This window comes from Kitasatospora sp. NE20-6, from assembly GCF_045862635.1.
The window spans coordinates 1-111,638 of record NZ_BPRL01000010.1 but is presented as its reverse complement, the minus strand read 5'-3'; the positions used below and the strand labels follow the sequence as shown (position 1 = coordinate 111,638).

112 protein-coding genes and 1 tRNA gene (1 of these 113 running past the window's edge) are annotated in these 111,638 nt (G+C 72.0%); 17 read left to right on the top strand and 96 right to left on the bottom strand.

The genetic code is table 11. The features are described from left to right. The 9 genes from SNE206_RS11330 to SNE206_RS11290 form a co-directional block, all read right to left on the bottom strand. Window positions 1-1,468 carry the 5' portion of a GMC oxidoreductase gene (locus tag SNE206_RS11330; RefSeq protein WP_407913159.1) on the bottom strand. It extends 317 nt beyond the left edge of the window, so only the first 1,468 of its 1,785 coding nucleotides appear in the window; it begins with the start codon at window positions 1,466-1,468; its stop codon lies beyond the left edge, outside the window. 62 nt (window positions 1,469-1,530) lie between these two features. After that, complete coding sequence (locus tag SNE206_RS11325) at window positions 1,531-3,165, bottom strand: succinic semialdehyde dehydrogenase (RefSeq protein WP_407913158.1); 1,635 nt, start codon at window positions 3,163-3,165, stop codon at window positions 1,531-1,533. A gap of 98 nt (window positions 3,166-3,263) precedes the next feature. Then, window positions 3,264-4,994, bottom strand: a complete 1,731-nt coding sequence (locus SNE206_RS11320) for a serine/threonine-protein kinase (RefSeq protein WP_407913157.1) — start codon at window positions 4,992-4,994, stop codon at window positions 3,264-3,266. Window positions 4,995-5,141: 147 nt separating this feature from the next. After that, window positions 5,142-6,224, bottom strand: a complete 1,083-nt coding sequence (locus tag SNE206_RS11315) for a hypothetical protein (RefSeq protein WP_407913156.1) — start codon at window positions 6,222-6,224, stop codon at window positions 5,142-5,144. Window positions 6,225-6,375: 151 nt separating this feature from the next. After that, on the bottom strand, window positions 6,376-8,217 hold the full coding sequence (locus tag SNE206_RS11310; RefSeq protein WP_407913155.1) for a serine/threonine-protein kinase: 1,842 nt from the start codon (window positions 8,215-8,217) through the stop codon (window positions 6,376-6,378). A 278-nt stretch (window positions 8,218-8,495) separates the two neighbouring features. After that, complete coding sequence (locus SNE206_RS11305; RefSeq protein WP_407913154.1) at window positions 8,496-9,623, bottom strand: GuaB3 family IMP dehydrogenase-related protein; 1,128 nt, start codon at window positions 9,621-9,623, stop codon at window positions 8,496-8,498. A gap of 166 nt (window positions 9,624-9,789) precedes the next feature. Next, complete coding sequence (guaB, locus tag SNE206_RS11300) at window positions 9,790-11,295, bottom strand: IMP dehydrogenase (protein WP_407913153.1); 1,506 nt, start codon at window positions 11,293-11,295, stop codon at window positions 9,790-9,792. A gap of 274 nt (window positions 11,296-11,569) precedes the next feature. Then, a complete protein-coding gene (gene shbA, locus SNE206_RS11295; RefSeq protein WP_407913152.1) occupies window positions 11,570-12,262 on the bottom strand; it encodes an RNA polymerase sigma factor ShbA in 693 nt (230 codons plus the stop codon). A gap of 248 nt (window positions 12,263-12,510) precedes the next feature. Then, window positions 12,511-13,122 (bottom strand): response regulator transcription factor, encoded by a 612-nt coding sequence (locus SNE206_RS11290; protein ID WP_014136228.1) that lies wholly within the window; start codon window positions 13,120-13,122, stop codon window positions 12,511-12,513. 577 nt (window positions 13,123-13,699) lie between these two features. Between SNE206_RS11290 and SNE206_RS11285 the strand changes: the two genes are divergently transcribed. After that, window positions 13,700-14,029: a WhiB family transcriptional regulator gene (locus SNE206_RS11285; RefSeq protein ID WP_407913151.1), complete on the top strand. Its 330-nt coding sequence runs from the start codon at window positions 13,700-13,702 to the stop codon at window positions 14,027-14,029. 90 nt (window positions 14,030-14,119) lie between these two features. Here the strand turns inward: SNE206_RS11285 and SNE206_RS11280 are convergent, their stop codons facing one another. The 3 genes from SNE206_RS11280 to groES all read right to left on the bottom strand — a co-directional run bounded on the left by SNE206_RS11280 (window position 14,120) and on the right by groES (window position 17,278). Then, window positions 14,120-15,121, bottom strand: a complete 1,002-nt coding sequence (locus tag SNE206_RS11280; RefSeq protein ID WP_407913150.1) for a LysR family transcriptional regulator — start codon at window positions 15,119-15,121, stop codon at window positions 14,120-14,122. Window positions 15,122-15,236: 115 nt separating this feature from the next. Then, window positions 15,237-16,865, bottom strand: a complete 1,629-nt coding sequence (groL, locus tag SNE206_RS11275; RefSeq protein ID WP_407913149.1) for a chaperonin GroEL — start codon at window positions 16,863-16,865, stop codon at window positions 15,237-15,239. Window positions 16,866-16,972: 107 nt separating this feature from the next. Beyond that, window positions 16,973-17,278 (bottom strand): co-chaperone GroES, encoded by a 306-nt coding sequence (gene groES / locus SNE206_RS11270; RefSeq protein ID WP_014136232.1) that lies wholly within the window; start codon window positions 17,276-17,278, stop codon window positions 16,973-16,975. Window positions 17,279-17,640: 362 nt separating this feature from the next. On the opposite strand from groES, the gene SNE206_RS11265 reads away from it, so the two are divergent. Further along, a complete protein-coding gene (locus SNE206_RS11265; RefSeq protein ID WP_407913148.1) occupies window positions 17,641-18,810 on the top strand; it encodes a THUMP-like domain-containing protein in 1,170 nt (389 codons plus the stop codon). Here SNE206_RS11265 and SNE206_RS11260 read toward each other — a convergent pair. The 5 genes from SNE206_RS11260 to tsaB are packed head-to-tail and all read right to left on the bottom strand — an operon-like array spanning window position 18,792 to window position 22,181. Next, window positions 18,792-19,652 (bottom strand): polysaccharide deacetylase family protein, encoded by an 861-nt coding sequence (locus tag SNE206_RS11260; RefSeq protein WP_407913147.1) that lies wholly within the window; start codon window positions 19,650-19,652, stop codon window positions 18,792-18,794. The genes SNE206_RS11265 and SNE206_RS11260 overlap by 19 nt on opposite strands. Window positions 19,653-19,710: 58 nt before the next feature. Next, window positions 19,711-19,968, bottom strand: a complete 258-nt coding sequence (locus SNE206_RS11255) for a hypothetical protein (protein ID WP_407913146.1) — start codon at window positions 19,966-19,968, stop codon at window positions 19,711-19,713. Further along, complete coding sequence (gene tsaD, locus SNE206_RS11250) at window positions 19,965-21,044, bottom strand: tRNA (adenosine(37)-N6)-threonylcarbamoyltransferase complex transferase subunit TsaD (protein ID WP_407913145.1); 1,080 nt, start codon at window positions 21,042-21,044, stop codon at window positions 19,965-19,967. Before tsaD ends, SNE206_RS11255 begins: the two co-directional genes overlap by 4 nt. After that, complete coding sequence (gene rimI / locus SNE206_RS11245; protein WP_407913144.1) at window positions 21,037-21,531, bottom strand: ribosomal protein S18-alanine N-acetyltransferase; 495 nt, start codon at window positions 21,529-21,531, stop codon at window positions 21,037-21,039. Before rimI ends, tsaD begins: the two co-directional genes overlap by 8 nt. Beyond that, window positions 21,528-22,181, bottom strand: coding sequence for a tRNA (adenosine(37)-N6)-threonylcarbamoyltransferase complex dimerization subunit type 1 TsaB (gene tsaB, locus SNE206_RS11240; protein ID WP_407913143.1), 654 nt, complete (start codon window positions 22,179-22,181; stop codon window positions 21,528-21,530). The genes rimI and tsaB overlap by 4 nt, the downstream gene beginning before the upstream one ends. Before the next feature lie 178 nt (window positions 22,182-22,359). Here tsaB and SNE206_RS11235 point away from each other — a divergent pair, with 178 nt between their 5' ends. Further along, window positions 22,360-22,911, top strand: a complete 552-nt coding sequence (locus tag SNE206_RS11235) for a hypothetical protein (RefSeq protein ID WP_407913263.1) — start codon at window positions 22,360-22,362, stop codon at window positions 22,909-22,911. Window positions 22,912-22,992: 81 nt separating this feature from the next. Here the strand turns inward: SNE206_RS11235 and SNE206_RS11230 are convergent, their stop codons facing one another. The 6 genes from SNE206_RS11230 to SNE206_RS11205 all read right to left on the bottom strand — a co-directional run bounded on the left by SNE206_RS11230 (window position 22,993) and on the right by SNE206_RS11205 (window position 28,507). After that, window positions 22,993-23,190, bottom strand: a complete 198-nt coding sequence (locus SNE206_RS11230; protein ID WP_407913035.1) for a hypothetical protein — start codon at window positions 23,188-23,190, stop codon at window positions 22,993-22,995. Window positions 23,191-23,408: 218 nt separating this feature from the next. Next, the gene (gene tsaE / locus SNE206_RS11225) at window positions 23,409-23,912 is read right to left on the bottom strand and encodes a tRNA (adenosine(37)-N6)-threonylcarbamoyltransferase complex ATPase subunit type 1 TsaE (RefSeq protein WP_407913034.1); all 504 of its coding nucleotides are present in this window, start codon (window positions 23,910-23,912) and stop codon (window positions 23,409-23,411) included. A 42-nt stretch (window positions 23,913-23,954) separates the two neighbouring features. Continuing rightward, complete coding sequence (locus tag SNE206_RS11220; protein ID WP_407913033.1) at window positions 23,955-25,304, bottom strand: alpha/beta fold hydrolase; 1,350 nt, start codon at window positions 25,302-25,304, stop codon at window positions 23,955-23,957. After that, the gene (gene alr, locus SNE206_RS11215; protein ID WP_407913032.1) at window positions 25,301-26,491 is read right to left on the bottom strand and encodes an alanine racemase; all 1,191 of its coding nucleotides are present in this window, start codon (window positions 26,489-26,491) and stop codon (window positions 25,301-25,303) included. The genes SNE206_RS11220 and alr overlap by 4 nt, the downstream gene beginning before the upstream one ends. A gap of 150 nt (window positions 26,492-26,641) precedes the next feature. Then, on the bottom strand, window positions 26,642-28,105 hold the full coding sequence (locus SNE206_RS11210) for an NAD(P)H-hydrate dehydratase (RefSeq protein ID WP_407913031.1): 1,464 nt from the start codon (window positions 28,103-28,105) through the stop codon (window positions 26,642-26,644). Between the two features lie 33 nt (window positions 28,106-28,138). Continuing rightward, entirely contained in the window at window positions 28,139-28,507 is a 369-nt protein-coding gene (locus tag SNE206_RS11205; protein WP_407913030.1) for a holo-ACP synthase, read from the bottom strand. A 151-nt stretch (window positions 28,508-28,658) separates the two neighbouring features. Between SNE206_RS11205 and SNE206_RS11200 the strand changes: the two genes are divergently transcribed. Continuing rightward, the gene (locus SNE206_RS11200) at window positions 28,659-29,216 is read left to right on the top strand and encodes a Uma2 family endonuclease (RefSeq protein WP_407913029.1); all 558 of its coding nucleotides are present in this window, start codon (window positions 28,659-28,661) and stop codon (window positions 29,214-29,216) included. A 37-nt stretch (window positions 29,217-29,253) separates the two neighbouring features. On the opposite strand, the gene glmS is transcribed toward SNE206_RS11200, so the two are convergent. Beyond that, window positions 29,254-31,110 (bottom strand): glutamine--fructose-6-phosphate transaminase (isomerizing), encoded by a 1,857-nt coding sequence (gene glmS / locus SNE206_RS11195; protein WP_407913028.1) that lies wholly within the window; start codon window positions 31,108-31,110, stop codon window positions 29,254-29,256. A 122-nt stretch (window positions 31,111-31,232) separates the two neighbouring features. Between glmS and coaA the strand changes: the two genes are divergently transcribed. Then, window positions 31,233-32,228 carry a type I pantothenate kinase gene (gene coaA, locus SNE206_RS11190; RefSeq protein ID WP_407913027.1) on the top strand — a complete coding sequence of 332 codons (996 nt, stop codon included), beginning with the start codon at window positions 31,233-31,235 and terminating at the stop codon, window positions 32,226-32,228. A 30-nt stretch (window positions 32,229-32,258) separates the two neighbouring features. On the opposite strand, the gene SNE206_RS11185 is transcribed toward coaA, so the two are convergent. Together SNE206_RS11185 and SNE206_RS11180 are read right to left on the bottom strand one after the other, a co-directional pair. Beyond that, entirely contained in the window at window positions 32,259-33,296 is a 1,038-nt protein-coding gene (locus tag SNE206_RS11185) for a glycoside hydrolase family 26 protein (protein ID WP_407913026.1), read from the bottom strand. 3 nt (window positions 33,297-33,299) lie between these two features. Beyond that, window positions 33,300-34,031 carry a hypothetical protein gene (locus tag SNE206_RS11180; protein ID WP_407913025.1) on the bottom strand — a complete coding sequence of 244 codons (732 nt, stop codon included), beginning with the start codon at window positions 34,029-34,031 and terminating at the stop codon, window positions 33,300-33,302. 531 nt (window positions 34,032-34,562) lie between these two features. On the opposite strand from SNE206_RS11180, the gene SNE206_RS11175 reads away from it, so the two are divergent. Genes SNE206_RS11175 through SNE206_RS11165 form a run of 3 tightly spaced genes read left to right on the top strand, consistent with a single transcriptional unit; the run spans window position 34,563 to window position 38,739 of the window. Further along, window positions 34,563-36,017, top strand: a complete 1,455-nt coding sequence (locus SNE206_RS11175; protein ID WP_407913136.1) for a glycosyltransferase family 2 protein — start codon at window positions 34,563-34,565, stop codon at window positions 36,015-36,017. After that, window positions 36,014-37,033, top strand: coding sequence for a glycoside hydrolase family 26 protein (locus SNE206_RS11170; protein WP_407913024.1), 1,020 nt, complete (start codon window positions 36,014-36,016; stop codon window positions 37,031-37,033). Before SNE206_RS11175 ends, SNE206_RS11170 begins: the two co-directional genes overlap by 4 nt. Further along, a complete protein-coding gene (locus SNE206_RS11165; protein ID WP_407913023.1) occupies window positions 37,033-38,739 on the top strand; it encodes an ArnT family glycosyltransferase in 1,707 nt (568 codons plus the stop codon). Before SNE206_RS11170 ends, SNE206_RS11165 begins: the two co-directional genes overlap by 1 nt. 45 nt (window positions 38,740-38,784) lie before the next feature. Here the strand turns inward: SNE206_RS11165 and glmM are convergent, their stop codons facing one another. From glmM to rfbB, 43 genes are all read right to left on the bottom strand, one after another. Further along, window positions 38,785-40,152, bottom strand: coding sequence for a phosphoglucosamine mutase (glmM, locus tag SNE206_RS11160; protein ID WP_407913022.1), 1,368 nt, complete (start codon window positions 40,150-40,152; stop codon window positions 38,785-38,787). 158 nt (window positions 40,153-40,310) lie between these two features. Further along, window positions 40,311-40,820: a 30S ribosomal protein S9 gene (gene rpsI / locus SNE206_RS11155; RefSeq protein ID WP_407913021.1), complete on the bottom strand. Its 510-nt coding sequence runs from the start codon at window positions 40,818-40,820 to the stop codon at window positions 40,311-40,313. Between the two features lie 51 nt (window positions 40,821-40,871). Beyond that, window positions 40,872-41,315: a 50S ribosomal protein L13 gene (gene rplM, locus SNE206_RS11150; RefSeq protein WP_405012907.1), complete on the bottom strand. Its 444-nt coding sequence runs from the start codon at window positions 41,313-41,315 to the stop codon at window positions 40,872-40,874. A 212-nt stretch (window positions 41,316-41,527) separates the two neighbouring features. After that, a complete protein-coding gene (locus tag SNE206_RS11145; RefSeq protein WP_407913020.1) occupies window positions 41,528-43,186 on the bottom strand; it encodes an ABC-F family ATP-binding cassette domain-containing protein in 1,659 nt (552 codons plus the stop codon). Between the two features lie 68 nt (window positions 43,187-43,254). Continuing rightward, window positions 43,255-44,154, bottom strand: a complete 900-nt coding sequence (gene truA / locus SNE206_RS11140; protein WP_407913018.1) for a tRNA pseudouridine(38-40) synthase TruA — start codon at window positions 44,152-44,154, stop codon at window positions 43,255-43,257. A 130-nt stretch (window positions 44,155-44,284) separates the two neighbouring features. Then, on the bottom strand, window positions 44,285-44,782 hold the full coding sequence (gene rplQ, locus SNE206_RS11135) for a 50S ribosomal protein L17 (protein WP_407913017.1): 498 nt from the start codon (window positions 44,780-44,782) through the stop codon (window positions 44,285-44,287). A gap of 126 nt (window positions 44,783-44,908) precedes the next feature. Beyond that, on the bottom strand, window positions 44,909-45,931 hold the full coding sequence (locus tag SNE206_RS11130; protein ID WP_100889786.1) for a DNA-directed RNA polymerase subunit alpha: 1,023 nt from the start codon (window positions 45,929-45,931) through the stop codon (window positions 44,909-44,911). A gap of 127 nt (window positions 45,932-46,058) precedes the next feature. Beyond that, complete coding sequence (gene rpsK / locus SNE206_RS11125; protein ID WP_253797211.1) at window positions 46,059-46,466, bottom strand: 30S ribosomal protein S11; 408 nt, start codon at window positions 46,464-46,466, stop codon at window positions 46,059-46,061. Between the two features lie 72 nt (window positions 46,467-46,538). After that, a complete protein-coding gene (gene rpsM / locus SNE206_RS11120) occupies window positions 46,539-46,919 on the bottom strand; it encodes a 30S ribosomal protein S13 (protein WP_407913016.1) in 381 nt (126 codons plus the stop codon). Window positions 46,920-47,095: 176 nt separating this feature from the next. Continuing rightward, on the bottom strand, window positions 47,096-47,209 hold the full coding sequence (gene rpmJ / locus SNE206_RS11115; protein ID WP_003956441.1) for a 50S ribosomal protein L36: 114 nt from the start codon (window positions 47,207-47,209) through the stop codon (window positions 47,096-47,098). Between the two features lie 35 nt (window positions 47,210-47,244). Then, complete coding sequence (gene infA / locus SNE206_RS11110) at window positions 47,245-47,466, bottom strand: translation initiation factor IF-1 (RefSeq protein WP_003956442.1); 222 nt, start codon at window positions 47,464-47,466, stop codon at window positions 47,245-47,247. A gap of 195 nt (window positions 47,467-47,661) precedes the next feature. Continuing rightward, entirely contained in the window at window positions 47,662-48,096 is a 435-nt protein-coding gene (gene mscL / locus SNE206_RS11105; protein WP_407913015.1) for a large conductance mechanosensitive channel protein MscL, read from the bottom strand. Window positions 48,097-48,223: 127 nt separating this feature from the next. Further along, window positions 48,224-49,060, bottom strand: a complete 837-nt coding sequence (gene map / locus SNE206_RS11100; RefSeq protein ID WP_407913014.1) for a type I methionyl aminopeptidase — start codon at window positions 49,058-49,060, stop codon at window positions 48,224-48,226. A 129-nt stretch (window positions 49,061-49,189) separates the two neighbouring features. Then, window positions 49,190-49,849 (bottom strand): adenylate kinase, encoded by a 660-nt coding sequence (locus SNE206_RS11095; RefSeq protein ID WP_407913013.1) that lies wholly within the window; start codon window positions 49,847-49,849, stop codon window positions 49,190-49,192. Beyond that, entirely contained in the window at window positions 49,849-51,159 is a 1,311-nt protein-coding gene (gene secY, locus SNE206_RS11090; protein WP_407913012.1) for a preprotein translocase subunit SecY, read from the bottom strand. Before secY ends, SNE206_RS11095 begins: the two co-directional genes overlap by 1 nt. A 303-nt stretch (window positions 51,160-51,462) precedes the next feature. After that, window positions 51,463-51,915: a 50S ribosomal protein L15 gene (rplO, locus tag SNE206_RS11085; protein ID WP_407913011.1), complete on the bottom strand. Its 453-nt coding sequence runs from the start codon at window positions 51,913-51,915 to the stop codon at window positions 51,463-51,465. A gap of 1 nt (window position 51,916) precedes the next feature. After that, the gene (gene rpmD, locus SNE206_RS11080; RefSeq protein ID WP_057231310.1) at window positions 51,917-52,099 is read right to left on the bottom strand and encodes a 50S ribosomal protein L30; all 183 of its coding nucleotides are present in this window, start codon (window positions 52,097-52,099) and stop codon (window positions 51,917-51,919) included. Next, window positions 52,099-52,719: a 30S ribosomal protein S5 gene (gene rpsE, locus SNE206_RS11075; protein ID WP_405012897.1), complete on the bottom strand. Its 621-nt coding sequence runs from the start codon at window positions 52,717-52,719 to the stop codon at window positions 52,099-52,101. Before rpsE ends, rpmD begins: the two co-directional genes overlap by 1 nt. Before the next feature lie 48 nt (window positions 52,720-52,767). After that, a complete protein-coding gene (rplR, locus tag SNE206_RS11070) occupies window positions 52,768-53,151 on the bottom strand; it encodes a 50S ribosomal protein L18 (protein ID WP_407913010.1) in 384 nt (127 codons plus the stop codon). Window positions 53,152-53,154: 3 nt separating this feature from the next. Continuing rightward, on the bottom strand, window positions 53,155-53,694 hold the full coding sequence (rplF, locus tag SNE206_RS11065) for a 50S ribosomal protein L6 (protein ID WP_407913009.1): 540 nt from the start codon (window positions 53,692-53,694) through the stop codon (window positions 53,155-53,157). Window positions 53,695-53,716: 22 nt separating this feature from the next. Continuing rightward, a complete protein-coding gene (rpsH, locus tag SNE206_RS11060) occupies window positions 53,717-54,124 on the bottom strand; it encodes a 30S ribosomal protein S8 (RefSeq protein WP_407913008.1) in 408 nt (135 codons plus the stop codon). A gap of 262 nt (window positions 54,125-54,386) precedes the next feature. Further along, window positions 54,387-54,572 carry a type Z 30S ribosomal protein S14 gene (locus tag SNE206_RS11055; protein WP_037575347.1) on the bottom strand — a complete coding sequence of 62 codons (186 nt, stop codon included), beginning with the start codon at window positions 54,570-54,572 and terminating at the stop codon, window positions 54,387-54,389. A gap of 3 nt (window positions 54,573-54,575) precedes the next feature. Then, entirely contained in the window at window positions 54,576-55,145 is a 570-nt protein-coding gene (gene rplE / locus SNE206_RS11050) for a 50S ribosomal protein L5 (protein WP_405012893.1), read from the bottom strand. Further along, entirely contained in the window at window positions 55,145-55,456 is a 312-nt protein-coding gene (gene rplX, locus SNE206_RS11045; protein ID WP_345286354.1) for a 50S ribosomal protein L24, read from the bottom strand. Before rplX ends, rplE begins: the two co-directional genes overlap by 1 nt. 15 nt (window positions 55,457-55,471) lie before the next feature. Then, entirely contained in the window at window positions 55,472-55,843 is a 372-nt protein-coding gene (rplN, locus tag SNE206_RS11040) for a 50S ribosomal protein L14 (protein ID WP_030263487.1), read from the bottom strand. A gap of 99 nt (window positions 55,844-55,942) precedes the next feature. Beyond that, complete coding sequence (rpsQ, locus tag SNE206_RS11035) at window positions 55,943-56,215, bottom strand: 30S ribosomal protein S17 (RefSeq protein WP_014136278.1); 273 nt, start codon at window positions 56,213-56,215, stop codon at window positions 55,943-55,945. After that, window positions 56,215-56,439, bottom strand: coding sequence for a 50S ribosomal protein L29 (rpmC, locus tag SNE206_RS11030; RefSeq protein ID WP_405012891.1), 225 nt, complete (start codon window positions 56,437-56,439; stop codon window positions 56,215-56,217). The genes rpsQ and rpmC overlap by 1 nt, the downstream gene beginning before the upstream one ends. Beyond that, entirely contained in the window at window positions 56,439-56,858 is a 420-nt protein-coding gene (gene rplP, locus SNE206_RS11025) for a 50S ribosomal protein L16 (RefSeq protein WP_030232476.1), read from the bottom strand. Before rplP ends, rpmC begins: the two co-directional genes overlap by 1 nt. 5 nt (window positions 56,859-56,863) lie before the next feature. After that, window positions 56,864-57,700: a 30S ribosomal protein S3 gene (gene rpsC, locus SNE206_RS11020; protein WP_407913007.1), complete on the bottom strand. Its 837-nt coding sequence runs from the start codon at window positions 57,698-57,700 to the stop codon at window positions 56,864-56,866. Further along, window positions 57,700-58,047, bottom strand: coding sequence for a 50S ribosomal protein L22 (gene rplV / locus SNE206_RS11015; RefSeq protein WP_030232471.1), 348 nt, complete (start codon window positions 58,045-58,047; stop codon window positions 57,700-57,702). The genes rpsC and rplV overlap by 1 nt, the downstream gene beginning before the upstream one ends. Window positions 58,048-58,114: 67 nt before the next feature. Further along, the gene (gene rpsS, locus SNE206_RS11010; RefSeq protein ID WP_363635500.1) at window positions 58,115-58,396 is read right to left on the bottom strand and encodes a 30S ribosomal protein S19; all 282 of its coding nucleotides are present in this window, start codon (window positions 58,394-58,396) and stop codon (window positions 58,115-58,117) included. Between the two features lie 11 nt (window positions 58,397-58,407). Then, window positions 58,408-59,244, bottom strand: coding sequence for a 50S ribosomal protein L2 (gene rplB / locus SNE206_RS11005; protein WP_405012889.1), 837 nt, complete (start codon window positions 59,242-59,244; stop codon window positions 58,408-58,410). Window positions 59,245-59,280: 36 nt separating this feature from the next. Beyond that, entirely contained in the window at window positions 59,281-59,604 is a 324-nt protein-coding gene (gene rplW / locus SNE206_RS11000; protein ID WP_405012888.1) for a 50S ribosomal protein L23, read from the bottom strand. Next, window positions 59,604-60,281, bottom strand: a complete 678-nt coding sequence (gene rplD, locus SNE206_RS10995) for a 50S ribosomal protein L4 (RefSeq protein WP_407913006.1) — start codon at window positions 60,279-60,281, stop codon at window positions 59,604-59,606. Before rplD ends, rplW begins: the two co-directional genes overlap by 1 nt. Before the next feature lie 5 nt (window positions 60,282-60,286). Then, entirely contained in the window at window positions 60,287-60,934 is a 648-nt protein-coding gene (gene rplC / locus SNE206_RS10990; RefSeq protein ID WP_407913005.1) for a 50S ribosomal protein L3, read from the bottom strand. Window positions 60,935-60,948: 14 nt separating this feature from the next. After that, window positions 60,949-61,257, bottom strand: a complete 309-nt coding sequence (gene rpsJ, locus SNE206_RS10985; protein WP_012785157.1) for a 30S ribosomal protein S10 — start codon at window positions 61,255-61,257, stop codon at window positions 60,949-60,951. A gap of 475 nt (window positions 61,258-61,732) precedes the next feature. Next, on the bottom strand, window positions 61,733-62,284 hold the full coding sequence (locus SNE206_RS10980) for a hypothetical protein (RefSeq protein ID WP_407913004.1): 552 nt from the start codon (window positions 62,282-62,284) through the stop codon (window positions 61,733-61,735). A 397-nt stretch (window positions 62,285-62,681) separates the two neighbouring features. Next, complete coding sequence (locus tag SNE206_RS10975) at window positions 62,682-63,989, bottom strand: lipopolysaccharide biosynthesis protein (RefSeq protein WP_407913003.1); 1,308 nt, start codon at window positions 63,987-63,989, stop codon at window positions 62,682-62,684. A gap of 3 nt (window positions 63,990-63,992) precedes the next feature. Next, on the bottom strand, window positions 63,993-64,877 hold the full coding sequence (locus SNE206_RS10970; RefSeq protein WP_407913002.1) for a glycosyltransferase family 2 protein: 885 nt from the start codon (window positions 64,875-64,877) through the stop codon (window positions 63,993-63,995). Between the two features lie 7 nt (window positions 64,878-64,884). After that, the gene (locus SNE206_RS10965) at window positions 64,885-65,685 is read right to left on the bottom strand and encodes a glycosyltransferase family 2 protein (RefSeq protein ID WP_407913001.1); all 801 of its coding nucleotides are present in this window, start codon (window positions 65,683-65,685) and stop codon (window positions 64,885-64,887) included. Continuing rightward, window positions 65,682-66,077: a DUF2304 family protein gene (locus tag SNE206_RS10960; RefSeq protein WP_405012879.1), complete on the bottom strand. Its 396-nt coding sequence runs from the start codon at window positions 66,075-66,077 to the stop codon at window positions 65,682-65,684. Before SNE206_RS10960 ends, SNE206_RS10965 begins: the two co-directional genes overlap by 4 nt. A gap of 86 nt (window positions 66,078-66,163) precedes the next feature. Next, window positions 66,164-67,042 carry a dTDP-4-dehydrorhamnose reductase gene (gene rfbD / locus SNE206_RS10955; RefSeq protein ID WP_407913000.1) on the bottom strand — a complete coding sequence of 293 codons (879 nt, stop codon included), beginning with the start codon at window positions 67,040-67,042 and terminating at the stop codon, window positions 66,164-66,166. Continuing rightward, a complete protein-coding gene (gene rfbB, locus SNE206_RS10950; protein WP_407912999.1) occupies window positions 67,039-68,013 on the bottom strand; it encodes a dTDP-glucose 4,6-dehydratase in 975 nt (324 codons plus the stop codon). Before rfbB ends, rfbD begins: the two co-directional genes overlap by 4 nt. A gap of 84 nt (window positions 68,014-68,097) precedes the next feature. Here rfbB and rfbA point away from each other — a divergent pair, with 84 nt between their 5' ends. Next, the gene (gene rfbA, locus SNE206_RS10945) at window positions 68,098-68,973 is read left to right on the top strand and encodes a glucose-1-phosphate thymidylyltransferase RfbA (RefSeq protein ID WP_407912998.1); all 876 of its coding nucleotides are present in this window, start codon (window positions 68,098-68,100) and stop codon (window positions 68,971-68,973) included. 11 nt (window positions 68,974-68,984) lie between these two features. Beyond that, complete coding sequence (gene rfbC / locus SNE206_RS10940) at window positions 68,985-69,560, top strand: dTDP-4-dehydrorhamnose 3,5-epimerase (RefSeq protein ID WP_407912997.1); 576 nt, start codon at window positions 68,985-68,987, stop codon at window positions 69,558-69,560. A gap of 175 nt (window positions 69,561-69,735) precedes the next feature. On the opposite strand, the gene tuf is transcribed toward rfbC, so the two are convergent. From tuf to SNE206_RS10915, 5 genes are all read right to left on the bottom strand, one after another. Beyond that, window positions 69,736-70,929, bottom strand: coding sequence for an elongation factor Tu (gene tuf, locus SNE206_RS10935; protein ID WP_407912996.1), 1,194 nt, complete (start codon window positions 70,927-70,929; stop codon window positions 69,736-69,738). Between the two features lie 218 nt (window positions 70,930-71,147). Beyond that, window positions 71,148-73,253, bottom strand: a complete 2,106-nt coding sequence (gene fusA, locus SNE206_RS10930) for an elongation factor G (RefSeq protein ID WP_407912995.1) — start codon at window positions 73,251-73,253, stop codon at window positions 71,148-71,150. A 39-nt stretch (window positions 73,254-73,292) separates the two neighbouring features. Further along, entirely contained in the window at window positions 73,293-73,763 is a 471-nt protein-coding gene (gene rpsG / locus SNE206_RS10925; RefSeq protein WP_405012872.1) for a 30S ribosomal protein S7, read from the bottom strand. Between the two features lie 2 nt (window positions 73,764-73,765). Beyond that, window positions 73,766-74,137, bottom strand: coding sequence for a 30S ribosomal protein S12 (rpsL, locus tag SNE206_RS10920; protein WP_014144289.1), 372 nt, complete (start codon window positions 74,135-74,137; stop codon window positions 73,766-73,768). A 383-nt stretch (window positions 74,138-74,520) separates the two neighbouring features. Then, a complete protein-coding gene (locus SNE206_RS10915; RefSeq protein ID WP_407912994.1) occupies window positions 74,521-75,084 on the bottom strand; it encodes a DUF1707 and DUF4190 domain-containing protein in 564 nt (187 codons plus the stop codon). Between the two features lie 243 nt (window positions 75,085-75,327). On the opposite strand from SNE206_RS10915, the gene SNE206_RS10910 reads away from it, so the two are divergent. Together SNE206_RS10910 and SNE206_RS10905 are read left to right on the top strand one after the other, a co-directional pair. Then, window positions 75,328-76,635 (top strand): DUF2786 domain-containing protein, encoded by a 1,308-nt coding sequence (locus tag SNE206_RS10910; protein WP_407912993.1) that lies wholly within the window; start codon window positions 75,328-75,330, stop codon window positions 76,633-76,635. A 51-nt stretch (window positions 76,636-76,686) separates the two neighbouring features. Beyond that, entirely contained in the window at window positions 76,687-77,727 is a 1,041-nt protein-coding gene (locus SNE206_RS10905; protein WP_407912992.1) for an ADP-ribosylglycohydrolase family protein, read from the top strand. Window positions 77,728-77,800: 73 nt separating this feature from the next. On the opposite strand, the gene SNE206_RS10900 is transcribed toward SNE206_RS10905, so the two are convergent. Genes SNE206_RS10900 through SNE206_RS10890 form a run of 3 tightly spaced genes read right to left on the bottom strand, consistent with a single transcriptional unit; the run spans window position 77,801 to window position 80,818 of the window. Further along, window positions 77,801-78,799 carry an ADP-ribosylglycohydrolase family protein gene (locus tag SNE206_RS10900; RefSeq protein ID WP_407912991.1) on the bottom strand — a complete coding sequence of 333 codons (999 nt, stop codon included), beginning with the start codon at window positions 78,797-78,799 and terminating at the stop codon, window positions 77,801-77,803. 20 nt (window positions 78,800-78,819) lie between these two features. Beyond that, on the bottom strand, window positions 78,820-80,031 hold the full coding sequence (locus SNE206_RS10895; RefSeq protein WP_407912990.1) for a cytochrome P450: 1,212 nt from the start codon (window positions 80,029-80,031) through the stop codon (window positions 78,820-78,822). Between the two features lie 31 nt (window positions 80,032-80,062). Beyond that, window positions 80,063-80,818 carry an SIR2 family NAD-dependent protein deacylase gene (locus SNE206_RS10890; protein ID WP_407912989.1) on the bottom strand — a complete coding sequence of 252 codons (756 nt, stop codon included), beginning with the start codon at window positions 80,816-80,818 and terminating at the stop codon, window positions 80,063-80,065. 123 nt (window positions 80,819-80,941) lie between these two features. Here SNE206_RS10890 and SNE206_RS10885 point away from each other — a divergent pair, with 123 nt between their 5' ends. Continuing rightward, window positions 80,942-82,006 (top strand): ATP-binding protein, encoded by a 1,065-nt coding sequence (locus SNE206_RS10885; RefSeq protein WP_407912988.1) that lies wholly within the window; start codon window positions 80,942-80,944, stop codon window positions 82,004-82,006. Between the two features lie 14 nt (window positions 82,007-82,020). After that, entirely contained in the window at window positions 82,021-83,784 is a 1,764-nt protein-coding gene (locus tag SNE206_RS10880) for a DUF2201 family putative metallopeptidase (protein WP_407912987.1), read from the top strand. A gap of 113 nt (window positions 83,785-83,897) precedes the next feature. Here SNE206_RS10880 and SNE206_RS10875 read toward each other — a convergent pair whose 3' ends face one another. The 10 genes from SNE206_RS10875 to SNE206_RS10830 form a co-directional block, all read right to left on the bottom strand. Continuing rightward, a complete protein-coding gene (locus SNE206_RS10875) occupies window positions 83,898-87,791 on the bottom strand; it encodes a DNA-directed RNA polymerase subunit beta' (protein WP_407912986.1) in 3,894 nt (1,297 codons plus the stop codon). Between the two features lie 104 nt (window positions 87,792-87,895). Continuing rightward, window positions 87,896-91,372 carry a DNA-directed RNA polymerase subunit beta gene (rpoB, locus tag SNE206_RS10870; RefSeq protein ID WP_407912985.1) on the bottom strand — a complete coding sequence of 1,159 codons (3,477 nt, stop codon included), beginning with the start codon at window positions 91,370-91,372 and terminating at the stop codon, window positions 87,896-87,898. Between the two features lie 810 nt (window positions 91,373-92,182). After that, entirely contained in the window at window positions 92,183-92,563 is a 381-nt protein-coding gene (rplL, locus tag SNE206_RS10865) for a 50S ribosomal protein L7/L12 (RefSeq protein ID WP_407912984.1), read from the bottom strand. Between the two features lie 89 nt (window positions 92,564-92,652). Next, on the bottom strand, window positions 92,653-93,216 hold the full coding sequence (rplJ, locus tag SNE206_RS10860) for a 50S ribosomal protein L10 (protein WP_407912983.1): 564 nt from the start codon (window positions 93,214-93,216) through the stop codon (window positions 92,653-92,655). Between the two features lie 345 nt (window positions 93,217-93,561). Further along, window positions 93,562-94,389, bottom strand: coding sequence for a hypothetical protein (locus tag SNE206_RS10855; protein ID WP_407912982.1), 828 nt, complete (start codon window positions 94,387-94,389; stop codon window positions 93,562-93,564). Window positions 94,390-94,616: 227 nt separating this feature from the next. Beyond that, window positions 94,617-95,339, bottom strand: coding sequence for a 50S ribosomal protein L1 (gene rplA, locus SNE206_RS10850; protein WP_405012858.1), 723 nt, complete (start codon window positions 95,337-95,339; stop codon window positions 94,617-94,619). Window positions 95,340-95,415: 76 nt separating this feature from the next. Further along, the gene (rplK, locus tag SNE206_RS10845; RefSeq protein ID WP_407912981.1) at window positions 95,416-95,850 is read right to left on the bottom strand and encodes a 50S ribosomal protein L11; all 435 of its coding nucleotides are present in this window, start codon (window positions 95,848-95,850) and stop codon (window positions 95,416-95,418) included. Window positions 95,851-96,014: 164 nt separating this feature from the next. Further along, complete coding sequence (nusG, locus tag SNE206_RS10840) at window positions 96,015-96,884, bottom strand: transcription termination/antitermination protein NusG (RefSeq protein WP_407912980.1); 870 nt, start codon at window positions 96,882-96,884, stop codon at window positions 96,015-96,017. A 225-nt stretch (window positions 96,885-97,109) separates the two neighbouring features. After that, window positions 97,110-97,469, bottom strand: a complete 360-nt coding sequence (secE, locus tag SNE206_RS10835) for a preprotein translocase subunit SecE (protein WP_405012855.1) — start codon at window positions 97,467-97,469, stop codon at window positions 97,110-97,112. 142 nt (window positions 97,470-97,611) lie between these two features. After that, window positions 97,612-97,684: transfer RNA gene (locus SNE206_RS10830), tRNA-Trp, on the bottom strand. 245 nt (window positions 97,685-97,929) lie between these two features. On the opposite strand from SNE206_RS10830, the gene SNE206_RS10825 reads away from it, so the two are divergent. Both SNE206_RS10825 and SNE206_RS10820 read left to right on the top strand, forming a co-directional pair. Then, window positions 97,930-99,168 (top strand): pyridoxal phosphate-dependent aminotransferase, encoded by a 1,239-nt coding sequence (locus SNE206_RS10825; RefSeq protein ID WP_407912979.1) that lies wholly within the window; start codon window positions 97,930-97,932, stop codon window positions 99,166-99,168. 112 nt (window positions 99,169-99,280) lie between these two features. Next, window positions 99,281-100,420, top strand: coding sequence for an adenosine deaminase (locus SNE206_RS10820; RefSeq protein ID WP_407912978.1), 1,140 nt, complete (start codon window positions 99,281-99,283; stop codon window positions 100,418-100,420). On the opposite strand, the gene SNE206_RS10815 is transcribed toward SNE206_RS10820, so the two are convergent. Continuing rightward, the gene (locus SNE206_RS10815) at window positions 100,334-101,374 is read right to left on the bottom strand and encodes a UDP-N-acetylmuramate dehydrogenase (protein WP_407912977.1); all 1,041 of its coding nucleotides are present in this window, start codon (window positions 101,372-101,374) and stop codon (window positions 100,334-100,336) included. The genes SNE206_RS10820 and SNE206_RS10815 overlap by 87 nt on opposite strands. A 142-nt stretch (window positions 101,375-101,516) precedes the next feature. Here SNE206_RS10815 and SNE206_RS10810 point away from each other — a divergent pair, with 142 nt between their 5' ends. Beyond that, window positions 101,517-102,152, top strand: coding sequence for a MerR family transcriptional regulator (locus tag SNE206_RS10810; RefSeq protein ID WP_407912976.1), 636 nt, complete (start codon window positions 101,517-101,519; stop codon window positions 102,150-102,152). Between the two features lie 85 nt (window positions 102,153-102,237). On the opposite strand, the gene SNE206_RS10805 is transcribed toward SNE206_RS10810, so the two are convergent. The 8 genes from SNE206_RS10805 to SNE206_RS10770 form a co-directional block, all read right to left on the bottom strand. Then, entirely contained in the window at window positions 102,238-103,707 is a 1,470-nt protein-coding gene (locus SNE206_RS10805; RefSeq protein ID WP_407912975.1) for an MFS transporter, read from the bottom strand. An 83-nt stretch (window positions 103,708-103,790) separates the two neighbouring features. Next, window positions 103,791-104,237, bottom strand: a complete 447-nt coding sequence (locus SNE206_RS10800; RefSeq protein WP_407912974.1) for a DUF3291 domain-containing protein — start codon at window positions 104,235-104,237, stop codon at window positions 103,791-103,793. A 164-nt stretch (window positions 104,238-104,401) separates the two neighbouring features. Continuing rightward, window positions 104,402-105,697 (bottom strand): NAD(P)/FAD-dependent oxidoreductase, encoded by a 1,296-nt coding sequence (locus tag SNE206_RS10795; RefSeq protein WP_407912973.1) that lies wholly within the window; start codon window positions 105,695-105,697, stop codon window positions 104,402-104,404. 19 nt (window positions 105,698-105,716) lie between these two features. Further along, window positions 105,717-106,421 (bottom strand): 4'-phosphopantetheinyl transferase family protein, encoded by a 705-nt coding sequence (locus SNE206_RS10790; protein WP_407912972.1) that lies wholly within the window; start codon window positions 106,419-106,421, stop codon window positions 105,717-105,719. Beyond that, complete coding sequence (locus SNE206_RS10785) at window positions 106,408-106,620, bottom strand: hypothetical protein (RefSeq protein WP_405012846.1); 213 nt, start codon at window positions 106,618-106,620, stop codon at window positions 106,408-106,410. Before SNE206_RS10785 ends, SNE206_RS10790 begins: the two co-directional genes overlap by 14 nt. A 32-nt stretch (window positions 106,621-106,652) precedes the next feature. Beyond that, a complete protein-coding gene (locus SNE206_RS10780; protein WP_407912971.1) occupies window positions 106,653-108,443 on the bottom strand; it encodes an acyl-CoA dehydrogenase family protein in 1,791 nt (596 codons plus the stop codon). A gap of 34 nt (window positions 108,444-108,477) precedes the next feature. Further along, a complete protein-coding gene (locus SNE206_RS10775) occupies window positions 108,478-110,193 on the bottom strand; it encodes an acyl-CoA dehydrogenase family protein (protein ID WP_407912970.1) in 1,716 nt (571 codons plus the stop codon). Beyond that, a partial coding sequence (locus SNE206_RS10770) for a PfaD family polyunsaturated fatty acid/polyketide biosynthesis protein (RefSeq protein WP_407913142.1) occupies window positions 110,190-111,638 on the bottom strand: 1,449 nt, incomplete at its 5' end. The genes SNE206_RS10775 and SNE206_RS10770, both read right to left, overlap by 4 nt.

Sequence of the window (111,638 nt, the reverse complement as noted above, 5' to 3'; positions counted from 1 at the left end):
CTCCGATCGGGCAGCCGCCGAGGAAGTGCGCGGTCATCGGCATGCGCATGAGCTCGCCCACGTTGGTGCCGGCGAAGCCGTTGATCTCGTCGGCCAGGAGGCGGGCGGCCTCCTCGCCCTCGGGGATGTGCTCGGGGTTCGGCGCGCCGTGCCCCTGCTTCGCCGTCAGCAGGCCCTTGCCGAGGCCGGCGGGCTTGCGGAAGGTCGTCAGCGAGTTGTCGAGGGACTGCATGACCAGGCCGATGATCGTCCGCTCCGACCAGCGGCGCTTCGAGAGGTTGCGGACCGACAGCACGGGGTGCCGCACCGTCGTCGCGAGGTAGGAGAGCAGGTTCGAGCGGCCGTGCGGGAACTGCAGGATGGTCATCAGGCCCATCGCGTTCGAGCCCTTGCCGTAGCGGACCGGCTCGATGTGGGTGTTGCCGTCCGGGTGGATCGACGAGGTGATCGCCACCCCGCGGCTGAAGTCCGCCCGCGGCTCGCCGGTCTTCCGCCGGTAGCGGCGGTCGCTGGTGAGCGCACCGACCAGCGACTCCGAGTTGGTGCGGGTCAGGAAGCCGAGCCGCCCGGAGATCCGCGGCAGCCGCCCGGCGTCGCGCATGGCGTGCAGCAGCGTCTGCGTGCCGTACGTGCCGGCGGCGACGACGACCTGCCGGGCGCGGATCACGCTGCGCCCGCCCTTGCGGCGCCGGTCGGTGGGCACGGTGGTGACGGCGTAGCCGCCGTCCGCGTCCTCGGCGAGGTCGACCACCGTGGTGAGCGGCCGGATCTCCGCCCCCGCCTGCTCGGCGAGGTGGAGGTAGTTCTCGATCAGCATGTTCTTGGCGCCGTGGCGGCACCCGGTCATGCACTCGCCGCACTCGGTGCAGGCCCTGCGGGCCGGTCCGGCCCCGCCGAAGTACGGGTCGGGGACCTCCGCGCCGGGGGTGCACCGCACGGTGCCGTCGGCGTCCCTGCCGTCGCCGAAGAACACCCCGACCGGTGCGAGGTGGAAGGTGTCGCCGACGCCCATCCGCTCGGCGGCAGCCCGCAGGTGGGTGTCGGCGGCGGTCACCGTCGGGTTGAGGCGCACGCCGAGCATCCGCTGCGCCTGGTCGTAGTGCGGGGCGAGCTCGTCCTGCCAGTCGGTGATGCCCGCCCACTGGCGGTCCTCGAAGAAGGCCTTCGGCGGCACGTACAGCGTGTTGGCGTAGTTGAGGGAACCGCCGCCGACGCCCGCGCCCGCCAGCACCAGGACGTTGCTCAGCAGGTGGATGCGCTGGATGCCGAACAGGCCGAGGGCCGGGGCCCACAGGTAGCGGCGCAGGTCCCAGGAGTTCTTCGGCAGGGTCTCCGCGCTCCAGCGCCGGCCGGCCTCCAGCACGGCCACCCGGTAGCCCTTCTCGGTGAGCCGCAGGGCCGCGACCGAGCCGCCGAAGCCCGACCCGACCACCACGACGTCGTAGTCGTATCCGCCGTTGTCCGCCATGTGCCGCTGCTCCTTCGGGGGTGGGGGCGCTACCGGGTCCGCTGCCGGGTCCGACGGGGTGCCTACCGGAAGCGGAGGGTCTTCAGCGCCTTGAGGCCGGTGGTGAGCAGGGCCGCGAACCGCCGGTCGTCGAGGCCGTGCGAGGGCCCGATCGGCACCAGCCGCTGGGTGGCGATCGTCTGGCCCTCGGTGAACCGCAGGATGCCCTCGGAGCCGTGCCGCCGGCCGAGCCCGGAGTCGCCCATGCCGCCCATCGGGGAGGCCACCGAGCCGTACGCGGCGGCGTACGCCTCGTTGACGTTGACCGTGCCGGAGGTCAGGCGGGCGGCGACGGCCCGGCCGCGGCGGGTGTCCTTCGTCCAGACGCTGGCGTTCAGGCCGTACGGGGTGGAGTTGGCCAGGGCGACGGCCTCGTCCTCGGTGTCGAAGCGGTAGACGGAGACGACCGGTCCGAAGGTCTCCTCCGTGCACACGGCCATGCCGGGGGTGACGCCGTCGAGCACGGTGGGCTCGTGGAAGAGCGGGCCGAGGTCCGGACGGGCGCGGCCGCCGGCGAGCACGGTCGCGCCGGCCTCGACCGCCTCCTCGACGTGCCGGGTGACGGTCTCCAACTGCCGGGCGGACACCAGCGAGCCCATGTCGGCGCCGTACGCGAGGCCGCCGCCGAGGCGCAGCGCCCGGGTGCGGGCGGTGAAGCGCTCCAGGAAGGCGTCGGCGACGGAGCGGTGCACGAAGAGTCGCTCGACGGAGATGCACAGCTGGCCCGCGGAGGAGAAGCAGGCCCGCACGGCGCCTTCGGCGGCCCGGTCGAGGTCGGCGTCGGCGAGCACGAGCAGGGCGTTCTTGCCGCCGAGTTCGAGGGAGCTGCCGACCAGGCGGGCGGCGGCCTGCTGGGCCACCTCGCGGCCGGTGCGGGTGGAGCCGGTGAACGAGACGTAGTCGGCGTGCGCGACGACGGCCGGGCCGATCACCGGGCCGTCGCCGACGACGATCTGCCACAGGTCGGCGGGCAGGCCGGCCTCGACGAGCAGTTCGCGGGCCCAGAGGGCGGTGAGGGCGGTCTGGGTGTCGGGCTTGGTGACGACGCCGTTGCCCGCGGCGAAGGCGGGCAGGGCGTCGCTGACGGACAGCTCCAGCGGGTAGTTCCACGGCGAGATCTGGCCGACGACGCCCTTGGGGCGGCGGCCCTCGACGGTGTGGGTGAGCACCGGCAGGGCGCCGCCGCGGCGGCGGTCGCGCAGGTAGGCGGGCGCCTTGCGGCCGTAGTGCCGGGCGGCGAGGGCCGCGCCGAGCACCTCCTCGAAGGCGTGCAGGCGGGTCTTGCCGGTCTCGGCCTGGACGAGGTCGAGCGCCTCGTCCTGCCGGGCGAGCAGCAGGTCGTGGAAGCGCAGCAGGACGGCGGCGCGGCGGCGGACCGGCAGCGCGGCCCACGCCTGCTGGGCGCGGCGGGCGAGGCGGAAGGCGGTCCGCACGTCGTCCGGGGTGGACTGCGGCAGGCTCGCGAGGGGCTCGCCGGTGAGCGGGGCCAGCGTCTCGGCGGGCCCGGCGCCGCCGGGGGCGGTGATGCCGCGGGCCAGCCGGGCGACGAGGGCGGGGGTGACGGCCGAGGCGACCGTGCGGGCGGCGCCGGGCGCCGCGGGGTTGCGTCCGGCCCCGCCGTCGGGCCGGACCTGTGCGTCTGCCGTGGTGTCCGTCATGGAGCGCAGCCTAGGCCCTCGGCGGCCGGATGTGTACCCGCCGGTAACACCATTTTCCGTGACGGGTCACGCACGGAGAGCGACCGGACGCCGCCCGGTCACTGCTCCACGGAGAAGTTGTTCAGCACGACCGTGAACCGGCGCAGCGCCTCCTGCCAGTCCTTCTCCGGCGCGGCCACCAGCACGTCGTAGGAGGTGCCGTCCTCGGAGCGGAACTCGGCCTCCTTGAGGTGACGGCGCCCGGAACCGTCCAGCGAGAGGTAGCTGAACTCCCAGACCGCGCCCTCCTGGCCGTTGACCTTGATGGGCGTCAGGCTCTCGCGCCGGTACTCCTTCCGGTTCAGGTCGATGCTCTCCTCCATCTGCCGGAAGTGCTCCATCGGCGTCAGGGGCTGGCCCACCGTCACCGCGAACTGCAGGTAGTGCACCTTGGCGTCCGGGCTGTAGTAGATCTCGTTGTTGTCGGTGGAGCGCACCCACGGCTTGCCGCCGACGGGCAGCGGGAAGCGGAAGCCGGCCGCGTCCTCCTTCCACGCGTAGCCGGCCGGCGCGGGGCCGGGGTCCTTCGACGGGTCGGTGGTGGGCACGTTGATCTGCGGCGCGGCACTGGTCGTCCGGTCGTCGGGGGTGCCGCCGCCGTGCCCGCCGAGGCCGAGGGCGTAGGCGGCCGCGCCGGCGACCAGCGCGGTGGCCACGCCGGCGAGCAGCAGCCGGGGCCAGAGGCGCCGCGGACGGGCCGGGGCCGGCGGCGCGACGGGCGCGGTGGCCCGGACGGGCCGCGGGAGGGGCGCGGGCGGCGCGGAGACGGTGGGCGCCGGGCCGGGCACGGGCAGCGTCGCGGCGGTGGGCGGCCCGGCCGCGGCGGGAGCAGCCGGGGCGGGAGCGGCCGGGGCAGGAGCGGCCGGGGCCTCGGTGCGGTCGACGACGGGCACGGCCTGCGTGGGCACCCGGTGCGCACTGCCGGGCACCTTCATGCCGACGGTGTGCCCGGCGGTGACCTCGCGCAGCATCCGGGCGGCCTCGTCGGCGCCGGGCCGCGCGGCCGGGTCCTTGGTCATGAGGGCGGCGAGCACCGGTCCGAGCGCACCGGCGCGGCGGGGCTCCGGCAGCGGGTCGCCGACGACCGCGGCGAGGGTGGTGAGCGGGGAGGTGCGGCGGAACGGCGACTCGCCCTCGACGGCGGCGTACAGCGTCGCGCCGAGCCCCCACAGGTCGGAGGCCGGGCCGGGGCGGTCGCCCTGCGCGCGTTCGGGCGCCAGGTAGTCGGGCGAGCCGATCAGGTCGCCGGGGCGGGTGAGTTCCGTGGAGCCCTCGAAGGTGGCGATGCCGAAGTCCAGCAGGACGGCGCGGCCGGTGCCCTTCTCCAGCAGCACGTTGGCGGGCTTCACGTCGCGGTGCAGCACGCCGAGCTGGTGGCCGCGGTGCAGCGCGGCCAGCACCTGCAGGCCGACCTCGGCGGCCTCGCGGGGCAGCAGCGTGCCGTCCTGGCTGATCACGTCGGCGAGGGAGCGGCCGTCGACGAGCTCCATGACGATCCAGGGCCGGCCGTCGTCCTCCAGCACGTCGTGGATGGTGATGACGCCCGGGTGCTTGATGCGGGCGGCGGCCCGCGCCTCCCGCTTCATGCGGGACTGCAGGATCTCCAGCTCCTCCTCGGGGAGGTGGCTGACGGTGAGTTCCTTGACGGCCACCTCGCGGTCGAGCATCTCGTCGCGCGCCTGCCAGACGGTACCCATGCCGCCGCGGCCCAGCCGGTCGCCGAGCACGTACCGGCCGGCCAGCACGCGGGCGGTTTCCCTGCCGTCCGTCGACCGGTCCTGCACACCCATGGCGACCGTTCCCCCATCGTCGTTCCCCCGTCACCGCGACGGAGGAGTCGGTGCACCGCAGACCCACCGTACGGACATCTTCCAACCCCACCCTAGGCGGCCCTCGCCCGGGGTTCGACAAACGGGCCGCGCGCCGCCCGCGGCCGTTCAGCCGGCGACCAGCACCACCGCGGCCAGTCCCGCCAGCAGGGCCAGCAGCACCCCGCCGACCAGCAGCGGCCCCAGCAGGGCGGGCGGCACCCGCGGCGGACGGCGCGGCACCGGCAGCCGCTCCTGGCCGGTGTCCGCGCCGGACCGCCGCGCGCGCGGGTGCGGCACCACGGGACCGGCCGGGCGCACCACCGGCAGCAGCGGCGGCGTGTCGCGCAGCCCGTACGGCTCCGGTGCGCCGGCGAGCAGGGCGCGCAGCCGCTGCTGGACGCCCTGGGCGGTGGGCCGTGCGCCGGGCCGGACGTCGAGCAGGTCGTCGACCAGGCTCCGCAGGGGGCCGCAGCCGTCCGACGGGTACCTCCGGCCGTCGCGGACGGCTGCCAGCAGGGTCGGCAGGTCGTCCTCCGGGTACGGGCCGTGGCCGGCCAGCAGCCGGTGCAGCAGCACGCCCAGCGCCCAGCAGTCGGCGGGCGGGCCGGCGTCGGCCGGCCAGCGCTCCGCGCGGGCGCCGAGCAGGTCGGCCCGGGCCTCGTGGACCCGGCGCGGCACCGGGCCGCCGAGCTCCGCGCAGAGGGACTCCTGGACGGCGCCGAGCAGCAGGCCGCCGAGCTGGGCGGCGCCGTCCTCGCAGACCAGCACCGAGGCGGCGGTGACGTTGCCGTGCGTCAGGCCCGCCTCGTGGAGGGCGCGCAGGGCACCCGCGAGGTCGGCGGCGATCTCGGCCACCCGGTACGCCGGCACCGGGCCGGCCCCGGCGAGGACGTCCAGCGGGGCGCCGCCGAGGCGTTCCTCGGCGACCCAGAGCAGGTCGCCGTCGGCGGCGGCCCCGGCCTGGGCCAGCAGCCGGGGGTGGCGCGGGGCGGCGGCGGCGAGGGCGGCGGCCAGGTCGGCGAGCCGGGCGCCCGTCCGCGGGCCGTCGCCGCCGTACACCTGACCGGGGATCAGCAGTTCGGGGAGGTCCAGGGCGTGCAGCAGCACCGGTGCACCCGACGCGGTGTCCAGTGCGGGCAGGCCGCCACCCGCCGGACGGTCCGTCACCCGGTACCGTCCGGCCACCACCTGACCGGGGGCCGCTCGCATGTGGAATCCTCTCGACCCGGCCAGCGTACGTCGGCACGGCCTCCGCCGGGCCGGGCGCGGGGCCGCGAAGCCGCCGCGGGCCCGCAGCTCCGAGGACGGCCGGCCGGCACCGGCGGTTGCACCGGGCGGCCGGACGGCCCGTGGCCTCAGGTCACGGCGCGGGCCGGAAGGAGGCGAAACCGGTGCTGCGGGCCGCCGTGTCGGCGGCGGAGTTCCAGTCGGCGTCGGTGGTCGTCCAGTAGAGCGCGTAGCCGTACTTGCCGCCGCCGGTGACGAATCCGCGGTTCAGCGAGTGGTAGGTGGTGGTGCTGCCGTACGTCCACTCCCAGTCGGCGGCGTTGGTCCACTCGCGGTAGACGAGGGCCTGCAGCTGGATGCGCCGGTAGTTGCGGAAGGTCTGGTGCCGCTCGCTGGCCTGCCAGTCGGCGAGGGCGCTGTTCCCGGCGCCGAGCGTCCAGTCGACGACCAGCTTGAGGCCGTTCCCCTCGTACTTGCGGCTGGTCGCGTCGTAGTCCTGGCCCTTGTCGGCCATCCAGTCGGGCAGCACGATCGAGAAGCCGGAGGAGTCGCGGACGGTCCGGTACCCGGCCGGGACGGCGCCGTCGCCGCCGCCGGCGGGCGGGGTGGTGGCCGGGGCCGAGGCCGGCGGCGTGGACGCCGCAGCGCTCGCGGAGGGCGGCGGCGTCGTCGCCGCGGCACTCGGGGAGGCCCCCGCGGAGGGGGTGCCGGCCGGGGCGGTGGCGGCCGCGGGCGAGCTCGCGGCGTCGGCGGACGGCTTTCCGGTGCTCCCGGCCTCGTCCCGGTCGCGCAGCACCAGGGCCAGGCCGACGAGCAGCAGGACGAGCAGCAGGGCGCCGCCGGCGATCAGCACGTTGCGGGGCGGTCCGCCCTGCGGCCGGACCACGGGGACCGGCGCCGTGGGCGGGGCGGCCGGGGGCGCGGGGGGCGCGGCCGGCGCCGGCCCGGGTATCGGTGCGGCGGCGCGGCTGCCGACCCGCACGGTGCCGACGCCGCCGCGCCGCGGCCGGGCCGGGGCGGGCGCGGCACCGGTGGGCTCCGCGGCGGGCTCCGCCGGGGCGGGCGCGGGCGCGGGCACGGGCATCGCCCGGGTGGGCTCGGCGACCGGCACCGCCTGCTGCGTGGTGGCCTCGGCGCGGGACGTCGCCTCGGCGACGATCCGGCGCAGCGCGGCACGGGTCGCGGAGGCGTCCAGGCGGAGGTCCGGGTCCTTCTCCAGCAGTCCTTCGATGACGGGCCGCAGCGGCCCGGCGTTGACCGGCGGGGTGAGGTCCTCGGTCATCACCGCGGTGAGGGTGGCGAGCGCCGAGCCGCGGTCGTACGGGGGCGCTCCCTCGACCATGGCGTAGAGCGTGCCGCCGAGCGACCACAGGTCGGCGGGCGGGCCGGGCTTGCGTCCGCGGGCCCGCTCGGGCGAGATGTAGGAGGGCGCGCCGACCAGCATGCCGGTGGAGGTGACGGAGGTGTCGCCCTCGACGCTGGCGATGCCGAAGTCGGTGAGGACGACGCGGCCGTCGTCGCCGATGAGCACGTTGGACGGCTTCACGTCGCGGTGCAGGATGCCGTGGGCGTGGGCGGCGGAGAGGACGCCCAGCACGTCGAGGGCGATCTCCGCGGCCCGGGCGGGCTTCAGCGGGCCGTCGTCCTTGATCACGTCGGCGAGGGAGCGGGACTCCACCAGCTCCATGACGATCCAGGGCCGCTCGTCCTCCTCGACGACGTCGAAGACGGTGACGGCGGCGGTGTGGCGGATCCGGGCGGTGGCCTTGGCCTCGCGGAGGGTCCGGACGATCAGGCGGTGCTTCTCGTCCTCGTCGACCCCGCCGTGCATGCGGAGTTCCTTGACGGCGACGACCCGGCCGAGCATCTCGTCCTCGGCCCGCCAGACCGTTCCCATTCCGCCACGGCCGAGCACCTCGCTCAGTCGGTACCGGCCGGCGAGCAGACGGCCGGTGGGCTCCTGCGGCTGCGTCATCGTGCGCTCCCCCATGTTGTGCTGGCCGTGTCGGCGGTGACGGCGCGTCGGGCCACCGCGGGCGCACCCGGGGCCCAGAACGCCAAGTGCCCATCATCTCCTGTTGCTTCGGCCCGGGACCAATCGGCCCCATGGCCTGCGGCGGTCCCGCTACGGGGCAACGGTCCGTGCGTGGCCGAAAAGCATCGCTCCGGACGGCCCGGAACGGGCCCCGCGGCCCGCCGCCGGGCACGCCGGAGCCCCCGGCCGCGCGGGCGGACGGGGGCTCGGGCCGCCTGTCAGCGGTGGTTCAGCGCCGGGTTGACGGTGACCTCGACCCGCTGGAACTCCTTGAGCTCCGAGTAGCCGGTGGTGGCCATGGCGCGGCGCAGCGCACCGAAGAGGTTCATCGTGCCGTCGGGGGTGTGCGACGGGCCGGTGAGGATCTCCTCGATGGTGCCGACGGTGCCGAGGTCGACCTTCTTGCCGCGCGGCACGTCGTCGTGGACGGCCTCCATGCCCCAGTGGTGGCCCTTGCCGGGCGCGTCGGTGGCGCGGGCGAGCGCGGCACCGATCATGACGGCGTCGGCACCGCACGCGACGGCCTTGGCGATGTCGCCGCTGTAGCCGACGCCGCCGTCCGCGATGACGTGCACGTAGCGGCCGCCGGACTCGTCCATGTAGTCGCGGCGGGCCGCGGCCACGTCGGCGACGGCGGTGGCCATCGGCACCTGGATGCCGAGCACGTTGCGGGTGGTGTGGGCGGCGCCGCCGCCGAAGCCGACGAGCACGCCGGCCGCACCGGTGCGCATCAGGTGCAGCGCGGCGGTGTAGGTGGCGCAGCCGCCCACGATCACCGGCACGTCGAGCTCGTAGATGAACTGCTTGAGGTTGAGCGGCTCGGCCGCGCCGGAGACGTGCTCGGCGGAGACGGTGGTGCCGCGGATCACGAAGACGTCCACGCCGGCGTCGACGACGGCCTTGGAGAACTCGGCGGTGCGCTGCGGCGAGAGCGCGGCGGCGGTGACGACACCGGAGTCGCGCACCTCCTTGATGCGCTGCCCGATCAGCTCGGCCTTGATGGGCTCGGCGTAGATCTCCTGCAGGCGGCGGGTGGCGGCGGACTCGTCGGTGATCGCGGCGATCTCGTCGAGCAGCGGCTGCGGGTCCTCGTAGCGGGTCCAGAGGCCTTCGAGGTTGAGCACGCCGAGGCCGCCGAGGTTGCCGATGGCGATGGCCTGCTGCGGGGAGACCACGCTGTCCATGGGCGCCGCCAGGAAGGGCAGCTCGAAGCGGTAGGCGTCGATCTGCCAGGCGATCGAGACCTCCTTCGGGTCGCGGGTCCGGCGGCTGGGGACGACGGCGATGTCGTCGAAGGAGTACGCCCGTCGGCCGCGCTTGCCTCGCCCGATCTCGATCTCAGTCACTTCGAGCCCTTCTGCTGCTTCTTTTGTCCCGGCCGGGTCACCCCGGCCGCCCACCAGTATCCCGCACCGGGCCGCCGCCGTGCCGCGGCCACCCGCGGGCCGGACGCCCCGGGCAGCGCGCAGGGCCCGCGCCGGGTGCGGCACGGGCCCTGCGGACGACGGGGGGTCAGCCCCGGCTGGTGTAGTTCGGGGCCTCGACGGTCATCTGGATGTCGTGCGGGTGGCTCTCCTTGAGGCCCGCCGAGGTGATCCGGACGAACCGGCCCTTGCTCTCCATCTCGGCGACGGTGGCCGCGCCGACGTAGCCCATGGTCTGCCGCAGGCCGCCGACCAGCTGGTGCAGCACGGCCGAGAGCGGGCCGCGGTAGGGCACCTGGCCCTCGATGCCCTCGGGCACGAGCTTGTCGTCGGAGGAGACCTCGGCCTGGAAGTAGCGGTCCTTGGAGTACGAGCGGCCCTGGCCGCGCGACTGCATGGCGCCGAGCGAGCCCATGCCGCGGTACGACTTGAACTGCTTGCCGTTGATGAACATCAGCTCGCCGGGCGACTCCTCGCAGCCGGCCAGCAGCGAGCCGAGCATCACGGTGTCGGCACCGGCGGCGAGCGCCTTGCCGATGTCGCCCGAGTACTGCAGGCCGCCGTCGCCGATGACCGGCACGCCGGCCGCCTGACAGGCGACGGCGGCCTCGTAGATCGCGGTGACCTGCGGCACGCCGATGCCGGCGACGACGCGGGTGGTGCAGATCGAGCCGGGGCCGACGCCGACCTTGACGCCGTCGACGCCGGCGTCGATCAGGGCCTGGGCGCCGTCGCGGGTGGCGACGTTGCCGCCGACCACGTCGACGGGGACGGCCGACTTGATCTTCTCGATCCAGGCGAGCGCGTTGTGGCTGTGGCCGTGCGAGGTGTCGACGACGAGGAAGTCGACGCCGGCGGAGACCAGGGCCTGGGCGCGGTCGAAGGCCTCGGCGGAGGCGCCGACGGCGGCGCCGACGAGCAGGCGGCCCTCGGCGTCCTTGGCGGCGTTCGGGTACTGCTCGGCCTTGACGAAGTCCTTGACGGTGATGAGGCCCTTGATCCGGCCCTCGTCGTCGACCAGCGGCAGCTTCTCGATCTTGTGGCGGCGCAGCAGCGCCATCGCGTCCACGCCGGAGATGCCGACCTTGCCGGTGATCAGCGGCATCGGGGTCATGATCTCCGCGACCTTGCGGCTGCGGTCGGGCTCGAAGGCCATGTCGCGGTTGGTGACGATGCCGAGCAGGCGGCCCTCGGGGGTGGCGACCGGGACGCCGCTGATGCGGAACTTCGCGCAGAGCGCGTCGGCGTCGGCGAGCGTCGCCTCGGGGCCGACCGTGATCGGGTCCGCGACCATGCCGGACTCGGAGCGCTTCACCAGGTCGACCTGGTTGGCCTGGTCCTCGACGGAGAGGTTGCGGTGCAGCACGCCGACGCCGCCCTGGCGGGCCATGGAGATGGCCATCCGCGACTCGGTGACCTTGTCCATCGCCGCGGAGAGCAGCGGGATGTTCACCCGGACGTTGCGGGAGACGCGCGAGGAGGTGTCGACCTCGTTGGGGAGCACCCCGGAGGCCCCCGGCAGCAGCAGGACGTCGTCGTACGTGAGCCCGAGCATCGCGAACTTCTCGGGTACGCCTGCGGCGTTGTAAGACATTTCTGGGGACCTTCCGTGGCGGCCGCTGATCTGATCGCTTCCGGATGAGGGTGTCCGGACGCGTGGGTCTCGGAGGGTGGGGCACCGGAGCAGGTCCGGCGTCACACCCCGCACACACCGGCACGGACCGATTCGCCAAGACGCCGCAATGCTGGAGGTTCCTCCAGGGGAACCCCGACCGCACCCACGAAACTTTGGCGACCTGCCCAGGCGCCGATACCCCATGGTACCGGCGTCCGGCGTGTCGGATGGCGCCTCCTGGACAACACCAGGATCAGGAGGACTCTTCCGCGAGCGCCCGCAGCCGGCTGAGCGCACGGTGCTGGGCGACGCGCACGGCGCCGGGCGACATGCCGAGCACCTCGCCCGTCTCCTCGGCGGACAGCCCGGCGGCGACCCGCAGCAGCACGAGTTCGCGCTGGCGGGCGGGCAGGTTGGAGAGCAGTTCCTTGATCCAGGCGGCGTCGCTGCTGAGCAGCGCGCGCTCCTCCGGGCCGAGCGACTCGTCGGCGGTCTCCGGCAGGCCGTCGGGCGGGATCACGGTGGAGCCGGGGCCGCGCATCGCGGCCCGCTGCAGGTCGGCGATCTTGTGGGCGGCGATGCCGTACACGAAGGCCTCGAAGGGCCGGCCCTCGTCGCGGTAGCGCGGCAGTGCGCAGAGCACCGCGACGCACACCTCCTGGACGACGTCGTCCACGTGGTGCCGGGCGCCGCCGGGCAGCCGGACGAGCCGGCCGCGGCAGTAGCGGAGGGCGAGCGGGTGCACGTAGGCGAGGAGGGCCTCGACGGCGGGGCCCTCCCCGGCGACGGCAGCCGCGACGACCTCGTTGAGCTGGGGGGACGGGCCGTTGCCCAGGACCGGCCGGCGGGGCCCGGCGGGGTGCGCGTACGAGACGGCCTCCGGGCCGTCGGGCTGTGCCTCGTCGGGCCGGGCCTCGGCCGGAGCGGCTGCCTCGTCGTCACGCATCGGTCCATGGTGCCTGGTCGACTCCGGGAACGCGGCACCGCGTCCGGAGTTGTGCACCGGAACGTTATGCGTGGACGCCGTACCCACCGCACCACCTCCCGCCGCTGTACCGGTCGCCGCCTCTGCGGTCGCACTCGTCTCCGCAGTACCTGTCCGCTGGTCCCCGAGGTGCTCCACTCCTCCATGGTGCAGCCTCGGGACCACCACGTCACACGTCCGGGCCAAGGGATCTGCCGGGCGGCACCCCCTCAGCGGACCAGACCCCAGCGGAAACCGAGCGCCACGGCGTGCGCGCGGTCCGATGCGCCGAGCTTCTTGAACAGCCGCCGGGCGTGCGTCTTGACGGTGTCCTCGGACAGGAAGAGCTCGCGCCCGATCTCCGCGTTGCTGCGGCCGTGGCTCATGCCCTCCAGCACCTGGATCTCACGGGCCGTCAGGGTCGGCGCCGCACCCATGTCGGGGCTGCGCAGCCGGCGGGGGGCCAGGCGCCAGGTCGGGTCGGCGAGGGCCTGGGTGACGGTGGCCCGCAGCTCGGCGCGGGAGGCGTCCTTGTGCAGGTAGCCGCGGGCGCCGGCGGCCACCGCGAGGGCGACGCCGTCGAGGTCCTCGGCGACGGTGAGCATGATGATGCGGGCGCCCGGGTCGGCGGACAGCAGCCGCCGGACCGTCTCCACCCCGCCGAGGCCGGGCATGCGGACGTCCATCAGAACGAGATCGGAGCGGTCGGCCACCCAGCGGCGGAGGACCTCCTCACCGTTCGTCGCAGTGGTCACCCGGTCGACGCCGGGCACGGTCGCGACCGCTCGGCGAAGCGCCTCCCGGGCGAGCGGGGAATCGTCGCAGACGAGGACGGATGTCATGACCGTCCTCCGCAGCTGATCCGCGTCACGTTGAGCCTCCTGGCTGGTACGAACTCTCTCCGACACGGCCGTTTGGCGACGGGCCCCGTTTCTGATCGCCGATGCCACCGCGATCGTTCCCGAGGTCCGGCACCCGCTAACCGCCTCCGTACATCCAACGACCGTCACTCGAATGAGTTACGGCCTTCGGGGCCATCACCACCACTGTACGTGGCCGACCCATCACACACGGGCCACCTCGCGGTGCACACGCCGCAGTTTCGTGCGGGCCGCGCACGGACCGCGCGGCGCGCGCGGCCGGACCCGGGCGGTCGCACCCCGGGGTCCGGTGCAGTGCCACCCGATTGCCACGCGGAGCCTGACCACCACCATGCCCCTTTTGTCCGTTTTTATAGCTTCCATACGGTCATTGACTGTTGTGTCGGTGTGTGGGTGACTTGTCCTGGTGAGTGGCGTAAGTCATATTTCCAGGTGTCCGTACCGGCCCCGTGCAGCCTCGCCGCAGCAAGCGGGCCCCGAGTCCTTGTGAAGCCGTCGAGTCCGAGCCCGAGTTCCGAGTGATTGAAGGGAATGACCCATGGCAGATTTCTCCCGCCTCCCCGGTCCCAACGCAGACCTCTGGGACTGGCAGCTCTCCGCCGCCTGCCGGGGCGTGGACAGCTCGCTGTTCTTCCACCCCGAGGGCGAGCGCGGGGCTGCGCGCAGCTCGCGCGAGGCGAGTGCGAAGGAGGTCTGCATGCGGTGCCCGGTGCGCGCCGAGTGCGCGGCGCACGCCCTCGCCGTCCGCGAGCCGTACGGTGTGTGGGGAGGCCTGACCGAGGACGAGCGCGAGGAGCTGCTCGGCCGGGCGCGCAACCGGCAGCTGGCCGAGGTGCCGCTGGCGATGCCGGCCAACATCCGGCGGTGACGCCGGGGCAGGGCCGGGAGCGCCAGGGTCCGGCGCGCCAGGCTGTGCAGAAACGTTTCAGTCGCGCCGCCGAACGGTGAGCGCGGCCCGTCAGTGTGCGGCGGCGACCGCCGTGAGCCGGTCCATCATCAGCTGCACCGCGGGCACGCCGACGAGGTCCGGCAGCGTCAGCGCCACCACCTCGCGCCGCGCCCGCTCCCCCGACGCCGCCACGAGGGGCACCGCCGCGACGCCCTCACGGCGCACCGTCCGCAGCGCCAGCCCCGGCAGCACCGCCACACCCAGGCCCGCCGCCACCAGTCCGACCACGGCAGGGTAGTCGTCGGTCGCGAAGTCGATCCGCGGCGCGAAGCCCGCCTCGCCGCACAGCTCCACCAGATGGCCGCGGCACTGCGGACAGCCCGCGATCCACGGCTCCTCCGCCAGCTCGGCCGGCGCCACCGGCCGGGCACCCCGGTCCGCCAGCGGATGACCTGCCGGGACCAGCACCACCAGCGGGTCGTCCAGCAGCGGCCGCACCACGAGCTCCGACCAGTCGGTCGCCGCGGCCGACGCCGCGGCCTCCAGCGCCGCCTCCGCCCGCGCCTGCCGGGGCGGGGCCTGCGGCTCCGGCACCGGCCCGGCACCCCCGTGCGCACCCGGGTAGCGGAACGCCAGCGCCACCTCGCACTCGCCGGCCCGCAGCATCGCCAGGGACTCCGGCGGCTCCGCCTCCACCAGCGAGACCCGCACCCCGGGCCGGGCGGCCCGCAGCTGCGCCACGGCCTGCGGCACCAGGGTGGAGCTGGCCGTCGGGAAGGACACCAGCCGCACCCGCCCCGAGCGCAGCCCGGCGATCGCGGCGACCTCCTCCTCCGCGGCCGACAGGCCCGCCAGGATCGCGGAGGTGTGCTTCAGCAGCACCTCGCCCGCCTCGCTGAGCTGCATGCCCCGGCCGGAGCGCACCACCAGCGGGGTCGCCACCGACTTCTCCAGCGCCTTCATCTGCTGGCTGACCGCCGGCTGGGTGCAGCCCAGCTCCCGCGCGGCGGCGGAGAAGGAGCCCGTCCGGGCGACGGCGCGCAGGACGCGGAGATGGCGGGCCTCGATCATGCGCCCAGGGTATAGGCGGGCGGGGGTCCGCCCGGCGGGCGGAAACGCCGGAGGCCCGGCCCGCCCCGGACGTGGTGTCCAGGGCGGGGCCGGGCCTCGCGGGGGCTGACAGGTGTCAGTGGGAGTGACCGTGGCCGCCGTGCGCGTGGCCGTTGTCGGACTCCTCCTCCTTCTTCTCCACCACGAGGGTCTCGGTGGTGAGAAGCAGGGCGGCGATGGACGCCGCGTTCTCCAGGGCGGAGCGGGTGACCTTGACCGGGTCGATGACGCCGGCCTTCACGAGGTCGCCGTACTCGCCGGTGGCCGCGTTGTAGCCGTGGCCGTCCTCCAGGTCGGCGACCTTGGAGGTGATGACGTAGCCCTCCAGGCCGGCGTTCTGGGCGATCCAGCGCAGCGGCTCGGCGAGCGCCTTGCGGACGACCGCGACACCGGTCGCCTCGTCGCCCGACAGGCCCAGGCCGCCGTCCAGCACCTTCTGCGCGTGGACGAGCGAGGCGCCGCCACCGGCGACGATGCCCTCCTCGACCGCGGCGCGGGTCGCGGAGATGGCGTCCTCCAGACGGTGCTTGCGCTCCTTGAGCTCCACCTCGGTGGCGGCGCCGACCTTGATGACGCAGACGCCGCCGGCCAGCTTGGCCAGGCGCTCCTGCAGCTTCTCGCGGTCCCAGTCGGAGTCGGTCGAGGCGATCTCGGCCTTGATCTGGCCGACACGGCCGGCCACGCCCTCGGCGTCGCCGGCACCGTCGACGAGGATGGTCTCGTCCTTGGTGACGGTGATGCGGCGGGCGCTGCCGAGCACGTCCAGGCCGGCCTGGTCGAGCTTGAGGCCGACCTCCTCGGAGATGACGGTCGCGCCGGTGAGGACGGCGAGGTCGCCGAGGATCGCCTTGCGGCGGTCGCCGAAGCCGGGGGCCTTGACGGCCACCGCGTTGAAGGTGCCGCGGATCTTGTTCACCACGAGGGTGGACAGCGCCTCGCCGTCGACGTCCTCGGCGATGATCAGCAGCGGGCGGGAGCCGCCGCCCTGCAGGATCTTCTCCAGCAGCGGGAGGAGCTCCTGGATGGAGGAGATCTTGCCCTGGTTGATCAGGACGTACGGGTCCTCCAGGACCGCTTCCTGGCGCTCCGCGTCCGTGACGAAGTACGGCGACAGGTAGCCCTTGTCGAACTGCATGCCCTCGGTGAACTCGAGCTCGACACCGAAGGTGTTCGACTCCTCGACGGTGATGACACCGTCCTTGCCGACCTTGTCGATCGCCTCGGCGATGAGCTCGCCGACCTGGGTGTCCTGCGCGGAGAGGGAGGCGACGGCGGCGACGTCGTCCTTGCCCTCGATCTCGCGGGCGATGGAGAGGAGGTGCTCGGAGACCGCGGCGACGGCCTTGTCGATGCCCTTCTTCAGGGCGGCCGGACCGGCACCGGCGGCGACGTTGCGCAGACCCTCGTTGACCAGGGCCTGGGCGAGCACGGTGGCGGTGGTGGTGCCGTCACCCGCGACGTCGTTGGTCTTGGTGGCGACCTCCTTGACGAGCTGCGCGCCGAGGTTCTCGTACGGGTCGTCGAGCTCGACCTCGCGGGCGATCGTCACACCGTCGTTGGTGATGGTGGGGGCGCCGAACTTCTTGTCGATGACGACGTTGCGGCCCTTGGGGCCGATGGTCACCTTGACGGTGTCGGCCAGCTTGTTGACACCGCGCTCCAGCGAGCGGCGGGCGTCCTCGTTGAACTGCAGGATCTTCGCCATGTTCCCGTTTCCTCAAGGGTGTTACGGACGGACCGTGTGGATGGACCAACAAGCGCGCCCCGGGCCCGGGTCAGTGCTGACGCGGTTCCGGGGCGGGCTGCTGAGGCTTACTTCTCGATGATGGCGAGAACGTCACGAGCCGAGAGGACGAGGTACTCCTCGCCCTGGTACTTGACCTCGGTGCCGCCGTACTTCGAGTACAGGACGATGTCACCGACGGCGACGTCGAGCGGCAGGCGCTGACCGTCCTCGAAACGGCCCGGGCCGACGGCCAGGACGACGCCCTCCTGGGGCTTCTCCTTGGCGGTGTCCGGGATAACCAGGCCGGAGGCCGTGGTGGTCTCGGCGTCGAGCGGCTGGACCACAATGCGGTCCTCGAGCGGCTTGATGGCAACCTTGCTGCTGGTGGTCACGTCCGAGTTCCCCTTCGGAGATTACGGGGTTGTCTAACAGGAAAGGGCGATGTCAGCAGGCCTGCCGTCGCGGGGGTCAGGCTCGCTCGTCGCGTTGGCACTCACCCGGGGGGAGTGCCAGGAACGACCATAGGCCGCGGTTAGCACTCAGTCAACCAGAGTGCCAACGGAGACGCGGGTGTGTCGCGAAAGAGGTGAGCAGTCGTACTCATGCACGACGCACCGGCGCGGCGGACGCGGCGGACGCGGCCGGCGGTGGATCACCGCCGTCGTGCACGGGCTGCCGGCCGCGGTGCTGCTGCTCGGCGCCGTGGCCGCGGGCAGCGGCCGGTGCAACCGACCCGAGCCGCGACAATGGCCGGGTGGAGATCGAATCGTTCCGGGCCCTGCTGACCGACGAGGGCCGCGCCCTGCTCGCCGAGCTGCGCGCCTTCACCCCCGACCAGGAGCTGGCGCTCGCGACCCGGCTGCGCCGCGAGCACCCGGCGGAGCTCGTCCGCGCCGCGTTCGAGCAGGCCAGGCTGCGGCAGCGGGCCCGCGCGAAGTTCGGCGACGACGCCGACGCCCTGTACTTCACCCCGGACGGCGTCGAGCAGGCGACCCGGCGCAGCGTCGCCGAGTGGCGGGCGCAGCGGTTCGCGGCGCTGGGCGTGCGGCGGCTGGCCGACCTGTGCTGCGGCATCGGCGGCGACGCGATCGCGCTGGCCCGGGCGGGCGTGTCGGTGCTGGCCGTCGACCGCGACCCGCTGACCTGCGCCGTGGTGGAGGCGAACGCGGCCGCGCTGGGGCTGTCGGCGCTGGTGGAGGTGCGGTGCTCGGACGTCGCCGGGATCGACGTGTCCGGCTTCGACGCGGTCTTCACCGACCCCGCGCGGCGCACCTCGCGCGGGCGGGTCTTCGACCCGGAGGCGTACTCGCCGCCGCTGTCGTGGGCCGTCGAGGCGGCGCGGCGCACGCCGTTCGGTGCGCTGAAGGTCGCGCCGGGCATCCCGCACGAGCTGGTGCCCGGGGACGCCGAGGCCGAGTGGGTCTCCGACCACGGCGAGGTCAAGGAGGCGGTGATCTGGTTCGGCACGGGCGCCGCCGAGCCGTACCGGGCCACCGTGCTGCCGGGCGGCCACAGCCTCGCCGGGGCGGGGCTGCCCGCGGAGGCCGGGCCGGTCGGCCGGTACCTGTACGAGCCGGACGGCGCCGTCATCCGGGCCCGGCTGGTCTCCGACGTGGCCGCGCAGGTCGGCGGGCGGCTGATCGACCCGATGATCGCCTACCTGACCTCCGACCGGCTGGTCGCGACGCCGTACGCGCACGCGTACGAGATCGGCGAGGCGATGCCGTACAACGTCAAGCGGCTGAAGGCGCTGCTGCGGGAGCGCGGCGCGGGCACCGTGGTGATCAAGAAGCGCGGGATCGCGATCACTCCGGAGGAGCTGCGGCGGCAGCTGCGGCCGAGCGGGCCGCACGAGGTGACGGTGATCATCAGCCGCACCGACCACGGGCCGCTGATGATGCTCGGTCAGCCCGCGTCGATGTAGTCCTCCAGGCGGGCGACCGCGAAGCCCTGCTCCCGGATGCGGCTGAGCAGCTCGCCGAACATCTTCGTCATCGACTCGCCCTTGAGGTCCTTCGGGCCGCGGAAGTGGGCGAGGATGATGTCGCCCGGGCGCAGCTTCTTGTCGGCGGCCTGGTACTGCATGTTGTGGATCTGCATCGACTCCCGCCACAGCACGACCGCGCGCGGGCCGCAGGCGCGGACGGCGGTGCGCAGCCCGTCGCTGTGCGCGCCGTCCCCGTAGGGCGGGCGGAAGAGCAGCGGGGCGGTGCCGTACTGCTCGGTGAGGGCCGCCTGGGCGTCGCACACCTCGGCGTGCTGCCGCTCCGGGGAGACCGTGCTCATCGCGGGGTGGTCGGTGCTGTGGTTGTGGATGTGGTTGCCGAGGGCCTGCAGCGGCTTGAAGTAGCCGTAGTCGCCGCGGACGATGTCGCGGGTCAGGAACATCGAGAACGGCACCCTGAGGTCGGTCATCATCTCGACGAACCGCGGGTCCTTCTCCGCGCCGTCGTCGACAGTGATGAAGACGACCCTGTCGTGGGTGGGCACCTCGCTGAAGACCGGCACCTCGCCGTCGGCCGACAGCTTGACCGGCTTGTCGGCGGGCGCGGCGGGGGCGGCGGGGAGCGGCTGGAGGCCCCACTTCGCCCAGACGGCGGCCGGGTCGGCCGGAGGTGCGGCCGCGGCGGTGGTGCCGGCCGGGCTGCCGGACGGGCCGGTGGGGGCGGGCGGCGCGGCGGGCCCGTGCGGCGGGCCGCCGCACGCCGCGACGGCCGCCAGGAGGGCCAGTGCCCCCGCAACCCGGACCCAGGACCTCTTCGGCACAGCGCGCTCCCCCACCCGCGATCCGGCACCGGATCGTGCGAATTCTCAGAGAGGCACGCTACTCGACATACGTACTGGTGAACGACCAGCGGTGCACGGGTCGCGCGAGCAGCCCGGCCGGCGGGTCGGGGACGGCGCCCGGCTCGCCCGGCCACCACGTGATCAGCAGGACGCGCCCGCCGTCGGCGGTGAACACCTCGCTGCGCAGCGGCGCGGCGGGGCGCAGCGCGGGCAGGGCGGTCTCCCGTACCCAGCGCTCCAGTTCGGCGGCCCGGCCGTCGGCGGCGCGGGCCTCCCACATGTGCGCGCGGGTCACCCCAGCGACTCGTGGGCGTGCGCGTGCACGTCGGTGTGCGGCACGTGCACCTCGGTGACCGGGAGCGAGGAGTCGGCGGACAGGTCGAACGCCGAGGGCGTGCGGTTGCGGCGCACCATCTCGGCGCCGAGTGCGGCGACCATCGCGCCGTTGTCGGTGCACAGGCCCGGCCGCGGCACCCGCAGCACGATGCCCGCCCGGTCGCAGCGCTGCTGGGCCATCTCGCGCAGCCGGGAGTTGGCGGCCACGCCGCCGCCGATCATCAGGTGGTCGACGCCGTTGTCCTTGCACGCCCGGACGGCCTTGCGGGTGAGCACGTCGGTGACGGCCTCCTGGAAGGAGGCGGCGACGTCGGCCACCGGCACGTCCTCGCCCGCGCGGCGCTTCGCCTCGACCCAGCGGGCGACGGCGGTCTTCAGGCCGGAGAAGGAGAAGTCGTAGGCGGGGTCGGCGGCGGTGCTCAGGCCGCGGGGGAAGGCGATGGCCTTCGGGTCGCCGTCGCGGGCGGTGCGGTCGACGATCGGGCCTCCGGGGAAGCCGAGGCCGAGCACCCGGGCGACCTTGTCGAAGGCCTCGCCGGCCGCGTCGTCGATGGTCGCGCCGAGCGGGCGGACGTCGCTGGTGATGTCGGCCGAGATCAGCAGCGAGGAGTGGCCGCCGGAGACCAGCAGGGCCATCGTCGGCTCGGGGAGGCGGCCGTGCTCCAGCTGGTCGACGCAGATGTGCGAGGCCAGGTGGTTGACGCCGTACAGCGGCTTGTCGAGCGCCCACGCGTACGCCTTGGCGGCGGAGACGCCGACCAGCAGGGCGCCGGCGAGGCCCGGGCCCGCGGTGACGGCGATGCCGTCGAGGTCGGAGGCCTTGACCCCGGCGGTCTCCAGGGCGCGCCGGATCGTCGGGACCATCGCCTCCAGGTGCGCCCGGCTGGCGATCTCGGGCACGACGCCGCCGTACCGGGCGTGGTCGTTGACGCTGGAGGCGACCGCGTCGGCGAGCAGGGTGGTGCCGTGGACGATGCCGACGCCGGTCTCGTCGCAGGAGGTCTCGATGCCGAGGACGAGCGGTTCGTCAGCCATTCTTCGGGTCCTTCGAATCGTGCGTGGGGTGGTCGAGGCGCATGACGAGCGCGTCGACGTTCGCCGGCTGGTAGTAGCCGCGGCGGACGCCGACCGGCTGGAAGCCGAACCGCTCGTAGAGGCGCTGGGCGCGCAGGTTGTCGACCCTGACCTCCAGCAGCAGTTCGGTGCAGCCGCGGCGGGCGGACTCCTCGACGAGGTCGGTGAGCAGCGCGCTGCCGAGGCCGGCGCCCTGGAGGCGGTCGTCGACGGCGATGGTCTGGACGTCGCCCTCGGCGCCGACGGCCATCAGGCCGGCGTAGCCGACGACGCGGCCGTCCCCGGTGGTGGCGACGGTGTAGTGGCGGGTGCCGCCGGGGTGCGCCTCGGCCAGCTCCGACCAGTACATGGCGGGCGACCAGGCGTCCTCGGGGAAGAGCCGGAGTTCGAGCTCCATCACCGGCTCGATGTCCCACCAGCGCATCGGCCGGAGGGTGACGGCGGTCATGCCGGAAGCACCGCCTTGTAGCCCGCGGGCACCTGGGCGTCCGGGCGGCGCAGGTAGAGCGGGGCGTTCGGCAGCAGGTCGCGGCCGGCGGCGAGTTCGGCGGCGGCGAACGCGGCGAGCGCGCCGGCCGAGACGTGCGCGGGGCCGGTCGCCCCGGGGAAGGCGTCGGGGTAGAGGAGGGCGCCCGCGCCGACCGAGCGGGCCGGCGGGACGAGGTCGCCGGGCCGGTCGACGGACGGTCCCGCGGTGCGGGTGCCGTCGGCGTCGTACGAGGCCCAGTAGACCTCCTTGCGGCGTGCGTCGGTGGCGGCGGTGAACGCCCCGGCCATGCCCTCGGTGCGGGCCTGGTGGGCGATCGCGTCGAGCGTGCAGACGCCGTGCACGGGCACGCCGAGCGCGTCGCCGAGCGCGGCGGCCGTCACCAGGCCGACCCGCAGGCCGGTGTACGGGCCGGGGCCGACGCCGACCGCGACGGCGGTCAGCGCGCGCTTGTCGACGCCGGCGCTGCGGAGCACCGTGTCGATGGTGGGCAGGAGCAGCTCCCCGTGCCGTCTGGCGTCGACCTCGTAGGACTCGGCGAGGACGGCGGTGCCGTCGTGGACGGCGGCGGTGACGGCGGGGGTGGCGGTGTCGAACGCGAGCAGCAGCACGGCTCCAAGGTTAGAGGGTCGTCCGGCGGTGGCGTCCCGGCGGTACGGGCGGGGGCGGGACGCGGCAGGCCCGGGACGGGAGGGGAACACACCATCGGATCGCCCCTGTCCGTCCGTGCGGACCTGGCACGATGGGGCCCGACACGTGGAGCGAGCGGCGGGAGCGTACGTGGTGAGGATGGGTCCTGGCGTGGTGGTCGCCGGGCTGACGGCGGCGGCGATGGCCGTCGTGACGCTGCTGGCCGTGCAGGCGGACGGCGCCGGGTCGCGGGCCGCCGCCGCGGAGGCGTCGGCCGGTGCCGCCACCGAGGCCGCGCCGAGCAGCGGGCCCGCTCCCACCGCACCGGCGCTGCCGGCCTCCTCCGGTACGGGCTACCGCGTCGTGTACTCGATCGCCGGGCACCGGGTGTGGCTGGTCGACCCGCGGAAGACGCCGGAGCTGCAGGCCTCGTTCGCGGTGACCCCGGGCTCGGCGGAGCCGTCCCCGGGCAGCTACAGCGTGTACAGCCGCACGGCCACCGGGAAGGGCACGGACGGGCGGCAGATCGAGCACGTCGTGCGGTTCACCCAGCAGAGCGGCACGGTGTTCGGCTTCTCGGCCGCGGTGGACGGCTCGACGGAGCCGCCGGAGGCGGGCCTGCGGACGGGCGGGATCCGCTCGGCGCGGGCCGACGGGCAGCTGCTGTGGGACTTCGCGCCGACCGGCACCCGGGTGGTCGTGACGCCCTGAACCGGGCCGGACCGGGCGCCCCGGGCAGGGCCGGCGGGCCCGCCGGGCGGCCGTCCCGCGGCGGCCGGGCGGCCCGCCGGGTCAGGCGGCCCGCGGCGGGGCGGACGGCTCCGGGCGGGCCGGTGCGGGCGCCGGGCGCGCGGGCGGGGTGGAGACGGCTGCGGCGGACGCGCAGGCCGCCAGCAGTGCCCGCATCGGGACTCCGGCCGGGGCCGCGGTCGCGGTCCGCTCGGGCCGGTCCTGCGGCGTGGGTGCCGCAGCGGGGGTGGTGCTCGACATGGGGCGCCTCCCTAGTTAGGCGGACCTAACCTCGGAGTCCATCCCATCACGAGCAGCCGCCGCGCCGCAACACCTTGCCGACACCGTGTCGGTAACCGTCGGCCCACCGCGGCCGGGACGAAGGCTGGGGCGAAGGCCGGGACGCCCGCCCGGCGGAGCGGCCGGGAGCAGGCCGGGGGCGGGCCGGGAGGCACCCGGACGGGTGGTGCGGGTGCGGCTCAGCCCTCGCCCAGCACCGTGAGGTCGGCGCCGCCCCAGCGGGCGCCGAGCCCGGTCACCGTCACGCGGCGCGGGTCGAGGTCGTCGTCGGCGGCCTCGGCGCCGATCGCCCGTTCGATCCGCACCTCCAGGCGCTCGTCGCTGAGCTGCTCGACCTTGCCCTCGCCCCACTCCACGACCACCACCGACTCCGGCAGCGAGACGTCCAGGTCGAGGTCCTCCATCTCGTCCAGCCCGCCGCCGAGCCGGTACGCGTCGACGTGCACCAGCGCCGGGCCGCCGGTCAGCGACGGGTGCACCCGGGCGATGACGAAGGTCGGCGAGGTCACCGCCCCGCGGACGCCCAGGCCCAGGCCCAGGCCGCGGGTGAGCGTGGTCTTGCCGGCGCCCAGCTCCCCGGAGAGCAGCACCAGGTCACCGGGGCGCAGCAGCGCGGCGAGGCCCCGGCCGAGCCGGCCCATCCGCTCGGGGGTGGCGACGGTGAGGGTGAGCTGGTTGCCCATGGCGGTGTCGGTGTCCTTCCGGTGGCGGCGCGCGGCGAGGGGTCAGCGTTCGGGGCGCGGGGCGGGCGGCGGGGCGGCGTGGGCGTGCCCGGCCGCGCGGTGGAGCAGTTCGAGCAGGTGCAGGTCGACCGCTTCGGGGCGTTCCAGCATCAGCAGGTGCCCGGTGTCGGGCAGCACGACGAGCGCGGCCCCGGGCAGGGCCCGGGCGATGTCCTCGCTGTGCGACGGCGGGGTGAGGAGGTCCTCGGTGCCGGCGAGGACGAGCACTGGGATGCCGTCCAGCGCGGCGAGCGCCGCCTTCTTGTCGTGCAGGCCGAACGCCGGGTAGAACTCGGCGACCACGTCGATCGGCGTGGCGTCGAGCAGCTGCTCGGCGAACCTCGCGACCTGCGGGTCGACGTCGTTCGAGCCGAAGGAGAACCGGCGGTAGAAGATCGCGGCGACGTCCGCGCCGAACCGTCGGGTGGCCTCCACGATCTCGACCTGGCGGCCGAGCAGCTTCACGGTGAGGGGGGCGATCCGGCGGAGCAGCTTGGCGCCGATCGGCGGGAGGCCGAGGGTGACGGAGTCCCAGTCGCCGGCGAGGGTGCCGACGAGGGCGACCCCGGCGACCCGCTCGCGGAACAGCTCCGGGTGCTGGTCGGCGAGCGCCATGACCGTCATGCCGCCCATGGAGTGCCCGACCAGCACGACCGGGCCCTCGGGCACGGCCGCGTCGAGCACGGCCTTCAGGTCGCCGCCGAGCTGGTCGATGGAGGCCGGCTCACCGGCGAGGTACGAACGGGAGCGCTCCGAGCGGCCGTGGCTGCGGTGGTCCCAGAAGACCAGCCGCATGCCGTCGCGCAGGGCGGCGCGCTGGAAGTGCCAGCTGTCCTGGCTGAGGCAGTAGCCGTGGCAGAAGACGACGGTCAGCGGCGGGGCGGCGGGGCCGGGCGCGCCCGGGGCGGCGCCCTGGGCGGCCCGGGCGAGTGCGCCGGTGCCGGCGAGCAGGCCGGGCAGGCCGCTGCGGTCGACCGGGCCGCCGCGGCGGCGGGCGAACCAGCCGCGCCGCGCACGGCCGTCCTCCTCGGGCCGGACGGGCGGCTCGGCGCCGGGTTCGGGCCAGCCGGTGCCGTCCAGCTCGACGTAGAGCTCGGTGCCGTCGGGGGCTGCGACGGTGCGCGGGCGGCCGCGCAGCGAGCCGTACGGGGCGGCGGCGTCGAGCTCCTCGCGGGCCCGGCGGCGCATCGACCGGCCGACGGTGAGGCGTTCGATCGCCACGCCGGCGGCGGCACCGGCCGCGACCACGCCCAGGGAGATGCCGATCAGACCGGCGCGGCTGACGCCGGAGGAGGCCGACCCGGCGACCCGGGCCGCCGCGACGACGGGGTTGGTGCCGGCCGGCTCCGTCATGAGGTCCCGGCCCCGGCGGCGCCCACGTAGCGGCGCGGCACCCGGGATCCGATCCGGGTGATGATCTCGTAGCTGAGGGTGCCGGAGGCCCGGCCCCAGTCCTCGGCCGTCGGCTCGCCGTGCTCGCCGCTGCCGAACACCAGGACCTCGGTGCCGACCTCGGGCGCGTCGCCGCCGAGGTCGACGACGAACTGGTCCATCGCGACCCGGCCGGCGACCGTGCGCCACTTGCCGCCGATCTGCACCGGGCCGGTGTTGGAGGCGTGCCGCGGGATGCCGTCGGCGTACCCGACCGGGACGAGGCCCAGGGTGGTGTCGCCCGGGGTCGTGTAGTGGTGGCCGTAGCTGACGCCGTGGCCGCCGGGCACCGTCTTGACGAGGGCCAGCCGGGCGGTCAGCGACATCACCGGGCGCAGCCCGAAGTCGGCGGGGCCGCCGACGTCCGGCACCGGCGACAGCCCGTACATGGCGAGGCCGGGCCGGACGAGGTCGTAGTGCGACTGCGGGAGCAGCAGCGTCGCCGGCGAGTTCGCGAGGTGCCGCACCTCGGGGCGGACGCCCTGGGCCTCGGCGTACGCGACGGCATCGGCGAAGCCGTCCAGCTGCGCCTGGATCGAGGGGTGGCCGGGCTCGTCGGCGGCGGCGAAGTGCGACCAGAGGCCGACGATCTCGACGAGGCCCTCGGCCTGTGCGCGCAGCGCGGCGGCGACGAGGTCGGGCCAGTCGTGCGGCTGGCAGCCGTTGCGGCCGAGCCCGGTGTCGGCCTTGAGGTGGATGCGGCCCGGCACGCCCGTCTCGCGCACGGCGGGAAGCAGCTCGTCGAGCGCCCACAGGCCGCTGACGGCCACGTCGACGTGCGAGCGCAGCGCCTGCTGCCACGGGCCGCCCGGTGTCCACAGCCAGCAGAGGATGCGGGCCTGCTCGGGGCGGATGCCGGCGGCGCGCAGCGCCAGCGCCTCCTCGGGGGTGGCCGTGCCCAGCCAGCGGACGCCCGCGGCGATCGCCTCGCGGGCGCAGGGCAGCGCGCCGTGGCCGTAGGCGTCCGCCTTGACCACGGCCATCAGTGCGGCATCGGTGCGCGCCCCGAGCGCGGAGAGGTTGTCGCGCAGGGCGGCCAGATCGATGGCGGCCTCGGCGCGGACCCCGTTCGTCAGGGCGGCGGTCCCGGTCGTCTTCGCAGTTGTCATCGCGTATCAGTCTCCCAGACCGGCGCCGCTGCCCGGCTCACGACCCCGGCCGGGCACGGCGGTCGTCAGGGGAAGACGCCCGAAACGGAACGGATGGTTCCGCCCCGTTCGGCCGTTCGGGCCGGTACGGAGCGGACGGTTCCGCCCAGGTCAGGCGTTCGGACCGGTACGGACCGCCCGCCAGGCCGCCGGCAGCGCCCGGGCGATGCCGAGGGCGGTGGCGGGCGCGCCGTCAGCGGCGGCCCGGCCCGCCAGCCCGTGCAGGTACGCGGCCGCCGAGGCGGCGTCGAACGGGGAGAGGCCGGTGGCGAGGAGCGCCCCCGCGAGGCCCGAGAGCACGTCGCCGCTGCCGGCGGTGGCCAGCCAGGACGTGCCGGTCGGATTCACCCGGACGGCACCGTCGGGCGCGGCGACCACCGTGGTGGAGCCCTTGAGGAGCACGGTCGCCCGGTAGGCGGCGGCGATCCGCCGGGCGGTCGCGAGACGGGCCGCGGCCAGGTCGTCCGCGGCGGGCGGCGGCCCCCCGTCGGCCCCGGCGAGCAGCCGGGCGGCCTCGCCGGTGTGCGGGGTGAGCAGCACGGGCGCGCTCCGCCCGGCCAGCGCGGACGGGCCGGTCCGGGCGAGTTCGGTGAGACCGTCGGCGTCGACCAGCACGGGCACGTCCGAGGCCAGGGCCTCGCCGAGCACGTCCGCGGCGCCCTCCCCGGAGCCCGGGCCCGCCACCCACGCCTGCACCCGGCCGGCGTCCCGGGGACCGCCTCCGGTCACCAGGGCCTCCGGGAAGCGCCGCACGACCTCGGCGGCGGCCGTGCCCGCGTAGCGCACCGCGCCCGCGCCGCCGTGCAGGGCGCCCGCCACGGCGAGCAGCGCCGCCCCCGGGTAGCGCGCCGACCCGGCCGCGACACCGACGACGCCCCGCCGGTACTTGTCGCTCTCCGCGCCCGGCACCGGGAGCAGCGCCGCGACGTCCGCGTGCTGGAGGGCGGCCACGGCGGGCTCCGGCAGGTCGAGGCCGATCCCGACCAGTTGCACCACCCCGGCGTACGAGGCGCCCGGGTCGACGAGCAGCCCGGGCTTGTACGTGCCGAAGCAGACCGTGACGTCGGCGCGGAGGGCGGCCCCGGCGACCTCGCCGGTGTCCGCGTCGACACCGCTGGGCACGTCGACCGCGACGAGCCGGCCGCGCCGCGGCAGCACCGCGTACGGCTGCGCCTCGGGCCGCAGCCCGCCCCGCCCGCCGATGCCGACGATGCCGTCGAGCACGAGGTCGGCCCGCTCGAACGCGGCGGGGCCGTCCGGCCCGGCGGTCACCCGTCCGCCCGCGGCGCGCAGCGCGGCGAGGCCGCCCGGGTGCGCGCGGCCGGGCGACAGCAGGACGGCGGAGACCCGGGCGCCGCGGCGGGCGAGCGCGGCACCGGCGTACAGCGCGTCACCGCCGTTGTCGCCGCTGCCGGCGAGGACGTGCACCCGGGCGCCGTACACGCGGGGCAGGAGGCGGGCGCAGGTCGCGGCGAGGCCGGCCGCGGCGCGCTGCATCAGGGTGCCCTCGGGGAGGCGGGCCATCAGGGCGGCCTCGGCGGCGCGGACGTGTTCGGCGGTGTGTGCGTGGCGCATGCGGGGCCCTCCTCGGACGCGCCCGGCGGCGCGTCAGCCTTCGGCGATCACTACCGCCGACGCTACGCCCGCGTCGTGACTGAGCGACACGTGCCACGAACGGACGCCGAGTTCGGCGGCGCGGGCGGCGACGGTGCCGGTGACCCGCAGCACGGGCCGGCCGGAGTCCTCGGTGTGCACCTCGGCGTCGGTCCAGTGCAGGCCGGCGGGCGCACCGAGCGCCTTCGCGAGGGCCTCCTTCGCGGCGAAGCGGGCGGCGAGCGAGGCGGTGCCGCGGCGGGCGCCCGACGGCAGGTGCAGCTCGGCCTCGGTGAACAGCCGGTCCGCGAGCTGCGGGGTGCGTTCCAGCGACTCCCCGAACCGCTCGATCTCCGCGACGTCGATGCCGACCCCGATGATCACCCGCGCACTCCTTCACGACACCGTCCGACACCGTCCGATGCCGGGGACTGTACGGCACACTTTCGGGTGAGTACCGCTTCGATCACCCTCCCGGACCGGTCCGTACGCCTACCGTGCGGTGCGGCACCGATCGGCAGGAGGGAGAAGGGCCATGGTCGCCATGCCAGCCGTCGAGCACCCGCTGCCTGCGGACGACCTGCTCCGCGCGTTCCTGGAGCTGGACACCCCGCCGGGCTTCAAGGCCGAGCTCATCGAAGGGGAGATCGTCGTGACACCGCCGCCGGACGGATCGCACGAGACCGCGTTCGCACTGCTCAACCGGCAGTTCATGCGCAGATCCGCGGTCGAGCTCGACCTCGCCGGGACGAAGGGCCTCGTCACCCCGGGCGGCCGGTTCGTCCCGGACGGCACGCTCAGCCCGGTGGGGCACTTCGAGGACAGCGCGCCGTGGGCGGACGCGTCGGGCGTGCTGCTGGTCTTCGAGATCACGTCCACCAACCCGGCCAGGGACCGGGAGGCCAAGCGCCGGGGCTACGCAGCTGCGGGTGTGCCCTGTTACCTGCTGATCGACCGCAGCAGGGCGGACGTGGTGCTCTTCACCGACCCGGAGGACGGCGACTACACCGCGCACGTCCAGGTGTCGTTCGGCAAGCCGCTGGACCTGCCGGCCCCGTTCTCGTTCGCGCTCGACACGGGGCCCCTGCGGTAGGGCGCAGCCGCCGCAGGGGCCCCGTGCCGGACGTCGGCTACTCGACGGTGACGGACTTCGCGAGGTTGCGCGGCTGGTCGACCTCGTGGCCCTTGGCGGTGGCCAGCTCGCAGGCGAACACCTGCAGCGGCACCGTCGACACCAGCGGCTGGAGCAGCACCGGGGTCGCCGGGATGCGGATCAGGTGGTCGGCGTACGGCACGACCGCCTCGTCGCCCTCCTCGGCGATCACGATGGTGCGCGCGCCGCGGGCCCGGATCTCCTGGATGTTGGAGACGATCTTGTCGTGCAGGATCGAGCGGCCGCGCGGCGACGGCACGACCACGACGACCGGCAGGCCCTCCTCGATCAGGGCGATCGGACCGTGCTTGAGCTCGCCGGCGGCGAAGCCCTCGGCGTGCATGTACGCGAGCTCCTTGAGCTTCAGCGCGCCCTCCAGGGCGACCGGGAAGCCCACGTGGCGGCCGAGGAAGAGCACCGACTTCGCGTCGGCCAGCGAGCGCGCCAGCTCGCGGACGGGCTCCATGGTCTCCAGCACCTGCTCGATGGCCCTGGGGGCGTCGCCGAGCTCGCGGATGATGCCGACGATCTCGTCGCCCCACTTGGTGCCGCGCACCTGGCCGAGGTAGAGCGCCACGAGGTAGCAGGCGACCAGCTGGGTGAGGAACGCCTTGGTCGAGGCGACCGCGACCTCCGGGCCGGCGTGCGTGTAGAGCACCGCGTCGGACTCGCGCGGGATCGTCGAGCCGTTGGTGTTGCAGATCGCCAGCACCTTGGCGCCCTGCTCGCGGGCGTGGCGCAGCGCCATCAGGGTGTCCATGGTCTCGCCGGACTGCGAGATGGCGACGACCAGGGTGCGGTCGTCCATGATCGGGTCGCGGTAGCGGAACTCGCTGGCGACCTCGACCTCGCAGGGGATGCGGGTCCAGTGCTCGATCGCGTACTTGGCGATCATGCCGGCGTGGAAGGCGGTGCCGCAGGCGACGATGACGACCTTGTCGACCTCGCGCAGCACCTGGTCGGGGATGCGCAGCTCGTCGAGGTGCAGGCGGCCGTCGGTGCCGATGCGGCCGAGGAGGGTGTCGGCGACGGCCTTCGGCTGCTCGGCGATCTCCTTGAGCATGAAGTAGTCGTAGCCGCCCTTCTCGGCGGCGGAGGCGTCCCAGTCGACGTGGTACTCGCGCACCTCGGCCGGGGTGCCGTCGAAGTTCGTCACGAGGACGCCCTCGCGGCGCAGCTCGACGACCTGGTCCTGGCCGAGCTCGATCGCCTCACGGGTGTGCGCGATGAAGGCGGAGACGTCGGAGGCGAGGAAGTTCTCGCCCTCGCCGCGGCCGACGACCAGCGGGGAGTTGCGGCGGGCGCCGACGACGACGTCCGGGGCGTCGGCGTGCACGGCGACGAGGGTGAAGGCGCCGTCCAGGCGGCGGCAGACGGCCCGCATGGCCTCCGCCAGGTCACCGTCGTAGGCCTCGCCCAGCAGGTGGGCGACGACCTCGGTGTCGGTCTCCGAGCGCAGGGTGTGGCCGCGCCCGGCGATCTCGGCGCGCAGCTGCGCGAAGTTCTCGATGATGCCGTTGTGGACGACCGCGACCTTGCGGTCGTCGTCCAGGTGGGGGTGGGCGTTGGCGTCCGTCGGACCGCCGTGGGTGGCCCACCGGGTGTGGCCGATGCCCGTGGTGCCGGCCGGGAGAGGGGTCTCGGCCAGCGACTTCTCAAGGTTGGCGAGCTTGCCCGCCCGCTTGTCCGTGGCGAGGCTCCACTGCCCGTCGAGCCCCTGGGTCTGCACGGCCACACCGGCGGAGTCGTACCCGCGGTACTCCAGCCGTTGCAGACCTGCGATCACTACGTCGAGGGCCGTCTGGGACCCCACATATCCAACGATTCCGCACATGCGTGCCAGCATATGCGGCGTTCCGTTCACGCAGCCCACGCATGCCGCTCACCCCGGCCACGCCGTCCGGCAACCGCGCGTGACCGACACCACAGCACCCGCCGGGGCCGCTTCGGCCCACAATGGAGGATGTGCTGACCGAACTCTGTACGCGGGGCGCCCCCACCCAGGCGCCCACCCCCTCCCCGTACGTGGATCTGGACCGGGCCGAGTGGAGCGCTCTGCGCGAGCGCACCCCGATGCCCCTGACCGCCGAGGAGGTCGAACGGCTGCGCGGCCTGGGCACCGCCCTCGACCTCGACGAGGTGCGCGACGTCTACCTGCCGCTCTCCCGGCTGCTCAACCTGTACATCCATGCGACGCACGAGCTGCGCAGCACCGTCGGCACCTTCCTGGACACCCCGGACACCGAACGCATCCGCACGCCGTTCGTCATCGGCGTGGCCGGCTCGGTGGCGGTCGGCAAGTCGACCACCGCGCGTCTGCTGAAGGCCCTGCTGGCCCGCTGGCCCGAGCACCCCCGGGTGGAGCTCGTCACCACCGACGGCTTCCTGCTGCCCAACGCCGAGCTGCGGCGCCGCGGCCTGATGGCCCGCAAGGGGTTCCCCGAGTCGTACGACCGGCGGGCCCTGATGCGCTTCGTCGCCGACGTGAAGGCCGGCAAGGAGCGGGTGACGGCCCCGGTCTACTCGCACCTGGTGTACGACATCGTGCCGGACCGGCGGCTCACCGTGGAGCGCCCCGACATCCTCATCGTCGAGGGCCTGAACGTGCTGCAGCCCGCGCTGCCCGGCAGCGACGGCCGCACCCGCCTGGCCGTCGCCGACTACTTCGACTTCTCGATCTACGTCGACGCGCGCACCGACGACATCGAGACCTGGTACCTCGACCGCTTCCGCAAACTGCGCGAGACGGCGTTCCAGGACCCGAGCTCCTACTTCCGCCGCTTCACCGAGGTGCCGGAGGAGGAGGCGATGGACTACGGCCGCCAGGTGTGGCGCACCATCAACAAGCCCAACCTCGTGGAGAACGTCCTGCCGACCCGCGGCCGGGCGACCCTGGTGCTGCAGAAGGGCGGCGACCACAAGGTGCGCCGCGCCCTGCTCCGCAAGCTCTGACCCCGGGTGCGGCGCCGCCGTCCGCCCGGTTCAGGGTTGCGGTGCCGCCGGCCACCGCCGGAGGGGGAGAGTGGCGATCCCCGACCGGAAGGCCGCGCGGGCCTCGGGGTCGGCGGCGAAGCGGTAGTCGAACTTGCCGCCCTGGGCGACGCTGTGCTCGAACCAGACGAAGCCGAGCATCTGCGGGTGCGCCTTCAGCCACCGGAAGAGGTCTGCGATCCAGGCGGGTTTGCCCGTCCCCGGCCTCGCCCCGGTCTCGGCGATGATCAACGGCTTGGAAGTGATCTTCCGGAGGGCCGCGTAGGTGGGGTCGAGCACCTCCGACGCGGTGGCCTCACCGAAGCCGTACGCATCCATGCCCACCCAGTCGACGTAGTCGTCGCCCGGATAGAGCGGGGCGAGGTCGGCCGTGGTGCCGCGAAGCACGTTCGGGCTCCAGAGCCAGATCACGTTGTCGACCTTCTCGCGGGCGAAGACGTCGTGCACGTGCCGCCAGGCGGCGGCGAGATCGCCGGACCGGTTGCCGTTGACGTTGCTGCCCCAGGGATACCAGTCGCCGTTCATCTCGTGGGCGAACCGCAGCACCACCGGCCACCGCTGGTCGCGCACGGAGCGGGCGAAGCGGGTGATGTAGGCGTCGAAGTCTCCCGAGGTGATCCGCCGGGGCGCGTACCACGGCTGGCTCGCGTCGTACGGAGCGTCCCCCGGCTCCCAGGTGAGCATGGGAACGGCACCCTGGTGGTAGATCTCGCGGACGGTCTCCGGGTCGAACTCCTTCCGCCAGTCGAGGAAGTACTGGAGCATCGTCGGCTTCTGCCCGGCCGCGGCGGCGACCGCCGCCGTCTCCTCGGCCGAGGGCGTCCGGAAGGTGCTGACGCCGAAGTACTGGCCGGCGGAACGCCTGATGTCCGCAGCCGCCGGCGGCTGCACCTCCTGCGCCACCTTGTCGGCCTGGCGGGTCGGCGCGACCTGCATCCGCGGGCCCCCCGCCGAGGAGGAACAGGCCGAGGCCACCGCAACCAGCAGGACGCACACGACAGCGCGCAGCCACCGGCTGCTCATGGTCATCCGTCAGCCCTTGTCTGCGCCGGCGTCCTTGGCGAGGGCTTCGCCGAAGTACGTTGCCAGCTCCTGCCCCGCCGTCCGCGCGATCGGGTTCTGGTCCCCGGCCGACCCGTTGAGCGGTCCTGCCACCGTGAGGTAGACGTAGCGGCCGGTGACGGCATGCGTCGTCGGGCAGGCCACGTTGCGGCAGAACTTGTTGACGCCGTCCTTGCCGTCCAGCGACTGGATCTGCCCCTTGAAGGCGTTCTCGGTCTTGCGCGCCTCGGCCTCGCTCTTGAACACGGCGACGCCCACGGTGATCGCCGTGCTGCCCGAGAAATAGGTGGCCCGCATGACCTGGGAGCAGTTGTTCGCGGTCAGCACGTCACCGAGGCCGAAGGCCGACGCCTTCCAGCACGGGATGTCCGTGATGACGGTCTTCCGGACGTAGTTGTGACCGCCCAGGTCGAAGGCGGCCTTGCCGAACAGCTGGTTGGCGGACACGGCGGGCTTGAGCGGCGCGCTGGACACAGGTGCGGGCGAAGGGGAGCCCTTGCCGGGCGAAGCGCTCGCGGACGCCGTCGAAGTCGGCGCCGGGTCGCCGCCCCGGGTCAGCAGGACCGCGGCAACGGCACCTCCCCCCAGGACGAGGACGCCTGCACCGACGCCCACACCGATGAGGAGGCGCCGGCGCTTCGCCCGCTCCTCGTGCTGCTGCGCCAGCAGCTGCCAGTCGGGCTCGGCGGGCTGAGGGAGCATGTGGTGCACCGGCGGCCACTGGGGCTGCTGGAAGGGCGGAGGGGAGCCGGCTCCCGGCTGATTCCCCCCCTGCTGCGGGACGCCGAACGGCTGCGGCGGCTGTCCCCCTGGAGTGTTCGGCGTCTGCGGTGCACCCGTCCCATCGCTCATGTGGCGGAATGCTAGGGCATTTCCACCCGGCCGAACCGCCCTGCCCGCCCACTGCCCCCTTTGCCCCGGTTCGGGATCGGGGGCCCCGGCCTTCGTGATTCAACCGTCACACGGGCCTTCAAGGGCCACCGTTGGCGTCCTATAAAATCCCCGGGGCACTTCGTCCGCACGACAACCGGCAGATCCGCCCGGACGGTCACACCACCGGGCCTGGGGGAAATCTTGTCCAGCAGTACCGATTCCGCGCACGGCACCGGGCGTCGCTCAGCACCCGCCCGCGGACGGAGGCGCAGGTCCGAGACCGCCGCTCCACAGCTGGGACTCCTGCCACGGCCTCCGGACGACCTCGAGAAGCACTCCTACGCCAAGCGGCACCTCTGGGTGCTCTCGGCAGCCTCCCTCATCAGCTTCTCCTGCCTGACCGTCAGCCAGGTCGGCCTGGTGGCGGCGACCCCCTGGCTCTGGGCGTACGCACCGTTCCTCGCGTTCACCATCGTCTACTACCTCATCTCGCTGAAGGTGACCGGATTCACCGGCGATTTCGACGCGAAGGGTCACCGCAGACTCGTACGCACCTGGCGCCCGGACACCTATCCCAGCATCGACGTCTTCCTCCCGGTGTGCGGCGAACCCATCGAGGTGCTGCACAACACCTGGTCACACGTCCGCATCCTCGCCGACCAGTACCCGGGCATCTGCCGGCCGTACGTGCTCGACGACTCCGACAGCCCGGAACTCGCCGCCATGGCAGCCGATTTCGGCTTCCGCTACGGCACCCGGCCTGATCGCGGCTGGTTCAAGAAGGCCGGCAACCTGCACTACGGGTTCGCGAACTCCGACGGCGAGTTCATCCTCGTCCTGGACGCGGACTTCACCCCCCGCGCAGACCTCCTGCAGGAACTGCTCCCGCACATGGCCGCCGATCCGCGGCTGGGCATCGTGCAGTCCCCGCAGTACTTCCGGGTGCTCGACTCCCAGAACTGGATCGAGCGCGGCGCCGGCGCCGTGCAGGAACTCTTCTACCGGTCCGTCCAGGTCTCCCGGCAGAGCAGGGACGGCGCCATCTGCGTGGGCAGCTGTGCCGTCTACCGCAGGGCCGCGCTCGACGACAACGGCGGGACGACACTCATCGAGCACTCCGAGGACGTCCACACCGGGTTCGACCTCCGCCGGCTGGGCTGGAACCTCAAGTACGTGCCGCTCGCACTCGCCACCGGGGTCTGCCCGGACACCGCCGGCGCCTTCTACAACCAGCAGTACCGCTGGTGCTCCGGTTCGATGAGCCTGCTCGGCAGCAAGAAGTTCTGGGACACCAAGCTGCGCTGGAGCAGCCGGCTCTGCTACATGTCCGGCTTCTTCTACTACATCCACACGGCGTTGTTCATCTTCCTGGCACCCGTCATCCCGCTGTCACTGCTGCTCTGGCTCCCGGAGACGTTCCTCGTCGACCGGCTGTGGCTGATCCTGCCCAGCCTGCTCTACACCACCATGATCTTCCCCATGTGGCACAAGGTCCCCTACCGGCTGGAGGCGTGGTCCTGCCGGATGATGTACGGCTGGGCCCACTTCTTCGCGATCTGGGACATCGTGCGCCGCAAGCGGATGGCCTGGCAGCCCACCGGCTCCACCGGCGCGAAGAAGAACAGGACCCGCCGGCTCTGGATCGGCCTCTGGGCCTGGGGCGGCGGCACGGCGATGCTGTGGGTCGGACTCTCGGTCTGGCGGATGGCCACCCTGTACCCGCCGGACTTCGCGGTCGTCCTGGCATCCGGCCTCTTCTACGCCCTGGTCGTCGGCCGCACCCTCATCCAACCCCGAAGCGAGAAGGTCACATGAGCCTGCTCCCGTCGCTCCGAGCGAAGGCCGCGGGGCTCGTCCTGGCGGTGGCCCTCACCGCACTCGCGGGCTGCGACCGCCCGGCGTCCGCGGGGAACCCCCGCGAGGCACTCGACGCGGGGGCCGTCCAGGAAGCCCCTGCCGCGGGCAAGCCGCAGGACGCGGTGGACATCACCCCCCTCCTGCAACCGTCGAAGAAGTACCTCGGCGTGGCGCTCGACGGCGCCCCGGCCTCCATGGACCCGGTGAAGTCGTACACGGCGATGGTGGGCAAACAACCCAACATCATCGAGAACTACGCGGCCTGGGGCGACCAGTTCGACGCCGCAGGCAGCCGGCTGAGCTGGCAGAACGGTGCCCTCCCGTACATCGCCTGGGAACCGTTCAAGACCCCCCTCGCCGACATCGCCGGCGGCTCCTCGGACGCCTACGTCAAGAACTTCGCCTCGGCCGTCCAGAAGGCGAAGGTCCCGGTCGCCATCAGCTTCGCGCACGAGATGAACGGCCACTGGTACGACTGGGGCACCAAGTCCAACAGCCCCGAGGACTTCGTCAAGGCCTGGCGGCGGATCCACGACATCTTCCAGGACCGCGGCGCGAGCAACGTGATCTGGGTGTGGAGTCCGAACATCGTCAACCCCGTGCCCAAGATCCCGTTGAAGCCCTACTACCCCGGTGACGGGTACGTGGACTGGGTCGGCATGGTCGGCTACTGGACCCAGTGCTGCGACCGCACCTTCGAGGGGCTGTACGGCCCCACCATGACCCAGATCCGCACCTTCAGCGCCAAGCCGCTCGTGATCAGCGAGACCGCGGCCGAACCGGGCAAGCGGGCCCCCGCCTTCGTCGACGAACTCTTCTCCGGCGTGGAGAAGCGCGAGGACATCGTCGGACTCATCTGGTTCAACATCACCAAGCGGGCCGACTGGCGCCTGGAGAAGGCCCCGACCACTCTCACCCAGTTCAAGCTCAGGGCCGCCGACGCGGCCTACGGTTTCGACCCGAGAAATCCCTGATGACGCATCAGCGAGACACCTTCATTCCCGGCCAGGCATCCGCCGCGCCCCAGGACCACTCCTTCAGCTGGTTCGACGACCAGCAGATGTTCCGGGAGCCCGAGCAGGCGGACGTCCCGAAGCAGGAACCGGGTCCGGGATACGTGCTCCCCCCCGTGCCCGACGTCGGCTGGGATCCACTGCCGAGCAGCCGCCGCGCATGGCTCAGCAGGGTGCTGATGGTCGGCATCCTCGTCGCCCAGAGCCTGCTCACGCTCCGGCTGGGCAACAGCGCCTTCGAGGACGAGGCGCTCTACCTCTACGCCGGTCACCTGCAGCTCGACCACATGCACGGAGGGCCCCCGCCGCCGGCCTCCTTCGCGGCCTACTTCTCCGGATCGCCCCTGCTCTACCCGCCGTTGGCGGCCGCCGTCGACAACCTGCTCGGGCTCTCCGGGGCACGGGCCCTGTCGCTCGTCTTCATGCTCGCCACCACCACGCTGCTGTACATGCTGGCGCGGCGGCTCTTCAACGAGCGGGTCGGCCTCGTCGCCGCCGCCTGCTTCGCGGTGACCCAGTCCACGCTCTTCCTCGGCGCGCTGGCCACGTACGACGCCATGGCCCTCTGCCTGACGGCCGTCGCGGCGTGGCTGGCCGTCCGCACCGCCCGGAACCGTGCCTGGCTCTGCGCCCTCACCATCCCGCCGATCCTGGTCCTGGCCACTGCGGTGAAGTACGCCGCCCTGATGTACGCCCCGGCCGTCGTCCTCCTCGCCGTCCTCGCCGCCGTGCCGTACCACGCCTGGTGGTCGCTGTCGCGACTGGTCCTCATCCCGGGCGTCGCGGTCGGCGCCACGTACGGCGCGCTCAGGCTCAGCGGCTCCAACGTCCTGGAAGGTCTGCGCAGCACCACCACGGAACGTGCTGCGGGCCACGGTGTACCGGTGGACATGCTGCGCGACTGCGCCGAGTGGGGCGGCCTGCTCTTCGCCCTCGCGGTCACCGGCAGTCTGCTGTACGCCTGGAAGGGCCGCATGAACGAGGCACCGCTCCTCGTCACCGTCCGCGTGCCGCGCAGGCTCTGGCGGGCCCTCATCGGCCTGCTGCTGACCGGCACCGCCCTGCTGGCACCGGTCTACCAGATCTACCTGCGGGAGCCGGTCTCGCTGCACAAGCACATCGGCTACGGTCTGCTGTTCGCCGCTCCGATGGCGGCCATCGGCATCACCCGCATCGTCGGCTCGCACTTCCGCCACCCGCAGCTCGGCATCCTGGCATGGGTGGCGATGCTGGTCCTCGGCATGGTCCAGTCGGCCGACCTGTACCACGCCTGGCCGAACTCCGAGGCGCTGGTCAGCACCGTGCGCAAGCAGCTCGTGCCCGACGGGCACTACCTCGTCGAAGCCAACTCCGCGCCTCGCTACTACCTGCGGGACGACGTCGCGTTCGAGCAGTGGACATCGACCTACACGATCAGCTACCGCACCCAGGAGAAGAAGATCCTCACCGGGGAGGCCGGGTTCCGCGCCGCCCTGAAGGACCGGTACTTCGACATCATCGTCTTCGACCGCACCGTCACCAGGCCCCTGGACGACAAGCTGACCCAGCAGCTGCGCGTGGAGGGCACCTACCGCCTGCTGGTCAGCCTGCCGTACCACAACAGCTACGGCGACGGCTTCTACCAGGTCTGGATACCGGTGAAGAAGAAGTCCCCGGACGTCCACTGACGGCATGTCGGGGGATCACCGCACCGGCGGGAATCCCCCGACAGCTCAGCCCAGATACGTGCGGACGGCCTCGGCGAGGCGGTCCGCGACATCACGGGCCTGGGTCTCGTCGGCGGCCTCGACCATGACGCGGACGAGCGGCTCGGTGCCCGACGGGCGCAGCAACACCCGTCCGGTGGCGCCGAGTTCGGCCTCCGCGGCGGCGACGGCGGCGTTGAGCTCGACGCAGCTGGCGACCCGGGTGCGGTCGACGCCCTTGACGTTGACGAGCACCTGCGGCAGACGGGTCATCACGGCGGCGAGGTCGGCGAGCGGCTGCTTGGTCGCGGCGAGGCGGGCGCCCAGCATCAGACCCGTCAGGGTGCCGTCGCCGGTGGTGGCGTGGTCGAGCAGGATGACGTGCCCGGACTGCTCGCCGCCGAGGGCGAAGCCCTGCTGCTTCATCGCCTCCAGCACGTACCGGTCGCCGACGGCGGTCTGCACCAGGTCGATGCCCTCGCGCTCCATCGCCAGCTTGAAGCCCAGGTTCGACATCACGGTGGCGACCGCGGTGTTGCCGCGCAGCGTGCCGGCCTCCTTCATCGCGAGGGCGAGGACGGCGATGATCTGGTCGCCGTCGACCTCGTTGCCGTCGGCGTCGGCGGCCAGGCACCGGTCGGCGTCGCCGTCGAGGGCGATGCCGAGGTCGGCGCGGTGCTCGCGCATGGCGGTGCGCAGCTTGTCGAGGTGGGTGGAGCCGACGCCGTCGTTGATGTTGAGGCCGTTCGGCTCGGCGCCCAGGGTGTAGACGACCTCGGCGCCCGCGCGGGCGAAGGCCTCGGGGGCGACCCGGGCGGCGGCGCCGTGCGCGCCGTCGATGACGACGCGCACGCCGTCGAGCCGGTTCGGGAGGACGGCGACGAGGTGGGCGACGTACTTGTCGAAGCCCTCGGTGTACTGGCGGACGCGGCCGACGGCGGCGCCGGTGGGGCGCTTCCAGTCCTCGTCGGTGCCGACGCCGTAGCGGTGGTAGTGCTCCTCGATGGCGTCCTCGATGGCGTCGTCGAGCTTGTGGCCGCCGCGCGCGAGGAACTTGATGCCGTTGTCGGGCATCGCGTTGTGGCTGGCGGAGAGCATCACGCCGAAGTCGGCGCCGAGGGCGCCGGTGAGGTAGGCGACGGCCGGGGTGGGCAGCACGCCGACCCGCAGGACGTCGACGCCGGCGCTGGCCAGGCCGGCGATGACCGCGGCCTCCAGGAACTCTCCGGAGGCCCTCGGGTCGCGGCCCACCACGGCGACCGGCCGGTGCCCGTCGAAGGCGCCGGCGTCACCGAGCACATGCGCCGCGGCGACCGACAGGCCGAGGGCCAGTTCGGCGGTCAGGCCCTCGTTGGCCACACCGCGTACCCCGTCCGTACCGAAGAGTCGTCCCACTGTTCCGTCCTAAAAGTCGCCCTGCTCGATGTCCATCGCCGTCCCGCCGTCCGCACCGGCGGGAGAGCACGACGCCCCGGAGTACACGAGGTACTCCGGGGCGTACGGGTTGCACCGGGATGCGTACCACCGGAGCGGCACGCACCCCCGGGGTGCAATTAGCGCTTGCTGTACTGCGGCGCCTTGCGGGCCTTCTTGAGACCGGCCTTCTTGCGCTCGACGGCGCGCGAGTCACGGGTCAGGAAGCCGGCCTTCTTGAGGGCGGCGCGGTTGTTGTCCACGTCGGCCTCGTTCAGGGCGCGGGCCACGCCGAGGCGCAGCGCGTAGGCCTGACCGGAGGTGCCGCCACCCGCGATGCGGGCCACGACGTCGTAGCGGCCGTCGAGCTCAAGGAGCTTGAACGGCTCGTTGACGGTCTGCTGGTGCACCTTGTTGGGGAAGTAGTTCTCCAGGGTGCGACCGTTGATCTTCCACTTGCCGGTGCCCGGGACGATCCGCACGCGGGCGATCGCCTCCTTGCGGCGGCCGAGGCCGGCGCCGGGGACGGCCTCGCCGAAGCGGCCGGCCAGGGACTCGGAGGTGTACTCGGTCTCCGAGGTGTACTCTTCGACGTTCTCGTTCTCGTCGAACTCGACCTCGAGGGTGTTCTCGATGGCAGTCTCGGCCACGGTGTTCCTCAGCTCCTGCTGTAAATCAGTGATGTGGTGGGGTGGCCGAAATTACTGCGCGACCTGGGTGATCTCGAACGGCACCGGCTGCTGCGCAGCGTGCGGGTGCTGGTCGCCCGAGTAGACCTTCAGCTTCGAGAGCATCTGACGGCCCAGGCTGTTCTTGGGGATCATGCCCTTGATGGCCTTCTCGACGGCCTTCTCCGGGTTCTTCGCGAGGAGGTCGTCGTAGCGGACCGAGCGGAGACCGCCCGGGAAGCCGCTGTGGCGGTAGGCCAGCTTCTGGGTCTTCTTGTTACCCGAGAGGTGCACCTTGTCGGCGTTGATGATGATGACGAAGTCACCGGTGTCAACGTGCGGCGCGTAGATCGCCTTGTGCTTGCCCCGGAGGAGGTTGGCGGCCTGGGAGGCCAGGCGGCCGAGCACGACGTCGGACGCGTCGATGACGTGCCACTGACGCTGGACGTCGCCGGGCTTGGGGCTGTACGTACGCACGGTCGTAGCCTTCGCTTTTCAGTGAGTGGGTCCTGACAGGAGCACCTGGCCGACGTGATCAGCCTGGTCACCCCTGGACGCAATTCAGGGGCGAGCCGCTGGTCATCGACCGGGCAGTCTCCGGCGTACCGACCTCTCACGTGAGATGGAGCGAGCCAATACGCACAACAAGCGCCCAGCCTACCGGGCGCTCCGCGAAGGGTCAAAAACGCTCAGCGGTCGCGTACGACGCGCGTCTCGTCCCAGACCGGTTCCGGCGACTCGTACACGCGCCCGTCGGAGCCGAAGACCAGGAAGCGGTCGAAGGTCCGGGCGAACCACCGGTCGTGCGTCACGCACAGCACGGTGCCGTCGAAGGCCTCCAGGCCCTGCTGCAGCGCCTCGGCGCTCTCCAGGTCCAGGTTGTCCGTCGGCTCGTCCAGCAGCAGCGCCGTGACGCCGGAGAGCTCCAGCTTGAGGATCATCAGCCGGGCCTGCTGGCCGCCGGAGAGCGACTCGAACTTCTGCTCCTCCTGGCGGTCGAGCTCGTAGCGGCGCAGTGCGCCCATCGCGGCGCCGCGGCTGAGCGCGTGCTCCTCCTCGACGATCGAGCGGACGGTGCGGCCCATCAGCTCGGGGTGGGCGTGGGTCTGCCGGAAGTGCCCGGGCACCACGCGGGCGCCGAGCTTCCAGCTGCCGCCGTGCTTCACGGTGCCGTCGCCGGCCAGCAGCCGCAGGAAGTGCGACTTGCCGGAGCCGTTGGAGCCGAGCACGCCGATCCGCTCGCCGTAGAAGACCTCCAGGTCGAAGGGCTTCATGAGGCCGCTGAGCTCCAGCTTCTCCATGGTGAAGGCGCGGACGCCGGTGCGGCCGCCCTTGAGCCGCATGGTGATGGACTGCTCGCGCGGCGGCGCCTCGGGCGGGCCGGCGTCCTCGAACTTCTTCAGCCGGGTCTGGGAGGCGGCGTAGCGGGAGGCCATCTCGTGGCTGACCGCGGCGGCCTGGCGGAGGTTGACGACGAGCTTCTTGAGCTTGGCGTGTTCTTCGTCCCAGCGGCGGCGCAGTTCCTCGAAGCGCTCGAAGCGGGCGCGGCGGGCGTCGTGGAAGGAGTCGAAGCCGCCGCCGTGCACCCAGACGCTGGAGCCGGCCGCGCCGGTCTCGACGCTGATGATCTTCTCGGCGGTGCGGGAGAGCAGCTCGCGGTCGTGCGAGATGTAGAGCACGGTCTTGCCGGTGGCCTTGATCGCCTCCTCCAGCCAGCGCTTGCCCGGCACGTCGAGGTAGTTGTCCGGCTCGTCGAGCAGGAGCACCTCCTCGGGGCCGCGCAGCAGCGCCTCCAGGACGAGGCGCTTCTGCTCGCCGCCGGAGAGGGTGTTGAGGCCGCGGAACTGCGCCCGGTCGAAGGGCATCCCGAGCGCTGCCGTGGTGCAGACGTCCCAGGTGGTCTCGTAGTCGTAGCCGTCGGCGTCGGCCCAGTCGGCGAGCGCCTGCGCGTACCGCATCTGGGTCTTCTCGTCGTCCTGCGCGAGCATCGCGAGCTCGGCGGCGTCGACCGCGCGGGCCGCGACGGCGATCCGGGCGGGGGCGACGGAGACCAGCAGGTCGCGGACGGAGGCGTCGGCGGGCAGGGCGCCCGGGGTGTCGCGGGTGTCCTCGCGGCCGGTCGTGCCGACGAACTGGCGCATCACGCCGAGGCCGCCGGTGACCGTGACGGTGCCGCCGTGCGGCTGGACGTCCCCGGCGATCATGCGCAGCAGCGTGGTCTTGCCGGCGCCGTTCGCGCCGACCAGCGCGACGGCGGCGCCCTCGCCGACCCGGAAGGACGCGTCGTCGAACAGCACCCGCCCGTCGGGCAGGTAGTACTCAAGGTGTGAAATCTCGACGTGTCCCATGGCCCGGATTGTGCCAAGCGGGCGGCCCGGATCCCAAACCGTTATTGCGCGCCCGCTCCGGCCGGGCGTCAGTCCTGGCCGGGCAGGGTGCGCATCCGGCGGGAGGCCCGGTTGCGCTCGGCGAGGAGGTCGTCGGCGGGGTAGCCGACCTCCTCCAGCGTCAGCCCGTACGGGCGGACGACGTTGACGGCGGAGTTGCGCACCCGTCCGGCCAGCACCTCGCCGGGGAACTCCGGCGACCGGTGGCCGTCGCCGACCAGCAGCATGGCGCCGACGAGCGAGCGCACCATGTTGTGGCAGAAGGCGTCGGCGCGCACGGTGGCGACGGCCAGCGTGCCCTCCTGGGCGGCGTACGGGTCGACGGGCACCCGGTCCCAGCGGAGTTCGAGCAGGGTGCGGATGGTGGTGGCGCCCTCGCGCTTCTTGCAGTACGCGGCGAAGTCGTGCTCGCCGAGCAGGAGCCGGGCGGCCTCGTTCATCCGGTCGACGTCGAGCGGGCGGTCGTGCCAGAGCACGTGGCCGCGCAGCAGCGGGTCGACGCCGCCGGGCTGGTCGGCGACCCGGTAGGCGTAGCGGCGCCAGACGGCGGCGAAGCGGGCGTCGAAGCCGTGCGGGGCCTCGGAGACCCGGTGGATCCGGACGTCGGCCGGCAGGCGGCCGGCGAGGCGGCGCAGCAGCTTCTCGCCGTGCTCGGCCCAGAGGTCCTCGGGGAGGTCGACGTGGGCGACCTGGCCGCGGGCGTGCACGCCGGCGTCGGTGCGGCCGGCGACGGTCAGTGCGAACGGGAGGGCGCTGCGGGTGACGATCTGCAGGGCGCTCTCGATCTCCTCCTGCACGGTGCGCCGGCCGCGCTGGCGGGCCCAGCCGGAGAACTCGGCACCGTGGTAGGCCAGGTCGAACCTGATCCGGCGGTACCCGTCGGCCGGTCCGTCCTTGACGGGGGCCGGCTCGGCACAGTCGTTGACCACATCTGCTCCTGGGGGAACGGCCGGCGGCGGCCGGGAGATCGGCGGCCGGGAGGAACGGCCTGCGGGAACTGCTCGGGCCCGCCCTCCCCACGGATGGGGAGGGCGGGCCCGGGTGTGACACCTGGCGGCGTCAGGCCTCGGTGGTCTCCGCGGCCTCGGCCTCGTCGGCCTTGGTCTCCTCGACCTTGGTCTCCTCGACCTTGGCGTCGGACTCCTTGACCGCGCGCTTGGCGGCGGCCTCGGCCTCGGCGACGGTCGCCTTGGTGGCGATCTCGCCCTCGACCAGCTCGATCACGGCCATCGGCGCGTTGTCGCCGCGACGGCCGCCGATCTTGGTGATGCGGGTGTAGCCACCGGGACGGTTCTCGTAGCGCGGCGCGATCTCGGTGAAGAGGGTGTGCAGCACGGAGACGTCGGTGATCGTCTTGCGGACGAGGCGACGGTTGTGGATGTCGCCCTTCTTCGCCTTGGTGATCAGCTTCTCGGCCAGCGGGCGCATCCGACGGGCCTTGGCCTCGGTCGTGGTGATGCGGCCGTACTGGAACAGCTCCCGGCACAGACCGGCGAGCAGCAGCGGCTCGTGGTGCGGGCCGCCGCCGAGGCGGGCACCCTTGGTGGGACGCGGCATGGATGACTCCTTGGATCTCCGACTACGGCCGTATCAGGTACCGCAGCGGGCGTCCGGGCACTGTGCCCGGACGGCTTGGCATCGAAGCGGGGGCGATCCGCGAGGACCGCCCCCGACCCCAAATTCTTAGTACTGCTCGGTCTCCGCGTAGCCCTGGTCGTCCAGGTCGTCGGCGCCGAAGGCGTCGGCGGCGGCGGTCGGGTCGAACCCGGGCGGGCTGTCCTTGAGGGCCAGGCCCATGCCGGCCAGCTTCGCCTTGACCTCGTCGATCGACTTCGCACCGAAGTTGCGGATGTCGAGCAGGTCGGCCTCGGAGCGGGCGACGAGCTCACCCACGGTGTGGATGCCCTCGCGCTTGAGGCAGTTGTACGACCGAACGGTGAGCTCCAGCTCCTCGATCGGCAGCGCCAGGTCGGCGGCCAGGGCGGCGTCCGTCGGGGACGGGCCCATGTCGATGCCCTCGGCGTCGATGTTCAGCTCGCGGGCGAGACCGAACAGCTCCACCAGGGTCTTGCCGGCCGAGGCCATGGCGTCACGGGGGCGCATGGCGGGCTTCGTCTCGACGTCGACGATGAGCTTGTCGAAGTCGGTCCGCTGCTCGACTCGGGTGGCCTCGACCTTGTAGGTGACCTTCAGCACGGGGCTGTAGATCGAGTCGACCGGGATGCGGCCGATCTCCTGGCCGGAGGCCTTGTTCTGCACGGCGGAGACGTAGCCGCGACCGCGCTCGACGGTCAGCTCCATCTCCAGCTTGCCCTTGCCGTTGAGCGTGGCGAGGACGAGCTCGGGGTTGTGCACCTCGACACCGGCCGGGGGCGCGATGTCGGCGGCGGTGACCACACCCGGGCCCTGCTTGCGCAGGTACATCACGACCGGCTCGTCGTGCTCCGAGGAGACGACCAGCTGCTTGATGTTGAGGATGAGGTCGGTGACGTCCTCCTTGACGCCCGGCACGGTGGTGAACTCGTGCAGGACACCGTCGACCCGGATGCTGGTGACGGCGGCACCGGGGATCGAGGAGAGGAGCGTGCGGCGGAGCGAGTTGCCGAGGGTGTAGCCGAAGCCGGGCTCCAGGGGCTCGATCACGAACCGGGAGCGGAATTCGTCGACGACCTCTTCGGTCAGCGAGGGGCGCTGAGCGATCAGCATGAGAGGTGTTCCTCCAATTGTCTTCGGCACCCACTATTTGATGCCGACAGGACCAAGCGTACGGGGTCCTGCGCGAAGCAGGACCCCGTACGAGGTTTACATCACCCGCGTGCCCGAAGGCACCGCGTCAGACGCGGCGGCGCTTCGGCGGACGGCAGCCGTTGTGCGGGGTGGGGGTGACGTCCTGGATCGAGCCGACCTCCAGGCCGGTGGCCTGGAGCGAGCGGATCGCGGTCTCGCGGCCGGAGCCCGGACCCTTCACGAAGACGTCGACCTTGCGCATGCCGTGCTCCTGCGCACGACGCGCGGCGGACTCGGCGGCCATCTGCGCGGCGAACGGGGTGGACTTGCGCGAGCCCTTGAAGCCGACGTGGCCGGCAGAGGCCCAGGAGATCACGTTGCCCGCGGGGTCCGTGATCGAAACGATGGTGTTGTTGAACGTGCTCTTGATGTGAGCGTGCCCGTGGGCGACGTTCTTCTTCTCCTTGCGGCGGATCTTCTTCGCGCCGGCAGCCTGACGACCCTTGGGGGGCATAAGTCTGTTCTCCTACTGAGGTGGTCGGTCCGCTAACCCGCGGGCCGGAGGGATGTCCGGTGACGGGACGGACTACTTCTTGCCCGGCTTCTTCTTGCCGGCAATCGCGCGACGCGGGCCCTTGCGGGTACGCGCGTTGGTGTGGGTGCGCTGACCGCGCACCGGCAGGCCACGACGGTGACGCAGACCCTCGTAGCAGCCGATCTCGACCTTGCGGCGGATGTCGGCGGCCACCGAACGGCGGAGGTCACCCTCCACCTCGAAGTTCGCGTCGATGTACTTCTGCAGCTTGACGAGGTCTTCCTCGGTGATCTCGCGGACGCGGACGTCCGGGTTCACCCCGGTCTCGGCAAGAGTCTGCTCGGCGCGGGTGCGACCGATGCCGTACACGTAGGTGAGGGCGATCTCGATCCGCTTCTCGCGGGGGAGATCAACGCCGGCAAGGCGTGCCATTCATGGCTCCTGTGGTTCTTCAGAGGTCTTGCGTGCCGCCTACTCCGTCGCCTCTCGGCGAGGGAGCCCCGGCCTCTGACCGGGGGTGGCAGTCCGTCCCCTGGGGACGGATCGGGCAGCCCGCGTATGACGTTGTTGCGCGTCGCGCGAAGTACTACGAGAAATGCTGGAGAGCGTCAGCCCTGGCGCTGCTTGTGGCGCAGGTTGTCGCAGATCACCATGACCCGGCCGTGACGGCGGATCACCTTGCACTTGTCGCAGATCTTCTTGACGCTCGGCTTGACCTTCATCGTTCAGGTTCTCCGGGTCTCGATCTGACGGGTCTTTACTTGTAGCGGTAAACGATCCGGCCACGCGTCAGGTCATAGGGGCTGAGCTCCACCACGACCCGGTCGTCCGGGAGGATCCGGATGTAGTGCATCCGCATCTTTCCGCTGATGTGCGCGAGGACCTTGTGACCGTTCTGCAGCTCGACCTTGAACATGGCGTTCGGAAGAGACTCGATCACGGTGCCCTCGATCTCAATGGCGCCTTGCTTCTTTGCCATGAACTGCGAGATCCACCTTCCGGGGCCGGCTACCGCATGCGGCACGCTCGTGCGAGCCTGGGTCCACCCCACCCCTGCCGGAGAATGCCCTTGCGGGATCCCGATCGGGAAGAGGACGTGCCGAAGCACGCTACGAGTGAGCCGACGCATCAGTCTACGACAGCCCCCAAGCGGACGCCAAAACGGCTCGGACGGTCACGCCCGGTGCTGCAGCGGCAGCGCCGCGACGGGCTGCACCTGGGCGGTGCACGCCGAGCAGCGGCTGGCGGCCTGCGGGATCTCCGTCAGGCACTCCGGGCAGGGCCGCTTCGGCGTGGCGGGCTTCTTCGGCAGGTACCGCGCAGTGGCCTTCGTCACCGGCAGCACCACGCAGAAGTACAGGACCGCGGCGGTCAGCACGAAGGCCATCATCGCGTTGAGGAACTGCCCGTACGGGAACTCCACCCCGCCCAGGTGGGCCTTCTTGCCGCCGAAGTCGCCGGCCGCGCCCACCGCCACACCGACCAGCGGGGTGAGGAAGGCGGAGACGAAGCCGGTCACCACACCGGTGAAGGCGGCGCCGATCACGACACCGACCGCGAGGTCGATGACGTTGCCGCGCATCAGGAAGTCCCGGAACCCCTTGAACACTCTTCTTCTCCTTCGTCGCCACGCGTGGCCGCGCTGTCCACCGATCGCTGTCCGCCGATAAAAATAGGACAAAGGGCCTGGAGAGCGAAACCTCCAGGCCCTTCGGACGTCCTGCCGGCCGACCGGCTCAGCCCAGCGGGTCCGGCGCGGCCACCACGCCGTACTTGGCCAGCTCCGCGCGGCCGCCGTCGAAGGCGGTCAGCACGAGCGGGCCCTGCTCGGTGACGGCCACCGAGTGCTCCCAGTGCGAGGCCCAGGTGCCGTCGTTGGTGACGACCGTCCAGTCGTCCTCCAGCACGGCGGAGTGCGGGGTGCCGAGCGTCACCATCGGCTCGATCGCGAGCACCGTGCCGGGGATCAGCTTGGGGCCCTTGCCGCGGCCCGCGACGTAGTTGAGCACGTGCGGCTCCATGTGCATGGCGGTGCCGATGCCGTGGCCCCCGTAGCCCTCCACGATGCCCCACTTGCCCTTGGGGGGCAGCGGCTGGCGGCGGATGAAGCCCTCGATCGCCTTGGAGACGTCGACCAGCCGGTTGTTCCTCTTCATCTGGGCGATGCCGGCCCACATGGAGCCCTCGGTGACCCGGCTCAGCAGGGTGTGCTCCGCCGCGGCCTCGCCCACCCCCACGGTGATGGCCGCGTCGCCGTGCCAGCCGTCGAGGATGGCCCCGCAGTCGATCGAGACGAGGTCGCCCTCCTGCAGCACCCGCTCGCCGGGGATGCCGTGGACGATCTCGTTGTTCACCGAGGCGCAGATCACACCGGGGAACCAGAGGCCCCCGTGGTGCGCCCGGAAGTTCGAGGTCGCGCCGTGGTCGGTGATGACCTTGTCCGCGATGTCGTTGAGCTCCTGCGTGGTGACGCCCGGGACGACCGCCTCCCGGCAGGCCTTGAGCGCTTCGGCGACGACCAGCCCGGCCGCCCGCATCTTCGCGATCTGCTCGGGGGTCTTGATCTCCACCATCTGGTCACGCCTTCCACTGTCGGACGCCGCCCGGTCCTTGCCGGGCGGCCGTGCACTCGTTACCACCGTACGACGCCGCAACGGCCGGGACGCCCCGCGAGTGGGGCTTCCCGGCCGTTGCGGACCGTCTCAGGCGCTCTTCTTCTGCTCCAGGGCGGAGACAGCGCGCTCGGTCACCTCGTCCACCTTGCCGAGGGCGGAGATGGTGACCAGCAGGCCCTGCTCCTCGTAGTAGCCGATGATCGGCTCCGTCTTGGAGTGGTACTCCTCCAGGCGGACCCGCACGGCCTCCTCGGTGTCGTCGGAGCGCTGGTACAGCTCGCCGCCGCACTCGTCGCAGACACCTTCGGCGGTGGGCTGGTTGTACACCACGTGGAACACGTGGCTGCCGTTGTTGCGGCACAGCCGGCGACCGGCGATGCGCTTGACGACCTCGTCCTCGGGGACCTCCAGGTCGAGAACGCCGTCGAGGGCGATGCCCTCCTCGGCGAGGATCTCGTCCAGAGCCTTGGCCTGGCCGAGGTTCCGCGGGAAGCCGTCGAGCAGGAAGCCGTTGGCGGCGTCCGGCTGCAGCATGCGGTCCTTGGCCATGCCGATGGTGACCTCATCCGGTACCAGTCGGCCTGCGTCCATGTACGCCTTGGCCTCGAGCCCCAAAGGGGTGCCCTGGCTGATGTTGGCGCGGAACAGGTCACCGGTGGAGATGTGCGGGATGGACAGGGTCTTGGCGAGCACGTGCGCCTGAGTACCCTTCCCGGCCCCGGGAGGTCCGACGAGGACGATACGCATCAGCGGAGGAACCCTTCGTAATTACGCTGCTGGAGCTGGCTCTCGATCTGCTTCACAGTTTCGAGTCCGACGCCGACGACGATGAGCACGCTGGTGCCGCCGAACGGGAAGTTCTGGTTCGCGTTGAAGGCAACCAGGGCGATCATCGGGATCAACGCGATCAGGCCCAGGTAGAGCGATCCTGGCCACGTGATGCGGGTGAGCACGTAGTTCAGGTACTCGGCCGTCGGTCGGCCGGCCCGGATGCCCGGGATGAACCCACCATACTTCTTCATATTGTCCGCAACTTCTTCGGGGTTGAAGGAGATGGCCACGTAGAAGAAGGCGAAGAAGACGATGAGGACGAAGTAGGTCGCCATGTAGACCGGGTGGTCACCCTTGACGAAGTTCTTCTGGATCCAGCCGGCCCAGCCGGAGTTGCTGTTGGTGAGCTGCACCAGCAGGGCCGGGATGTAGAGGAGCGACGAGGCGAAGATGACCGGGATCACACCCGCCTGGTTGACCTTCAACGGGATGTAGGTCGAGGTGCCGCCGAAGGCGCGGCGCCCGATCATCCGCTTCGCGTACTGGACCGGGATCCGGCGCTGGGCCTGCTCGACGAAGATGACGAGGCAGACGACCACGATGCCGATCGCGATGACGCTGAAGAACTCCACCCAGCCGCCGCCGATGGTGCCGGACTGCTTGATCGCCCACATCGAGCCGGGGAAGCCGGCCGCGATGGAGGTGAAGATCAGGATGGACATGCCGTTGCCGATGCCGCGGTCGGTGATGAGCTCGCCGAGCCACATGATCACCGTGGTGCCGGCGGTCATCGTGATGACCATGGTGGCCACCCGGAAGACGCCGGTGTCCGGCACGACATCGCCGGCCACGGAGCAACCCGAGAACAGCGCGCCGCTGGAGGCCGTCGCGACGATGCCGGTGCCCTGGAGCACGGCGAGCGCGATGGTCAGGTAACGGGTGTACTGGGTGATCTTCGCGGTGCCGGCCTGGCCCTCCTTCTTCAGCGCCTCGAGTCGCGGGATCACGACCGTGAGGAGCTGGAGGATGATGCTGGCCGTGATGTACGGCATGATGCCGAGCGCGAAGATCGTCAGCTGCAGCAGCGCGTTGCCGCTGAACAGGTTGACCAGGCCGAACAGGCTGTTGGACGAGGTGTCCTTGAGACACTGGTTGACGGCCACGAAGTTCACGCCCGGAATGGGAACGTGTGCGCCCAGCCGGAACAGCACCATGATGCCCAGCGTGAACAGCAGCTTCTTGCGCAGGTCGGGCGTCTGGAACGCCCGCGCGAACGCACTGAGCACGGTGCCTCCTGCGCCTCCCGCACGTCGTCGGCGGGAGGGTCGGTCCTGATGGGGGGGTGGGTCCTTCTCGGCTCCCGTGCGCCTGCACAGACATGCCTGTGCCGCAGCGTACAAGGGAACTCCACGGACTCTAACAGTGTGCGGCGACGCTGGAGAAGCGCGTCAGGGCGCCATCCCCCGGCCGCGAGCCGGGATGCCCGGTTTTGGCCGGTGTTGAGCACACGTCAGTTTTCCCGGAGCCGCCGGAAAAGCAGCGGGCCCGCACCTCCCGGAAGAGGTGCGGGCCCGCTGGGGTCAACGAGTTCAGAGGAGCTCGGTGACGGTGCCGCCTGCGGCGGTGATCTTCTCCGCGGCGGAGCCGGAGACGGCGTCGACCGTCACCTGCAGCGCCACGGCGATGTCGCCCTGGCCGAGGACCTTGACGAGCTCGTTCTTGCGAACGGCGCCCTTCGCGATCAGGTCGACCACGGTGACCTCGCCACCGTTCGGGTAGAGCTCGGCCAGCTTGTCCAGGTTCACGACCTGGAACTGCTTGTGGGCCGGGTTCTTGAAGCCCTTCAGCTTCGGCAGGCGCATGTGGAGGGGCATCTGGCCACCCTCGAAGCGCTGCGGAACCTGGTAACGGGCCTTGGTGCCCTTGGTACCACGACCGGCGGTCTTACCCTTGGAACCCTCACCGCGACCCACACGGGTCTTCTCGGTCTTGGCGCCGGGGGCGGGCCGCAGGTTGTGGATCTTGATCGGCGAGTCCGCCATGTCAGTCCACCTCCTCGACCGTGACGAGGTGACGAACGGTCTGGACCATGCCGCGGATCTCCGGGCGGTCCTCCTTCACCACGGTGTCGTTCAGCCGCTTGAGGCCGAGCGAACGCAGGGTGTCACGGTGGTTCTGCTTGCTACCGATGTAGGACTTGGTCTGCGTGACCTTGAGGCGAGCCATCAGGAGCTCACCCCAGCCGCGCGGGCCCGCAGCAGAGCGGCGGGAGCCACGTCCTCCAGCGGCAGACCACGACGGGCCGCGATCTCCTCGGGGCGCACGAGGCCCTTCAGAGCAGCCACCGTGGCGTGCACGATGTTGATCGCGTTGTCCGAGCCGAGCGACTTCGACAGGATGTCGTGGACGCCGGCGCACTCGAGGACGGCACGCACCGGGCCACCGGCGATGACGCCGGTACCGGGGGACGCCGGCTTCAGCAGCACGACGCCGGCCGCCTTCTCGCCCTGAATGGGGTGCGGGATGGTGCCCTGGATACGGGGGACCTTGAAGAAGCTCTTCTTGGCCTCCTCAACACCCTTGGCGATGGCGGCCGGAACCTCCTTCGCCTTGCCGTAACCGACACCCACGGTGCCGTCACCGTCGCCCACCACGACCAGCGCGGTGAAGCTGAAACGACGACCACCCTTGACTACCTTGGCGACACGGTTGATCGCAACGACACGCTCGACGTAAGCAGTCTTCTCGACGGCGGGGGCGTTGCCCCGGTCGTCACGCTTACGGTCGCGCCGCTCGCCGCCGGTGCCACCGCCGGCGCCGCTACCGCGGCGCTGGGGTCCAGCCATTGGAATTACCTCTCTCGTTTACGTCCGTCGACAGAGCCGACGAGCGGCTTAGAAGTCGAGCCCGGCCTCACGGGCCGCGTCCGCCAGGGCGGCGATGCGGCCGGCGTACCGGTTGCCCGCGCGGTCGAAGACGACCGCTTCGATGCCGGCGGCCTTGGCGCGCTCGGCGACCAGGCTCCCGACCTTCTTGGCCAGCTCGGTCTTGTCGCCCTCGGTGCCACGGATGGACACGTCGAGGGTGGACGCCGACGCCAGGGTGTAACCCTTGGCGTCGTCGATGACCTGGGCGACCATGTGACGGTTCGAACGCGTCACGACGAGGCGCGGACGCACCTCGGTGCCGACGACGCGCTTGCGAACGCGGATGGCGCGGCGCTTGCGGGCGGCGTTCTTGTAGGCGTTGCCCTTGCCGATCTTGACAGAGACGCTCATCGCTTACTTACCACTCTTTCCGACCTTGCGGCGGATGACCTCGCCCGCGTACTTGACGCCCTTGGCCTTGTACGGGTCGGGCTTGCGAAGCTTGCGGATCTTGGCAGCGACCTCGCCGACCTTCTGCTTGTCGATGCCGTCCACGTGGAACTTGGTGGGCGTCTCGACGACGAAGGAGATGCCCTCCGGGGCCTCGACGAGGATCGGGTGGCTGTAGCCGAGCGAGAACTCCATGTCGGAGCCCTTCGCCGCGACACGGTAACCAACACCGCTGATCTCGAGCGACTTGCGGTAGCCCGCGGTCACGCCGGTGATCATGTTCGCCACCAGCGTGCGGCTCAGGCCGTGCAGGGCCTTCGACTGACGCTCGTCGTTCGGACGCGAGACGATCAGCTTGCCGTCCTCGTCCTTGCCGATCTCGATCGGCGCGGCGACGACATGGGTGAGCGAGCCCTTGGGGCCCTTCACCGAGACCGCCTGGCCCTCGATGGTGACGTCCACGCCGGCGGGAACCGGGATGGGCAGCCGTCCAATGCGCGACATTGCTGTACCTCCGTTTCCCGAATTACCAGACGTAGGCGAGAACTTCTCCGCCTACGCCCTTCTTGGCGGCCTGCTTGTCGGTCAGGAGGCCGGAGGACGTGGAGATGATCGCCACGCCCAGGCCGCCGAGAACCTTCGGCAGGTTGGTGGACTTTGCGTACACACGCAGACCCGGCTTGCTGATGCGCTTGATGCCGGCGATGGAACGCTCGCGGTTGGGACCGAACTTGAGCTCGATGGTCAGCTTCTTGCCGACCTCGCCCTCGGTGGGGTCCTCGACCTGGTAGGAGGAGATGTAACCCTCCTGCTGCAGGATCTCGGCGACGTGCGCCTTGATCTTGCTCGACGGCATCACGACGGAGTCGTGGTACGCCGAGTTGGCGTTACGCAGACGGGTGAGCATGTCTGCGATGGGGTCGGTCATGGTCATGGTGGCCTCAGGCCTCTCCCGCCGTGGTTTCTCCGCGCCAGGTCCCCCTGCCGCACTCACGGGGAGTGCGGAAGGGGCACAAACGCAGGGGACCTGCGACGTAGTAAGACATGGGTGTGAGCCCTCACTAGAGAGCCGCGAGCATCCATGGAGATGCCGCGGCAGGGGCCCGACCCCACCACCTTACGGGATTCCGAACGGAAGCCCAAAAGTGCGGGGGCCGGGCACGCTGCTCATCGATGGTGTGCCGTGGGCGCCTGGACTACCAGGAGCTCTTGGTCACGCCCGGCAGCTCGCCGCGGTGTGCCATCTCACGGAGGCAGACACGGCACAGGCCGAACTTGCGGTACACCGAGTGCGGGCGACCGCAGCGCTGGCACCGGGTGTAACCCCGGACGCCGAACTTCGGCTTACGCTCGGCCTTTGCGATCAGGGCCTTCTTCGCCATGGCTCACGCCTCCTTGAACGGGAAGCCCAGAGCGCGCAGGAGCGCCCGGCCCTCATCGTCGGTCTGAGCGGTGGTCACGACGGTGATGTCCATACCGCGCTGACGGTCGACCTTGTCCTGGTCGATCTCGTGGAACATGACCTGCTCGGTCAGACCGAAGGTGTAGTTTCCACGGCCGTCGAACTGCTTGGGCGAGAGGCCGCGGAAGTCACGGATACGCGGCAGAGCCAGCGACACCAGACGGTCCACGAACTCCCACATGCGGTCACCACGGAGGGTGACGTGGGCGCCGATCGGCTGACCCTCGCGCAGCTTGAACTGCGCGATGGACTTGCGGGCCTTGGTCACGGCCGGCTTCTGGCCGGTGATCGCGGTCAGGTCCTTGATCGCGCCCTCGATCAGCTTGCTGTCACGGGCTGCCTCGCCGACACCCATGTTGACCACGACCTTGACCAGGCCGGGGATCAGCATGACGTTCTCGTACGAGAACTCCTCGTGCAGCTGGCCCTTGATCTCGGAGTTGTAACGCTCCTTGAGACGGGGGGCCACCTTCTCAACAGTCGTCTCAGACATCAGATGTCCTCACCGGTTCGCTTGGCAACGCGGATCTTGTTGCCCTCGTCGTCGAAGCGGTAGCCAACGCGGGTGACGACCTTCTTGCCGTCCTTCTCCACGACCAGCTGGACGTTGGAGACGTGCACGGGGGCCTCGACGGTGACAATGCCACCCTGGGTGCCCGGGCCCGGCTTGGTGTGCTTCTTGACCCGGTTGACACCCTCGACCAGGACCTTGTTCTCGGCGGGGATGGCCTGGATGACCTTGCCCTGCTTGCCCTTGTCCTTGCCGGTGATGACCTGGACCAGGTCACCCTTCTTGATCTTCATGCTGTTCGCCATGGGTTAGAGCACCTCCGGCGCCAGCGAGATGATCTTCATGAACTTCTTGTCACGCAGCTCGCGGCCCACCGGGCCGAAGATGCGGGTACCACGGGGGTCACCATCGGTGTTCTTGAGAACGACAGCGGCGTTCTCGTCGAAACGGATGTAGGAACCGTCCGGACGACGGCGCTCCTTGACGGTGCGGACGATGACGCACTTGACGACGTCACCCTTCTTCACCGAACCGCCGGGGATCGCGTCCTTCACGGTGGCGACGATGACGTCCCCGATACCGGCGTAGCGGCGACCGGAGCCACCGAGAACGCGGATGCAGAGAATCTCCTTGGCACCCGTGTTGTCGGCGACGCGCAGTCGCGACTCCTGCTGGATCACAGCTTTCTCCTGATCGTCAACGAGAGTCGACGGGCCGGCCGCTGCTCACTCGATCGCATCGCTGCATCGAGCACATACGGCCGTACCACATCGGCTTCGTTACTTGGCCTTCTCGAGGATCTCGACGACGCGCCAGCGCTTCGTCGCGGACAGCGGCCGGGTCTCCATGAGGAGGACACGGTCGCCGACACCGCACGCGTTCTGCTCGTCGTGCGCCTTCAGCTTGTTCGTACGGCGGATGACCTTGCCGTACAGCGCGTGCTTGACGCGGTCCTCGACGGCGACGACGACGGTCTTGTCCATCTTGTCGCTGACGACGAGACCCTCACGGGTCTTGCGGAAACCGCGCGTCTCGTTGGTGTTCTCAGTCATCAGGCGTTCTCCACCGTCTCGATGCCCAGCTCGCGCTCGCGCATCAGGGTGTAGATCCGCGCGATGTCCTTACGGACCAGCTTCAGCCGGCCGTGGTTGTCGAGCTGCCCGGTCGCCGCCTGGAAGCGGAGGTTGAACAGCTCCTCCTTGGCCTCACGCAGCTTGGCAACGAGGCCCTCGTTGTCCAGCTGACGAAGCTCAGCAGCCTTGATAGCGGCCGACATCAGCTCTCACCGTCCTCGCGCCGGACGATCCGGCACTTCATCGGCAGCTTGTGCGCGGCGCGGGTGAGCGCCTCGCGAGCAACCTTCTCATTCGGGTACGACAGCTCGAACATGACCCGACCCGGGTGCACGTTCGCGATCCACCACTCCGGCGAACCCTTACCGGAACCCATGCGGGTCTCGGCGGGCTTCTTGGTGAGGGGACGGTCCGGGTAGATGTTGATCCAGACCTTGCCGCCACGGCGGATGTGACGGGTGATCGCGATACGAGCGGACTCGATCTGACGGTTCGTCACGTACGCCGGGGTGACGGCCTGGATGCCGAACTGGCCGAAGGCCAGCTCCGTACCGCCCTTGGCCGCGCCACGCCGCTTGGGGTGGTGCTGCTTGCGGTGCTTGACCCTACGGGGGATCAGCATGGGGGTCAGGCCTCCGTTCCGGTGTTCTCGGCAGCCGGAGCCTCGACCGCGGCGGCCGCAGGGGCCTCGGCGGCGGGACGACGGCCACCACGGCCACCACGCTCGCCGCCGCGCTCGCCACCACGGCGCTCGCCACCGCGGGCGGGACGACCACCCTCGGGACGGGCCGGGCGGTTGCCCGAACGGGCAGCGGCGTTCTCGGCGCGGACCTCGGCGATGTTCTTGACGTCGCCCTTGTAGATCCAGACCTTCACGCCGATGCGGCCGAAGGTGGTCTTGGCCTCGAAGAAGCCGTAGTCGACGTTCGCACGAAGGGTGTGCAGCGGCACACGGCCCTCGCGGTAGAACTCCGAACGGCTCATCTCGGCGCCGCCGAGACGACCGGAGCACTGGACCTTGATGCCCTTGGCGCCGGACTTCATGGTGCCCTGCATCGACTTGCGCATGGCACGGCGGAACGACACGCGGGAGGACAGCTGCTCCGCGACGCCCTGAGCCACGAGCTGGGCGTCCAGCTCGGGGTTCTTGACCTCAAGGATGTTCAGCTGGACCTGCTTGCCGGTCAGCTTCTCGAGGTCGCCGCGGATGCGGTCGGCCTCGGTGCCACGCCGGCCGATGACGATGCCGGGGCGGGCGGTGTGGATGTCAACGCGGACGCGGTCGCGGGTGCGCTCGATCTCGACCTTGGAGATGCCGGCGCGCTCCATGCCCTTCGTCATCATGCGACGAATGGCAACGTCTTCCTTGACGTAGTCCTTGTACAGCTTGTCGGCATACCAGCGGGACTTGAAGTCCGTGCTGATGCCGAGACGGAACCCGTGCGGGTTAACCTTCTGGCCCATTACCGGGTCCCTTCCTTGCTGCTGACGACCACGGTGATGTGGCTGGTCCGCTTGCGGATCCGGTAGGCACGGCCCTGAGCGCGCGGACGGAACCGCTTCAGGGTCGGACCCTCGTCAACGTACGCCTCAGAGATGTAGAGGTCGTCCACGTTGGAGTGGTTGTAGTTGTGTGCGGCGTTGGCGATGGCGCTGTCGAGCACCTTGCCGACCGGCACGGTGGCGGCCTGCGGAGCGAAACGCAGGACCGCCTGGGCCTCCGTGGCGTTCAGGCCACGGATGAGGTCCACCACGCGGCGGGCCTTCATGGGCGTGACGCGGATGTACCGCGCCTGGGCCCTGGCTTCCATGGTTGTCCCCTTAATGGAGTAAGTCATTGAGTCGTTCTGGCGCTAAAGCTCAAGCTCAGCGGAGCGACTAGCGACGCTTCGACTTGCGGTCATCCTTCACGTGCCCCTTGAAGGTGCGCGTGGGAGCGAACTCGCCGAGCTTGTGGCCGACCATCGACTCGGTGACGAACACCGGGACGTGCTTACGGCCATCGTGGACCGCGATCGTGTGACCCAGCATGGCCGGGGAGATCACGGAACGACGGGACCAGGTCTTGATGACGTTCTGCGTGCCCGCCTCGTTCTGGACATCCACCTTCTTCTGAAGGTGGTCGTCGATGAAGGGGCCCTTCTTGAGACTGCGCGGCATCTGACCTGCTCCTAGCGCTTCTTGTTGGTCTTGCGGCGGCGCACGATGAGCTTGTCCGACGCCTTGTTCGGGCGACGGGTACGGCCCTCGGGCTTGCCCCACGGCGAGACCGGGTGGCGACCACCGGAGGTCTTACCCTCACCACCACCGTGCGGGTGGTCGATCGGGTTCATGGCCACACCACGCACGGTCGGGCGGACGCCCTTCCAGCGCATACGGCCGGCCTTGCCCCAGTTGATGTTCGACTGCTCGGCGTTGCCGACCTCGCCGATGGTGGCGCGGCAGCGGGCGTCGACCAGACGGGTCTCACCCGACGGCATGCGCAGGGTCGCCATGCGGCCCTCACGCGCCAGCAGCTGGATGCCGGAACCGGCGGAGCGGGCCAGCTTGGCACCGCCACCGGGACGCAGCTCCACGGCGTGGATGGTGGTACCGACCGGGATGTTGCGCAGCGGCAGGTTGTTGCCCGGCTTGATGTCGGCCCCGGGGCCGTTCTCGATCCGGTCGCCCTGAGCAATGCCACGCGGCGCGATGATGTAGCGCTTCTCGCCGTCGAGGTAGTGCAGGAGCGCGATGCGCGCAGTGCGGTTGGGGTCGTACTCGATGTGAGCGACCTTGGCCGGCACGCCGTCCTTGTCGTGACGACGGAAGTCGATCACGCGGTAGGCGCGCTTGTGACCGCCACCCTGGTGGCGAGCGGTGATACGACCGGCGTTGTTACGGCCGCCCTTGCTGTGCAGGGGGCGAACCAGCGACTTCTCCGGCGTGGACCGCGTGATTTCGACGAAGTCGGCCACGCTGGAGCCACGGCGGCCCGGCGTAGTCGGCTTGTACTTGCGGATACCCATTTTCGTCCTCGTCCTTAACGACGATCACGTTCCCCGTCAGGCGGAGACCGGACCACCGAAGATGTCGATGCGGTTGCCCTCGGCCAGCGTCACGATGGCGCGCTTGGTGTCCTTGCGCTTGCCAAAGCCCGTCTTGGAGCGCTTGCGCTTGCCCTGACGGTTGAGCGTGTTGACGGCCTCGACCTTGACCGAGAAGACCGCCTCGACGGCCTGCTTGATCTGGGTCTTGTTGGCACCGGGCGCCACGACGAACGTGTACTTGTTCTCGTCGAGGAGCGAGTAGCTCTTCTCCGAGATAACCGGCTTGACCAGGACGTCACGGGGGTCCGTGTACGTCTTGCTCGTGATCTCCGCGGCCATCAGGCAGCGCTCCCTTCGAGCTCGCCCTCAGAGGCGACAGCCTTGGCGGACGCGGCCGGACCGGCCACGAAACGCTCGAAGGCGGCCTGGGTGAAGACCACGTCGTCAGCGACGAGCACGTCGTAGGTGTTCAGCTGGCCGGCGTCCAGAATGTGCACGTTCGGCAGGTTGCGAGCGGACTTCAGGCCCAGCTCGTCCTCGCGCTCGACGACCAGGAGGACGCTCTTGCGCTCGGAGATCTTGCCGATCAGGCTCTTCGCGGCCTTGGTCGACGGCGTCTCGGTCGCGGTCACGCCGGTGATGACGTGAATGCGGTCGTGGCGGGCCCGGTCGGTGAGGGCACCGCGGAGCGCGGCGACGATCATCTTCTTCGGGGTCCGCTGCGAGTAGTCGCGCGGCACGGGACCGTGCACGACGCCACCGCCGGCGAACTGCGGCGCACGGGTCGAGCCCTGACGGGCGCGGCCGGTGCCCTTCTGGCGGTACGGCTTCTTGCCGCCACCACGGACCTCGCCGCGGCGCTTCACCTTGTGCGTGCCCTGACGGGCAGCGGCGAGCTGTGCGACGACGACCTGGTGCATCAGCGGAATGCTGACCTTGGCGTCGAAGATCTCGGCGGGCAGCTCGACGCTGCCGGCCTTGTCGCCGGCCGGCGACAGGATGTCAATGGTGGTCATATCCTTCACAGCCCCTTCGCCGCGGTGCGGACGAGGACGAGGCCGCCGTTGGGGCCCGGGATTGCGCCCTTGATGAGCAGCAGGCCCTTCTCCGCGTCGACCGCGTGCACGGTCAGGTTCTGGGTGGTCACACGCTCGTGGCCCATCCGACCCGCCATGCGCATGCCCTTGAACACGCGACCCGGGGTGGCGCAGCCACCGATGGAACCGGGCGAACGGTGCTTGCGCTGGGTGCCGTGACCGGCGCCGAGGCCCTTGAAGTTGTGACGCTTCATGACACCGGCGAAGCCCTTGCCCTTGGAGGTGCCGGTCACGTCGACCTTGACACCCGCCTCGAACAGCTCAGCGGTGATCTCCTGGCCGAGGGTGTACTCGGACGCGTCCGTCGTACGGATCTCGACCAGGTGGCGGCGCGGGGTGACACCGGCCTTGGCGAAGTGACCCACGAGGGGCTTGTTCACCTTGCGGGGGTCGATCTCGCCGAAGCCGAGCTGCACGGCGTCGTAGCCGGAAGCGCTGTCGGCGGTGTGGACCTGGGTCACGACATTCGGCCCAGCCTTGACGACGGTCACCGGGACGACCCGGTTGTTCTCGTCCCAGACCTGGGTCATGCCGAGCTTCTCGCCCAGGATGCCCTTAATCTGCTTAGCCATCTTCGGTGCGCCTCTCAGAGCTTGATCTCGATGTCGACGCCGGCCGGCAGGTCGAGACGCATGAGCGAGTCAACCGTCTTCGGCGTGGGGTCGAGGATGTCGATCAGACGCTTGTGAGTACGCATCTCGAAGTGCTCGCGCGAGTCCTTGTACTTGTGCGGCGAGCGGATGACGCAGTACACGTTCTTCTCAGTGGGCAGCGGCACCGGGCCTGCGACCTGCGCACCAGTACGAATCACCGTCTCGACGATCTTCTTCGCCGAGGAGTCGATGACCTCGTGGTCGTAGGCCTTGAGCCGGATGCGGATCTTCTGTCCCGCCATGGCTACTCAGTAGTCCTTTGTGTCGTTTGCTGCTACTGCGACCGGCTGGGTCCGGGTGGACTCGTCCGGCGGCGCCCCCGGGTGGTTACCTCGCGGTCTCCCTCCGACCCCCGCGGTCGGGCGTGTCGCCCTACCGCTTGCAAAAAACCAAAGAGGTTTCACACCCTCTTCGGTTCCAGCTCCGGGATCGGTGAGGTCTTGCACCCACCAGGCGCCGGGTCGAGGCCCCGTCCACGCTTCCCGGAAGATTCCCGTACGTCCGCCCCGCAGCTGCCGCGGTGTCGCTTACACACCACTGCGTCCACATACAGCACGTGAACACATGAACGGCCATCACGGGAACGACGAGTACATGGGACTCGCTTCCGGTCCTCCCGGCGGGAGGCGCGCAGCATCGGCACTCAACCGAGCAACTTGGACATACTGCCATACGGCGGAGCCCAAACGCCAATCGGGCGCTTTTCTGCGGCGCCCGTCACTCCCCGGCAGGGGGCTGCCCGCACACCCGGGCGTCCGGCCCTCCCGGCCCGTCCAGGCCGAGGTCCACGGACTCGGTGCCCGCCGTCCCGCCGCGCACCGCCCCGACCTCCAGGGCGCCCCGCAGGTCGCCCGGCAGGGTCACCGCGTAGACGGTGCGGGCACCGTCGCCGGCCGGGGCGCCGCCCGCTTCCCGGAAGGGCAGGTACGTGCCGCCGCAGGCCACGCCGGTGACCCGCTCGCCGTCGGCGGCGAGCAGCAGGCGCCACCCGCCGGGCCCGGCCGCCGGGCCGAACACCCGGACGGTGCGCGGCTCCCGGCCCGCGGGCAGGTCGGCGGCGGCCCGGACGGCGCGGTCCAGCTCGGGATCGGCCGGGGGCGCGGCCGACGCGGCCGCGCCCCCTGACGTCGCGCGCTCCGGCGTGACCGGGGCGGACGCTCCCCCGTCGCCGGTGCGTCCCGGGGCGCAGCCCGCGGCCAGGACGGCCGCCACCGCCACCGCGACGACGGCCGCGGGACGGGCGGTGCGGGAGGGCGTACGGAAGCGCATGGGTCACGTCCGGGGGGCAGGAGGTCGGGGTCCGGGTCCGGGTCCGGGGGCGACGGTACCCGGCCCCGCCGTACGGGCCCGCACGGCGGGGCGGGGCAGGGCAGGGCAGGCCCGGTCAGCCGGAGCGCCGCTGCCAGCCGGAGCGCCGCTGCCAGCCGGAGTCCAGCCCGGCCGGGCCCGGCGTGCGTCCGGCCCGGCCCGTCCACCGCTGCCGCCGTCCGTGCTCCGATGTCATCGCTCTCCCCCGTCGCTCCCCCGCCGCCCGTGCGGACGGCCTCACCCATCCAGACGCTGCGGGCGGCACTCCGGGTCGCACCCCAGGCCGACTGTTCGCGCACGTCCGTGGTCCGGGCCCGGACGGCTCGGGGGTGCGGCCGGGCGATGCGGGGGCCGCCGGTCAGGCGGAGGGGATCGGCTCCGCCTCGGCGCCGGCAGGGGCCGAGGCCGAGGGGCGGCGCGGAACGGCGCCGCGCAGGCTCCACAGCATGCCGGCGGCACAGGCGAGCGGGCCGGCGGCGAAGGCGACGCAGACCCGGCCCTCGATCGGCCCCGGCACCAGGGTGACGCCGACCAGGACGGCGGTGCCGAACAGCCAGCAGAGCAGCTGGGCGCGGTGCCGGTGCAGCACGATGAGCGCCTGGCCGAGGACCATGGCGAGCAGGTAGCCGAAGGCACCGAGGCACAGGCAGAGGAAGTCGGCGCGGTCGAGCACCTCGGGTGCGGCGAACAGCAGGTGGATCAGCCACGGCCCGAGCACGACGGCGGGCACGGAGATCGCGACGCACAGCAGGGTGACCGCCGCGCACGCCCTGCGCAGCATGGCCAGGAAGTCGGCGTGCCGGCCGGCCGCCGCGGCGCCGGCCAGGCCGGACAGCAGCGACGCCTGGAGCGCGCCGAACACGAAGATCGGCACCCGGGCGAGGACGAGGGCGCTGAGCAGCGCGGCGACGAGGTCGACCTGGTCCGGTTCCAGGAGCTGGACGCTCATCACGGCGGCGCTGACCATCCACTGCGCGAGCAGGGTCGAGACCATGAGCGGGCCGAGGCCGCGGACGAGGCCGGGCCAGGGCTGCGGCGGTCCGGGGCGGACGGCGCGGACGGTGGCGGGCAGCGTCGCGAGCAGCGCCAGCAGGGGCGCGACGGTCATGATCAGGCTGAACGCGAGGGCGGAGTGCAGGCCCGCGGCGGCGCACCCGAACGCGAGCAGCATCCGCAGCGCGCCGTCGACGGCCAGTTGGGTGCCGTACGGCGTGAAGCGGCCGAGGCCGGCGAGGATGCCGCGGGTGAGGTAGCAGAACGCCATGGCGGCGAAGGCGCTGCCGAGGGCCGCGACGAGGGCGGTGTCCCCGTGCAGCAGGAGGTCCGCCAGGGGGCGGGCGAACGCCGCCATCAGGGCGAGGATGACGCCGAGGATGCCGCAGGTGAGCAGTGTCGCGCGGCGCAGGACGGGCCGGGCGCCCTCGCCGCGGACGGTGCGGGCCGCGACGATCCGGGTGAGTTCCTGTTCGAGCGGGAGGAACAGCCCGATGCCGACGGACATGACGATCGTCCACAGCACGGAGACGCCGGCCATGGCCTCGGTGGTGAGGCTGTGCCCGGCGACGGCCAGTTGCAGGTAGGAGGCGACGCCGAGGACGGCGGTGCCGACGGCGACCGTCCGGATGCCGGCCGGCAGGGCGGTGGCGAGGCTGCGCAGGCGCTTCATGGGTCAGCGGGCCGCGTGCTTGATCATGGCGTTGACTCCCGGGCGGCCGGCGTGCCGGGCGGCGCCCGGGAGCAGGGTGATGGCGTGCAGGCGGGAGGACAGGTGCAGCCGGGAGACCTTGGCGGCGCGGTGCCAGCCGAGGGCGTCGAGGCGGTCGGCGGTCTCCCGGAAGAAGCGCTTGGCCTCCTCGAAGCGGCTGCCGGTGTACGCCGTGGCCGAGGACTCGCTGCCGGCGTGCCGGCGGTAGCTGAAGCAGACCTCGGGGGCGGTGGCCAGGGACTCCCCCGCGACGAGCAGGTCGACGACGAGCGCGAGGTCCTGGATGACGCCGAGGTCGGCGCGGAAGCCGTACGGGCGGACGGCTTCGGTGCGCCAGCAGATCGACGGGAAGTAGAGCCAGTTGCCGCGCAGCAGGCTGACGGCGAGGTCCTCGCCGCCGAGGAGGTCGCGGCCGGGGCCCTTCGGGGCGTACAGGCGGCGCTTGGTGCGGTCGACGAGGGTGTCGTACGGCTGCCCGTCGGTGCCGACGACCTCGACGCCGGGCTGGATCATCGCGGCCCGGGGCTCGCGGGCCACGGCGGCGCGGACGACGTCGAGGTAGGTCGGGTGCATGAGGTCGTCGCAGCCCATGAGCACGAGGTACTCGTACTCGGCGAGGGCGACGCAGCGGTTGAAGTTGCCGGTGACGCCGAGGTTGGCGTCGTTGCGGAAGTACCGCACGCGCGGGTCGGCCAGGGCCTCGAACCACTCGGGCACGCCGGGCTCCTTGCCGTCGTCCACGACGGTGAGGCGCCAGTCGTCGCCGCTCTGCGCGAGGACGCTGTGCACGGCGTCCTGCATGAGTCGGACGTCGCCGTAGTACGGCAGGAGGATCTCGTAGCGGGACACGTGGCTCCTAGACCTCGGCCTCGGCGGGGACGGCCGCGGGCGTCCGCCGGGCGGCGAAGGCCCGGTAGAAGTCGGACCCGGGGGCGAAGTCCCGGACGTGGCGGGGCATCCGGCGGATCACGGCGAGGAGCAGGACGAGCCCGGCGCGGACGAGGTAGACCATCGCCTTGAGCGGCGAGGCGCTGGGGCGGCCGGTGGTGCGGGCGCGCATCGCGACCGGCACCTGGCGGACGGTGAAGCCGCAGCGGGCGGCGCCGACCAGGCTCTCGACGGTGTCGCCGAGGTACTCGACGGGGTACCAGCGGGCGAAGAACTCGATCAGCGGCCGGTTGCAGGCGCGGAAGCCCGAGGTGGTGTCGGTCAGCCGGGCGCCGGCGATGCGGGAGAGCACGAGGGAGAGCAGCTTCATCGCCCAGCGGCGCGGCCCGCGCACCCGGTAGTCGCCCTCGCCGTCGAAGCGGGCGCCGATGACGAGGTCGGCGTCGGCCAGGCGCTCCAGCAGGAGCGGCACGTAGAACGGGTCGTGCTGGCCGTCCGCGTCGACCTGGACGGCGACGTCGTAGTCGTGCTGCTGCGCGTAGCGGTAGCCGAGGCGCATGGCGCCGCCGACGCCGAGGTTGAACGGCAGCCGGGCGACGGCGGAGCCCGCCGCGGCGGCGACCTCGGCGGTGCGGTCGGTGGATCCGTCGTCGACGACGAGCGTGTCGACGTGCGGCAGCTGGCGCTTGATCTCGCCCAGCACGGCGGGCAGGCCGTCGGCCTCGTTCCAGGCGGGCAGGATGATCAGGACGCGCTGGCCAGTGGTCACGGCGTGGCCTCCGGGGTGGTGGCGGGGAGGGAGGCGTGCTGGGGGCCGGTGAGGATGCCCTGTTCGGCGAGCTGGGCGCGTATCAGGGCGACGTCCTCGGCGAGGGTGCGGGTCTCCGCCTCAAGGCGGCTCGCCTCCCAGCTGAGGTGGAGGCTGACCAGCAGGACGAGCACGAAGCCGGCGAAGAGCACGAGGCTCACGCCGGACGCGACGCCGAGCCGGCGGGCGGTGGAGTCGAGCAGCGAGGGGAAGAAGCCGAGGGGCGCTATGGCGAGGCCGATGGTCAGCCATATCGCCGCGTACTTCTCGCGGAGCTGCTGGCGGCGCAGCAGCTCCAGGATGTAGGCGAGCACCACCACGCCGGTGATCGAGGTGAGGATGGAGAGTTGCACTGCCGGCGCCTTCCGTGCGCGGGGCGGTCCCCGTGGGTGGCCAACAGCCTAAGGCAGCGGCCCCACGCACTCGAACGGGTGGTCGGCTAGGTGCCGGGGGTGACGAGGTCGCGGAAGGCGGGGCGGCGCAGGGCGGCGGCGAGCGAGTCCCGCCAGTCCGGCAGCGGTGCGAGGCCCGCGGCGGCCCACCGGTCGTGGCCGAGCACGCTCCAGGCGGGCCGTACGGCCGGGCGGGGGAACGCGGCCGAGGTGGTCGGCCTGATCCGCTCGGGGTCGAGCCCGGCGAGGGCGTACGCCTCGCGGGCGAGCCCGTACCACGTGGTGCGGCCCGCGGCGGTGCCGTGGTAGACGCCGGCCGGGGCGTGCGGGGCGCGGCCGAGGGCGAGCAGCTGCCGGGCGAGGTCGTGCGACCAGGTGGGCTGTCCGTGCTGGTCGTCGACGACGTCGACGGTGGCGCGGACGGCGGCGAGCTTCAGCATGGTGGCCACGAAGTTCGGCCCGTGCTCGCCGTACAGCCATGCGGTGCGCACGACGTAGCCGGTGCCGGGGAGGAGTTCCAGCACCGCCTGCTCCCCGGCGAGCTTGGAGCGGCCGTAGGCGTTGACGGGTCCGGTCGCGGCGGACTCCGGGCAGGGCCGGTCGGTGTCGCCGGGGAGGACGTAGTCGGTGGAGACCTGGAGGAGCCGGGCACCGGCCTCGCGGCAGGCGAGGGCGAGGTGGCGCGCGCCGGCGCCGTTGACGGCGGTGGCGGCGGCCTCGGCGCTCTCCGCGCCGTCGACGTCCGTCCAGGCCGCGCAGTTCACGACCACCTCGTGGCCGTGCACGGCCTCGCGGACGGCCTGCGCGTCGGTGACGTCGAGCGCGGACCGGTCGAGCCCGGTGGCCTTCTCGCCGGCCTCGTCGAGCACGGCCAGCAGGTCGCGCCCGAGCATGCCGCCGGCGCCGGTGACGAGCCAGGTCGTCATGCGAGGGCCGCCCGGGCCTTGAGCGGCTCCCACCAGGCGCGGTTCTCGCGGTACCAGGCGATGGTGTCGGCGAGGCCGTCGGCGAAGGAGACCTGCGGCTCGTAGCCGAGCTCCTCGCGGATGCGGGTGATGTCGAGCGAGTAGCGCAGGTCGTGGCCCTTGCGGTCCTCGACGTGCTCGACCATGTCCCATCCGGCGCCCGCGGCCTCCAGCAGGAGGCCGGTGAGCTCCTTGTTGGTGATCTCGGTGCCGCCGCCGATGTTGTAGACCCGGCCGGCCCGGCCGCCGCGCAGGGCGAGGTCGATGCCCCGGCAGTGGTCGGAGACGTGCAGCCAGTCGCGGACGTTGCCGCCCTCGCCGTACAGCGGCACCTTCCGCCCGTCGAGGAGGTTGGTGGTGAACAGCGGGACGACCTTCTCCGGGAACTGGTGGTGCCCGTAGTTGTTGGAGCAGCGGGTGACCACCACGTCCATGCCGTGGGTGCGGTGGTAGGCGAGCGCCAGCAGGTCGGAGGAGGCCTTGGAGGCCGAGTACGGGGAGTTCGGCGCCAGCGGCCAGTCCTCGGTCCAGGAGCCCTCGCTGATCGAGCCGTACACCTCGTCGGTGGAGACGTGGACGAAGCGGCCGACGCCGTGGTGGCGCGCGGCGTCGAGCAGCACCTGGGTGCCGACGACGTTGGTCCGCACGAACGGTCCGGCGCCCTCGATGGACCGGTCGACGTGCGACTCGGCGGCGAAGTGGACGACCACGTCGTGGCCGGCCATCGCGGCGTCCACCGCCTCGGGGTCGCAGATGTCGGCCCGGACGAAGCGGTAGCCCGGGTGGTCGGCGACCGGTGCGAGGTTGGCCTCGACGCCCGAGTAGGTGAGCTTGTCGAGCACGGTGATGCGGGCCGAGGCGTCGGCCCGGAGCTGCGAACGGACGAACTCGGAGCCGATGAAACCGGCGCCGCCGGTGACCAAGATGCGCATAGTGCGCGCAGTCTACCGGCGGGCCCCGGCCGGCCCGAGGACGTCCGCCAGGGAGGCCGGACGGGCTCCCGTAGGCTGCTGCCCATGCGTGGAATCCTGCTGGCCGGCGGTACCGGCTCCCGCCTGTGGCCGCTCACCCGGGCCGTCTCGAAACAGCTGCTCCCGGTCTTCGACAAGCCGATGGTCTACTACCCGCTGTCCACCCTGGTGATGGCGGGCATCGACGAGATCCTCATCGTCACGACCGCGGAGGACCAGCCGCAGTTCCACCGGCTGCTCGGCGACGGCTCCCAGCTCGGCCTGAGGCTGCAGTACGCCGTCCAGGAGCGGCCGGAGGGCATCGCGCAGGCCTTCGTGCTGGGCGCGGACTTCATCGGCGACGCACCGGTGGCCCTGATCCTGGGCGACAACATCTTCCACGGCAGCGGGCTCGGCACCCGGCTCGCCCAGCACACGGATCCCAAGGGCGGGCTGGTCTTCGCCTACCCGGTCGCCGACCCGACGGCGTACGGCGTGGTGGAGTTCGACGGGGACGGCCGGGTGCTGTCGATCGAGGAGAAGCCGCAGCAGCCGAAGTCGCGGTACGCGGTGCCCGGGCTGTACTTCTACGACAACCGCGTCGTGGAGATCGCGCGCGGCCTGAGGCCCAGCGCCCGGGGCGAGCTGGAGATCACCGCGGTCAACGACGCCTACCTGCGGTCCGGCGAGCTGCAGGTGACGAAGCTGGACCGCGGCACGGCCTGGCTGGACACCGGGACGTTCGTCTCGATGGTGCAGGCCTCGGAGTTCGTCCGGGTCATCGAGGAGCGCCAGGGCCTCAAGATCGGCTGCATCGAGGAGGCCTGCTGGCGGGCCGGCCTGATCGACTCGGACCGGCTGCGCGCACTCGCCGAACCGTTGACGAAGAGCGGGTACGGCCAGTACCTGCTGCACCTGCTGCAGGAAGAGAACTCCCGGTGAAGTTCCGCGCGTTGGCCATTCCAGGCGCCTTCGAGATCACGCCCCGGCTGCACGGCGACCCGCGCGGCCTGTTCACCGAGTGGTACCGCTTCGACCGGCTCGCCGAACACGTCGGCCACCCGTTGCGCCTCGCCCAGGCCAACCTCTCGGTGTCGGCCCGCGGCGTCGTGCGCGGCATCCACTTCGCGGACGTGCCGCCCGGCCAGGCCAAGTACGTGAGCTGCGTCCGGGGCGCGGTGCTGGACGTGCTGGTGGACCTGCGCACCGGCTCCCCCGCCTTCGGGCGCTGGGAGGGCGTGCGGCTGGACGACACCGACCGCCGCGCGGTCTACGTCCCGGAGGGCGTCGGCCACGGCTTCTGCGCGCTCACCGACGACGCCACGCTGTCGTACCTCTGCTCGGAGGCGTACAACCCGGTCGGCGAGCACGCCGTGCACCCGCTCGACCCGGACCTCGGCATCGCCTGGCCCGCCGACGCCCCGCAGCTGTCCGACCGCGACGCGGCCGCGCCCTCGCTGGCCGAGGCGCTCGCGTCCGGCCTGCTGCCCTCCTACGAGGCCTGCCGGGCGTACACCGCCGGCCTCTGACACCCCGGCGCGGGCGGCGGCCGCCACCGGGCCGCCGCCCGGTGGCGACGGCGGCCGCCGGGAACCCGGCACCGGACATGCGAGAGGGCCCGCCCTCCCGTCCTTGCGGACGGAGGAGCGGGCCCTCTCGTTGCCTTGCGGCGAGCCTGCCGAACGGCGGGCCGGGGTCAGATCATCACTTGATGATCTTGGTGACCTGGCCGGCGCCGACGGTGCGGCCACCCTCACGGATGGCGAACTTGAGGCCCTCCTCCATGGCGATGGGCTGGATCAGCGCAACGGTCATGGCGGTGTTGTCGCCCGGCATGACCATCTCGGTGCCCTCGGGGAGGGTCACGACGCCGGTCACGTCCGTGGTACGGAAGTAGAACTGCGGGCGGTAGTTGTTGAAGAACGGGGTGTGACGGCCACCCTCGTCCTTCGACAGGATGTACGACTGGGCCTCGAAGTCGGTGTGCGGCGTGACCGAACCCGGCTTGATGATGACCTGGCCGCGCTCGACATCCTCGCGCTTGATGCCACGGAGGAGCAGACCGACGTTCTCGCCCGCCTGGCCCTCGTCGAGCAGCTTGCGGAACATCTCGATACCGGTGACCGTGGTGGTGGTCTTGGTGGTCTTGATGCCGATGATGTCGACGGTCTCGTTGACCTTGAGGACACCACGCTCGATGCGACCGGTGACGACGGTGCCACGACCGGTGATCGTGAAGACGTCCTCGATCGGCATCAGGAACGGGAGCTCGGTGGCGCGCGCCGGGGTCGGGATCGACTCGTCGACGGCGGCCATCAGGCCGAGGAGCTTCTGGCCCCACTCGGCGTCGCCCTCGAGCGCCTTCAGCGCCGAGACGCGCACGACCGGCAGGTCGTCGCCCGGGAACTCGTACTCGGAGAGGAGCTCACGGACCTCGAGCTCGACGAGCTCCAGGATCTCCTCGTCGTCCACCATGTCGGCCTTGTTCAGGGCGACGACGATGTAGGGGACGCCGACCTGGCGGGCCAGGAGGACGTGCTCCTTGGTCTGCGGCATCGGGCCGTCGGTGGCGGCGACGACGAGGATCGCACCGTCCATCTGGGCCGCACCGGTGATCATGTTCTTGATGTAGTCCGCGTGACCCGGGCAGTCGACGTGGGCGTAGTGACGCGCCTCGGTCTGGTACTCGACGTGCGCGATGGAGATGGTGATACCGCGCTGCCGCTCCTCCGGCGCCTTGTCGATCTGGTCGAACGGCGTGAAGGGGTTGATCTCCGGGTAAGCGTCGTGCAGCACCTTGGTGATCGCCGCGGTCAGCGTGGTCTTACCGTGGTCGATGTGACCGATGGTGCCGATGTTGACGTGGGGCTTCGTCCGCTCGAACTTCGCCTTCGCCACTGCAGTCCTCCTGAGGACAGTTCTGTACGCCGTACGACGTCAGTTGGTCTGGATCGGGTTTGGGAACGTGGCGCCGGTAGCGCCCCGTGCCGTCCCGCGGGGTGGGGTGCCGGAGGGCCCGGGGGGATCTGGGGAGATCCCCCCGAGTTTCCTCCTTCTAGCCTAAGGGGTCGGGAAAGTCCCGTATGTCGGCAGCATGCGCCGCCGGCACGGTGGAACTACTCGCCCTTGGACTTGGCGATGATGTCGTCCGCCACGTTCCGCGGAACCTCGGCGTACGAGTCGAACTGCATCGAGTAGCTTGCGCGACCAGAGGTCTTGCTGCGCAGGTCACCGACGTAGCCGAACATCTCGGAGAGCGGGACGAGCGCCGAAACGACGCGGGCGCCGTGACGCTCGTCCATGGAACGGATCTGACCGCGACGGGAGTTGATGTCGCCGATCACGTCGCCCATGTAGTCCTCGGGCGTGGTGACCTCGACGGCCATCATCGGCTCCAGGATGGCCGGGGAGGCCTTCCGGGCGCCTTCCTTGAACGCCATCGAACCGGCGATCTTGAACGCGAGCTCGGACGAGTCGACGTCGTGCGACGCACCGTCGAGCAGGGTCACGCGAACGCCCTGGAGCGGGTACCCGGCGAGGACACCGAACTCCATGGCCTCCTGGCAGCCGGCGTCGACCGAAGGGATGTACTCCTTCGGCACGCGGCCACCGGTGACCTTGTTGACGAACTCGTAGCCCTCGCCGGACTCGAGCGGCTCGATCGCGATCTGGATCTTCGCGAACTGGCCCGAGCCACCGGTCTGCTTCTTGTGCGTGTAGTCGATGCGCTCGACGCCCTTGCGGATCGTCTCGCGGTACGCGACCTGCGGCTTGCCGACGTTGGCCTCGACCTTGAACTCACGCTTCATACGGTCGACCAGCACCTCGAGGTGCAGCTCGCCCATACCCGCGATGATGGTCTGGCCGGTCTCCTCGTCCGTGTTGACCTGGAAGGACGGGTCCTCCTCGGCCAGGCGCTGGATGGCGGTACCGAGCCGCTCCTGGTCGCCCTTGGACTTCGGCTCGATCGCGACGCGGATGACCGGGGCCGGGAAGTCCATGGACTCCAGGATGACCGGCTGCTTCTCGTCGGACAGGGTCTCGCCGGTGGTGGTCTGCTTGAGACCCATGACGGCGACGATGTCGCCGGCGCCCACCGAGTCGATCTCCTCACGCTTGTTCGCGTGCATGCGGTAGATCTTGCCGATGCGCTCCTTGCGGCCCTTCACCGCGTTGAGGACGGCGGTGCCGGCCTCAAGGCGCCCGGAGTAGATCCGGACGAAGGTGAGCTTGCCCAGGTGCGGGTCGGACATGATCTTGAACGCGAGCGCGGCGAGCGGCTCGTCGTCCGAGGCCTTGCGCGAGATCTTCACCGAGTCGTCGCCGGGCTTGGTGCCCTCGATGGACTCGATGTCCAGCGGCGACGGCAGGTACTTCACGACGGCGTCGAGCAGGGGCTGAACGCCCTTGTTCTTGAACGCGGTGCCGCAGAAGATCGGCGTGAAGGCGGACTCCAGCGTGCCCTTGCGGATCGCGGCGATCAGCAGCTCCTCGGGGATGTCGTCGCCCTCCAGGGCGAGCTCCATCACCTCGTCGCTGACGTTCGACACGGTGTCGAGCAGCGCCTCGCGGTACTCGGCCGCCTTGTCGGCGAGCTCGGCCGGGATGTCGACGACGTCGTACATCTCGCCCTTGGTCGCCTCGGGCGACCAGACCAGGGCCTTCATCTTCACCAGGTCGACGACGCCGACGAAGTCGGACTCCGCGCCGATCGGCAGCTGCATGACCAGCGGGGTCGCGCCGAGGCGGTCCACGATGGTCTGCACGCAGAAGTAGAAGTCGGCGCCCGTGCGGTCCAGCTTGTTGATGAAGCAGATGCGCGGGACGCCGTAGCGGTCAGCCTGCCGCCACACGGTCTCGGACTGGGGCTCGACGCCGGCGACGCCGTCGAACACCGTCACCGCACCGTCGAGCACGCGGAGCGAACGCTCCACCTCGACGGTGAAGTCGACGTGGCCCGGGGTGTCGATGATGTTGATGGTGTTGTCGACGCCGTCGAGCGTCCAGTGACAGGTCGTCGCGGCCGACGTGATCGTGATGCCGCGCTCCTGCTCCTGCTCCATCCAGTCCATCGTGGCAGCGCCGTCGTGGACCTCACCGATCTTGTACGAGACACCGGTGTAGAACAGGATCCGCTCGGTGGTGGTGGTCTTGCCCGCGTCGATGTGCGCCATGATCCCGATGTTGCGGACCCTGGCGAGGTCAAGGGAGGTTGCAGCCATGGTGGCTCGTTCTCTCTCTGTCTAGTGACGGGGTTAGGACTACCAGCGGTAGTGCGCGAAGGCCTTGTTGGACTCGGCCATCTTGTGGGTGTCCTCGCGACGCTTCACCGAGGCGCCCAGACCGTTGCTCGCGTCCAGGATCTCGTTGAGCAGGCGCTCGGTCATGGTCTTCTCGCGGCGGGCGCGGGAGTAGCCGACGAGCCAGCGCAGGGCCAGCGTGTTGGCGCGGCCGGGCTTGACCTCGATCGGGACCTGGTAGGTCGCGCCACCGACACGGCGGGACTTGACCTCAAGGGTCGGCTTGACGTTCTCCAGGGCGCGCTTGAGCGCGACCACCGGGTCGGCGCCGGTCTTCTCGCGGACGCCCTCAAGGGCGCCGTACACGATCCGCTCGGCGGTGGAGCGCTTGCCGTGCAGCAGGATCTTGTTGACCAGCGAGGTCACCAGCGGGGAGCCGTAAACCGGGTCGATGATGACCGGGCGCTTCGGGGCGGGGCCCTTACGAGGCATGGTTACTTCTCCTTCTTGGCGCCGTAGCGGCTGCGGGCCTGCTTGCGGTTCTTGACACCCTGGGTGTCGAGGGAACCGCGGATGATCTTGTAGCGGACACCAGGAAGGTCCTTCACACGGCCACCGCGGACCAGCACGATGGAGTGCTCCTGCAGGTTGTGGCCCTCGCCCGGAATGTAAGCGGTGACCTCGATCCCGCTGGTGAGGCGCACACGGGCGACCTTACGAAGCGCCGAGTTCGGCTTCTTCGGGGTGGTCGTGTACACACGCGTGCAGACGCCGCGTCGCTGCGGCGAGCCCTTGAGGGCGGGCGTCTTGTTCTTCTCGACCTTGTCCTGCCGGCCCTTTCGGACCAGCTGCTGGATCGTAGGCACCGTTTCTCCGTTTTCTGTGTGCCAAGGCTGCGTAAAACTAACCTGGGGCGAACCCAACCCTCCGACCCACGCGGTCGGGTGTGTTGGGCCTCCTGACGGAGGACGCGCGGAATCCCATGAGCTAGGGCAGCGTCGGCGCTCGCACGGCAAGAGCGGGATAGCGCTCTGCTACGGCGGCCGGTCTGCTGGCACGCACAAGGACCCGGGGACACCCCAGGCACGAAACAGAGCGTACCTAGCGCATCGGCGGCGGTCAAAACAAATGGAACGCCGCAGCTCACCCGGGACGGCGCAAGATCAGCCGGACGACGGGAAAATGTCCCGCCGTCCTATCACACACACCACCCCTCCGCCACCGGAGCGGGCCGGGAGCCGGACCCCGGTCAGACCGAGGAGGCAAGCGCCAGCAGGATCATCATCGCCCATCCGCCGATCGACAGCCACCCGATCACCAGGCCGGCGGTGGCCATCCCGTCGCCCTCCTCGTGCCCCTGCTTCAGCTGCGACTTCGCCATGTGCCCGGTCACCACCGCGGGGACGCCCAGCATCCCGAAGGTCGGCAGGCAGAGCAGCCCGAGCACCATCGAGGCGATCGCCAGACCGTTCGTCCGCACCGGGACGTACGGCATCGGCGGCGGCAGGAAGGCCTGCGGCACGACCGGTCCCACCTGGGAGATCTGCGGCGCGACCATCGGCCCGGACGGCAGGTCGCCGACCAGGTGGGAGAGCTGCCCGTACGTCTGCGCGCGGTGCGCGGCGTCGAAGCGCTGCGAGTACTCCTCGGCCGTCAGCCGGCCCTCCGCGTACGCGGCCTTCAGGACGTCGACCGTCCGCTCGCGGTCCGCGTGGGCGGCGCGCATCGCGGACTGGGGGGACTGCGCGGGCTGCCACGGCTGCGGCTGCTGCCCGTACGGCTGCTGCGGCTGCCCCCACGGCTGTACGGCCATCCCGGCCACCTCCCTGACGCCCCGTCGCGCGCTGTGCGCACGCTGTGCCCCTACAGAATGCAGGACGAGTGGGCGGGGCGAGTAGTTGCCGGTGCGGCCCCACGGATTCACCGGCCGCGGCCGCACGCCCGTACGGGCACCCCGCGGTGTGACGCACGCCGCACGCCCCGGGCCGCCCCGGCCGCTCCGGCATCATGGACGGGCCGGGTCGGCAGTCGGACGGCGGTGGACGGAAGAGGCACAGTGGGCAAGCGCAGCAGCAGGGACGGGCAGGGTACGGCCGTCGACGGACTGCTGGCACAGGCGGTCGGGCAGGTGGTCGCGGCGTCCCCGGACGGCCTCGACTACGCGCTCGACGTCGGGGCGTCGCTGCTGGCGGCGTCCGCGGAGCAGTGGCCCGAGGTGAGCCGGGCGCTCCTCGCGCACACGGAGCGGACCGTCGGACGGTGCTGGAGCGCCGGGTGGCGGCCGGCCGACGTGGTGCGGGTGGTGCGCCGCAGCCTCGGACCTGCGCACCTGGCGCTCGCCGTCGACCTGATCGCCGCCGAGGGCCGGCGGCACCCGGCGTCCTCGCTGGACCGCCGCTGGCACGAGCAGCTGCGCGAGCTGGCCGTCGAGGTGTGGTGGGACCGCGATGCGGCCTTCCTGTCGGCGTTCGCGGAACGCCACCGGCTCGACCGCTTCGCCCTGGCGACGGCCGCGCTGGAGGTGCTGCGGACCTGGTCGCTGCTGCCGCCGGTCGCGCCCGTCGGCCCGGTGCCGGGGCAGGGCGCGCCGTCCGCCCGGCCGTTCGCCGGGGCGGCCGTCCGGTCGGCGGGCGAGCCGCGGATGCTCGGACGGATCCGGGCCCTCCTCGCGAAGGCCGAGTCGACCGAGTTCCCGGACGAGGCCGAGGCACTGAGCGCCAAGGCGCAGCAGCTGATGGCGCAGTACTCGATCGACGAGGCGCTGCTGGCCGTCGGCGCGCGGGCCGAGGACGCGCCCGCCGCGCTGCGGATCGGGGTCGACAACCCGTACGAGAGCCCGAAGGCGATGCTGCTGGACGCGGTCGCGGCGGCCAACCGCTGCCGGGTGGTGTGGGCGAAGGAGTTCGGCTTCTGCACGGTGATCGGCTTCGACGCCGACCTGGACGCGGTGGAGCTGCTCTACACCTCGCTGCTCGTCCAGGCGACGGCGGCGATGAGCCGCGCCGGCAGCCGGAAGCACAAGGACGGCGCGCCCCGGACGAAGGCGTTCCGCCAGTCGTTCCTGATCTCCTATGCTGCGCGGATCCGCGAGCGGCTGACCGAGGCCACCGAGCGGACGACCGCGGAGGCCGCGGCCGGACGGCACCTGCGCGAGGACGGCACCTCCGAGCAACTCGTGCCGGACGAACGGCTGCTGCCCGCGCTGGCCGCCCGCGGGCAGGCCGTGGACGAGACCGTGGGGCAGATGTTCCCGAAGCTGGTCTCGCAGCGCGTGCGGGTCAGCGACGGCGAGGGCTGGGCGGCCGGCCGGGCCGCCGCCGACCGGGCGGCGATCCACGGGCGCGCCGGGGCCATCGGGCACTGAGCCGGACGCCACCGGGCGGACGGTACGGGCGGACCACACGGGGGGGCGGGCATGGCAGCAGGCGCGGACAGCGGTACGGAGCGGTTCCGCGACAGGGTGCGGGGGGCGCTGCTGGGCGGGGCGGTGGGCGACGCCCTGGGGTGGCCGGTGGAGTTCCTGCGGCTGGAGGCGATCCGGCAGCGGTTCGGCCCCGCGGGGGTGACCGGCCTGCAGGGCGACCAGGTCACGGACGACACCCAGATGACCCTGTTCACCGCGGAGGGCCTGCTGCGCGGCGGGCACCCGGAGGCGCTGAAGGCGGCGTACCACCGCTGGCTGCTCACGCAGCGCCTGTCGGCCCCCGAACGGCAGCCGGACGGCTGGCTGCTGGGGCACGCCTTCCTGTACGCCTCGCGCTCCCCCGGCACGGCCTGCCTGACCGGGCTGACGGAGCATCCGCGCTACGAGCCGGCGGCGGAGCTCGGCCGGCCCGGGCCGGTCAACCCGCACTCCAAGGGGTGCGGCACGGTGATGCGTTCGGCACCGTTCGGACTGCTGGGGCTGGGGGTGGAGGACGCGTTCCGGCAGGCGGCCCTGGCCGCGCAGCTGACCCACGGTCACCCGACGGGCTACCTCGCGGCGGGCGCCTTCGCCGCACTGGTCGAGCGGCTGGCCGCCGGGGTTCCCCTGCCGTCGGCGGTCGCGGGGACGACCGCCCAGGTGGCCGCCCTGCCGGGCGCCGGGGAGACCGTGGCGGCACTGGAGCGGGCGGTGCGCGTCGCCGCCGAGGGCCCCGGGTCGGCGGAGGCGGTGGAGCGGGTCGGCCTCGGCTGGATCGCCGAGGAGTGCCTGGCGATCGCGGTGTACTGCGCCCTGGTCGCGGGCCCGCGGGAGGCCCTGCTGCTGTCGGTGAACCACTCCGGCGACAGCGACTCGACGGGCGCGGTCTGCGGCAACCTCGTCGGCGCGGCGCACGGTCTCACGGCACTGCCCGCGGAGTGGACGGGCGCGGTGGAGGGCCGGGAGGTGCTGCTGCAGGTCGCGGACGACCTGGTCGCGCAGGCCGGGGGCGACCGCGCGGCGCTGGCGGGACGGTACCCGGTGCAGGCCTGAGCCCGGAGGAGGCCGCGGCGGACGCCCGCACCCCCGGCGTCCCGGGGTGGCGGCCGGCCCGGGCCTGCGGCGCTCAGTCCCAGAGGGCGCCGAAGGCGAGCAGCTCGTCGCGGTACTCGATGCGCTCCACCCAGTCGCCGGGCCAGGCCTCCTCGCCGTGGTGCGCCCCCGCGAACGCGCCGGTGAGACAGGCGACGGAGTCGGAGTCGCCGGAGGAGAAGGCCGCGCGGCGGACCGCGGCGACCGGGTCCTCCGGCAGCAGCAGGAAGCAGAGCAGGCCGGTGGCGAAGGCCTCCTCGGCGATCCAGCCGGCGCCGGTGATCTCGCACGGGTCGGTGTCGAGCGACGGCCGGGCGAGGGCCGCGTCGAGCCGGTCCAGCACGAGCAGGCAGTCGTCCCAGCCGCGGGCGGTGAACTCCTCCGGCGCATGGTCCTGGGCGTGCGCGGCGAGGTCGCCGAGCCAGAACGCGTCGTGCCGGGTGCGGTTGCGCAGCGCGTACTGCCGCAGCAGGCCGGGCAGTTCGCCGGGTGCGGTGCCCTCGGCGAGCAGCCGCACGGTGTACGCGGTGAGGTCGCTCGCCGCGAGCGCGGTCGGGTGGCCGTGGGTGAGGCCGGACTGCAGCTGGGCGGCGCCGGCCAGCTGGCGTTCGGTCAGGGAGCGGACCAGGCCGAGCGGGGCGACCCGCATGTTGGCGCCGCAGCCCTTGGAACCGGTGTCGGTCGCCTCCTGCCAGGGCCGGTCGGGCCTGCTGAGCCGCTGGCAGGACTTCAGGCAGGTCATGCCGGGCGCGCGGTTGTTCTGGGGCGAGCGCCACCAGTCGACGAACTCCTCGCGCACCGGCCGCTCCAGGCGCAGCGGGGTGAGCGGACCGCGCTCCAGGGCGGTGCGCAGGCCGCGGGCCAGCGCGAGGGTCATCTGGGTGTCGTCGGTGACGCGGGCCGGGGCGGGCAGCGGGAGACCGCGCCAGTCGGGGCAGTGCGCGGCGATCTCGTCGAAGGTCTCGAACTCGGTCGGGTGGCCGAGGGCGTCGCCGATCGCCAGGCCCAGCAGTGCTCCGGTGGCAGCGCCCATGTGTCCCCCTCGGTCCGGTCCTAGATCTCGACCGCCAGCTCTTCGAGTCCGCGGATCACGTACCCCGGCTGCCAGACGGGCTCGCGGAGCAGCCGCATCCCGGGGGCCCGCCGCAGCAGTGCGCCGTACGACTCCGTGAGCTCCATTCTGGCGAGCGGGGCGCCGAGACAGAAGTGGATTCCGGCGCCGAAGGTGATGTGCGGGTTGTCGGTGCGGCCGACGTCGAGGCGGTCGGGGTCGGCGAAGCGGGCCGGGTCGCGGTTGGCGGAGCCGAAGAGCAGGGCGACCTCGCTGCCGCGGGGCACGGTGGTGCCGTCGATCTCGATGTCGTCCAGCACCCAGCGTTCGAACATCTGCAGCGGGGTGTCGTGACGCATCAGCTCCTCGACGGCGGTGGGCAGGAGTTCGTCCACCGCGCCGCGCAGCCGGGCGAGTTCGCCGGGGTTGCGGAAGAGCGCCCACCAGCCGTTGCCGGTGGTGTTGACGGTGGCCTCGTGCCCCGCGTTGAGCAGCAGCACGCAGGTGGAGACCATCTCCTGCTCGCTGAGCACGTCGGTGCCGTCGGCGACCTGCACGAGGGCGCTGACGAGGTCGTCGCCGGGGGTGGTGCGGCGGGCGCGGATCAGCGCGCGCAGGTAGTCGGAGAACTCGGTGCTGGCGCGGACGGCGCGCCGCGCGGTCTCCTCGGACGGGTTGAGCTCGAACATCCCGGTGATGGCCGCCGACCACGGGCGCAGCAGCGGCCGGTCGCCCTCCGGGACACCCAGCATCTCGGCGATGACGGCGACCGGCAGGGGCTCGGCGACGGCGGCGACGAGGTCGCCTCCGCCGTCCGCGAGGAGGCCGGTGACGAGGTCGTCGGCGAGCCGGGCGACGGTGGGCTGCAGCGCGGCGACCATGCGCGGGGTGAAGGCCTTGGCGACGAGCCGGCGGATCCGGGTGTGGTCGGGGGCCTCCAGGTCGAGGAGTCCGTGGTCGTTGAGGGTGTGGAACGGCTCGTGCGCGGGGTCGGGCGCGGACCGGCCGAACTCCTCGTGGCCGAAGCGGTGGGTGTAGGTGCGTCCGAGCCGGCGGTCGCGGAGCAGCGCGGAGACGTCGGCGTACCGGGGCACCAGCCACTGGCCGGTGGGTTCGTAGAAGTGGACGGCCCCCTCGTCGCGCAGCGCCGCGTAGGCGTCGTACGGGTGCGCGACGAACGCGGGGGACCACGGGTCGAAGTGTGCAGCCGTCATGTCCGCTCCCTGCCGTTCGGGTGCCGCCATGCTATGCGGCGCCGGCGGTGAGGTCCCCCGCGACGATCCGGCGGACCAGGGCGGGCAGTGCGGCGGAGATCGGCTCGCGGATCAGCTCGTCCGCGAGCGGGTCGTACGGGGTGGGCTCGGCGTTGACGATGATCAGCCGGGCGCCGTTCTGCACCGCGAGCTCCGCGAGGCCCGCCGCGGGGTGGACCTGCAGCAGGGTGCCGACGGCGACGAACACCTCGCAGGCCCGGGCGACGGACGCGGCGGTGCCGAGCACGGTCGCGTCGAGGGCCTCGCCGAACATCACGGTGCACGGCCTCAGGATTCCGCCGCAGGCGCGGCAGGCCGGGTCGTCCTCGCCGGCGGCGACCCGTGTCAGGGCCTCGTCCATGTCGCTGCGCACGCGGCAGCGCACGCACTGCACCCGCTGTGCGGTGCCGTGGAGTTCGAGCACCTTGCGTTCCGGCAGGCCCGAACGCCGGTGCAGGCCGTCGACGTTCTGGGTGAGGACGCGCATCGGCACGCCGCTGCGCTCCAGTTCGACCAGTGCCAGGTGGCCGGCGTTGGGTTCGGCGCCGACGGCGCCGACCTCCTGCCGCATCCGCCACGACCGGCGCCGGACGTCCGGGTCGGCGAGGTACGGGCCGATGGTCACGAGGTCCTGCGCCGCCGGGTCGCGCTGCCAGAGTCCTTGCGGGCCACGGTAGTCGGGGATGCCGGAGTCGGTGGAGATCCCGGCGCCGGTCAGGACGGCGACCAGGGGGCGCTTGGCGTTCATGGGCGGGACCGTACGCGGCGGGGCGGGCCCGCGCCACCGGAAAACCGCCGCCGGAAAACCGGGTGCGCGGCGGCGGCGGCCCGCGCACACTGACCGCGAACCCGTCCTCGTCGAAGGAGTCCCGTGCAGGGTGCCGTCACCGTCTCGCCGTCCCAGGTGCCCGAGCTGCTGCTGGGTCTGGCGATCACCCGGCCGGTCTTCCTGTGGGGCGCCCCGGGCATCGGGAAGTCGTCGCTGGTACGGGAGTTCGCCGACTCGCTGGGCCTGGAGTGCGTCAGCCTGATCGGCACGCAGCTGGCGCCGGAGGATCTCGTGGGTGTCCCGCAGATCACCCCGGACGGCCGGTCGCGGTTCTGCCCGCCGGAGTCGATCGCCCGTGACACCCCGTACTGCCTGTTCCTCGACGAGCTCAACGCGGCCTCCCCGGACGTGCAGAAGGCCTTCTACTCGCTGATCCTGGACCGCCGGATCGGCTCGTACGAGCTGCCGCCCGGCTCGATCGTGATCGGTGCGGGCAACCGGGCGACCGACGGGGCGCTGGCCCGGCCGATGGCGTCGGCGCTGGTCAACCGGCTGGTGCACGTGCACCTGCGGGCCAGTGCGACCGACTGGCTCCGGTGGGCGGCGGGGAGCGGCGTCCACCCGTGGGTGCTGGACCACCTGGCGGACCGTCCGGACCACCTGTGGTCGGCGCCGCCGAAGACGGAGGAGCCGTTCTCCACCCCCCGGTCCTGGCACATGCTGTCGGACGCGCTGCACTCCTTCGGCCCGGACGTGGACGAGCAGACGCTCGCGGTGCTCGCCCACGGCCTGCTCTCCCCGTCGCACGCGGTGGCGTTCTGCGGCTACGCCAAGATCGTGCGGCACGCGTACGGTCTGGACGCCATCCTCAGGGGCGACGCCCGCTGGCCGCACCGGCCGGAGGACCGCGACCTGCTGTACTACCTGGCCGACGGTTTCCGCGGGCGGCTGGCGAAGGAGCTGCCGGCCCGCAAGGAGCAGGCCTCCCCCGCGCTGCGGCAGACGGCCTTCCGGGCGAAGTCGCTGCTCGTGCAGCTCGCGGAGATCTCCGTCGAGGTCGCCCAGACGGTCATCGCGGACGGGTCGGACGGCAACCCGGTGCTGCCGTCGTGGTTCCTGGTCGAGGCCGCGCGCGACCTGCCCAGGCTGGTCGAGGCCCGCCGGTGAGGGCCCGCTCCCGCGTGCCGGAGCCGAGGCCCGACCCCGCGCTGGAGGCGTTCACCGCGGGCCTGGCGGCGGTGCGGGGCAACCCTGCGCTCGCCGCCGTGGGCGGCGACGTCTGCCGGGAGGAGGCCTGCGCCCCGGCCGGCGGCTGGGCGGCCGTCGACTCGAACGGCGCCGTGCACGTGAACGTCCGCCGCCGGGCCGAACCCGCCGAGTGGGCCTGGGTGCTGGCGCACTGCCTGCTGCACCTGGGCTTCGGCCACGTGCCCGCCGCGCACGGCAGCCGCACCGGCCCCGACGCGGACGACCTGGCGGCCCGCTGCGCGGTCGTGCACCGCTTCCAGGCGGGGTTCCCGCTCGGCCGGGCCCCGTACGAGGTGCCCGTGGTGCCGGCCGGCGACGAGGAGGAGCTCGCCGCCCGACGGCGGCGCGGGGACCTGCCGCCCGTGCCGGGCACCGCCGGGCCGCACGGACCCGACCAGCGGCTGGTGCCCTGGCATCCGCACGTCGACCCGCCGGACTGGACGGCCGCGTTCGCCGCCGCCCTCACCCGCACCGTCTCCGCCGCCATGGACGCCGCGGGCGGGCGCTCCGGCGGGCTCACCGCGGCAGGGCTGCCGGTCCGGCCCTGGGACCGCGCACTCTCCTGGTTCGTGTCCTCCTACCCGCTGCTCGGCGGCATCGCGGCCGGGCTCACCCTTGTCGCCGACGCCGAACTCGCCCGCGCCCACGGCATCTCCGTGGCCGCCGTCAACACCGCGGCCGGCGAGATCTACGTCAACCCGCTGCTGCGGTTCACCGACGAGGAGTGGCGCTTCGTCCTGGGCCACGAGATGCTGCACGCCGCGCTGCGGCACGGCGAACGCTGCGGGGCGCGTGACCCGTACCTCTTCAACGTCGCCTGCGACTACGTCGTCAACGGCTGGCTGCTGGAGATGGGCGTCGGCACCATGCCGGGCGGGCTGCTGCACGACCCGCAGCTCAAGGGGCTGTCCGCCGAGGAGGTGTACGACCGCGTCGTCCGCGACGAGCGGCGGATCCGGCGGCTGGCCACCCTCGCCGGCAAGGGCCGCCCGGACGTGCTGGGCGAGCCGCTGGGCCCCCCGCGCGACTACGTCGACCTGGACGCCTTCTACCGGCGCGGCCTCCAGCAGGGCTTCGACCTGCACCGGCGCGACGACCGCGGCCTGCTGCCCGCCGGGCTGGTGGAGGAGATCCGTGCCCTCGCCCATCCCCCGCTCCCGTGGGACGCGCGCCTCGCCCGCTGGTTCGACGAGTTCGTCCCGTCGCCGCGGACCGTCCGGAGCTACGCCCGCCCCTCGCGCCGGCAGGCGTCCACGCCCGGCGTCCCGCGGGCCGGCCGGTACCGGCCGGAGGAGGAGGTCGCCCGCTGCACCTTCGGCGTGGTGCTCGACACCTCCGGCTCGATGAGCCGGGTGCTGCTGGGCAAGGCGCTCGGCGCGATCGCCTCGTACGCCGCGGCCCGTGACGTCACCGCCGCCCGTGTCGTGTTCTGCGACGCCGCCGCGTACGACGCGGGGTACCTGCCCGCCGAGGACATCGCCGGCCGGGTGCGGATCCGCGGCCGGGGCGGCACCGTGCTGCAGCCCGGCGTCGACCTGCTGGAGCGTGCCGAGGACTTCCCGTCCACCGCGCCGGTGCTGGTCGTCACCGACGGCTGGTGCGACGTGCTGCGGGTGCGCCGCGAGCACGCCTACCTCGTCCCCCACGGGGCGGTGCTGCCGTTCACCGCCCGCGGGCCGGTCTTCCGGATGCGCTGACCGGACGCACCGGCTGCGCGGCGGACCCGTCCGGGCGGCCCTGGGCCGGGGCGGGAACGCCGCAGGGCGGCCACCCCTTCCGGGGTGACCGCCCTGCGCTCGTGACCTGACCGTCAGCCGCTGTACGGGCCGTAGTCGTAGTCGTCCAGCGGGACCGCCTGGCCGGAGCCGGCGCCGAAGGGCGACAGGTCGTAGTCGTCGTAGCCGACGGCCGAGTACATCGCGGCCTTGGCCTCCTCGGTCGGCTCGACCCGGATGTTGCGGTAGCGGGGCAGACCCGTACCGGCCGGGATGAGCTTGCCGAGGATGACGTTCTCCTTGAGGCCCAGCAGCGGGTCCGACTTGGCGTGGATCGCCGCGTCGGTGAGCACCCGGGTCGTCTCCTGGAAGGAGGCGGCCGACAGCCAGGACTCGGTGGCCAGCGAGGCCTTGGTGATACCCATCAGCTGCGGACGGCCCGAGGCGGGGTGACCGCTCTCGGAGACCACGCGACGGTTCTCGGTCTCGAAGCGGCCGCGCTCGACGAGCTCGCCCGGGAGCAGCTCGGCGTCGCCCGACTCGATGATCGTCACGCGGCGGAGCATCTGCCGGATGATGATCTCGATGTGCTTGTCGTGGATCGACACGCCCTGCGAGTTGTAGACCTTCTGGACCTCGGCCACCAGGTGGATCTGGACGGCACGCTGGCCCATGATGCGCAGGACGTCGTGCGGGTTGGTGGCACCGACGGTCAGCTTCTGGCCGACCTCCACCGCCTCGCCCTCGGAGACCAGCAGCTTCACGCGCTTGGAGACCGGGTAGGCGATCTCGTCGCTGCCGTCGTCGGGGGTGACGACGACCTTGCGGGTCTTCTCGGTGTCCTCGATGCGGACCCGGCCCGCGGCCTCCGAGATCGGGGCCACACCCTTGGGGGTACGGGCCTCGAAGAGCTCGACGACACGGGGCAGACCCTGGGTGATGTCGTCACCGGCCACACCACCGGTGTGGAAGGTGCGCATGGTCAGCTGGGTGCCGGGCTCACCGATGGACTGGGCGGCGATGATGCCGACCGCCTCACCGATGTCGACCAGCTTGCCCGTGGCCAGCGAACGGCCGTAGCACATGGCGCAGGTGCCGACCGCGGACTCGCAGGTGAGGATCGAGCGGGTCTTGACCTCGCCGATGTTGTGGCGGATCAGCTCGTCGATCAGGACGTCGCCGAGGTCGGTGTTGACCGTGGCCAGCAGCTTGCCGTCGACGGTGATGTCCTCGGCGAGCATGCGGGCGTAGACGCTGGTCTCGACGTCGTCCGTCTTGCGCAGGACGCCGTCGGCACCGACCGTGCCGATCGCCAGCTTGAGGCCGCGCTCGGTGCCGCAGTCCTCCTCGCGGATGATGACGTCCTGGGAGACGTCGACCAGACGACGGGTGAGGTAGCCGGAGTCGGCGGTGCGCAGGGCGGTGTCGGCGAGGCCCTTACGGGCACCGTGGGTGGAGATGAAGTACTCCAGCACGGACAGGCCCTCACGGAACGAGGCCTTGATGGGACGCGGGATCGTCTCGTTCTTGGCGTTCGAGACCAGACCACGCATACCGGCGATCTGACGCATCTGCATCATGTTTCCGCGCGCACCCGAGTCCACCATCATGAAGATGGGGTTGGTCTTCGGGAAGTTCGCGTTCATGGCCTCGGCGACCTCGTTGGTCGCCCGGGTCCAGATGCCGATGAGCTCGCTCTTGCGCTCGTCGTTGGTGATCAGGCCGCGCTCGTACTGCCGCTGGACCTTCTCCGCCTGCGCCTCGTAGCCCTCGAGGATCTGGGGCTTGCTCGGCGGGACGACGACGTCGGAGATCGAGACGGTGACGCCGGAACGGGTCGACCAGTGGAAGCCGGAGGCCTTCAGGTTGTCGAGCGTCGCGGCGACGGTGACCTTGGGGTAGCGCTCCGCCAGGTCGTTGACGATGGCCGAGAGCTGCTTCTTGCCGATCTCGTAGTCGACGAACGGGTAGTCCTCGGGCAGCAGCTCGTTGAAGAGCGCGCGGCCCAGGGTCGTGGTGAGCCGGAAGGGCTCGCCCTCGAACCAGGTGGTCTGGCCGTCCTCGTCGACCGGGGCGGTCCAGCCGCGCGGCGGCACCGTGCCGGCGGGCAGGCGCAGCTCGATCGGGGCCTGGACGTCCAGCTCGCGGGCGTCGAAGGCCATGATCGCCTCGGCGGTGGAGGAGAAGGAGCGGCCGGCGCCCTTCACCTCGTCGCGGTCCGAGGTGAGGAAGAACAGACCGAGCACCATGTCCTGGGTCGGCATGGTGACCGGGCGGCCGTCGGCCGGCTTCAGGATGTTGTTCGAGGACAGCATCAGGATGCGGGCCTCGGCCTGCGCCTCCGCGGAGAGCGGCAGGTGGACGGCCATCTGGTCACCGTCGAAGTCCGCGTTGAACGCGGTGCAGACGAGCGGGTGGATCTGGATGGCCTTGCCCTCGACCAGCTGGGGCTCGAAGGCCTGGATGCCGAGGCGGTGCAGGGTGGGCGCGCGGTTCAGCAGCACCGGGTGCTCGGCGATGACCTCTTCGAGGACGTCCCACACGACCGGGCGGGCGCGCTCGACCATGCGCTTGGCCGACTTGATGTTCTGCGCGTGGTTCAGGTCGACCAGGCGCTTCATCACGAACGGCTTGAAGAGTTCCAGCGCCATGGCCTTGGGCAGGCCGCACTGGTGCAGCTTGAGCTGCGGGCCGACGACGATGACCGAACGGGCCGAGTAGTCGACGCGCTTGCCGAGCAGGTTCTGGCGGAAACGACCCTGCTTGCCCTTGAGCATGTCGGAGAGCGACTTCAGCGGACGGTTGCCGGGGCCCGTGACCGGGCGGCCGCGGCGGCCGTTGTCGAAGAGCGCGTCGACGGCCTCCTGGAGCATGCGCTTCTCGTTGTTCACGATGATCTCGGGGGCACCGAGGTCGAGGAGGCGCTTCAGGCGGTTGTTGCGGTTGATGACGCGGCGGTACAGGTCGTTCAGGTCGGAGGTCGCGAAGCGGCCGCCGTCCAGCTGCACCATCGGACGCAGGTCCGGCGGGATGACCGGGACGCAGTCCAGCACCATGCCCTTGGGCTTGTTGGTGGTCTGCAGGAACGCGGAGACGACCTTGAGGCGCTTGAGCGCGCGGGTCTTCTTCTGGCCCTTGCCGGTGCGGATGATCTCGCGGAGGCGCTCGGACTCCTCCGCCAGGTCGAAGGACTCCAGGCGGTCCTTGAGCGCCGCGGCGCCCATCGAGCCGGAGAAGTACGTGCCGAAGCGGTCGCGGAGCTCGCGGTAGAGCAGCTCGTCGCCCTCCAGGTCCTGGACCTTGAGGTTCTTGAAGCGGCTCCACACCTCGTCGAGGCGGTCCAGCTCGCGCTGGGCACGGTCGCGGAGCTGCTTCATCTCACGCTCGGCGCCCTCGCGGACCTTGCGGCGGACGTCGGCCTTGGCGCCCTCGGCCTCCAGCTCGGCCAGGTCGGTCTCGGCCTTCTTGGCACGGCCTTCGAGGTCGGCGTCGCGGCGGTTCTCGATCTGCTGCCGCTCGACGGAGACGTGCGCCTCCAGGGAGGGCAGGTCGCGCTGGCGGCGCTCGTCGTCGACCCAGGTGATCATGTAGGCGGCGAAGTAGATGACCTTCTCGAGGTCCTTCGGCGCCAGGTCGAGCAGGTAGCCCAGGCGGGACGGGACACCCTTGAAGTACCAGATGTGGGTGACCGGGGCGGCGAGCTCGATGTGGCCCATCCGCTCGCGGCGCACCTTGGCGCGGGTCACCTCGACGCCGCAGCGCTCACAGATGATGCCCTTGAAGCGGACGCGCTTGTACTTGCCGCAGTAGCACTCCCAGTCCCGGGTGGGGCCGAAGATCTTCTCGCAGAAGAGTCCGTCCTTCTCGGGCTTCAGGGTGCGGTAGTTGATGGTCTCCGGCTTCTTGACCTCGCCGTGGGACCACTGGCGGATGTCGTCGGCGGTGGCCAGGCCGATGCGGAGCTCGTCGAAGAAGTTGACGTCAAGCACTGGTCGTCAAGCCCTCTTTCGTGATTCGAGAGTTTGTCTGTGGTCTGAGGGGGGCCTGGGGGCGGGCCGGCTGCCTGGTTCAGGGGCAGCCGGCCCCACCTCCGTCAGACCTCTTCGACGCTGCTCGGCTCGCGCCGGGACAGGTCAATGCCGAGCTCCTCGGCGGCGCGGAACACGTCTTCGTCGGAGTCGCGCATCTCGATGGACTGGCCGTCCGAGGACAGCACCTCCACGTTGAGGCAGAGCGACTGCATTTCCTTGATGAGGACCTTGAAGGACTCGGGAATGCCGGGCTCGGGGATGTTCTCGCCCTTGACGATGGCCTCGTAGACCTTCACACGGCCGAGGACGTCGTCGGACTTGATGGTGAGCAGCTCCTGCAGCGCGTACGCGGCTCCGTACGCTTCGAGGGCCCACACCTCCATCTCACCGAATCGCTGACCACCGAACTGCGCCTTACCACCGAGCGGCTGCTGGGTGATCATCGAGTACGGGCCGGTCGAACGGGCGTGGAGCTTGTCGTCGACCAGGTGGTGCAGCTTGAGGATGTACATGTAGCCGACCGAGACCGGCATCGGGAACGGCTCGCCGGAGCGGCCGTCGTACAGCCGGGCCTTGCCGGTGGAGTTCACCAGGCGCTCGCCGTCACGGGTGAGCGTGGTGTGGTCCAGCAGGCCGGTGATCTCGTCCTCGCGGGCGCCGTCGAAGACCGGGGTGGCGAGGTTGGTGCCGCCCTCGACCTTGTCCGCGCCGATCGCCTGGAGGCGCTGGGCCCACTCCTCCGCGAGGCCGGAGACGTCCCAGCCCTGCTTCGAGAGCCAGCCGAGGTGGATCTCCAGCACCTGTCCCGGGTTCATGCGGGACGGGACACCCAGCGGGTTGAGGATGATGTCGACCGGGGTGCCGTCCTCCAGGAACGGCATGTCCTCGACCGGCAGGATCTTCGAGATGACGCCCTTGTTGCCGTGGCGGCCGGCGAGCTTGTCACCGTTGGTGATCTTGCGCTTCTGGGCCACGTAGACGCGGACGAGCTGGTTGACGCCGGGGGGCAGCTCGTCGCCCTCCTCGCGGTCGAAGACGCGGACGCCGATGACCTTGCCGGACTCGCCGTGCGGCACCTTCAGCGAGGTGTCGCGGACCTCGCGGGCCTTCTCGCCGAAGATCGCGCGGAGCAGGCGCTCCTCCGGGGTCAGCTCGGTCTCGCCCTTGGGCGTGACCTTGCCGACCAGGATGTCGCCGGTGACGACGTCCGCGCCGATGCGGATGATGCCGCGCTCGTCGAGGTCGGCGAGGACCTCCTCGGAGACGTTCGGGATGTCCCGGGTGATCTCCTCGGGGCCCAGCTTGGTGTCACGGGCGTCGACCTCGTGCTCCTCGATGTGGATCGAGGAGAGGACGTCGTCCTGCACGAGGCGCTGCGACAGGATGATCGCGTCCTCGTAGTTGTGGCCCTCCCACGACATGAACGCCACGAGGAGGTTCTTGCCGAGGGCCATCTCGCCCTCGTCGGTGCAGGGGCCGTCGGCCAGCACCTGGTTGACCTCCACCCGGGCGCCCTCGTCCACGAGCACCTTCTGGTTGAAGGCGGTGCCCTGGTTCGAGCGGGTGAACTTGGCGGCGCGGTACGTGGTGTACGTGCCGTCGTCGTTCGCCACGGTGACGTAGTCGGCCGAGACCTCCTGCACCACGCCGGACTTCTCGGCGGTGATGACGTCGGCGGCGTCGACGGCGCAGCGGTACTCCATGCCGGTGCCGACCAGCGGTGCCTCGCTCTTCAGCAGCGGCACGGCCTGGCGCATCATGTTCGAGCCCATGAGCGCGCGGTTGGCGTCGTCGTGCTCCAGGAACGGGATCATGGCGGTCGCGACCGACACCATCTGGCGCGGCGAGACGTCCATGTAGTCGATCTCGGTGCCGGGGATGTAGTCGATCTCGCCGCCGCGGCGGCGGACGAGGACGCGCGGCTCCGCGAAGGTCAGCTCCGCGGTGAGCGGGGCGTTGGCCTGCGCGATGACGTAGCGGTCCTCCTCGTCGGCGGTGAGGTAGTCGACCTGCTCGGTGACGACACCGTCGATGACCTTGCGGTACGGGGTCTCGATGAAGCCGAAGGCGTTCACCCGGCCGTACGACGCGAGCGAGCCGATCAGACCGATGTTCGGGCCTTCGGGGGTCTCGATCGGACACATGCGGCCGTAGTGCGAGGGGTGCACGTCACGGACCTCGAAGCCGGCCCGCTCGCGGGACAGACCACCGGGGCCGAGCGCGGACAGACGGCGCTTGTGGGTCAGGCCCGACAGCGGGTTCGTCTGGTCCATGAACTGCGACAGCTGGCTGGTGCCGAAGAACTCCTTGATGGAGGCGACGACCGGCCGGATGTTGATCAGGGTCTGCGGCGTGATCGCCTCGACGTCCTGGGTGGTCATGCGCTCGCGCACGACGCGCTCCATGCGGGCGAGACCCGTACGGACCTGGTTCTGGATCAGCTCGCCGACGTTGCGCAGGCGCCGGTTGCCGAAGTGGTCGATGTCGTCGACCTCGATGACGATGTCGCGGCCCTCGTCGTCGCGCCAGTCGGTCTCGCCGGCATGCAGCTTCACCAGGTACTTGATGGTGTTGATGATGTCGGGCTCGGTGAGCACGCCGGAGTCCAGGGACTCGCCGTTGCCGAGCTTCCGGTTGACCTTGTAGCGGCCGACCTTCGCGAGGTCGTAGCGCTTCGGGTTGAAGTAGAGGTTCTCGAGCAGCGTCTGCGCGGCCTCACGCGTGGGCGGCTCGCCGGGGCGCAGCTTGCGGTAGATGTCGAGGAGCGCGTCGTCCTGGCCCTGGGTGTGGTCCTTCTCCAGGGTGGCGCGCATCGACTCGTACTCGCCGAACTCCTCCAGGATCATCTCGGTGGTCCAGCCGAGGGCCTTGAGGAGGACGGTGACCGACTGCTTGCGCTTGCGGTCGATGCGGACACCGACCATGTCGCGCTTGTCGATCTCCATCTCCAGCCAGGCACCGCGGGAGGGGATGATCTTGGCGGAGTAGATGTCCTTGTCGGACACCTTGTCCAGGGTGGAGTCGAAGTACACGCCGGGGGAACGGACCAGCTGCGACACGACGACGCGCTCGGTGCCGTTGATCACGAACGTGCCCTTGTGGGTCATGAGCGGGAAGTCGCCCATGAAGACCGTCTGGGACTTGATCTCACCGGTCTCGTTGTTGGTGAACTCGGCCGTGACGAAGAGCGGGGCCGCGAACGTGAAGTCGCGGTCCTTGCACTCGTCAATGGAGTTCTTCGGCGGCTCGAAACGGTGGTCGCGGAAGGTCAGCGACATCGACCCGCTGAAGTCCTCGATCGGGGAGATCTCCTCGAAGATCTCCTCCAGACCGGACTTCGTGGGGACGTCCTGACCACTGTCCAGTGCCGCCTCGACCCGGGACTTCCAGGCCGCATTGCCGAGCAGCCAGTCAAAGCTCTCGGTCTGCAGGGCCAGGAGGTTCGGGACCTCAAGGGGCTCCTTGATCTTCGCGAACGAGACGCGGAGCGGGGCGGTGGATGCGGCGGAATTGTTCGAGGCGTTGCGCGGCGCGGCCAAGAGGGGGGTCCTTCCGAGGGCTCGGAGCTCACTACGCGCGTACCGGCCGGGCCATGACGGGAGCCGATCCCACCTCCGGACACCTGCCCGGCCGGAGGATGAATCCCCAGGTCGGAACCGGTCTACGGAGGCGGTGCCAGACCCCAACAGGGCAGCGCAGACTCCGGGCGACGAGTCACGGAGCAGCTAACAGGCAGCGCAAAGGGACAGTGTAGCCAATGGCGACACTGCTGACAAGCCCTGATTCGGAGACCGAATCGGACACTCCCTCCGGTCGCATCCCGTACGCCCCGAACCCCCTCCCGGGGGGCGGTGCGCAGGGGTGCCCCTGCTTTCGTACAACCCAGTGGCCCGGGAACACCCGGACCACCGCACCTCTACTCGGAGTCACTTCCCGCTGGGGCCTCTGAATATGCATCCAGGGCCGCTCCAACCGGGGCGGACGTCTCCGAGTGCGGCGCGCGAATCGAGAATCGCGCGCCTGCTCCCGCTCGTCAAGGCCCCCACCGCAGTGCGGACCTCGTGCACCTCATCGCTCCGGGCTCCGGCGGCGTTACAGAGTCCGTGGTCGGGGGCGTGCACGGTGACGGTGATCACCCTACCCGCCGCCACCGACAGGGGCCGGGTGCGCTGCGGGCGGGTGCGGCGAGCCCCCGGGGGCGCGGGCGGCGCCGGCTCCCGGCGGGGCTCCGGACGCCCCGGCCGGGCCCGTGCGGGGCCCTCGGAGGGCCCCGGAACGCAAAAAGGCCGGGCCGGCCACCCCGAAGGGTGACCGGCCCGGCCGTACGCCCCCTCGGAGGGGGCGTGGAGTCACTTGACGGTGACCTTGGCGCCGGCGCCCTCAAGGGCGGCCTTGGCCTTCTCCGCGGCGTCCTTGGCAACCTTCTCCAGGACGACGGCGGGGGTGCCGTCAACGAGGTCCTTGGCCTCCTTCAGGCCGAGGGAGGTCAGGGCGCGCACCTCCTTGATGACCTGGATCTTCTTGTCACCGGCGGACTCGAGGACGACGTCGAACTCGTCCTGCTCCTCGACGGCCTCGGCGACCGGGGCAACCGGACCGCCGGCGATGGCGACCGGGGCGGCAGCCTTGACGTCGAACTTCTCCTCGAACGCCTTCACGAACTCGGAGAGCTCGATGAGGGTCAGGGTCTCGAACTGCGCGAGCAGCTCGTCCTGGGACAGCTTCGCCATGGTGGCGTCCTTCCACTAAATCGGCAGGTGGTGCCGGATGTACGGGATGGCGGGCGTACGGGCCCGCAGCGAGGCAGGAGCCCGCGGAACTACTCCGCGGCCTCGTCCTCGGCGGCGGGAGCCGGCGTACCGGCACCGCCCTGCTCGACCTTCGCCCGCAGCGCCTCGGCGGTGCGGACGAACTCCACCAGCGGAGCCTGGAAGGTCGCCGCGGCCTTGGCCATGGACGCCTTCAGGCCGCCGGCCAGCTTGGCGAGCAGCACCTCGCGGGACTCGAGGTCCGCGAGCTTCTTGATCTCATCGGCGGACAGCGCCTTACCGTCAAGGACACCGCCCTTGATGATGAGAGCGGGGTTCTCCTTGGCGAAGTCACGCAGAGCCTTCGCCGACTCCACCGGGTCACCGGTGACGAAGGCGACAGCCGTCGGACCCGCGAACAGGTCGTCCAGCTCGGAGATCCCGGCCTCGTTGGCCGCGATCTTGGTCAGCGTGTTCTTCACCACGGCGTACTGGGCGTTCTCCCCCAGCGAGCGACGCAGATTCTTCATCTGCTTCACCGTCAGACCGCGGTACTCGGTCAGCACGGCCGCGTTCGAGGCACGGAACTTGTCCGTGATCTCCGCGACGTCAGCAGCCTTGTCGGGCCTTGCCATAGGCTTACGCCTCCTTCCGTGATGTCGAAGTCGGGCCGACCATGGAGCAGTCGACCATGCAACGCCTCGACACACCGGCCGGAAGGAAGCCTCAGCAAAAACAGTGAGAGCCCCAGTGCGCAGGCGCACGGGGCTCCATCGACCTCGACGGCCGGGCGCGACGAATCGCGACGGACGGAAGTCCAAGCTCCAAACACTCCTGCGCGGGCCGTCTGCGGCAATTCGCAGATCCTTCGGTCGCCCGTCCTCCTTGCGAAGGCAGGGCAACAACCAGCGGTCTTTGGCAGACACCACCGTAACCGACACCCCGGGCCGTGGCCAAATCGCCCACGGCGGGCACCGCGGCTACAGCGGGGGCAGGCTCCGGCCGGCGGCGTCCCAGGTGTCGGCCTCCGCCGGGGCCTGGACGGAGAGCGGCCCCCCGAAGTCCTCGAACCGCAGCGTGTCGTCGACCCGGCCGGCCGTGCCGGACCCGGTGCGGTGCAGCTGGACGACCTGGTCGCGGTCGTTCAGCCACAGGTCCAGCGTGACCACGCCGTCGCCGCCCAGCGCCGCCCGCAGGGCCTCGCGGCGGGCGGGTGTCAGCAGGACCTGCGCGCCGGCGTAGTCCGCGGCCGTGAGGGCCACCCGGTAGTGCTCGACCGCGGTGTCGTCGAGCTCCTCCTCGCCGACCCGCTCCGGGGCCGCCGCGGTGGCGGCCGCCGTGACGGCCACCAGCGGGCTGAGCCGGTCGACGGTGTCCGCGTACGGCACGGTGAGCTCGCCGCCCGGTCCCGCCGGCCCGGTGTACTTCCGCCAGTGCGGGCCGCCGAGCAGCGCCGCGGTGGCGGTGTCCCCGCCGCGGTAGGCGGTGGTGTCGAGCACGACGAGCTGCTCGGTGGTGCCGGGGCGCTTCAGCTGGAGCACCGTCTTCGGCGCCCAGAAGAGCAGGCCCGCCACCGAGTCGCTCCCGAGGTTGCCGCCGAACCGCGCCCGGCGGGCGGTGTGCATCGCCAGCTGGGCGGCGAGCAGCACCCCGTGCGGGGAGCGGTCGGTCGGGGTGGCGAGGACGGTGGGGTCGGCCGTGGCGCTGGGCGACGCCGCGGACGTGCCGCCGTGGCCGCCGCCGCAGGCGGTCAGCAGCAGGACGAGGGCCGTGGCCGTGGCCGCCCTGCGGGCCTTCCGTGGCGCCATGCCGCCGCCTCCCTCCGTGTGCCGTCCGCCGTGTGCCGTCCGCGGTGTGCCCGGGTGCCGTGTGTCCGGGTGCCCACCCTGTCATGCCGTGCGCCCGCCGGTCCGGGGGCCCCGTGGTCCGGCGGGCGTACGCCGACGGGCCCGCGCCCTCTGCCGGAGAGGGTGCGGGCCCGTCGGGACGGACTGCGCCTGCGCACAGGACGCGGCTACGGTCGGAGCACGGGGGCTCAGACGGCGGCCGGGTCCTCCTCGACGAGGAGGTTGCGGGTGCGGTTCGGGTCCACCAGGATGCCGGGGCCCATGGTGGTCGAGAAGGCGATCTTCTTGATGTAGCGGCCCTTGGCAGCGGCCGGCTTGCTCCGGAGGACCTCGTCGAGCGCGGCGCCGTAGTTCTCGACCAGCTGCTCGTCGGTGAAGGAGGCCTTACCGATGATCAGGTGCAGGTTCGAGTGCTTGTCGACGCGGAACTCGATCTTGCCGCCCTTGATGTCGTTGACGGCCTTCACGACATCGGGGGTGACGGTGCCGGTCTTCGGGTTCGGCATCAGGCCACGGGGGCCGAGCACGCGGCCGAGGCGGCCGACCTTGCCCATGAGGTCCGGGGTGGCGACGACGGCGTCGAAGTCGAGGCGGCCCTTGGCGACCTCGTCGATGAGCTCGTCGGAGCCGACGATGTCGGCGCCTGCAGCACGCGCGGCCTCGGCACGGTCGCCGGTCGCGAAGACCAGGACCCGGGCGGTCTTACCGGTGCCGTGCGGGAGGATCACGGTGCTGCGGACCATCTGGTCGGCCTTGCGCGGGTCGACACCCAGGCGCATGGCGATCTCGACGGTCGCGTCGAACTTGGTGGTGGACGTCTCGCGGGCGAGGCGGACGGCCTCGAGCGGGGCGTAGATGCGGCTGCGGTCGACCTTGGCGTCCGCGGCCTTGAGAGCCTTGCTGCGCTTCACTGCGTCTCCTGGAGGTGATGGAGTTCGTGGTGGGAACGGGCCGCGCTGGGCCCTACCACGGGGACGACTGGGCTGATCAGCCCTCGACGGTGATGCCCATCGACCGGGCGGTGCCGGCGATGATCTTCGCCGCCGCGTCCAGGTCGTTGGCGTTCAGGTCGGGGAGCTTCACGGTGGCGATCTCGCGGACCTGGGCGCTGGTGAGCTTCGCGACCTTGGTCTTGTGCGGCTCGCTGGAGCCCTTGTCCACGCCGGCGGCCTTCAGGATGAGGCGCGCGGCCGGCGGCGTCTTCGTGATGAAGGTGAAGGAGCGGTCGTCGTAGACCGTGATCTCCACCGGCACGATCATGCCGCGCTGCGACTCGGTCGCAGCGTTGTAGGCCTTGCAGAACTCCATGATGTTGACGCCGTGCTGACCGAGCGCGGGGCCGACCGGCGGCGCCGGGTTGGCCGCACCGGCGTTGATCTGGAGCTTGATGAGCCCCGTGATCTTCTTCTTCTTGGGAGGCATTTCTCTCCGGGTCCTTCCGAGAGGCGATTGCTGGTGCGCGCATCGGCCGGGGCGACACCCGGCCGCCGGCACACACATCGGACCAGGCTAACCGCTGATGCGGCCCTGGACCAAAACGGCTGCGGGGCGGGGCCGTGGCCCCGCCCCGCAGCCGACGGCGTGGGTCAGTTCTTCTGGATCTGGTCGAACGACAGCTCGACCGGGGTCTCGCGGCCGAAGATCTCGACGAGGCCCTTGACCTTCTTCGAGTCCGGGTTGATCTCGTTGATGGTCGCCTGCAGGGTGGCGAACGGGCCGTCGGTGACGGTGACCGAGTCGCCGACCTCGAAGTCGAGCACCTGGACCTCGACCGGGCGGACGGGCGAGGCCTTGCCGGCCTCCTTCGCCGCGGCGCGCTGGACGTCCGGGGCGAGCATGTTGACGACCTCGTCCAGGGTCAGCGGGTACGGGTCGTAGGCGTTGCCCACGAACCCGGTGACACCGGGCGTGTTGCGCACGACGCCCCAGGACTCGGCGTCCAGCTCCATGCGGACCAGGACGTAGCCGGGCAGCTTGTTCTGGCGGATGGTCTTGCGGTCGCCGTTCTTGATCTGGACGACCTCTTCCTGCGGCACGGCCGACTCGAAGATGCGGTCCTCGACGTTCAGCGAGACCGAGCGCTGCTCGAGGTTCTGCTTCACGCGGTTCTCGTAGCCGGCGTAGGTGTGGATGACGTACCACTCGCCGGGGGCCAGGCGGAGCTTCTCGCGGAACTCGACGACCGGGTCGACCTCCACCTCCTCGACGGGCTCGGCCTCGTCGTCGGCCTCGGACACCTCGTCGTCGGCGGCGGTCTCGTCGTCGGCGGAGACCTCGTGCAGCGCGTCGACCTCGGCCGGCTCGCCCGCCTCCGCCTCGTCCGAAGCCTCGACCTCGTCCTCGTCGGCGTCCGCGGCGTCGAGGATCTGCTCCACGGCCTCGGTGTCGGCAGCCTCGGCCGCGACATCCGCCTCGGTGACGGTCTCGTCGGCGTCGTACAGGGGGGACTCAGACACGGGCGCTGCTTCTTTCCTGGGATGTGGAACGGATACCTCAACAGTACCGAGTCAACGGTAGCGGGCCTGCCCGGTCTGCGCCGAAAGCCCGCCTTCGCCGCTCACCCCGCACCGGGCGCGGGGCCTGGTGTCGATCGGGTGTGCGGGCGGGCGGGCTTCCGGGGGCGTCGTCCGGCAGGCCGGAGGCGTCCGACGAGGAGAGGTCGGCCGGTCCGGCGGCGGGGATCAGCCGAAGATGACGAGGCTGAGCTTCGCGAAGCCGGTGTCCATGCCGTAGACGGCCAGCATGACCACCACGACGAACACCACCACGACGGTGGTGTACTGGAGCAGCTCGTTGCGGCTCGGCCAGACGACCTTGCGGAGCTCGGCGATGATCTGGCGGTAGAAGATCGCGATGCGGGCGAACAGGCCCTTCTTGGCCCGCTTGCCCGACTTGCGCTCGCCGCCCTCGCCCTTGCGGGCACGCTTGCGGTCGCGACGGGAGAGAGCCTTGTCATCGCCCTCAGGCGTGGCGGCAGCGCCGTCGGCACCCTCGGGGTTGCCGCTCTCAGGCGTCGCGGTGGAGCCCGTGGTCTCCGTCACTCGTCCTCACCTGAATCCGGGTCCTGCCGAGGGGCGCGCCCTGGAGGCACGACCTGTCCGGCGAATGCGTAGCTGGCGGGGCCCTCTCCGCATCAAGCCCGCTCGCTCTGCGGAGCGAACGGGCTCGGTACGGATCAAGCAGCAGGGCACGAGGGACTCGAACCCCCAACCGCCGGTTTTGGAGACCGGTGCTCTACCAATTGAGCTAGTGCCCTACGGTGCCTCGCGGCCCCGGAGTTGACCCCCAACCTACCGTATCCGGGACGCTGCGTGGTGGACGCATCGGCGGAACCGCACTTCGGGGGCCATCGAGCGACGAGCATACGGGTTCTTGAGCGTTTGGTCGAACCTCATTCCGCCGTGATCCCGTCGCCGACGGCGTCCGCCCGGGCCGCGGAACGGCCGGTACACATGCCGGAACGCCCGTGACCGGCCCCGACCCCTCTGCGACCATGCACCCATGAGCGCTCCCACCCCCGCCCACACCAGTCCTGCCGACCGCCGGGTGTCCGCCCGGATCGGCGCCATCGCGGAGTCCGCCACGCTCGCCGTGGACGCCCGGGCCAAGGCCCTCAGGGCCGCCGGCCGTCCGGTCATCGGCTTCGGGGCGGGCGAGCCCGACTTCCCGACGCCCGGCTACGTCGTCGACGCCGCCGTCGCCGCCTGCCAGGACCCGGAGAACCACCGGTACACCCCGGCCGGCGGACTGCCCGAGCTGAAGGCCGCGATCGCCGCCAAGACGCTGCGCGACTCCGGCTACGCGGTCGACGCCTCGCAGGTGCTCGTGACCAACGGCGGCAAGCAGGCCATCTACGAGGCGTTCGCCGCGATCCTCGACCCGGGCGACGAGGTCGTCGTCCCGGCCCCGTACTGGACGACCTACCCGGAGGCGATCCGGCTCGCGGGCGGTGTGCCGGTCGAGGTCGTCACCGACGAGACCACCGGCTACAAGGCCTCGGTGGAGCAGCTGGAGGCGGCCCGCACCCCCCGGACCAAGGTCGTGCTGTTCGTCTCGCCGTCCAACCCGACCGGCGCGGTCTACACCCGCGGGGAGACCGAGGCGATCGGCCGCTGGGCCGCCGGGCACGGCCTGTGGGTGCTGACGGACGAGATCTACGAGCACCTGGTCTACGGCGACGCGGAGTTCACCTCGCTGCCGGCCCTGCTGCCCGAGCTGCGCGACCGGTGCATCGTGGTCAACGGCGTGGCGAAGACGTACGCGATGACGGGGTGGCGGGTGGGCTGGCTGATCGGCCCGGCGGACGTCGTGAAGGCCGCGGCCAACCTGCAGTCGCACGCCACCTCGAACGTCGCGAACGTGTCGCAGCGGGCCGCGCTCGCCGCCGTGGCGGGCGACCTGTCGGCCGTCGACGAGATGCGGGCGGCCTTCGACCGCCGCCGCCGGACCATCGTGGCGATGCTCAACGCGATCGACGGCGTGGTCTGCCCCGAGCCCGAGGGCGCGTTCTACGTCTACCCCTCGGTGAAGGGCCTGCTGGGCCGCGAGATCCGCGGCAGCCGGCCGGGGACCTCGGCGGAGCTGGCCGCGCTGATCCTGGACGAGGCCGAGGTCGCGGTCGTGCCCGGGGAGGCCTTCGGCACCCCCGGCTACCTGCGGCTGTCGTACGCCCTGGGCGACGCCGACCTCGTCGAGGGGGTCACCCGGCTGCAGCAGCTGCTGGCCGAGGCGCGCGGCTGAGACCGGCCCCCGGGCCGTTGCCGCCCCCCTGACATCCCGTCGAAACTCATTCTTTCGAGGGATGTCAGGGGGGCGGCTCCCGTTCGGCCCCCGGATGCGGCAGGATCGGTGGATGGATCGCCTTTCCGTCCCGCGCGACGTCGCCGCCCTCCCCAAGGCCCACCTCCACCTGCACTTCACCGGGTCGATGCGTCCGGCCACCCTGCTGGAGCTGGCGGACAAGCACGGCGTGCGACTGCCGGAGGCGCTCAGCTCGGGCGAGCCCCCGCAGCTGCGGGCGACCGACGAGCGAGGCTGGTTCCGGTTCCAGCGCCTCTACGACACCGCCCGCTCGGTGCTGCGCGACGAGTCGGACATCCGCCGGCTCGTCCGGGAGACCGCCGAGGACGAGCGGAGCGACGGCTCCCGCTGGCTGGAGATCCAGGTCGACCCGACCTCGTACGCGCCGCGGCTCGGCGGGCTGATCCCGGCGCTGGAGCTGATCCTCGACGCGGTGCGGGAGGCCTCCGCGGCGACCGGCGTGGGCATCCGGGTCGTCGTCGCCGCGAACCGGATGAAGTCGCCGATGGACGCCCGCACGCTGGCCCGGCTCGCCGTGCGCTACACCGACCAGGGCGTGATCGGCTTCGGGCTCTCCAACGACGAGCGGCGCGGCTTCGCCCGCGACTTCGACCGCGCCTTCGCCATCGCCCGCAGCGGCGGGCTGCTGGCCGCTCCGCACGGCGGCGAGCTGGCGGGCCCGGAGTCGGTGCGCGACTGCCTGGACGACCTGGGCGCCGGCCGGGTCGGGCACGGCGTGCGCTCCGCCGAGGACCGCCGCCTGCTCGACCGGCTCGCCGACCGCGGTGTCACCTGCGAGGTGTGCCCGGCCTCCAACGTCGCGCTCGGCGTCTACGAGCGCCCCGAGGACGTGCCGCTGCGGACGCTCTTCGAGGCCGGGGTGCCGCTCGCGCTGGGCGCCGACGACCCGCTGCTGTTCGGCTCCCGGCTCGCCGCCCAGTACGACGCGGCGCGCACCGTGCACGGCTTCGGCGACACCGAGCTCGCCGAGCTGGCCCGGCAGTCGGTGCGCGGCTCGGTGGCGCCGGAGTCGGTGCGCAAGGAGCTGCTGGCCGGCATCGACGCCTGGCTGGACGGCGCCGACACCCCGGCGGCGGCGGCCGCGCTAGAGTGCGACGCCCACCATCACGGGCTCGTTCACCAGCTCCACGCCGAAGGCGGCGCGCACGCCGTCGCGGATCTCGCGGGCTAGCGCCAGCAGGTCGGCGGTGGTGGCCGCGCCACGGTTGGTGAGGGCCAGCGTGTGCTTGGTGGAGAGGGTCGCCGGGCCGTCGCCGTAGCCCTTGGTGAAGCCGGCGTTGTCGATCAGCCAGGCCGCCGAGGTCTTGGTGCAGCCGTCCGGCGCCGGGTAGGCGGGGGCGTCGGGGCCCCCCGGGCGGGCCGTGAAGGCGGCGTACTGCTCGGCGGTGAGCACCGGGTTGGTGAAGAACGAACCCGCCGACCAGGTGTCGTGGTCGGCCTCGTCGAGCACCATGCCCTTGCCCGCCCGCAGCCGCAGGACGGTCTTGGCGGCGGTGGCGAGGTCGACCCGCTCGCCGGCCAGGACGCCGAGCGTCCGGGCGACCTCCGCGTACTTCACCGGGGAGGACTGCCCGGCGGCGTCCTCCAGCCCGAAGCGCACCCGCAGCACGACGTACCGGTCCGGGTCGGCCTTGAAGCGGCTGTGCCGGTAGGAGAAGGCGCACTCGGCGCCGGTGAGGGTGACCGTGTCGCCCAGGTGGCGGTCGTAGGCGGTGACCGAGGTGACCGTCCCGGCGACCTCCTGGCCGTAGGCGCCGACGTTCTGCACGGGGGTGGCGCCCGCCGAGCCGGGGATGCCGGACAGGAACTCGATGCCCGCCAGGCCCGCGTCGACCGTACGGGCGACCGCCTCGGCCCAGACCTCGCCGGCGGCCAGCTCCAGGCCGGTGCCGTCGAGGACGAAGCCGCGGGTGGCGATCCGCAGCACGGTGCCCTCGAAGCCCGCGTCGCCGATCACCAGGTTGGAGCCGCCGCCGAGGACGAGGAGCGGCTCGCCCGCCGCGTCGGCCTCGCGGACGACCGCGACGACCTCCTCGTCGGTCGTGGCGGTGACCAGCCGGCGGGCCGGGCCGCCGAGCCGGAGGGTGGTCAGCGGGGCGAGCGGAGCGTTCTGGAGTACCTGCACGCGCTCCACGGTATACGGGACGCCGGGCCGTCCGGGCGGGTGCTCCGTCCGGGCCCGCGGGGCATTTTGGAGACGTATGCTATCCATATCGGTCCGCGGCCCACCCGCACGGACCACGGGAGCACTCGGGAGACGGGACGCGATGCGCATCGGAGAGCTGAGCCGGCGGACCGGGGTGCCGGTGCCGACCATCAAGTACTACCTGCGGGAGGGCCTGATCCCCGGCGGCGAGCTGACCAGCCCGAACCAGGCGCAGTACGGCGAGGCGCACGTGCACCGGCTGAAGCTCGTCCGCGCGATGGTCGACGTCGGCAAGCTCTCGGTCGCCGCCACCCGCGACGTGCTCAACGCCGTCGACGAACCGGGCCTCAGCCTGCACCGCGTGCTCGGCATCGCCCAGGCCGCCGTCACGCCGGAACCCGTCGCGGCCGACCCGGACGCCTGGGCACGGGCCGAGCAGCTGGTCGACGCCCTCGTGGAGCGGCACGGGTGGGAGGTCAAGCCGGACAATCCGGCCCGGCGTGCCCTCGCCCAGCTGGTCGTGACCTTCCGCGACCTCCGCCAGGACGACCTGCTCGACCTCTTCGACGACTACGCGGTCGCCGCGGAGCGGCTCTCCACCGCCGAACTCGCGATGATCGGCCGCCGCGAGGGCCTGGACAGCAAGGTCGAGGGGGCGGTGCTGGGCACGGTGCTGGGCGACGCCCTGATCGGTGCGATGCGCCGGCTCGCCCAGGCGGACGCCTCGCACCGGGCGTTCGAGGCCGCCCGCGGCTGAGGGCGACGGCTCGGGCCCGCGGCCCGCACACGCGCAGGCCCCCCGGAGCGTTCCGGGGGGCCTGCGGGCGTACGGGGCGGACCGGTCAGGCGACGACCGGGGCGGGCTCGTCCGCGGGCACCTCGGCCGGCGCCCCGGCGGCCGGCCGCGGCGGGCGCGGGATGAAGAGGGCGCAGACGCCGCCGGCGACCACGACCGCGACGCCGACCCAGACCGCCGGGTGCAGGCCGTCGACGAAGTGCTGGGCGGAGTCCGGGCTGCCGTACTCCAGGAACACGCTGCTCAGCACCGCGATGCCGAGCGCGCCGCCGATCTCCCGGACGGTGGTGTTGGCGCCCGAGGCCTTGCCGCGGTGCTCCGGGCCGACGGCGCCGAGCACGACGGCGGCGGTCGGGGCGATCGCGAAGCCCATGCCGGCGCCGGCCAGGAGCATCGCGCCGACCAGACGGGAGTACGGGGTGTCGTCGGTGGCGGCCAGGTTGATCCAGGCGAGGCCGGCGGCCTGCAGGAAGAGGCCGAGGGCCATCAGCCGCCCGCCGCCGACCCGGTCGGTGAGCGCCCCGGCGATCGGGGCGATGACCATCGGCATCAGCGTCCAGGCGAGGGTGAGCACGCCGGCGTGGAGGGGGGTGCGGTACGGGGCGATCTGCAGGTACTGGGAGAGGAAGAAGATCGACCCGAAGACGCCGAAGTACATGGAGGCGGAGACGATGTTGGTCAGGGTGAAGGCGCGGATCCGGTAGAAGCCGAGCGGGAGCAACGGGTGCTCGACGCGGCGCTCCCAGAGGACGAAGGCGACGAGCAGGACCGCTCCGGCGACGAAGGCGCCGACGATCCGGGCGGAGGTCCAGCCGTGCTCGGCGCCGTTGACGATGCCCCAGACGAGGGCGAGCAGGCCGGCGGAGGCGAGCAGCATGCCGAGGACGTCGAGGCTCGCGCGCTCGCCGCGGCTCTCGCGGAGGACCTTGAGGACGAGCGGGACGGCGAGCAGGCCGACGGGCACGTTGATCCAGAAGATCCACTCCCAGGCGAGGCCGTCGACGACGGCGCCGCCCACGACCGGGCCGAGGGCGATGGCGAGGCCGCTGACGGCGCCCCAGAGGCCGAGCGCGAGGCTGCGGAGGCGCTCGGGCACGGCCTGCGAGAGGAGGGTCAGCGAGAGCGGCATGACGGCGGCGGCGCCGAAGCCCTGCACGGTGCGGGCGGCGATGAGCTGGGCGCTGGTGTCGGCGAGGCCGCAGGCGATCGAGGAGAGGGTGAAGATCGCGATGCCGATGGTGAAGACCTTGCGGCGGCCGAAGCGGTCACCGAGGGCGGCGCCGGTGAGCAGGAGGCAGGAGAAGCTGAGGACGTAGGCGTTGACGAACCACTGGAGGTCCTGGGTGTCGGCCTTGAGGTCGACGGCGAGGGTGTGCAGGGCGGTCGAGACGACCAGGTTGTCGAGCGCGACCATGAACATCGGCACGCTGCACGCGACGATCGAGAGCCAGAGCGGGACCGTGGGGCCGGGGTCGGCCGGTGCGGGGCGGGACCCCGTCATTGCTGTCGAGGACATGACACCTATCTCCTTCGGGTGTGGTGCGACGGGGCCCCGCAGGGCCGGAACAGGGAGGGGCCGGGCACGGACCCCGACCGGCCTCAGCCCTCGGCCGCACCCCCGGCGGCAGAACCCTCGGCGGCCGCGGCGGCGTCGGCCTGCCGCTGCTCGGCCAGCCGGCGCCGCGCGTCCGGCCAGAGGATCGGGAGCTCCTCCACCGGCACCTCCCAGAAGGTGAAGGTGGAGTCGCGCATGGTCGACCGCAGCGAGGTCATGATCGAGTAGTGCGGCTCGGTCTTGGCGTAGGTGTACAGGGCCTCGCGGGTCTCCCATGCGGAGAGCGTCCAGAAGGTGCGCTTCAGCGGCTCGGCGATGAGCGAGGCGCCGAGGGCGCCGGGGGCGGTGCGCACCTGCTTCCAGGCGGCGAGGGACTTCAGGAAGAAGCGCGGCACGTCGGAGAGCGAGCGGACCTCCAGCCGGGAGGCCATCACGAGAGCACGGGTCTGCGGCCGAGGGGCGTTCGGCGTGATCCAGGGGAGTGTGGGCATGGAGGGAGCCTTCCTCGGTCGCCGGCCCGGCGAACCACCCCGGGGCGGTCCGCCGGTACCGATAATGGCACCTTGCACTATCCACTATAGAGAGTGGAGATGTCCGATGCCAGTTTTTTCGGCGACCGGTGCGCCCCGACGGCCGGACGCCCCGCGGAGACCGCTCAGCGGCCGAGCTCCCGCAGCAGCTGCTCCGCCGCCTCCAGCCCCGAGGAGAACCCCGCCTCGTGCGAACCGATCTGGTCGTAGTGCAGCTGCTTGGAGTGGAAGTACGAACCGGCCAGCTTGATCCGGGTGCCCTCGTTGACGCGGTAGATCGTCTTCTGCAGGGTGCGCAGATCGAGGTCGATGACCGGGTGCTCGTAGCGGAGCTCGCGGATCACCGTCTCCTCCCGCACGGGCAGCGGGTAGTCGAGGGTCACGAAGTAGTCGCGCTCGGAGGTGAATCCGTGCAGCCGGTTCATGTAGTACGCGACGTACGGGCGGCTCCCGCCGTCGGCCGTGACCTTGCCGTAGTTCCAGTTGTCCCAGCGCGACCGGTCGGCGGGCATCACCGACGGGTCGGTGTGCAGCACCGCCACGGACGCGTTGTAGCGGATGCGCGCGAGCGTCTCGCCCTGCAGCGCACTCGGCTCGGTGAGGAGCCGGCGGGCCTGGTCGCCGTGCACGGCCACCACCGCGTGGTCGAAGCGCTCCGCGCCCGCCGCCGTCGACACGGTGACGCCGTCCGGCTGCTCGGTGACCGACAGCACCGGCTCGCCGAGCCGCAGCTTCGGGTCGATCGCCGCCACCGCCCGCCGCACGTACGAGATCGAACCGCCCTCCACCGTCTGCCAGTCGACGCGCCGGCCGCCGAGCCCGCCCTCGTCGTGCGCCATGAAGAAGGCGATGACCGTCGTCGCCGGCATCTCCCAGATCAGCTCGGCCGGCACCGACCACACCGCCGTGCACAGCAGGATGACGTAGCCGTACCGGAACTCGGCGCTGTAGCCGCCCCGGTCGAGGTACTCCCCCAGCGGCACGTCGGTGCGCTTGCGCAGGAAGTCCTTGCGGCCCTCCTGGTGGAAGCGGTGCGCCTCCCGCCAGATGGTGTGGAACTCCGCGGGGTAGCGGGCCAGCACCTCGTCCTCCGGCAGCGCCATCTCCTCGGTGCCGTACTGGAGTCCGGTGTCCAGGTCGAAGAAGTTGAAGCCGCCCTCGTGGCGGCGGGTGGGAACGCCCAGCTCGGTGAAGAACCGGCTGAGGTTCGGGTAGCTCGGCTTGTTGAAGACCACGAACGCGGTGTCGATGCCGAGCAGCCGTCCGGCGTCCTCGACCTCGATCGTGTTCGCGTGGCCGCCCGGACGGGGCTCCTCGTCGAAGAGGGTGATCTCGGCGTGCTCGCGCAGCCGGTACGCGGCGGACAGGCCGGCCACTCCGGCGCCGACGACCGCGACCCGGGGCTTGGTGGGAGCAGACATGCGGGGGTTCCTTCGCAGGCTAGGAGGCGATCAGGGTGCGGTGGATCCGGCCGCCGCGGCCGCCCTGCACCGCGGCGGCGAGGACGAAACCCGGAGCGGGACTGAGCAGTTCGAAATGCCAGGCGGCGTTCTCGGCGACCGGCCGGAGCGGGTCGGTCAGCCGGATGGGCGTGACGGCCGGCGGGCTGAACGAGAAGCCGGAGAGCTCCCGGCGCAGCCCGGTGCCGACGGCCTTCAGGTAGGCCTCCTTCAGCACCCAGTACGCGGCGATCCCCGCCGGCCGCTCGCCCTCCGGCAGGACGGCGAGAGCGGCCCGCTCGGCCGGCGCGAAGTGCCGCGGCAGGTGGCGGACGGCGTCCGGCCCGGCCACCGAGGGTTCGACGTCGACCCCGCAGGTGCCGCCCGCCGTGACCAGGCACGCCACCATGCCGTCGGTGTGCGAGAGGTTGAAGCGCAGGCCGTCGCCGGCCGGTTCGGGTTCCGGCCGGCCGTCGTCACCGGCCCGCACCCGCCAGCCGTCCAGCGGACGGCCCGAACGGGCGCTCAGCGCGTACCGGGCGAGCACCCGGCCGCCGAGGAAGCGCCGCCGGGAGGCCTCGCGGCGCAGCCGGGCCAGATGCGTCCGCTCGTCCGGGCCGAGCAGGGCGGCCCCGCCGTGCCGGGCCGCGAACGCCTCCACGGCGGGCTCGGGAAGCAGCCAGAGGTGGCCGTCACGTGCGGACATCACGCCTCCGCCGGGGCCGGGGCGCCGGGGCGGTGCCCAGCACGCCCATGCCGACGAGCTGCTTCAGCCACTCCGACATCTCCCAGCGCAGCCGCTCCCGGCAGGGCGGGCAGACCTTGAGATCCGGGTCGAGCCGGTCGCGTGATCCGCCCGCCCCGCAGGACGGGCAGGCCGCGCGGGTCCGGGGGTGTCGTGCCATGGGCGGGCTCCTTCCGGTGCGCGTTCACGGGGTCATCCGTCGGCGGGGCCGGGGCCGGTGCGCTCGGCCAGCGGGAACGGCCGGTGCGAGAACAGCCGGTTCTCCCAGTAGAGGCGGCGCAGCACGTCCATCACCTCGTCGACGACGGCGCTGTCGGTGACGGCCTCGTGCGGGTACCAGTGGCGGCGCAGCCGCTCCAGCTGGAGGAGCAGCAGGGCGCCGCTGGGCAGCGGGTCCTCCAGGGCCTCCGCCGAGTGGACGTGGGTGTGCACGCAGGCGGCGACGGCGTGCAGCAGGCAGTACTCCTTGGCGAGGTCGAACAGCTCGGCGGACTGCCCGTAGTCGCGGCCGAGTTCGGCGCGCAGGGCGAGGCACCGGCTGCGCAGGCCGCGGGCCCGGCCGAGGAGGTCCCCGGCGGTGTCGGCGGCGCGGGTGAGGCGGTCGCGCTCGTCGCCCTTGGCCTCCTCCGCGAGGCGGCGGAGGGCGGCGAGGGAGGCGGGTGCGGCGAGCAGGGCGTCGTCCCGGCCGCGGCTGTACAGCTCCTGGTCCCAGGGGCGGTAGAGCGGCAGCGGGGTGTCGAGGCCGTACAGGGTGCGGACGCGTTCCTCCGCGTCGGCGGCCGCGGCGGCGGGCGGCTCGACGGCGGCGGCGAGCAGGGCGTCCAGCTGGAGGGCGAGGTTCTTGAGGTTGACGACGGTGTTGCCGTCGGCGAAGTTGGCCACCAGGAGGTCGCGGAGCATCTTCTGGTGGATGCCGTAGTGCGGCAGGCCGCGGAGGTAGAAGCGGGCGCCGAGCACGATGTTGAGCTGCGACATGGTGCGTTCGAGCGTCGTCGGCACCAGGTACTTCGCCACCGACGACCACACGCTGGCCTGTTCCGGCACGAGCTGGAGGCTGCGGACCGCGCCGAGGCTGACCGCGTCGGCGACCATCAGGTCGGCGAAGCACTCGGCCAGCTGGCGCCGGGAGTACGGGATGTCGCTGACCGTGCGGCCGAAGATGACCCGGTGCTCGGTGAAGTCGAGGGTGACCCGCAGGGCGGTGTCGACGGCGGAGAGGGCGATGGAGCCGATGAGGGTCCGGGCGACCTGGGAGGTCTGCAGGGCGATCTCCAGGCCGGCGCCCTCGGCGCCGAGGCGGTTCGCCTCGGGCACGAAGACGCCGTCGACCCGGATGCCGCTCATGTCGAGGGCGCGCAGGCCGTGCAGCCGCTCGTTGGGCAGTTCCTCGACGGCGCCCGCCGGGGTGCGGCGCTTCTCCAGCAGGAGGATGGAGTATCCGGCGGGGCCGCCCGACTCCTTGGTGCGGGCGAAGACGGTGAGGCCGTCGGCGACGCGGGCGTTGCCGATCAGCCACTTCTCGCCGGTCAGCAGGTAGCCGCCGTCGACGCGTTCGGCGCGCATCTCGTTGCTGAGCACGTCGCTGCCGTGGTTGCGTTCGGACAGGCCCCAGGCGTAGCGGCTGCCCTGCTTCATGGCGTCGACGAGGTACTGCTTCTGCTCGTCGGTGCCGGCGATCCAGGCGGGCAGGAACGCCAGGCTGGTGATGATGAGGGCGGTGGCGGTGGTCGGGTCGCGGCGGGCGATGAGGCGCAGCAGGTTGAAGCCGGTCTCGACGTCGCCGGCCCGGCCGCCCTGCGCCTCGGGGATGTTGTACTCGTGCACCCCCCAGCGCTGCAGCAGGTTGACGAAGGCGTACGGGTACTCCTCGCGTTCGTCGTGGTCGAGGATCCGCTCGAACGGCATGCGGCTCGCCGGATCGTGCGGATCTCCCAGGTGGTTTTCCAACTCTGATGCGAGCCGTTCGAGTTCTGACTTCGACACCGGTCTCCTCCGGTCACGTGAGGGCAGGGGGCGGTCAGGCCAGCGCCGCGGGCGCGGCCGCGTACATCCGGCCCGCCGCGGTGAGGTCGAGCACGGTGTCGAGGGCCGGGGCGAGCAGCTCGGCCGCGCGGCGCGGCGGCCGGCCGTCGGCCCGGGCCAGCAGGTAGGCCAGGCAGGCGCCGAGCCAGCCGGCGGAGCCCGGCTTCTGCCCGTACAGCGGCAGGTGCCGGCTCGCCCACCACAGCTGCAGGCAGCAGGCCCCGGCCTGCAGCCAGGCGAACCGTTCGGCGAGGTCGACGAGTTCGTTGCCGGGCCGGGCCTGCTCCGCCTCGGCGGGCAGCGCGAGCAGGGCGGCGTGCAGCTGTTCGGCGAGGGCCGCGACCGCGGGTGCGCCGCCCTCCGCGAGGGCGGCCGCGGCGGGCGCCGCGACCGCACCGAGCGTGCCGGTCGGCAGGTCGCGGCCGCGCGCGTTGAGGTCGAGCCGGGCCGGGTCGTACGGCGGCAGCGGCGCGTCGAGCGCGAAGACCGCCCGGGCGCGGTCGTCGTCCGCCGTCACCGTCCCCGCCCGTGCCAGGGCGGGCAGTTGGCCGCTGAACGACCGCAGGTTGGCGAGCGTGCTGGTGTCGACCACGCGCACCAGGGCGGCGTCGCGCTGCAGCTTCTGGAAGAGGCCGCCGCCCGGGCCCTCGGCCCGCAGCACCGCCCGGGTCGCCAGCGTCGCGCCGCAGCGGGCGACGGCGTCCTCGACGGCCTCCGCGACGACGTGCTTCGCCGCGCAGCCCCAGACGCTGAACTGCTCGGGCGCCGCGTGGATGCCGCGGGCCGCGGCCAGCGCCACCGCGTCGGCGGCGAGCAGCGCGGCCGACGCCACCGCCAGCTCCCGCCGCTGGTACGGGGTGTCCAGGAGGACGGCCCTCCCGGTACGGCGTCCGGCGGCGAAGCCGAGGGTGAGGCGCAGCGCGGTGTCGGCGCAGCCGAGGCTGCCCGCGGTGGACATCAGCCGCACCACCTGCTGCGCCTTGACCGCCACCTCCAGCGCCTCGCCGGGCCGGCCCACGACCTGCTCCGCGGCGACCGGCAGGCGGTCGAAGCGCAGGTGCGCGAAGTCGATGCCGCGCATGCCGCCCGTGGGCACGGGCGCGCCGCGGTCCAGGCCCGGCCCGGCGGTGGCGAGGTCGAGCAGCACGGCGGTGAACGCCCCCGGCCCGCGCTCGCCGGTGCGGGCGACGACGTACGCGGCGTCGCACCGCTGCCCGAGGCCGACCATCCACTTCTCGCCGGTCAGCAGGTGGCCGCCGCCCGCCGGATCGGGCACCAGGCGGGTCGTGTTGGCCAGCAGGTCGCTGCCGTGCTCGGCCTCCGACAGGGCGAACGCCACCGCGCCGCCCGCCCGCAGCAGTCCGGCGACCTGCGCCTGCTGCGCGGCGGACCCGTGCAGGCGTACGCAGGTGGCGGCGGTGACGGAGAACATCGTCGCCGGCATCGCGTTGAGGTCGCGGCGGGCCGCGGCCCGCACGAGGAGCAGGCTGCGGTCGAAGGAGGCGAAGGTGCCGCCCATCCCGGCCGGCAGGTAGTCGAGGTGGAAGCCGGCCGAGCGGAGCGCCGCGGCCAGGTCGTCGGGGTAGGCGCCGGCGTCGTCGCGGCGGGCCGCGGCGGCGAAGCCGTACGGGTTGGCGGGGTCGTCGGCGGGGCCGAGCCGCTGCTCCAGCTGCTCGGCGGGCGCCGCCAGCCGGTCGAGGACGTCGGTCATCTCGCCCCCTCCAGGGAGCCGACCGACGACTCCAGCGGCACCGGCCGGTAGTCGGCCGCGGCGGCGGGCACGTGCACGCCCGCCGTGCGGAGCTGCGCCAGCCGGGTGTGGAACGCCGCGCCGCGCATCAGGTGGTGCGCGACCTCGGCGACGCGCCGGCTGCCGGGCGCCTTGAGGTAGCTGGCGGTCACCCAGTCGTTGAAGCTGCCCATCGCCGGGCCGCACCAGATCTGGTAGTCGAGCGTGCGGTCGGGGTCGCCGACGGTCGCCCAGCGCGAGGACATCCCGAGGTACCAGCGGAAGACCAGTGCCATCCGCCGCTTCGGGTTGTCCGCGGCCCGGGCGAGCTGCGCGGGGTCGCGGCGCTCGAAGTAGCCGACGCACTCGTCCCACACGTCGGCCAGCGGCCGCCGGAACACCTGCGCCTCCAGCCGGGCCCGCTCCCCCTCGGGCAGCGCCTCCAGGCCGTCGTAGGCCTGGTAGAGCTCGTACAGCTTCTTGGCCCGCATCGGGAAGAGCGTGCCCTTCTTCAGCACCTGCAGCTCGACGCCGAGCTCGAACATGTCGGCGGCCGGCGCCATCTCGAAGTCGGCGATGCCGGCCTCGGCGAGCAGCGTCTTCGTCGCCCGGGACGCCCCGGACTCCACGCACGACTGGTTGACCGAGCCGGTGACGACGTACGCGGCGCCCATCGCGAACGCCGCGGCGAGGGCGAGCGGCGTGCCGAGCCCGCCCGCCGCACCGACCCGGATCGGCACCGGGTAGCGGTGCTCGCGCTGCACGGTGTCGCGCAGCCGCAGGATGCTCGGCAGCAGCGCGGGCAGCGGACGGCGGTCGGTGTGGCCGCCGGAGTCGGCCTCCACCGTGATGTCGTCGGCCATCGGCACGTACTTCGCGAGGTCGGCCTGGAGCGGGGTGATCAGGCCCTGCTCCAGCAGGGCGCTGACGGTGGCGGCCGGGGCGGGCCGCATGAACCGCTCGGCGGTCTCGGTGCGGGAGATCTTGGCGATCACCCGGTGCTCGGCGACGGCCTGGCCGTCCGGGCCCTGCCGCAGGCCGGCCAGCCGGTAGCGCACGACGTGCGGGCTCAGCGCCATGAACGCGGACGCCTCGACGCAGCGCACGCCGTGCCGCAGGAAGAGTTCGACGGCCTCCCGCTCCAGCCGCTCCTCGCTGGGGCTGTGGATGAGGTTGACGGCGAACGGCCGGCCGGGGATCTCCGCCGCGAACCGGGCGAGCGCCTTCTCGATGGTCTCCGGCAGCAGTCCGGCCGCGCCGAACGAGCCGAGGTATCCCTCGCGGGCGAGGGCGATGACCATGTCGGCGGAGGCGATGCCGCCCGCCATGGCCCCGGCGAGGTAGGGCTGGCACACGCCGTGCGCGGCCAGGAACGCGGCCGAGCCGAGCCGCTGCGGGACCAGCGGCGGGGCCGCCGCGAGCAGGGG

What these genes read in the sequence shown, in the direction of transcription:
- SNE206_RS11325 (WP_407913158.1), bottom strand. Translation starts at nt 3,165, where the DNA reads ATGACGGACACCACGGCAGACGCACAGGTCCGGCCCGACGGCGGGGCC.
- SNE206_RS11320 (WP_407913157.1), bottom strand. Translation starts at nt 4,994, where the DNA reads ATGGGTGTGCAGGACCGGTCGACGGACGGCAGGGAAACCGCCCGCGTG.
- SNE206_RS11315 (WP_407913156.1), bottom strand. Translation starts at nt 6,224, where the DNA reads ATGCGAGCGGCCCCCGGTCAGGTGGTGGCCGGACGGTACCGGGTGACG.
- SNE206_RS11310 (WP_407913155.1), bottom strand. Translation starts at nt 8,217, where the DNA reads ATGACGCAGCCGCAGGAGCCCACCGGCCGTCTGCTCGCCGGCCGGTAC.
- guaB (WP_407913153.1), bottom strand. Translation starts at nt 11,295, where the DNA reads ATGTCTTACAACGCCGCAGGCGTACCCGAGAAGTTCGCGATGCTCGGG.
- shbA (WP_407913152.1), bottom strand. Translation starts at nt 12,262, where the DNA reads ATGCGTGACGACGAGGCAGCCGCTCCGGCCGAGGCCCGGCCCGACGAG.
- SNE206_RS11290 (WP_014136228.1), bottom strand. Translation starts at nt 13,122, where the DNA reads ATGACATCCGTCCTCGTCTGCGACGATTCCCCGCTCGCCCGGGAGGCG.
- SNE206_RS11285 (WP_407913151.1), top strand. Translation starts at nt 13,700, where the DNA reads ATGGCAGATTTCTCCCGCCTCCCCGGTCCCAACGCAGACCTCTGGGAC.
- SNE206_RS11280 (WP_407913150.1), bottom strand. Translation starts at nt 15,121, where the DNA reads ATGATCGAGGCCCGCCATCTCCGCGTCCTGCGCGCCGTCGCCCGGACG.
- groL (WP_407913149.1), bottom strand. Translation starts at nt 16,865, where the DNA reads ATGGCGAAGATCCTGCAGTTCAACGAGGACGCCCGCCGCTCGCTGGAG.
- tsaD (WP_407913145.1), bottom strand. Translation starts at nt 21,044, where the DNA reads ATGGCTGACGAACCGCTCGTCCTCGGCATCGAGACCTCCTGCGACGAG.
- rimI (WP_407913144.1), bottom strand. Translation starts at nt 21,531, where the DNA reads ATGACCGCCGTCACCCTCCGGCCGATGCGCTGGTGGGACATCGAGCCG.
- SNE206_RS11235 (WP_407913263.1), top strand. Translation starts at nt 22,360, where the DNA reads ATGGGTCCTGGCGTGGTGGTCGCCGGGCTGACGGCGGCGGCGATGGCC.
- SNE206_RS11230 (WP_407913035.1), bottom strand. Translation starts at nt 23,190, where the DNA reads ATGTCGAGCACCACCCCCGCTGCGGCACCCACGCCGCAGGACCGGCCC.
- tsaE (WP_407913034.1), bottom strand. Translation starts at nt 23,912, where the DNA reads ATGGGCAACCAGCTCACCCTCACCGTCGCCACCCCCGAGCGGATGGGC.
- SNE206_RS11220 (WP_407913033.1), bottom strand. Translation starts at nt 25,304, where the DNA reads ATGACGGAGCCGGCCGGCACCAACCCCGTCGTCGCGGCGGCCCGGGTC.
- alr (WP_407913032.1), bottom strand. Translation starts at nt 26,491, where the DNA reads ATGACAACTGCGAAGACGACCGGGACCGCCGCCCTGACGAACGGGGTC.
- SNE206_RS11210 (WP_407913031.1), bottom strand. Translation starts at nt 28,105, where the DNA reads ATGCGCCACGCACACACCGCCGAACACGTCCGCGCCGCCGAGGCCGCC.
- SNE206_RS11200 (WP_407913029.1), top strand. Translation starts at nt 28,659, where the DNA reads ATGGTCGCCATGCCAGCCGTCGAGCACCCGCTGCCTGCGGACGACCTG.
- glmS (WP_407913028.1), bottom strand. Translation starts at nt 31,110, where the DNA reads ATGTGCGGAATCGTTGGATATGTGGGGTCCCAGACGGCCCTCGACGTA.
- coaA (WP_407913027.1), top strand. Translation starts at nt 31,233, where the DNA reads ATGGAGGATGTGCTGACCGAACTCTGTACGCGGGGCGCCCCCACCCAG.
- SNE206_RS11185 (WP_407913026.1), bottom strand. Translation starts at nt 33,296, where the DNA reads ATGACCATGAGCAGCCGGTGGCTGCGCGCTGTCGTGTGCGTCCTGCTG.
- SNE206_RS11180 (WP_407913025.1), bottom strand. Translation starts at nt 34,031, where the DNA reads ATGCTCCCTCAGCCCGCCGAGCCCGACTGGCAGCTGCTGGCGCAGCAG.
- SNE206_RS11170 (WP_407913024.1), top strand. Translation starts at nt 36,014, where the DNA reads ATGAGCCTGCTCCCGTCGCTCCGAGCGAAGGCCGCGGGGCTCGTCCTG.
- SNE206_RS11165 (WP_407913023.1), top strand. Translation starts at nt 37,033, where the DNA reads ATGACGCATCAGCGAGACACCTTCATTCCCGGCCAGGCATCCGCCGCG.
- SNE206_RS11145 (WP_407913020.1), bottom strand. Translation starts at nt 43,186, where the DNA reads ATGGGACACGTCGAGATTTCACACCTTGAGTACTACCTGCCCGACGGG.
- rplQ (WP_407913017.1), bottom strand. Translation starts at nt 44,782, where the DNA reads ATGCCGCGTCCCACCAAGGGTGCCCGCCTCGGCGGCGGCCCGCACCAC.
- SNE206_RS11130 (WP_100889786.1), bottom strand. Translation starts at nt 45,931, where the DNA reads ATGCTGATCGCTCAGCGCCCCTCGCTGACCGAAGAGGTCGTCGACGAA.
- rpsK (WP_253797211.1), bottom strand. Translation starts at nt 46,466, where the DNA reads ATGCCCCCCAAGGGTCGTCAGGCTGCCGGCGCGAAGAAGATCCGCCGC.
- rpsM (WP_407913016.1), bottom strand. Translation starts at nt 46,919, where the DNA reads ATGGCACGCCTTGCCGGCGTTGATCTCCCCCGCGAGAAGCGGATCGAG.
- rpmJ (WP_003956441.1), bottom strand. Translation starts at nt 47,209, where the DNA reads ATGAAGGTCAAGCCGAGCGTCAAGAAGATCTGCGACAAGTGCAAGGTG.
- infA (WP_003956442.1), bottom strand. Translation starts at nt 47,466, where the DNA reads ATGGCAAAGAAGCAAGGCGCCATTGAGATCGAGGGCACCGTGATCGAG.
- map (WP_407913014.1), bottom strand. Translation starts at nt 49,060, where the DNA reads ATGGTGGAGATCAAGACCCCCGAGCAGATCGCGAAGATGCGGGCGGCC.
- SNE206_RS11095 (WP_407913013.1), bottom strand. Translation starts at nt 49,849, where the DNA reads ATGCGTATCGTCCTCGTCGGACCTCCCGGGGCCGGGAAGGGTACTCAG.
- rplO (WP_407913011.1), bottom strand. Translation starts at nt 51,915, where the DNA reads ATGGCGGACTCGCCGATCAAGATCCACAACCTGCGGCCCGCCCCCGGC.
- rpmD (WP_057231310.1), bottom strand. Translation starts at nt 52,099, where the DNA reads ATGGCTCGCCTCAAGGTCACGCAGACCAAGTCCTACATCGGTAGCAAG.
- rpsE (WP_405012897.1), bottom strand. Translation starts at nt 52,719, where the DNA reads ATGGCTGGACCCCAGCGCCGCGGTAGCGGCGCCGGCGGTGGCACCGGC.
- rplR (WP_407913010.1), bottom strand. Translation starts at nt 53,151, where the DNA reads ATGAGCGTCTCTGTCAAGATCGGCAAGGGCAACGCCTACAAGAACGCC.
- rplF (WP_407913009.1), bottom strand. Translation starts at nt 53,694, where the DNA reads ATGTCGCGCATTGGACGGCTGCCCATCCCGGTTCCCGCCGGCGTGGAC.
- rpsH (WP_407913008.1), bottom strand. Translation starts at nt 54,124, where the DNA reads ATGACCATGACCGACCCCATCGCAGACATGCTCACCCGTCTGCGTAAC.
- SNE206_RS11055 (WP_037575347.1), bottom strand. Translation starts at nt 54,572, where the DNA reads ATGGCGAAGAAGGCCCTGATCGCAAAGGCCGAGCGTAAGCCGAAGTTC.
- rplE (WP_405012893.1), bottom strand. Translation starts at nt 55,145, where the DNA reads ATGTCTGAGACGACTGTTGAGAAGGTGGCCCCCCGTCTCAAGGAGCGT.
- rplX (WP_345286354.1), bottom strand. Translation starts at nt 55,456, where the DNA reads ATGAAGATCAAGAAGGGTGACCTGGTCCAGGTCATCACCGGCAAGGAC.
- rpsQ (WP_014136278.1), bottom strand. Translation starts at nt 56,215, where the DNA reads ATGACTGAGAACACCAACGAGACGCGCGGTTTCCGCAAGACCCGTGAG.
- rpmC (WP_405012891.1), bottom strand. Translation starts at nt 56,439, where the DNA reads ATGTCGGCCGCTATCAAGGCTGCTGAGCTTCGTCAGCTGGACAACGAG.
- rplP (WP_030232476.1), bottom strand. Translation starts at nt 56,858, where the DNA reads ATGCTGATCCCCCGTAGGGTCAAGCACCGCAAGCAGCACCACCCCAAG.
- rpsC (WP_407913007.1), bottom strand. Translation starts at nt 57,700, where the DNA reads ATGGGCCAGAAGGTTAACCCGCACGGGTTCCGTCTCGGCATCAGCACG.
- rplV (WP_030232471.1), bottom strand. Translation starts at nt 58,047, where the DNA reads ATGGAAGCCAGGGCCCAGGCGCGGTACATCCGCGTCACGCCCATGAAG.
- rpsS (WP_363635500.1), bottom strand. Translation starts at nt 58,396, where the DNA reads ATGCCGCGCAGTCTCAAGAAGGGCCCCTTCATCGACGACCACCTTCAG.
- rplB (WP_405012889.1), bottom strand. Translation starts at nt 59,244, where the DNA reads ATGGGTATCCGCAAGTACAAGCCGACTACGCCGGGCCGCCGTGGCTCC.
- rplW (WP_405012888.1), bottom strand. Translation starts at nt 59,604, where the DNA reads ATGGCCGCGGAGATCACGAGCAAGACGTACACGGACCCCCGTGACGTC.
- rplD (WP_407913006.1), bottom strand. Translation starts at nt 60,281, where the DNA reads ATGACCACCATTGACATCCTGTCGCCGGCCGGCGACAAGGCCGGCAGC.
- rplC (WP_407913005.1), bottom strand. Translation starts at nt 60,934, where the DNA reads ATGGCTAAGCAGATTAAGGGCATCCTGGGCGAGAAGCTCGGCATGACC.
- rpsJ (WP_012785157.1), bottom strand. Translation starts at nt 61,257, where the DNA reads ATGGCGGGACAGAAGATCCGCATCCGGCTCAAGGCCTACGACCACGAG.
- SNE206_RS10980 (WP_407913004.1), bottom strand. Translation starts at nt 62,284, where the DNA reads ATGCGCTTCCGTACGCCCTCCCGCACCGCCCGTCCCGCGGCCGTCGTC.
- SNE206_RS10975 (WP_407913003.1), bottom strand. Translation starts at nt 63,989, where the DNA reads ATGAAGCGCCTGCGCAGCCTCGCCACCGCCCTGCCGGCCGGCATCCGG.
- rfbD (WP_407913000.1), bottom strand. Translation starts at nt 67,042, where the DNA reads ATGACGACCTGGCTCGTCACCGGCGCCGGCGGCATGCTCGGGCGCGAC.
- rfbB (WP_407912999.1), bottom strand. Translation starts at nt 68,013, where the DNA reads ATGCGCATCTTGGTCACCGGCGGCGCCGGTTTCATCGGCTCCGAGTTC.
- rfbA (WP_407912998.1), top strand. Translation starts at nt 68,098, where the DNA reads ATGCGTGGAATCCTGCTGGCCGGCGGTACCGGCTCCCGCCTGTGGCCG.
- fusA (WP_407912995.1), bottom strand. Translation starts at nt 73,253, where the DNA reads ATGGCTGCAACCTCCCTTGACCTCGCCAGGGTCCGCAACATCGGGATC.
- rpsG (WP_405012872.1), bottom strand. Translation starts at nt 73,763, where the DNA reads ATGCCTCGTAAGGGCCCCGCCCCGAAGCGCCCGGTCATCATCGACCCG.
- SNE206_RS10915 (WP_407912994.1), bottom strand. Translation starts at nt 75,084, where the DNA reads ATGGCCGTACAGCCGTGGGGGCAGCCGCAGCAGCCGTACGGGCAGCAG.
- SNE206_RS10905 (WP_407912992.1), top strand. Translation starts at nt 76,687, where the DNA reads ATGGCAGCAGGCGCGGACAGCGGTACGGAGCGGTTCCGCGACAGGGTG.
- SNE206_RS10900 (WP_407912991.1), bottom strand. Translation starts at nt 78,799, where the DNA reads ATGGGCGCTGCCACCGGAGCACTGCTGGGCCTGGCGATCGGCGACGCC.
- SNE206_RS10895 (WP_407912990.1), bottom strand. Translation starts at nt 80,031, where the DNA reads ATGACGGCTGCACACTTCGACCCGTGGTCCCCCGCGTTCGTCGCGCAC.
- SNE206_RS10890 (WP_407912989.1), bottom strand. Translation starts at nt 80,818, where the DNA reads ATGAACGCCAAGCGCCCCCTGGTCGCCGTCCTGACCGGCGCCGGGATC.
- rplL (WP_407912984.1), bottom strand. Translation starts at nt 92,563, where the DNA reads ATGGCGAAGCTGTCCCAGGACGAGCTGCTCGCGCAGTTCGAGACCCTG.
- rplJ (WP_407912983.1), bottom strand. Translation starts at nt 93,216, where the DNA reads ATGGCAAGGCCCGACAAGGCTGCTGACGTCGCGGAGATCACGGACAAG.
- SNE206_RS10855 (WP_407912982.1), bottom strand. Translation starts at nt 94,389, where the DNA reads ATGGCGCCACGGAAGGCCCGCAGGGCGGCCACGGCCACGGCCCTCGTC.
- rplK (WP_407912981.1), bottom strand. Translation starts at nt 95,850, where the DNA reads ATGCCTCCCAAGAAGAAGAAGATCACGGGGCTCATCAAGCTCCAGATC.
- SNE206_RS10825 (WP_407912979.1), top strand. Translation starts at nt 97,930, where the DNA reads ATGAGCGCTCCCACCCCCGCCCACACCAGTCCTGCCGACCGCCGGGTG.
- SNE206_RS10820 (WP_407912978.1), top strand. Translation starts at nt 99,281, where the DNA reads ATGGATCGCCTTTCCGTCCCGCGCGACGTCGCCGCCCTCCCCAAGGCC.
- SNE206_RS10810 (WP_407912976.1), top strand. Translation starts at nt 101,517, where the DNA reads ATGCGCATCGGAGAGCTGAGCCGGCGGACCGGGGTGCCGGTGCCGACC.
- SNE206_RS10805 (WP_407912975.1), bottom strand. Translation starts at nt 103,707, where the DNA reads ATGTCCTCGACAGCAATGACGGGGTCCCGCCCCGCACCGGCCGACCCC.
- SNE206_RS10800 (WP_407912974.1), bottom strand. Translation starts at nt 104,237, where the DNA reads ATGCCCACACTCCCCTGGATCACGCCGAACGCCCCTCGGCCGCAGACC.
- SNE206_RS10795 (WP_407912973.1), bottom strand. Translation starts at nt 105,697, where the DNA reads ATGTCTGCTCCCACCAAGCCCCGGGTCGCGGTCGTCGGCGCCGGAGTG.
- SNE206_RS10790 (WP_407912972.1), bottom strand. Translation starts at nt 106,421, where the DNA reads ATGTCCGCACGTGACGGCCACCTCTGGCTGCTTCCCGAGCCCGCCGTG.
- SNE206_RS10785 (WP_405012846.1), bottom strand. Translation starts at nt 106,620, where the DNA reads ATGGCACGACACCCCCGGACCCGCGCGGCCTGCCCGTCCTGCGGGGCG.
- SNE206_RS10775 (WP_407912970.1), bottom strand. Translation starts at nt 110,193, where the DNA reads ATGACCGACGTCCTCGACCGGCTGGCGGCGCCCGCCGAGCAGCTGGAG.